The organism is Microbispora sp. H10885, assembly GCF_014161415.1.
GTDB lineage: Bacteria > Actinomycetota > Actinomycetes > Streptosporangiales > Streptosporangiaceae > Microbispora > Microbispora triticiradicis.
This window is the reverse complement of sequence record NZ_JABBWY010000012.1, coordinates 114,259-228,898: the sequence shown is the minus strand read 5'-3', so window position 1 is coordinate 228,898 and position 114,640 is coordinate 114,259. Positions and strand designations below refer to the sequence as shown.

The following is a 114,640-nucleotide window of genomic DNA, read 5'->3' as shown; positions in this document are numbered from 1 at the left end:
CGGGTCCGGTCCTGCACCAGCGACGACACGCGGCCCTCGACGGCCGCCATCTGCTCGATGGTCTTGGTACTGTCCTGGAACCACCGCTGGGCCGTGTTGTCCCTGCTGCGGTAACGGCTGAGCGACTGGTTCTGCAGGCCCAGCCTGAGCGCCCACGACTTGGTCAGCTCGCCGTTCACGACGCCCGGATCGGCGAAGAGGGTCACCAGGCGGGTCGCCTCGGCCTGCGGGGCCTCCGAGTAGAACGTCGCGAGGTAGCTCGCCTGGCGCGACTGGGCGGCCAGGAAGTCCTGCAGCTCGAAGGTGGTGAAGGTCTGGTTGCGCTCCATGAACTCGCGGGTGAGGGCGGCTCGCTGCAGGGCCACCTCCTCCTTGGCGTGGGCGAGACCGCCCAGGGCGCGGACGTCGCCCACGATCTCGGGGGCGCCATCGCTCGTGCCCAGCTCGTCGTGCAGGCGCAGGATGTTGGCGATCAGCGCGCTGTAGTCCTCCGGCGCGCCGTTGGCGCGGATGCCGGCGAGGCTGGCGAAGCGGCTCGTGAGCTGCTGGGCCTGCTCCCCCGCCCGCGCGCCGTAGTCCGCGTCGACGTTCTTGAGGTCGGCCCTCACCTGCTGCACCAGGGGATCCACCACCGCGCGCTGCTCGGCGCGGGTCAGCTCGGTCTGGCCGTCGATGTCGAACTTGCGCCTGCTGTTGCCTCCCCAGACGAACAGGTCGCGTTCGAGGGCGAGCTGTTCGGCCAGGTCCCGCAGGTGCACCGAGTACTCCGCCGCCGACCTGGTCCGCTGGTAGGCGGTCAGGCTGTCCATCGAGCTCACGACGCGGAGGCCGGCGAGGAGCACGGCCACGAGCGTCGGAGCGAGGATCAGCGCGGTCAGGCGTGTGGGAACCCTCCAGTTGCGCGGTGAGAACGGGCTCCTCCGCCTGCGGTTATCGGTATTCGACTGCTTCATGCTCACCGGCCCCGCCATCGTTCGGCCTGCCTTCACGCGTCTGGACAGCATGAAGTGACACAGCTATATAAGCGGGGACAATTCGACCACAAGGTCATCAAGGCGAGCGGCCCTACCCCTGCCGCAGCGCCCCAATTGTTACCAAGAGGTGAGGATCGTGACCCTTATCACCTGAGGGCCGCGAGGACGTGCTCACGCACCTGGATCCGCTGCTGTTCGTCCACAATGGGGCGGCCCGTACGATCCGCCACATAGAAGACATCCACCGCTTCTGCGCCCAGAGTCTCCACACGCGCGGCCCGTACGTCAAGTCCGCACTCGCCGAAGGCACGGCCGATACGCCACAGCAGACCAGGCCTGTCGTGCGCTCTCACCTCCACCACACTCGCCGTGTTGGACGCGTCGTCAAGTAGCGTGACGCGCGGCGGCGCCACCGGCACCCGGGAAGGGCGCATGGACCTCGCCCGCCGGGCCAGGCGCTGCTCGATGTCGAGCCGCCCGGCCAGGACGAGGCGCAGATCGGCCTCCAGCGTCGCCGGATCCGGCGGCGAGCCGTACTCGGGGACGACGACGAACTCGATGACGGCGGTCGACCCGGCGGACGCGGCGGAGGCGGCGCGCACCGCCATCCGGTGCGCCGCGAGCACCCCGGCCGCCCGCCACAGCAGGCCCGGCCGGTCGGGCGCGACCACGGTGACCGCGCTGCCGTTGACCCGCACCGCTCCGCCGCCGTGCCGGGCGAGCGCCGCCTGCTCGGCCGACAACGCGGGCGCCGGCGCCGGCGGGGTGCCGGACAGCACCGACCTCACCCGCCTGACCAGGTCGGAGACCAGGGACGCCTTCCAGGAGTTCCACGCGGCCGGGCCGGTCGCGGTGCCGTCGGCCACGGCGAGCGCGGCCAGCAGTTCGAGGACCTCCCGGGAGCCGATCGCCTCGGCCACCCGGGAGATGGTCACCGGGTCGTCGAGGTCCCGCCGGGTGGCGGTCTCGGGCAGCAGCAGGTGGTGCCGCACCACTGTGGCGAGGATCTCCACGTCCGCCTGCGGCAGGCCCATCCGGGTGCCGATGTCCCGGGCGACGATCTCACCGGTGGTCGAGTGGTCGCCCGGCCAGCCCTTGCCGATGTCGTGCAGCAGCGCCGAGATCAGCAGCAGGTCCGGGCGGGACACCTCGCGGGTGAAGGCGGCGGCTCCGGCCGCGGTCTCGATGAGGTGCCGGTCCACGGTGTACCGGTGGACCGGGTTGCGCTGGGGACGGTGCCGCACGCGCTCCCAGTCGGGGATCAGCTTGACGAGCACGCCGGCCTGGTCGAGCTCCTCCCAGACCGGTACGGCGGCGCGGCCAGCGCCGAGCAGCGCCACCAGCGCGCCGCGGGCCTCCGGGGGCCACGGCACGGGCAGCGGAGGCGACTGGGCGGCGAGCGCGTTGACCGTCGCCGGCGCCATCGGCAGCCCCGCCTCGGCGGCGGCCGCCGCGGCCCGCAGCACGAGCGTGGGGTCGGAGCGCGGGGTGACGCCGCGGGCCAGCACGACCTCGCCGCCGTGTTCGACGACGCCGTCCGCGAGCGGCCGCCGTCCGCGCGGCGCGGGACCGGTCAGCAGCCGGTCGACGGTGCGCCAGGTGGCGTCGAACGCGTGGGAGATGGTGCGGCCGGCCTCCGCCAGGCGGCGCATTAGCGCCTCGGCGTCGAGCATGCCCAGCGTCCCGGCGACCGCGTCCTGCTCCTGGAGCACCAGGCGGTCGGTTCCCCGGGCGGTGACCAGGTGCAGCCCGTGCCTGATGTCCAGCAGCAGTTCGTACGCCTCGCGGACGCGGGGGCCGGGAGCCGAGGCCACCCAGGCGGCGGCCACGGCCTGCATCGCCTGCACGTCACGCAGGCCGCCCCTGGCGTCCTTGAGGTCGGGTTCGAGGAGGAAGGCCAGCTCGCCGCCGGTCTCGGCGCGTTTGTCCGCCGACGCCCGCAGCTCGGCCAGCCTGCGCCGGGAGTCGGCCCGCCACTCCACGAGCACCGCCTCCCGGGCGGACCGGGTCAGTTCGGGATCGCCCACCACGTGCCGCGCCTGGATCAGCCCGAGCACGGCCTTGAGGTCCTCCCTCGCGACCTTCACCGCCTCGTCCACGGTGCGGACGGAGTGGTCGAGACCGATCCCCGAGTCCCAGATGGGGTACCAGATGCGGTCGGCGATCCTCGCCACGTCGTCGCGGCCGTTGTGGAGCAGGACGAGGTCCAGGTCGCTGCCGGGGGCGAGTTCGCCCCGGCCCAGGCTGCCCACCGCGACCAGGGCCACGCCGCTGATCCCGGTGGGAGCGGCGGGGCCTCGCTCGTCGGGGAGGCCGCCCTTCCCTCCCGATCCCTCCTCCCGCGCGTACGGCCGGGTGGCCGCCGTGCGGAACAGATCGGTGAGCCATCTGTCGATGTCCGCGGCCCGGTCCTTGCGGGTCGCGGCGAACGAGCGCGCCTCCCCTCTCATCATCCGGTTACAGCGCCTCCGGTCCGCGCTCCCCGGTGCGGACCCGGATGACCGTGTCCACGGGAACCGACCAGACCTTGCCGTCGCCGATCTTCCCGGTCTGCGCCGCCTTGACGATGACGTCGATGACGTCCTCGGCGTCGTCCTCCTCGGCCAGGACCTCGACCCGGACCTTGGGCACGAGGTCGACCTGGTACTCGGCGCCCCGGTAGACCTCGGTGTGGCCACGCTGGCGGCCGTAGCCGCTGGCCTCCGAGACCGTCATTCCCTTGATGCCGAACTGCTCCAGGGCGGCCTTCACGTCGTCCAGTTTGAACGGCTTGATGACTGCGGTGATGAGTTTCATGCGTCGACCTTCTTCGCCTGTGCCGCGGAAACGGGCCCGTTGACGGAGGCCACTCCCGAGGAGTGGACGGTGCCGAGGTCGTACCCGGTCTCGGCGTGGGTGGTGATGTCGATGCCGGTGACCTCGTCCTCCTGCTCGATCCGGAAGCCCATCGTCTTGTCGATGATCTTCCCGATCACATAGGCCATGATGAAGGAGTAGAGGCCCACCGCGACAGGGCCGAGCGCCTGGACGCCGAGCTGCGAGATCGGGCCGCCGTAGATGAGGCCCTGGTTCTGGCCGTCGGCGAAGGGGTAGCGGGCGATGAGACCGAGGGAGACCGCGCCGATCGCGCCGCCGACCAGGTGGACGCCGACCACGTCGAGCGAGTCGTCGAAGCCGAAGCGGTACTTCAGGCCCACGGCGTACGCGCAGACCGCGCCGGCCAGGAGGCCGAGCACGAGCGCCGCCCACGGGTCGACGAAACCACAGGCGGGGGTGATGGCGACCAGACCGGCGACGGCGCCGGAGGCGACGCCGAGGGTGGTGGAGTGGCCGTCGCGCAGCTTCTCCACGAGGATCCAGGCGCCGGCCGCGGCGGCCGTGGCGACCTGGGTGTTCATGAACGCGAGACCGGCGGTGCCGTCGACGGCGAGCTCGGAGCCCGCGTTGAAGCCGAACCAGCCGAACCACAGCAGGCCCACGCCGAGCAGGACCAGGGTGAGGTTGTGCGGGCGCATGGGGTCCTTGCGCCAGCCGGTCCGCTTGCCGAGCACGAACGCGAGCGCGAGGCCCGCGGCTCCGGCGTTCACGTGGACGACGGTGCCGCCCGCGAAGTCCTCGATACCGAGACCGGCCAGCCAGCCGCCGCCCCAGACCCAGTGCGCGACCGGGAAGTAGACCAGCGTCGCCCAGGCGATGCCGAAGACCACCCACGCGCCGAACTTGGCCCGGTCGGCGATGGCGCCGCTGATGAGGGCGACGGTGATGATCGCGAAGGTGAGCTGGAAGGCCGAGAACACCAGGTTCGGCATGCCGGTGCCGTCGTCCTTGGTGGCCGTGTCGATGAGGCTCTGCAGACCCAGGGCGTCCCCGCCGCCGATGAGCTTGTTGATGACGTTGTCCCCGTCACCGAAGGCGTCAAAGGCCAGCGAGTGGCCGTACAGGACCCAGGTCAGGGTGACGGTGATGATGCTGACGAACGACATCATCATCATGTTCAGGACGCTCTTCGCCCTGGTCATGCCCCCGTAGAAGAACGCGAGCCCGGGCGTCATCAACAGCACCAGTGCGGTCGCTGTGATCATCCAGGCGGTGGTACCGGTATCGATCTTCACCGACGCGGCCCTCCTTACATTTGGCGTGTGGCCGGTTATCACTCCCTCAGTGGCGTCGTCCCGGGCTTCCTCGGCCGGCTGGCTCACTGACGTTGGCGAAAGCGTGTTCTTCCGCCGTTTCAGCTCATGACCATGCGTGTTTCACATGTGTGAAACTCGCCCATCCCGTGTTTCGGCCAAGTTTCGGACGTGCTGAGAACGACAAAACGCGCACCCCTGGGGGTGCGCGTCGTCGTGGGCGGCACGCCGGCCGCCACGGGTGCCGCCGGGGTTCACCCAACCGCTTCAGGGGCCGCCCGGGCCACCCGCCGGGTGAACCCCGGTACGGCCGGGTCGTCAGGCGGCGCTGGCCATCTTCCGCAGCCGCGTCAGCGCGTCGCGCTCGATGCGCCGGGCGCGGTCACGGCCGATGCCGTAACGCTCCCCCACCTCGGTGAGGGTGTGCTCGCGGCCGTCCACCAGGCCGTACCGCCAGCGGAGCATGTCGCGGATCTGGCCCTCCAGGCCGGTCAGCCACTGCTCCAGGCGCTCCTTCTCCAGCGTGGCCATGGCCTGCTGCTCAGGGTCGGCCCAGGTCTCGTCGGCGATCATGTCGCCCAGCTCGGTCTCGTCCTCGTCGCCCACCCCGAGCTGGAGCGAGACGGGGTCGGACGCCCAGCGGCGCAGCTCCTGCACACGCTCGATCGGCAGGTCGAGCACCTCGGCGAGGTCGGCGTCGGTCGGCTCTGCGTCGAACTCGGCCAGCATGTCCCTGCGGACCCGCATGAGCCGGGTCATCTGCTCGCCCGCGTGGGTGGGCAGCCGCACCGGCCGCGCCTGCTCGTGGATGGAACGGCCGACCGACTGCCGGATCCACCAGGTGGCGTAGGTCGAGAACTTGTACCCCCGGCGGTAGTCGAACTTCTCCACCGCCCGGACCAGCCCGAGGTTGCCCTCCTGAACCAGGTCGATCAGGGGCATCCCCCGCCCCGAGTACTTCCTCGCCACGGCGACCACCAGACGCAGGTTGGCCTGGATGAACTCGTCCTTCGCCCGCCGCCCCGAAACGGCGAGACGCTCGAGCTCCTCGTCGGTCGCGTCCGCGATCTTGGGCTCGGCCCTCCCGCCGTCGAGCAACTGCTCGGCGAACAACCCCGCCTCGATCCGCTTGGCGAGCTCGACCTCCTGGTCCGCGGTCAGCAACGGAACGCGGCCGATCTCGGCCAGATACGTCCCCAGCAGATCCCGGTCAGCGATCTGCTGCTCCTGCGTCCGATTCCCCGTCGCCATACGATGGCACCTCGTTCCGCCGCCACGATATGCAATATGTGAGCCGGTGACCGGACACGTCCGCCCCGTTCGGCGTGGCCCCCGGCTTCCTGCTCCTGACCCGGTCAACGGCCGGTCCATGGCAAAGATTCCCCAAATGAATACGACCGGGGAATGGTTTCCAGTTCCTCCCCAAGGAGGATGCGGGGCCGGGAAAAAAGCCGTTTACCCAGGTGTCCCGGGTCTAAACAAGGCGGCGTCCCCCTCGCCACACCTGTGCCACCAGCGGCACGCCGGGCCGGTACGCCAGGTGGACGTACGAGGGCGCCTCCAGGATGACGAGGTCCGCGCGGCCGCCCACGCACAGGGTGCCGACGTCGGTGCGCCGCAGCGCCCGCGCGCCCCCGCGGGTGGCCGCCCGTACGGCCTCCAGCGGCGTCATGCCCATCTCCCGGACGGCCAGGGCGATGCAGAACGGCATCGACGTGGTGAACGACGACCCCGGGTTGCAGTCGGTGGCCAGCGCCACGGCGACCCCCGCGTCGAGCAGCCGCCGCGCGTCGGGGTACGGCGACCTGGTGGAGAACTCCGCTCCCGGCAGCAGCGTGGCGACCACCCCGGAGGACGCGAGCGCGTCCACATCGGCGTCACCGAGGAAGGTGCAGTGGTCGGCCGACGCCGCCCCCATCTCACAGGCCAGCCGCACGCCCGGCCCCTCCCCCAGCTGGTTGGCGTGCACCCTGACCTGGAGCCCGGAATCGCGGCCCGCCGCGAGCACCCGCCTCGCGTGCTCCTCGCCGAACGCGCCGCGCTCGCAGAACACGTCCACCCACCTGGCGTACGGCGCGCACGCCTCCAGCATCGGGCCGGTCACCAGCTCGACGTACTCGTCGGCGGTGGTCTCCGGCGGGACGACGTGCGCGCCCAGGAACGTGGTCTCCTCGGTGAACTGCCGGGCGATCTCCAGGCTGCGCCGCTCGTCCTCGACGGTGAGGCCGTACCCGCTCTTGATCTCGAAGGTCGTCGTGCCCTGCATCGTCATCTCCGAGACCAGCAGCGCGGTCGTGGAGACGAGCTCGGGGATGGTGGCCGCCCGGGTCGCGGCGACGGTGGCGCGGATTCCGCCCGCCGTGTAGGGCCGGCCCGCCATCCGCGCGGCGAACTCCGCGGTGCGGTCGCCCGCGAACACCAGATGGGCGTGGCTGTCGACGAACCCCGGGATGACGGCGCGTCCCTCGACGCCGACCCGCTCGTCGGCGGGCGGTGCTCCGGCCGTGGGCCCGATCCAGCGGACCACCCCCTTCTCCGCGACCAGCGCGGCGTCCCGGATCTCCTCTCGTTCGGGATCTCCCGTGAACAGCAGTCCGATCTCGGTGAACACCGTGGAAGTCGCGTCGCTCGGCCACACGTCTCCTGATCCTCGCCAGGCCCCGCGCCGCGCAAACCCGCCGGGCCCGCCTGGAATCCCCTATTCGGGGCCGAGCACGGCGCCCGCGCGCCCCGGACCGGCCGCGGCGCCGGTCAGGGGACGAGCGGGGCGAGCGCCTCGCGCAGCAGCGCGCCCGCGTCGCCGAGGACGTGCCGCCCGTCCGTCACGACGCGCCGCCCGCCGGACACCACCGAGTGCACGTCGGCGGCCGTCGCCGCGAAGACCACCGACGCCGCCGCCGACGCCCTCGTCGCCCCCGCCGTGCGGACCGAGTCGAGCCGTACGGAGACGAGGTCGGCCCACGCGCCGGGCACCAGGCACCCCGCGTCGGGGAAGCCCAGGGACGCCTGCCCGGCGGCGGTCGCGGCGTGCAGGAGGTCGGCGGGCGGCCAGTGGCCGCGCTCCCCCGTGACCAGCCGCTCGTCCAGCTCCACCGCCCGCGCCTCCTCGAACAGGTCGATGACCGCCTGGCTGTCGCTGCCCAGCGTGACGGGCGAGCCGGCGTCCAGGAGCCGGCGGGCGGGGCCCACGCCGTCGGCGAGGTCCCGCTCGGTGGTGGGGCACATGCACACGTGGCTGGTGGAACCGCCCAGCAGCGCCACGTCCACGTCGGACAGGTGGGTGGCGTGCACCGCGGTCGAGCGCGGCCCGAGCGCGCCGTGGTCGTGCAGCACCTGCACCGGTGTCGCCGCGTACGCCTCCACGCACGCCTCGTTCTCGGCCCGCTGCTCGGACACGTGGACGTGCAGCGGGCCGGTGTGCCGGTGGGCGAAGTCGACGACGACGTGCATCTGCTCGGGAGGCACCGCGCGCACGGAGTGGATGGCCGCGCCGATCTCCACGTCCCGCGCCCCCTCGTGCGCCCGCGCCAGGGTGTCGGCCCTGGCCGCCCAGCGCTCGGCGTCCCCGTCGCCGAACCGCACCTGGGCACCGGTGAGCGCGTCGCCGATGCCGCCGGTCAGGTAACAGGCGTCCAGCAGGGCGATGCGCAGACCGGCCCGCCTGGCCGCCTCGACCAGCGCCTCGCCCATCGCGTTCGGGTCCGCGTACGGCGTGCCCCCGGGGCCGTGGTGCAGGTAGTGGAACTCGGCCACGGCGGTGATCCCGGCGAGCGCCATCTCCGCGTACGTCGCGGTGGCCAGCGCGAGGTAGCGGTCAGGGTCGAGCGTCTCGGCGACCGCGTACATCCGCTCCCGCCAGCTCCAGAAGTCGCCCCGGCCGGTCTGGGTGTGGCCGCGCAGGGCACGATGGAAGGCGTGCGAGTGGCAGTTGGCCAGGCCGGGCAGGGTCAGCCCGGCCAGCCGCTCGGCTCCCGGCGGGGGCGGCACACCCGGCCGGACGTCCCCGATGCGGGAGCCCTCGATCGCCACCGCGACGCTCTCCACGACCTCGCCGGGCGGCAGCCACGCCATCTCGCACCAGTAAGTCACGTGCACCGGTCCTCCAGCTGGGCGGCGTGGCTGGCGCCACGGCCGGTCCGACGGGCCGTCAGCGGGTCGGTCCCGCCGCAGGCCGCACGGTGATCTCGGTGACATGCGCGTCCGGGGTGGCCGTCACCGCGGTCAGCACGGCGCGCGCCACCGACTCCGCCTCCAGATACCTTCCCGGCTCGTACGGCTCACCCTCCTGCTCGCGCACGTCCCTTTGCATGTCCGTGGCCACCCGGCCGGGGAAGATCGAGGTGACCCGCACGCCGTTCGCGTGCTCCTCCTCGCGCAGCACGTCGCCGTACGCGCGGAGGGCGAACTTGCTCGCGGCGTAGGAGCCCCAGTTGGGGTTGGCCCGTTGCCCCGCGCCGGAGTTGATCAGCACGACGTGCCCCCGGGCCGCCCGGAGGGCGGGCAGCAGCAGCCGGGTCAGCTCGGCGACCGCGACGACGTTGACCTCCAACGTCCGGCGCCACACCTCGGCCGGCGTGTCGGCGAGGTGACCGAGCCTGACGATCCCCGCGCTGTGCACCAGCAGGTCGAGCCGTTCCACCCCCTCCACCTCGGCGGGGGTCAGGTCGGTGAGCTCCACCGCCCAGGGACGGGACCCGGGCAGCTCCTGGCACATCGCGTCGAGCGCCGTGCCGTCCCGGCCGCCGAGCAGCAGGTCGTACGTGGGGGCGAGGGCGCGGGCGATCGCCGCGCCGATACCGCGCGAGGCGCCGGTGATCAAAGCCGTGGGTCGCATGGAGCACTACCTTAGGTCGCCACGCCGGGTCGCCGCCGTCCCGCCCCGCGCACGCCGGCCCGGCCCGCGTTTCCGGTGGACCGCGCTGGAACGTGGCGGGACGCCCCGGCCCACTGACCGGGGCGTCCCGCCTCCGGCCCGGCCGCCGGGCGCGCCCGCACGCGCGTTGCCCCCGGCGTCCGGGGCGGTGGTGAAGGAGAGGTAACGCACCTCCTGCCTTCCCGGCTCCCGGTCGAAAGAAGCTGTGGTCAGGTGTAAGGGCTGCTCACGGTTCCCCATCACCCGTCCGATCGCCCATCCGATCGCCCATCAGAGCCCGTCCGGCGGCCCGTCGGCGTGGGCCCGCCGGTCGCCGGTCAGGTCGCCACGAGGAACTGCGTGGCGGCGAGCTCCCGGTAGAGCGCGTCGGCCGCGACGAGCTCGTCGTGGGTGCCCCAGGCCCGCACACGCCCGGCCTCCATCACCACGATCCGGTCGGCTCCGGTCACCGTGGACAGGCGGTGGGCGATCACCAGGACCGTCGTCTCCCGCGCCACCTCCGCCACGACCTCCCGCAGGCGCAACTCGTTGACGGCGTCGAGCTGCGACGTCGCCTCGTCGAGCAGCAGCAGCCTCGGCCGGCGCAGCAGCGCCCTGGCGATGGCCACCCGCTGCCGCTCCCCGCCCGACAGCAGGACCCCGCGGTGGCCGACCGGCGTATCCAGCCCCTCGGGCAGCCGCTCGACCAGGTCGTCGAGGCGGGTGCGGGCCAGGGCGCGGGCGATCTCCTCGCCGGTCGCCTCCGGCGCGCCGAAGACCAGGTTCTCCCGCAGCGTCCCGGCGAGAACGGGGGCGTCCTGCTCGACGTACCCGAGCATGGCCCGCAGCTCGCCGAGCGGCCAGTCGCGGATGTCGCGCCCGCCGACCGCGACGGTGCCCTCGCGGGCCTCGTAGAACCGCTCGATGAGGCCGAACACCGTCGACTTGCCCGCGCCGGAGGGGCCCACCAGCGCGGTCATGCCGCCCGCCGGCACCTCGAAGGTCACGCCGTGGTGCACGACCGGCCGGTCCTCGTCGTACCGGAAGACGACGTCCGTGAACGTGACCCCGACGGGCGCGCCGCCCGCCGCCGGGGCGGGCGCGGCGACCGGCTCCGCGGGCAGCAGGGCGATCTCCTGGATGCGGGTGACCGCGGCCAGGCCGTTCTGCATCTGGGTGAGGCTCTGGATGATCTGCCCGATCGGGGAGACCAGGTAGAACAGGTACATGAGGAACGCGATCAGCGCGGAGATCTCCATCTCCCCCGACGCGACCCGGGCGCCGCCCACTCCCAGCACCGCGAGGAAGGCGAGCTGGATGGACGTCCACGCGCCGACCCCGGCCAGCGACGTCCACCCGGCGGCGGCCACCCCGCGGTCGCGTGCCTCGGTGGCCGCCGCGGTCACCACCGCGGTCTCGCGGGCCTCCGCGCCGCTGGCCTTGACCGTACGGAACGCCTGAAGCGCCCGGTCGAGCATCGAGCCCATCTCGCCCAGCGCCTCCTGGGCCCGCAGCGAGGCCCGCCGGATGCGCGGGGCGATCACCACGCCCATGACCGCGACCAGGGCGACGACGGCCAGGGTGACCCCGAGCAGCAGGCCGTCCATGATCGCCATCATCACCGCCGCGCCGAGGAACGTGAACGCGCCTCCGACCAGCGATGCCAGCGCGTCCGTGCAGACTGCCCGCAGCAGGGTGGTGTCGGAGCCGACGCGCGACAGCAGGTCGCCGGGGCTGAGCCGGTCCACCTCGGGCACCCTGAGCCGCAGGATGCGGTCCACCAGGGTCCGGCGCGAGGCGAGCACGATGGTCTCGCCCATGCGTTCGAGGAGGAAGCGCCCCGCCGCCGCGACCAGCGCGCCCGCCATGACCGCGGCCGAGAGGCCGAGCACCGGGCCGGTCATCGTGCCGCCCGCGCCGAACGCGTCGATCACCCGCTTGGCCATCAGCGGCATCGCGAGCCCGGCGAGGCTGCCGGCGAGGCTGAGCAGGCCGCCCAGCAGGAGCGTCCGCCGATGAGGCCGGACTTGGTCGAGCAGCACCCGCCAGGCGGCCCGGTCCCCCAGTGACGCCTTGCGTGGCGGAGCGGGTGAACCGTCGTCGTCGCCGTCCGTCGCCACCGCAATCTCCTCCGCGAGAGCCCACCGTGCGATCTTCCGGGGACCCTAACGCACCGGAAAGGCCGGTGCGCGCGGAGATTCCGCGTCTCTGGCCGGCGCACGGCCCGTGACCTCGGGCCGCGCCGGCGAGCGACCCCTCAGCCTCCTACGCCGTAGAGCAGCCGGATGTCCCTGATGGTGTCCATGATCTCGTACCAGGTGAGGCACAGGGAGGCCTCGGCCTCCTCGGTGCGCGCCTCGGCGGCCATCAGGCGGTCGCCGGTGAGCAACGCCGCCTCCTGTTTGAGTTGCGCCGCCATTTTCCGGAACACGAATCGCCCGCGAGACTCCATGCCGACCCTCCCGCCCCCCGCCAGCTTGTACATAAGCTGAAATACCCACAGAATCCGACGAAATTCTTTTCGTCCGATCAGCGGACGTTCCCGGACGCACAGGGTTCCAGGCGCTCAAGGGGTTCCCGGACGCTCAGCGGGCCCGTGGGCGGCCCGACCGCCAGTGCCGCCCAGCCCGCTCCGCCCCCCGCCCGGCCCGCTCCGCTCCCCGCCGGGGACGCGGGGCCACCGCCCGCCGCCGGTGGCGCCGTACGGGCGACGCGGGCGCGGGAAGGTCGTGGCGGCCGGAGACGAACTCCTGAATGGCGATCTTCACCCGGATGACCGGCCGGCGCCAGCGCTCCTCCCGATGGATCGCCTTGGCCATGAGGCGGGGCCGGGGCCGCCGCGCCCGCTCCGAGTAGAACCAGCGGGCCCACGGCGAGCCGGGGCGGGCCACCCGCACCGCCCCCACGTACAGCGACGGCGGCACGAACAGCCCCAGCAGGCCGCTCCAGATCTTCCCCTTGAGCAGGGTGATCACGGCGAAGACGAGGTTGACCACGAGGAAGGCGGGGGCGGTTCCGCCGTCCCAGCCGAGCGGGTGCAGCCCGAACAGGAGCAGGCCGGTGGCGGCGATCGCCACGAAGACCGCGTCGACCGAGGTGCGGCCCTCCTCCTGCCAGTAGACGTCCCGCAGGTGCAGGATCAGCGCGAACTCGTCGAGCACGAGGGCCGCGCCCACGCCGAAGACGGCCGAACTGAACGAGTACCACCCCTGGGAGACGCCCGACAGGACCAGCCCGGCCACCCCGCCGAGCAGGGTGAGCACCACCCCGAAGACCACGTGGTGGATGTGCATCTCGCCGACGCTGACGTTGCCGAACCACCGCGTCCTGGCCCTGATCAGCCGGACGTTGACCCGCGTGCACAGGAACGCCGTGATCAGCGCCACGAAGAAGCAGAACAACGGCAAACGGTGCGTGTCGACGACGCGTTCGCGAAACCAGTCGGCCATACGGCTATCCATCCCCTGGTCCCCGATGCTACGGCCCGCCTCGCAGTGGTCAGGCAACGGTCATGCGGTGCGCGCCGGACCCGGCGGTGCTCGGGCAGTGCTCACGCGGTGCTCGGGCAGTGCTCACGCGGTGCTCGGGCAGTGCTCACGCGGTCCCAGGCGGCGCTCACGCGGGGCTCAGGCGAGGAAGCCGCGCAGCAGCGCGGCCGTCCCCTCCAGGTGCTCGGCCACCGCCCGGCCCGCCGCCTCGGGGTCGCCGTCCAGGATCGCGGCGGCGATGGCGGCGTGCTGCACCGCCGCGTGCTCGATGTTCGGGCCCAGCACGGGGATCGCGTCGAGCAGGTCGGTGACCCGCAGCCGGGCGTCCGCGCACGCGGCGGCCAGCAGCGGGGAGCCGGTGAGCTCCCCGATGGCGAGGTGGAAGGCGATGTCCCTGCGGCGGTAGTCGGCCGGGGCGGCGTCGTTCACCCCGGCCAGCCGGGCCTTCAGGGTCTCCCGCCGGTCCGGGGTCAGCTCGGTCGTCGCGAGTACCCGGGCCGCCCCGCACTCCACGGCCATCCGGAACGTCAGGGCGTCTTCGAGCTCGTCCTCGCCCATCCGGGTGAGCGCTCTGCGCAGGTCGCCCTTGCGGGGGCGCGGCGGGCGGTAGACGACGAACGCGCCGCCGTACCTGCCGCGCCGTACGTCGAGGTAACCGGCTTCCTGCAGGGCGCGGATCGCCTCACGAAGGGTGACCCGGCTGATGCCGAGCCGGTTCGCGAGCTCCCGCTCCGGCGGCAGCTTCTCCCCGTGCGCGACGACACCCAACTTGATGGCCTGGAGCAGGCGCTCGACGGTCTCCTCGAACGCGTTGCCCGCCCGCACCGGCCGCAGCAGCGACACCCCGCCCGTGAGCGCGCCGTCCGCTGCCCTGTCCGCGGTCCCGGCACGCTGCCGTACGGCCGCTCTCGGCGCGGAGGCCGCGCGCGGCTCAGCGGCGGGCCGGGGGTCGGGAGCGGGGCGGGGATTGGGGGCAGGTCGGGGGTCGGGAGCAGGCGCCCGCGCCGGGGTGCTGTCCATGCCTCGCCGTCCCTCCGCCCCTTCTCCGCCCTGACACGCCGTGCCCGCGCGTCCCGCCGTATCCCCCGCGCGTCCCGCGTGAACAGCGGCGTGTCCACCGGGTCCTCCGCACGGCGACGGCCCGCCACACGATCGAGGTTAGTCCCGCGTGTTGTTGACGACGAGGGGAGCAGGGTGCTTGCATGCCTTCAATGGTCTGATTCTAGACATTTGGACGGGAGGCGTCGTGCTCGCCGTGGAACGACTTCGCGACGATGTCGAGGCGGGCCGGGTCGACACGGTCCTGCTCGCCGTCACCGACATGCAGGGACGACTGCAGGGCAAGCGGCTGTCCGCGCGCTACTTCCTGGAGGAGGTGCTGGACCACGCCGCGGAGGGGTGCAACTACCTGCTCGCCGTGGACGTCGACATGAACACCGTGGACGGTTACGCCATGTCGTCCTGGGAGCGCGGCTACGGCGACTTCGTGATGCGGCCCGACCTGTCGACGCTGCGCCGGGTGCCGTGGCACGAGGGCACCGTGCTCCTGCTGGCCGACCTGGTGTGGGAGGACGGCTCGGACGTCGTGGCCTCTCCCCGGCAGATCCTGCGCCGCCAGCTCGCCCGGCTCGCCGAACGCGGCTGGACCGCCCAGGTCGGCACCGAGCTGGAGTTCGTCGTCTACGACGACAGCTACGAGCAGGCCTGGCAGCGGGGCTACCGCGACCTGACCCCGGCCAACCTCTACAACGTCGACTACTCGCTGCTCGGCACCTCCCGCATCGAGCCGCTGCTGCGCAGGATCAGGCTCGGCATGGAGGGCGCCGGGCTGTACGTCGAGTCCGCCAAGGGCGAGTGCAACCTGGGCCAGCACGAGATCGCCTTCCGCTACGCCGACGCGCTCACCACCTGCGACAACCACGTGTTCTACAAGAACGGCGCCAAGGAGATCGCCGCCCAGGAGGGCAGGTCGATCACCTTCATGGCCAAGCCGAACCAGCGCGAGGGCAACTCCTGCCACATCCACCTCTCGCTGCGGGACGCCGACGGCAGGCCGATCATGGCGGGCGACGAGCCGTACGGGCTGTCGGAGACCGGGCGGCGGTTCGTGGCCGGCCAGCTCGCGGGGCTGCGCGAGCTCACGCTCGCCTACGCCCCCAATGTCAACTCCTACAAGCGCTTCGTGCCCGGCAGCTTCGCGCCCACGGCCGTGAAATGGGGGGTGGACAACCGCACCTGCTCGATGCGGCTGGTCGGCCACGGGCCCTCGTTGCGGGTGGAGAACCGGGTGCCGGGCGGCGACGTGAATCCGTACCTCGCGGTCGCGGCGATGATCGCGGCCGGGTTGCGCGGCGTCGACACCGGGCTCGATCTGGAGGAGCCGTTCGGCGGGAACGCCTACGACTCCCCGGCCGAGCGGGTGCCGGCCACCCTCCGCGACGCCCTGGCCCTCTGGGAGGGGTCGCGCATCGCCGAGGAGGCGTTCGGCAAGGACGTGGTCGAGCACTACGCCAACAACGCGAGGGTCGAACTGGCCGCCTTCGACGCGGCGGTCACCGACTGGGAGCTCTATCGGGGGTTCGAGCGGCTGTGAAGATAGTCAATCCGGCGACCGAGGAAGTGATCGCCGAGGTCGAGATGGCGGACGCCGCCGAGGTGGACCGCGCCGTCGAAAGAGCGCGTGCCGCGTTCCCCGCCTGGCGGGCGGTCGCGCCGGGCGACCGGGCGCGGCTGCTGCGCCGCTTCGCGCGGATCGTGGACGAGCGCGCCGAGGAGCTCGCACGGCTGGAGATCACCGGCGCGGGGCACACGGCCGGCAACGCGCGCTGGGAGGCGGGCAACGTCCGCGACGTGCTCGACTTCTACGCGGGCGCGCCCGAGCGCGACCACGGCAGGCAGATCCCGGTGCCGGGCGGGGTGGACGTCACGTTCGCCGAGCCGCTGGGCGTGGTCGGGATCATCGTGCCGTGGAACTTCCCGATGGTCATCATGACCTGGGGGGTGGCCCCGGCCCTGGCCGCCGGCAACACGGTTATCGTGAAGCCCGCCGAGTGGACCCCGCTGACCGCGCTGCGGCTGGCCGAGCTCGCCCTGGAGGCCGGACTGCCCGAGGGCGTGCTCCAGGTCGTCCCGGGTGAAGGGGAGGTCGCGGGAGCCCGGCTGGTGGAGCACCCGGACGTACGGAAGATCGTGTTCACCGGGTCGACCGAGGTCGGGAAACTCATCGGAGCCAAGGCCGCCGAGCAGGTCAAGCGGGTCACGCTGGAGCTCGGCGGCAAGAGCGCCAACATCGTCTTCGCCGACTCCGACCTCGCCAGGGCGGCGGAGTCGGCCCCGACGGCGGTGTTCGACAACTCCGGCCAGGACTGCTGCGCCCGGTCGCGCATCCTCGTGCAGCGTTCCGTCCACGACGACTTCCTCGCGCGGCTCACCGAGGCCGTACGCGAGGTGAAGGTCGGGGACCCGGGCGACCCGGCGTCGCAGATGGGCCCGCTGATCAGCGCCGAGCACCGGGAGCGGGTCGCCTCGTTCGTCACCGAGTCGGACGTGTACGCGCGGGGGTCGTGCCCGAGCGGGCCGGGCTACTGGTTCCCGCCCACGGTGCTCGCCGGGTCGTCCTCGGAGTCCTTCCGGCGGGCCTTCACCGAGGAGATCTTCGGCCCGGTGGTCGCCGTCGTGCCGTTCGAGGACGAGGCCGACGCGGTGCGGATCGCCAACGACACGGCGTACGGCCTGTCGGGGTCGATCTGGACCCGCGACGTGGGCCGGGCGCTGCGCGTGGCCCGGGCCGTCGAGGCGGGCAACCTTTCGGTCAACTCGCACTCCAGCGTCCGCTACTGGACCCCCTTCGGCGGCTTCAAGCAGTCGGGCCTGGGCCGCGAGCTCGGCCCCGACGCCCTGTCCGCGTTCACCGAGACCAAGAACGTCTTCATCTCCACGGAGTAGATCAATGCAGCGTTTGCAGGACCGCGTCGCCGTCATCACCGGGGCGGGCAGCGGCATCGGGCTGGCCACGGCCCGCCGGTTCGCCGAGGAGGGCGCGAAGGTCGTGGTCGCCGACCTCGACGAGACGGCCGGCGCCAAGGCCGCCGACGAGGTGGGCGGCCTGTTCGTCCGGGTGGACGTGGCGAACGAGGAGGACGTGGCCCGGATGTACCGGACCGCGTCCGAGGAGTTCGGCGCCGTCGACATCGCGTTCAACAACGCGGGCATCTCCCCGCCCGACGACGACTCGATCCTGGAGACCGGGATCGACGCGTGGCGGCGGGTGCAGGAGGTCAACCTCACCAGCGTGTACCTGTGCTGCAAGCACGTGATCCCGTACATGCGGAGGCAGGGCAGGGGCTCGATCATCAACACCGCGTCGTTCGTCGCGGTGATGGGCTCGGCCACCTCGCAGATCTCCTACACCGCGTCCAAGGGCGGGGTGCTCGCGATGAGCCGCGAACTGGGCGTCCAGTTCGCCCGCGAGGGCATCCGGGTGAACGCGCTGTGCCCCGGGCCGGTGGACACCCCGCTGCTGCGGGAACTGTTCGCCAAGGACCCCGAGCGCGCCCAGCGCCGCCTCGTCCACGTGCCGATCGGGCGCTTCGCGCGGGCCGAGGAGATCGCCGCGGCGGTCGCGTTCCTCGCCTCCGACGACGCGTCGTTCATCACCGCCTCGGAGTTCCTGGTCGACGGCGGCATCTCCGGCGCGTACGTCACTCCGCTGTAGGGGCTCGGGGCCGGGCGGAAGCGTTTCGTCAGACGAAGGGGGAGGCAGGGCATGTCCCGTCCGGTCATCGGCGTCACCTGCTACGTGGAGCCGGCGAGGTTCACCGTGTGGGACATGCCCGCGGCGCTGCTGCCGTACATGTACGTCGACCACATCGTGCGGGCGGGCGGGCAGCCGGTCATCCTGCCGCCCGCCGGGGAGCCCGCCGCGCTGACCGGCCGTCTCGACGGGCTGATCATCGCGGGCGGGGGCGACATCGAACCCGCCCGGTACGGGGCCGTCCCGGCCGAGCAGACCGGCTACATCCGGAAATTTCGTGACGACGCCGAGTTCGGGCTGATGAGCGCCGCGCTGGCGGCCGGGCTGCCGTTCCTGGGCATCTGCCGGGGCCTCCAGGTGCTCAACGTGGCGCTCGGCGGCACCCTCCACCAGCACCTTCCCGCGGTCGTGGACCACACCGGCCACTCCCCCGCCCCCGGAGTCTTCGGCCGCCTCCCCGTACGGCTCGCGCCGTCACTGGCCAAGGTCTACGGCGACGAGGAGCTGGCCCCCGCGCACTACCACCACCAGGCGATCGACCGCCTGGCCGACGGCCTGGAGGTCACCGCCCGCTCGGACGACGGCACGGTCGAGGCCGTCGAGGTCACCGGCGCGGCGTTCGCCCTCGCCGTCCAGTGGCACCCCGAGGCCGACGAGGACGGCCCCTTGTTCCACGCCCTCGTCGAGGCCGCCCGAACTCGCTCCTGATCGTCTGGAGGCGGTCAGTCCGCCGTCCACAGATACCAGCCGCCGCCGAGGCGACAGACCAGATCGTCCAGTTCCCCTCCGTCTACAGGTGGTCGGCATGACGGTCAGCCGGGTGGAACCACGCTCGCTCGTACGGGAAACGTGGCGAGGGCTCAGCGCTTGCGGAGTTCGCCGTCTTCTATTCTGCCTATTCTTGCGACCTCATGCGGACCGGAACCGCACATCCACACACCGACGCCGTTTCGCATATCCGGCTTCAGACCGAGTCGATGACTGGAACACAACGGCCCTCCGCGCAGAGGCGATCCACCTCGGCATCAAATGCCTCGTCCTCTCTCAGCAGCGAGATCCATTGCGCAAACTCATCGTCGGATTCCAAACACTGCCCCTTATCCGGAAGCGGCGACCCCAGTCGCCTCTAGCAGGGGCAGTGGTTACACCTCCACCTATCACCCCAGTGCCGGCCGAGTCGGTCATGATAGCCAGAAAAATATTCATTTTATCGATTCCCGCCGAGAGGTCAGCAGCCAAAGCAGATAAGCGAGCCCGAACAGGCTGATTACGATCATGTACCACGACAGCTGGTGGCGAATGTCCACCCACAGCGCCGCCATGCCCGACAGAAGAACCAGCACTGCCACCGCGGCGCGAAGTCGCCTACCGGCCTGAAACCCGGTTCCCCTCAACCGCGAGAACACCTCATTCATCCCGGCCGCATCAGCCAACCCCAGCATCATCTCCCAGAGGAAGACTGCGGCGGTGAGGCCGAACACTATACGCACAGTCCAGAAGTCCCAGTTGCCGGCCAGTATGACGATCGAGACAGCGAATAGCAGCAGGCTCCAGTACCAAGGGGCGGAAATCGGCGCCCGAGGGGTTGCACTCGGCTCCATTGTCACTTCCAAAGGCAAGGCCAGTGCCCATCGCACCGCCCTGCCGAGCGGGACGATGAGCACTGGCGGCCGGACGATGTCAGTATCCTACGCAGACCTTCTGCGCCAGCGGCCCGCGGCCTCCCATGTATTTACGGACGGCCGCACATCGGGCGCCCATAGTCGACGCCCCCGAATATTCGTTCCAATATTTGATCGCATTTATGTAGTCGGCGAGACTCGTCGCGATATCTGAGGGCAGCTTCATGGCGACCAGACAATGCGCCATGGCGAACCTGTTGTTCCAGCAAGTCGCGGTGAAAAGGCTCCGTAGCCGCTGGGCCGCTGCGCGCGGGTTCTTCAAGACACTTGTGACGGCTCCGATGACCGCCTTTATGTCCCGCAGGAATTTCCTGAGTTTGAATAGCTTCCACAGTGCTTGCCATTCGGCGGCCGCCTCCCCCCAGAACTTGAAGTGATGGAACGTGAGCTGATGAAGAGGGTGGTCGGCATAGGTCATATAGCAGTACGACCAGCTGTACAACCCGTGATCAGCCCCCCAGCAGTTACCGTCCAGGTCATAACCGTTCACCGGGTCGGTGGGATAGGAATAGGCGTTGGCGCCGCCTCCCTCGACAGGATCGGTCTGCAGAAATCGCCCGGTCGCCGGATTGTAGAGACGGACGCCCATGAGGACGATGTCGGCCACGGTGTCGCTGGCTCGTTGAGCGCCTCCCAGCCACTCGTAGCGGTCGCTCGTGTTGACCGAGCGGTCCAGACCATATTCGGTCTGTTCGGCGTAGCTGTCCACGCCGGTGGCACTACTGCTATCGGCACAGGTCGCGACCACGTCCCCGTGCAAGTTCGTGAGCTGCAACGTGAGCGTCCCGCCGCTGGTCTGCGTCGCCGCCAAACCTGTGAAGGCGGTGACGTTGCGGGTCCAGCTGCCGCTCGCCTCAGCGATCCAGGCCGGGGAGTCGCCGCTGGCCGTGTAGTGATTCGTCTGGGTGCCGGCCGAGGACGTGGTCTGGCGGATGCGGCCGAGCGGGTCGAGGGTGAAGGTCTTGGTCGTGGACGCCTGGGTGAGGGTCCTGACCATGTCGCCCGCGTAGTAGCCCACGGTGACCGCCGCGCCGTTGGCCGCGGACCCCGCCGGGACCGCGGTCGTACGGCCGAAGGCATCATAGGAGTACCCGGAGTCGGTGATCCGGTCTGCCGAGTCGAAGGTATGCGTTGCGGTCGTCGGTGTGGTCGACGTGGAGCACGACCCGTCGTCGGCCGCTGGGTAGCTCAGCTGAGAGGTACGGTTGCTGTCGACATCGAAACCATAGGTGCGGGTTTCGCACGACAGGTTGTAAGTGTCGGCGACCTTGGTCAGGCGTCCGGCGGTGTCATAGGTGTAGTGCTGCAGGCTGCCGTTCGGCCCGGCCGCTTCCACCGTCCGGCCGTCGGCGTCGGGGATGGCGGTGAAGGCCAGCCAGTTCGCGCCCGACTTGGCGTAGGTGAGCGCGGTCTGCTTGCCGGTGCCATCCCATGTGCTGGTGGCGGTCAGGCCGTTCGGGTACACCTGCTTGATCAGGTTGCCTCCGGCGTCATAGGCGGCGGTGAACGAACCAATAGCGGAGACCGCGATGCCGGTGGGGACGCCGCGGCGCTCCGCCTTTCCGGCGGCGTCGGTGCCGTCATAAGTGTAGGTGTAGGTGCCCTTGCCGTCGTTCACTGTGGCGACCCGGCCCGTCGCGTCGTACGTGGTGACAGCGGTGTTGCCGTCCGCGTCCGTGGTCGAGTACACCCGGCCCAGCGCGTCATAGGCGGTCGTGACCGAGACCCCGCCCGCGGTGGATCCGGTCTGCAGGCCGGTCGCGCTGTCGTAGGTGTATGTTCCGTCCGGCAGTGGAGTGCTGCCGGCACCAGTCTCGGTCATGCTGGTCGTGGCCATACGGCCTGCGGCGTCGACCGTGACCGTCGAGGTTCGGGTCGCCGACCCCGACGTCTCCACGGTCTGGGCGGTCTGACCCCAGTAGCCATAGGTGACAGTGGTTACGGGCAGGGTCCCGCCGCCAGAGGGGTTTGCCGCGGCGGCCGTGCGGCACACCAGTCCGGCCCACTGTGGCTTTCCGCCGCACGACGGGTACGAGGAGTTGGCGGCGGCGGTGTAGTGAGTCGTCGTTGTCGTGCCCGCGTCGGAGCCTGACGATGACGGCATACGCCGTTCGATCTCCCGCCCCGCATCGTCGTACCGCACCTTGCGGACGGTATCGGTGCCGCCCGCGACGACGGTCTTCTGGCTGGTGGGCTGGCGGAGGTCCCAGCCGGAGGGGTCGCCGGAGACTATTGGGCCGTAGCCCACCTTGTCGATGTGGATGTCTGCCGCCGCGACCGTGCCTGCGCCGTTCACGACCAGAGGCTCCACGGTTGTGGTCGTCACGAGGTGGTAGTCGGTGTCCGGGTCGGGCTTGCCCTCATCGTAGGTGTAGGCGGTGTGCTGGCGGGCGGACGCCAACGTGCCGTCGGCGAGCATCACCTGGTGGGCGGGGCCGTCACTGGTCAGGACATCCCCGTCGTCGTTGTACACCGTGACGGCCGCCAGCAGGTCGGCTCGCTCGGCGCTGCTGACGCGCCCCGCCACGTAGGCGTCCGTGGTGGATGTGGGCGCCAAAGCCTCGGTCCGGTTGCCCGCGCTCAGGTCCCACACGGCGTTGCCATCGTCGTCGTATCGCGTCGCCGAGACCTGCCACGCGCCCGCGCCGTACGCCGCCGTGTTGACCGCACGGCCGTTGACGTCCATGTACGTCAGGGAGGCGTACGGGTAGTCGGCGGCCACCGGGGCGTAGGATCCGTCGCCGGCCCGTGGCGGCACGTGCCAGGAGGGAAAGACCGCGCTGCCGGTGCGAGGCAGGTCGGTGGTCTGCGACCAGGTCGCGGTGGTGGCGCCGGTGACGTCAACAGGTGAGTTGATCGGCACGCCGTAGGAGACGGCCTGGACGATGTCGGTGGTGCCGGCCTCGCGCTGGACATCCGCCAGGCGGCCTGAGGTGTCGTAGTCGATCCGCCAGGGGTTGAGCCCCGGTGGGGTGATCTGGGAGACCCGGCCGGCTCCGTCGTAGTAGTAGGTGACGGTCAGGGTGGTGCGGGGATCGGTCACCGTGCGCAGGTGGCCGGTGGAGTCGTAGGCGTAGGTGGCGACGGTGGTGGTCTTCATCGCCGAGGTGGCGGGGTCGTAGGCGGTGTAGGAGATGGACTTGGTGAGGCCGGTGTAGTCGCCCCAGCCGCTGGACACGCCGCTCGCCGTGGTGCTTCCCGCGTAGGTGATGTCGAGCGTCTTGCAACCGGCGACCAGTGTGGTGCAGGTGACCCCCGCGGGGACGGGGGCGAGCATCCGGCTGACCCGTCCGGAGGCGTCGTAGGTGTAGGCGGTGGTGTTTCCGGCGCCCGCCTCGTCGATCGACGTGACGGTCCATGCGCTGCCGGAGGCGCTGAAGACGGTCTTCGTCCCGGCCGTGTCCGTGTGGGTGAACTGGGTGGCCGAGTCCTTGGTCACCGTGGACCCGTCGGAGGCGTCGGAGATGCCCTTGTACATGCCGTCGGGCTGGACCGTGTAGGTCTCGGTCGCGCCGTCGGTACCGGTGAACAGCACGTACCCGGCGCCGGAGTGGTCCTCGAACCGCATCCCCGACACGCTGGAGGCTCCGGCAGGGAAGGACGCCGTCCAGCCGGGGCCGAACACGCCTGCCGCCCCCGTTGTGGTGGCCGGGGCGAGCGTGGTGTGGCCGCGCGAGACCGACAACCCGAAGGCCGACACGTCGGTGGCGGAGACCGAGTAGTCGCCGGTCAGCAGGGAAACCTCGCCGGGGCCCAGTTGCTGGGTGGCGTAGGAGGAGCCGAAGGCGGTCCGCTCCAGGGTGAACTCGCGTGCGTCAGAACAGGCCTCGCCGGAGGTCTTGACGAAGCAGGCGCGCACCTGCACCGGGCCGTCACCCCGGCCGGCCGCGGCCATCGTCGCCGCGACGTCCCAGTACAGCGAGCCGAAGACCGCGCTGGTCCCGGTGGTCACGGTGGTGTACGGCCAGCCGGAGATCGGGGTCGCCGAGCCTGGCACGGTGACGTGCGCCGCCGGGATCGCCGCCCACGTTCCGGAGCCGCTGACGTCGGCCTTGTATTCGTACCGGACCCCGATGGCGCCGGGTGCGGCGTGGGAACCCAGCGTGACGGCGGCCTGGGTGCGGTCGCCGGCCAGCGGCGCGGTCACCTCACCGGCGCCCACACCGAAGCTGTAGGTGGTCACCGTGGAGGTGCGCAGCGCCATGTCGCGGGCCTTGACCGACAGCGTGTGCCAGCCCTGGGCGGGGTCGATCGTGATCGTCTTGGCGTCGCCGCCGCCGTCGTTGTCCTCTACCAGAGTCGGAGCCGAGGCGTCGTCCAGGCCCCAGTAGTACCCCGCGCCGTCGGCCGAGGTGGTGTCGAGGGTGCAGGTCACCGGAGCGGACGCCTTCGCCGTCCAGACGCCCGAGGCGTAGTCAGGGCAGGAGATCGTCGGCGCGGCCGGAGCGGTCATGTCGACAGTGAAGTACCGGTAGGAGGAGTAGTCGCGGGAGTAGTCGGTGCCGTCGTAGCCTCTGGCCCGCCACCGGTAGTGGTAGCCGTCGACCAGCTTGCCCGACGGGACGGTCACCGTGCCCAGCTCGCCCTGCAGGATCCCGGTCACGCTGCCGGTCCACACGCTGCCGGTGCCCTCGGCCGGGTAGCTCGGGTCGTGCTCCAGGTAGAAGCTGATCGTCTCGGTGTCCCACTCACCGTCCCCGACCATGCCGGTCAGCGTCGGAGTGAGCGAGGTGACGAACGTGCCGCCGTTCGTGCCGCCCGCCGAGGGGTTGACGGTCAGGTGGTGCGGGACGGTCGGGTAGGAGTTCCACTGGATCGACAGCCGCGGGCCGTCCGCGCCGACGGTGTTCTCGGAGGAGCGGTACATCCGCCAGTTGGTGGCCTGGGTCTCCGACACCGCCCGGACCTGCAGGCCGTAGTTCTCGGTCGGGTGGTCGGTCCAGTACTGCACGATGTCCTCGATCGACCACAGCATGTCGTGCTCGGGACAGCTGGAGTCGTACCCGTAGGCCTGGCTGGTGTTGTCCACCATCCCGGTCGTGGTCGAGGTCGGGTGGTTCGACTGCGTCAGCGTGGACGACGACCAGGCGGAGGTGACCCGCTTGACCCGGATGCCCAGCCCTGCGGCCACCCCGCCGCAGGCGTTGGCCTTGTAGTTCGACAGGTACAGGTCGGCGTTCATGATGTGCTTGCTGATCAGCCCGCCGAGCTTGAACTGCAGGTACGTGCGGGCGGTCTTCGTCCCCGACCCGAACCGGCCCACGTGCAACCACGTCGCCGACGTCGCCGAGTTGGGGTAGTCGTCGGAGACGAACGTGTCCGTCTGCAGCGTCATCTGCATGTACGGGTCGATCGTCACCGGGTACGTCACGTCCGGCGCGTTCAGGAAGTCCATCGACGGCTTCAGCACCAGGACCGGGCCGTCGGAACCCTTCTCGATCGCCGAGCCGACCTCCGACCGCTTACCCGCGTCCGGTGAGTCGGCCGCCGCCGCGTCCCACATGTGCGGCGGCGGCGCCGCGGCGACCAGGTCACCCTTGCCCTTGCCGGCGTTGTCGACCAGCTTGAGCCGGTTCCTGGAGTCCTTGGACAGATCGGCTCCGGCCAGCTCGACCGGCAGCCGGATCTCCACCGGCGCGGTCGGCTTCTGCTTCAGCACCACGTAGTGCACGAACCCCCGCGGCTGCGCCTGCACCACCAGGTCCGCGCCGGGCGCGATGTTCGCCCACGTCGCGGTGTTGCCTGAGACCTGCGGCCTGCCCAGGGGCGTCGGCCAGCGCACGCCGATCCGGTGCTCGTCCTTGCCCGACCCCGTGACCAGCTCGGCCAGCGGGCCACTGCCACCGGCCGAGATCTCCACCTGCGCCCCGGCCGCGGCCGCCTTCGGTTCCAGATGGCCGTTCCGCTCCACCAGCGTCGTGTCGACCGGGGTCCAGGCGCCGTTCTGCTTCACCCGCACCGGACCGGCGAAGATCTCCGTCCTCGCCGAGCCGTCCGGCAGATAGACCGTCGTCGAGTCCTCCGTACGCGCCGACAGGTCCTCGACCGGAGAGTTCTGCAACCGTGCCGTCAGCGCCGCCGACGTCGCGTCGGGACGCTCGGAGACCGGAGCCGGGGATGCCGGCGCCGCCTTGGCCACCGGCGCGGCGACCGCGGGCGGCACCACCAGCAGGGCCGCCACCATGGCCAGGCCGGTCACCACCGCCCTGAGCCGTGTTCGTCGCTTCACCTGCCGATTCCGAGCGGTGACAGCGAGCATCTGCCGAAGAGGGGGGATCATATCGACGCTCCACAGGCCGGGGGCATACGCGCCAGACGCTACGGATCATCGACATACAACCAACACATTTTCGACCTACGTCACCTATCCCGCCTCCGTGACAGCCGTGGGCGGGGCCAGGGCTCACCGGCACCGTGCACGAAACGACATCAAGTGTGCAGAAAAAGACAAGACACTTATGTCCGTTCCTTGCATGCTGATTTCAGCGGACGCCGGGGAAGCCGTCGAAGCGAAAACCGCTCACTAGCCGCCATGCGCGAGGGGGACCGTGCTGTACGCGCTGCTTGGACCGTTCCTGGCCTTCGACGTCCAGGGCGAGGTCATCGCGGAGCTCACGCCGAGGCAGCGGCAGCTCCTGGCGTTGCTCCTGCTCAACGTGAACATCGTCATGCATCGTGACAGGCTGATCGACCTGCTGTGGAACGGCCGTCCGCCCGACTCCGCCCGCCGCAATCTCACCACCTACATCGCGCGCCTGCGCCGCCTGCTCTCCCCTCGCGAACCGGCGAACTCCGCGCTGCGGACGGTCGGCAGTGGCTATGTCCTTTCCGCACCCTCGGACTCTGTGGATGTCGACAAGTTCAATTACCTGACAATGCACGGAAGAACGGCCCGGGACAATCGCGATTACCACGATGCGGCCGAACTGCTGGGCGACGCCCTGCGGTTGTGGCGGGGCGACGCCCTGCTCGATCTCAGGCGCGTCGACGCACTCGCGGTGTGGGCCGATCGGCTCGACGAGGACCGGCGCACCGTCACCGAGGACCTGTTCGACGTACGGCTGGCGGCCGGGCAGCACCACGAGGTCGTCAGCGCCCTGGCCCAGTGGGCGTCGACGCACCCGCTGCGTGAACGCCCTCACCAGCAGCTCATGCTCGCCCTGCACAGATCCGGTCGCACTCATGAGGCGTCCATGGCCTACCAGCGCCTTCACCGGACTCTCATCGACCAGATGGGCGCCGGGCCCGCTCCCGGCACGCGGACCCTCCACCAGCGCATCCTGGCCGGCGACCCGGAGATCGGCCGGGCCCTCGCCTACGCGCCCACAGCCGGGTGAAGCACCGCGCGTCCGTCCCCGGTCCAGCCGCCGAGGAAATGGAACAGCTTGACCGGTGTGAGCGCAGTGACCCCGGCCCTCGGCGGCAGGTCGAGGGCGACACCGAGCGCGCGCAGACACGAGGTGCGACAGGAACGCGCCCGCGGCCAGTGAGTACAGGCTCCACAGAACGACGCGCACGCGGGAGTCGCCGGCCGTATCGGCGTCGGCGTCCTCCTCCCGCGTAACCACCACCCAGATCAACCACGCCTGCGCCGCGAGGTCGCCGCGAGCACGAGCGCGACGGTGACGGGAGGTCCGGGAGGGCGACCTCGTGGGACCGGGTGGCCAGGCGTTCGTCCGGCCCCGGCAATCATCGCCCGGTGGGGATCCCACTTGCTGCCTTTTTGCACCGCCTCATGGCGAATCCCGGTGATGTAACCGATTTCATAACATGCACGTGCATGTTCGCTGGGCATTCATGACTTTACGGAACGCAATGCCGAGTGGCCGACAACACATCTACGGGCGGCCGGAAAACGCGTAATTTTGACGAATGAAGGCGGGGAGAGATATCGTCAAACGCCGATCAAAGCCGCCGTCGTCGGCGCGTTCACGCTGCCTTGCGCGAGGGGAACCGTGTTATACGCCGTGCTCGGACCGTTTTCGGCCATGAACGACCGAGGAGACGCCATCGCCGGCCTCGCCGCGAGACATCGGCAGCTCCTGGCGCTGCTCGTCCTTAATGCGAATATCGCGCTGCACCGGGACCAGCTCACCGCACTACTGTGGAATGGCCGTCCCACTATTTCGGCGCCGCGCAATCTTACCACCTACGTCGCCCAGGTGCGGCGGCGGCTCTCCCCTCGCGACCCCGGCCTTTCTCCGGTCCGTACGGTGAAGGGCGGATACCTTCTTTCCGTCCGGCCGGGGTCCGTGGACGTTGCAGAATTCAACCAATGGGTGGCGCAGGGCAGAATCGCTCGCGAGAATGGCGATTACCACAATGCGGCGCGGTTGTTCGAGAACGCGCTGAGCCTGTGGCGGGGCGACGCCCTCCTCGATGTGCGGCAGATCGACGGGCTCCGCGTGTGGGCCGAACGGCTCGACGAGGATCGGCGGGCGGTGACCGAGGACCTCTTCGACGTACGGCTGGCGCTCGGGCACCACCGCGAGATCGTCGGCGGCCTGGCCCAGTGGGCGACCCGGCACCCGCTGCGCGAACGCCCCCACCGGCAGCTCATGCTGGCCCTGCACCGCTCGGGCCGGACCCACGACGCCTTCGCCTCCTACCAGCGGCTGCGCCGCACCCTGGTCGACCGCCTCGGCACCGAGCCGTCCCCCGACACCCAGGCCCTCCACCAGCGGATCCTCACCGGCGACGCCTTGAGCGCCTTTCCCGCCCGTGGCCGCACGACCCCCAGGGGCATTACCCCGAGCGCGAACTAGTCACCTGTTCTATCGACAGCCCGGCGCTGATGGTGTGGACGGATGTCGTGGGTGCGGCAAAGCGGGCGACCCGGCAGGTTACGGGGACGGCGGCGAACCACTAGGCTGGCAGCGCACCGATCATCCCGTGCGGGAGAGCGTCCTGGCAGCCGGTCAGGGCCCCTGAAGGAGCAAGCCCTCCCCGCGAACCTCTCAAGGCAAAGGACCGCGCGGGCCAGGTGACCTCTGGAAAGAAGGCCGCGAGGCCTCGCCGAAGGTGAAAGTCCGGCAAAGATCGGACGAAGCTCTCAGGCGCCGATGACAGAGGGGGAGGATGCCCGATAGTTCAGTGCAGCATCCGTCCTTTCCGAGGTCCGCATGTCCCGATCCACCCCGCTCCGCGGGGTACACGAACGCCTTGGCGCGACCCTGACCGATTTCGCCGGCTGGCAGATGCCGTTGCGGTACGGCAGCGAGTCGGCCGAGCACAACGCGGTGCGCACGGCCGCGGGCCTGTTCGACCTCTCCCACATGGGGGAGATCTTCGTCACCGGCCCGCAGGCGGGCGAGGCGCTCGACCACGCCCTGGTGGGCCACCTCAGCATCCTCGCTCCCGGCCGCGCCCGCTACACGATGATCGTGGACGAGGACGGCGGCATCCTCGACGACCTCATCGTCTACCGCCTCGACGAGGACCGGTACATGGTCGTCGCCAACGCCTCCAACTACGCCGTCGTGGCGCGTGAAGTGACCGCCCGGTCCGAGGGGTACGACGCGCGGGTGACGGACCGGTCCGACGAGTACGCGCTGGTGGCCGTGCAGGGGCCGCGTGCCGCCGAGATCCTGCGCGGGCTGACCGACGCGGACGTCGACGGCCTGAAGTACTACGCCATCCTCCCCGGTGTCGTCGCCGGCGCGCCCGCCCTGATCGCGCGGACGGGCTACACCGGCGAGGACGGCTTCGAGCTGTTCGTCCTCAACGAGCACGCCGTACCCCTGTGGGACGCGCTCGGCGAGGCGGGCCGTGACCTCGGGCTCGTTCCCGCGGGGCTGTCGGCCCGCGACACGCTGCGCCTGGAGGCCGGCATGCCGCTGTACGGCAACGAGCTGACCTCCTCGGCCACCCCGTTCGACGCCGGCCTCGGGCGGGTCGTCCGCTTCGACAAGCCGGGCGACTTCGTGGGCCGGTCCGCCCTGGAACGGGCCGCGCAGAACGGCTCCACTCGGCGGCTGGTCGGGCTGGTGGCCCGCGGCCGCCGGGTGCCCCGCCACGGCTACCCCGTCACCCGGGAGGGCGCCGTCGTCGGCGAGGTGACCAGCGGCGCGCCGTCGCAGGCCCTCGGCAAGCCGATCGCCATGGCGTACGTCACCGAGGACGCCCTCCGCGAGGGCGGCCTGGCGGTCGACATCCGGGGCAGCCATGAACCGGTCGACGTCGTCGATCTGCCTTTCTACAGGAGGAGCAAGTGAGCAGCATTCCCGAGGAGCTGAGCTACACCAAGGAGCACGAGTGGGTGGCCGGGATCGACGACGGCCTCACCGTGACGGTGGGCATCACGGAGTACGCCGCCGAGCAGCTCGGCGACGTGGTGTTCGTGCAGGTGCCGGAGGCGGGCACGACGGTGGCGGCCGGTGACGCGGTCGGCGAGGTCGAGTCGACCAAGTCGGTGAGCGACATCTTCGCCCCGGTCGGCGGCGAGATCGTCGAGATCAACTCCGCCGTCGTGGACGACCCCTCCCTGCTCAACACCGACCCGTACGGCGACGGCTGGCTGTTCCGGGTGCGCGTGGAGGGGGAGCCGGAGGACCTGCTGTCCGCGGCGGAGTACGGCACCCTCACCTCCGGCGAGTCCTGACGGTCCCGGCCGCGCACGGGAAGGGCGACGATCAATGGCGATCAGCGTCTTCGACCTGTTCAAGGTGGGGATCGGGCCGTCCAGCTCGCACACGGGCGGCCCCATGGCCGCGGCGCACAGGTTCGCCCGCGGGCTGCACGAGGACGGACTGCTGGAGAAGGTCACCCGGGTCGAGGCCGTCCTGTACGGCTCGCTCGGCCTGACCGGCAAGGGTCACGGCAGCGACAAGGCGGTCCTGCTCGGCCTGTCCGGCGACAAGCCCGAGCTGGTCGACATCGACACCGTCGACGAACGGCTGGCCGCGATGCGGGCGAGCGGCACGGTGACGCTGCACGGCCTCCGGGAGATCCCGTTCGTCGTCGGCGAGCACCTCGTCTTCGAGCGCAAGGTGTCGCTCCCCCACCATCCGAACGGCATGCGGTTCACGGCGTACGCCGACGAGGCCGTGCTGCGCGAGAAGGTGTACTACTCGGTCGGCGGCGGCTTCGTGGTGGACGAGAACGCCACCGGCGCCGACCGGATCAAGCCCGACGACACGGTGCTGCCGTACCCCTTCACGACCGGGCGGGAACTGCTCGCGCACTGCGCGGAGACCGGCCTGTCGATCTCCGGGCTGATGATGGAGAACGAGCGGGCCTTCGGCCGTACGCCGGAGGAGATCCGGGCCCGCCTGCTGCACCTGTGGGCCGTCATGGCCGAGTGCGTGCGGCGCGGGACCACCCGCGAGGGCGTCCTGCCGGGCGGGCTCAAGGTGCGGCGCCGGGCGCACCAGCTCCACCGCAAGCTCCAGGGCGAGGCCGACGGCGCCGACCCGCTGCGGGCGATGGACTGGATCACGCTGTTCGCGCTGGCCGTGAACGAGGAGAACGCGGCGGGCGGCCGGGTCGTCACCGCTCCCACCAACGGCGCCGCCGGGATCATCCCGGCCGTCCTCTCCTACTACACGCGGTTCCTTCCCGGCGCCGGAGATGACGGCGTCGTCCGGTTCCTGCTCACCGCGGGCGCTATCGGCGTGCTGTTCAAGGAGAACGCCTCCATCTCCGGCGCGGAGGTCGGCTGCCAGGGCGAGGTCGGCTCCGCCTGCTCGATGGCCGCGGCGGGCCTCACCGAGGCCCTCGGCGGCACCCCCGAGCAGGTGGAGAACGCGGCGGAGATCGGCATCGAGCACAACCTCGGCCTGACGTGCGACCCCATCGGCGGCCTGGTCCAGATCCCGTGCATCGAGCGCAACGCCGTCGCCTCGATCAAGGCCGTGACCGCCGCGCGCATCGCGCTGCGCGGGGACGGCCGGCACTTCGTGCCGCTCGACAAGGCCATCAAGACGATGCGTGACACGGGCAGGGACATGCTCGACAAGTACAAGGAGACCTCGCGCGGCGGCCTCGCCGTGAACGTCATCGAGTGCTGATCCCCCTTCGCGGGCGCGGACGGCACGCCGGCGGACGCCCAATAAGGTGGTGATCTCGCCGACGAGGAGGAGGGCCGTCACGTGAGGTGGCGCGAGGCGCTGCGCCCGCATCGGGCGTTCCTGGTCCTGCTGGCGGCGGGCGCCGCCCTGCGCGCGCTCGCCGTGCTCGGCTACCGGCCCGCGCTGTGGTTCTGGGCCGACTCGTTCGCCTACCTCAGCTCCGCCCTCGACCTGCGGCCCCTGCCGTCCCGGCCGTCCGGCTACTCGCTGTTCCTGTGGGCGCTCAGCCCCCTGCACAGCGTCACCGCGGTGGTGGTCGTCCAGCACCTGCTCGGCCTCGGCATGGCGGTCTGCGTCTACGCCCTGCTGCGCCGCCGTACGCGGCTGCCGGGCTGGGGGGCGGCGCTGGCCGCCGCGCCGGTGCTGCTCGACGTCCACCAGATCCAGCTCGAACACCTGGTCATGGCCGACCTGCTGTTCACCGCCCTGGTCGTGGCCGCCGTGACCATCCTGCTGTGGCGGCCCCGGCCGGGCGGATGGCTCGTCGTCGTGGCGCTGCTGCTGCTCGGGCTGGCGACGGTCACCCGGACCCTCGGGCTGCCGCTGATCGCGCTCGCGCTGCTCCCGGCGCTGTTCGCCCGGCGCTGGCGGACCGCGCTCGCCGGGCTCGCGGCCGCCTCGGCCGTCCTCGGCGGGTACGCCGTCTGGTTCCACGACGCCCACGGGTCGTACGGGATGGGCGGCAGCAGCACCTGGCTGTGGTCGCGCACGATGACCTTCGCCGACTGCGCGGTGATGAAGCCGCCGCCGGACCTCGCGGTGCTGTGCCCGTCGGGGCCCCGGCTCGCCGCGCCCGCCTACATCTGGGACGCCCGCTCCCCCATCCAGCGGGTCAAGAAGGACCGGGAGCGGCTGGCGGGCGAGTTCGCCTCGCTGGCGATCCGCAGCCAGCCGCTCGACTTCCTGGCGACCGGCCCGCACGACGCCCTGTGGGCGTTCGAGTGGGACCGCAGGCCGTACCCCTCCCCGGGGCCGCAGAGCGCGTACGTCTTTCCCGCCTCGGTGAAGCCGTTCACCTCCAAGGTGGCCTCCGGCGGCCGTACGGCGGCCGAGCTCACCACCGCCTACCAGGGCGCCTCGGGCGGCACGCGGGTGGCCGAGCCGTTCGCGGGATGGCTGCGCGCCTACCAGGAGCAGGGCTTCCTGCGCGGGCCGCTGCTGGCGGTGGTGCTGCTGGCCGGGCTCGCCGGGGTGCTCGCGCGGCGGTGGGCCGCGCTGCTGCCGTGGACCGCCGCGATGGTCCTGCTCCTGCTGCCGCCCCTGATCGCCGCCTTCGACCACCGTTACGTGGTGCCCGTCGTGCCGCTCGCCTGCCTGGCCGCCGGGCTGGCGCTCGGCGCCCCCGTGGCCCCCGTGGCCTCGACCGGCTCCTCCGCCCGGACCGCGGCCGGGGGCCGGAGACGGTCAGCGTCCGCGAACGTGCAGGCGGACGACGGCGGGCGCGTCGTCCCGGCCGACCGTGCGGCGAAGGCGTGAGACCGCCGACTCGTCCAGCCGCCTGATCACCTGCCGCAGGTCGGCCGATCGCTGCAGGGACACCGACACCCGCAGCCTGCCGTCCCCGACGACTCTGACCGACAGGCGGCCGATCCCCTCGACGCCCTTGAGCGCCACGCCGAGCATCGCGATGCCCGCGCCGGTGCGCCTGCCGAGCCGTCCCCAGCCGAGGGCCAGGACGAGCCAGCGGGTCGCGACCAGGGCGACCAGCATCGCCGCCCCGGCCAGCAGGGGGAGCGCCCACGGCCGGCCGCCGAGCACGCCCACACCGACCGGCGGCGATCCGGGCCGCCGTACGACGGCCAGCAGGCCGAGTCCTCCCGCGACCAGCACCAGACCCACGAGGAGCAGTCCGACGCGGTTTCCGAGACGCGGGCGCATGTCAGTTTCCCCTCCCCCGGAGCCGTACGACCACCTCGTGGCGGGCCTGGACGCCGAGGCCGGCCAGGCGGTCGCCCACGGCCGCGCCGACCTCGCGCAGGACCGCCCCGGTCCTGGCCGTGCCGGTGACCACGGTGACCTCGATCCGGCCGCGCAGGATGTGGACGTTGGCGCGCCGGACGTCCTCGACCTCGCGGGCCGAGGAGATGAGCGTGCGACGCAGCCCGACGCGGGTCAGGCCCATCGCGAGCAGCGGGTCCTCGCACCGCAGGGGCACGAGACGGGGACGGCCGGGCACGACGGCGAGAGCCACCAGGCCCGCGCCGCAGACGATCATGCCGACCGCGGCGAGCGGGACGGCCGGGTCGGCCAGGGTGAGGTTCAGCAGGCGGGGCGGCAACCGCCAGGGCACGGGCACCCTGAGCATGACGGCGACGGCCTGGGCGGTGAGCGCCCAGCCGAGCAGGGCGAGCACGGCGGCGACGACGATCGCGGCGGGAGTGCGTCCCGGCCGCAGGACACGTGCGACGGTGCGACGACCGGCCGTGCCGTCCTCCGGGACCGTCGTGCCGCCTCTTCCGGCGCCCTCGTCGCTCCGGGCCCAGCCGGCGGGTCCGGAACGGATGGCGGTTCCGCCTCCCGTGGCGCGTACGGCGTCCTCGGCGTATTCCGCGCGCATGTCGCCGCCGGCGCCCGTGACGCCTCCGGCATCCCCGGTGCCACTGGTGGTGGTCCTGGCGCTCCTGGCCGACGAACCCGTCAGGATCTCCTGCAGGATGCTCATCAGCCGCTCACCCCTCCCGCGCACCGCGCAGGGCCCGCTCGGTAGTCACGTACTCATGGGTATATCGGCGCCGCGCCGCGCCGGGCGGGACACCCGCCCGGATGGGTGATCATGGCGGCTTCCCGGCCGAGATTTTGCCTGGGCCAAGTAACGTGAACCAGGCTCATGTACTCCGCGTTAGGCTGCCCCCATGGACGACCGGCAGCGCCTCGACCGGGCGACGGCCCACCTGGAGCCCCCCTTCGCGGTCCTCGACATGGACGCCCTGCGGGCGAACGCGGCCGGCATGGTGCGCCGGGCCCGGGGCAAACCGATCCGCGTCGCGAGCAAGTCGATCCGCTGCCGGGCCGTGCTGGAGCGGGTCCTGGACATGGACGGCTTCTCGGGAATCATGGCGTTCACGCTGCCCGAGGCGTTGTGGCTGGCCTCCACCGGCCTGCGGGACGTGCTCGTGGCGTACCCGACGGCCGACCGGACGGCCCTGCGCGCCCTGGGGTCGGACGAGGCCGCGGCCCGGGAGATCACGGTGACGGTCGACTCGCCCGAGCACCTCGACCTGATCGAGAGCCTCCGGACGCCTCACCCCATCCGCGTCTGCCTCGACATCGACGCGGGTTTCACGGCCTTCGGCGGCAGGTTCCGCGCGGGCGCGCTGCGGTCACCGGTCCGCGAGCCCGGGCAGGCCGCCGCCATCGCCGCCGACATCGTCCGGCGGCCCGGGCTGCGCCTGGCCGGGCTCATGGCGTACGAGGCGCAGATCGCCGGGGTGGGCGACGCCGTCCCCGGGCCGTACGGCGGGGCGGTGCGCTGGATGCAGCGGCGGTCGCGCCGCGAGCTGGCCGTACGGCGCGGCCGGATCGTGCGGGCCGTACGGCAGGTCGCCGACCTGGAGTTCGTCAACGGCGGCGGCACGGGAAGCATCGAGAAGACCATCGCCGAACGGGCGATCACCGAGGTCGCGGCGGGGTCGGGGTTCTTCCACCCCCGGTTGTTCGACTTCTACCGCGGCTTCACCGGCCGGCCCGCGGCGCTGTTCGCCCTGCCGGTGGTGCGCCGGCCCTCGCCGGAGGTCGTGACCGTGCTCGGCGGGGGCTATCCCGCCTCCGGAGCGGCGGGACCCACCCGGCTGCCCCAGCCGTACCTGCCGCACGGGCTCCGCTACCACCCCGACGAGGGAGCGGGAGAGGTGCAGACGCCCCTGCTCGGGGAGGCCGCGGCCGGGCTGCGCCTCGGCGACCGCGTCTGGTTCCGCCACGCCAAGGCCGGGGAGCTGTGCGAGCGTTTCCCCGTCCTGCACCTCGTCGAAGGGGACCGGGTGACCGAGGAGGTCCCGACCTACCGGGGCGAGGGCATGACGTTCCTCTGACGCCCTGCCCTCCGGTCTTCGTGATCGGTGCGGGCCGGTCAGCGGGACCGGCGGCGCAGCAGCACGATCGTCGCGCCGACCGCCACCACGATCCCCACGCCGATCAGCACCGGGGCGAGGTTGCGTGCCGGATACTCGCCGGGCTCGGCCTCGGCGTCCCCCGGGCCGTACGTCGTGATCCCGCGCGGCGTGCCCAGCACCAGGTCCTCCACGGACGCGACGAAGTCCATCGCGTTCGACTTGGCCTTCGCCACGCCGCGCTCGGCGACGCGCTTCGGGCTCACCCGGTCCGCGATGGCGTCGACCGTGCGAGCGAGCTCCGCCCGCGTGCGCTCGATCCTCTTTTCCAGCGCATCGGGATCGGTGTCCGCCATGCGATCCCCCTCCTGTGGTATTCGTGTGTGATCAGTCTGCCAGGTCCGGCGGTCGCCCCGTGCAGCGGCCGAGCCGGTAGTTTGGTTGTCGCTTGCCCGCCGATCGCCGCGGGTCACCTTTTCCGGAGGACGTGATGAGCAAGCTCCAGCCCGGCGACGCCGCGCCGGACTTCACCCTTACCGACGCCGACGACAACGAGGTCTCGCTGGAGTCCTTCCGCGGCCGCCGGGTCATCCTGTACTTCTACCCGGCGGCGATGACCCCCGGGTGCACCAAGCAGGCCTGCGACTTCCGCGACAACCTCGGCGCCCTGACCGAGCAGGGTCTCGTGGTGCTCGGCGTGTCCAAGGACAAGCCGGCCAAGCTGCGGCAGTTCCGCGAGCGCGACGCGCTCACGTTCCCGCTGCTGTCGGACACCGGTCTCGACGTGCACAAGGCCTATGGCGCGTACGGCGAGAAGACGAACTACGGCAGGACCGTGATGGGCGTCATCCGGTCCACGTTCGTCATCGACCCCGACGGAAAGGTCGAGAAGGCGCTCTACAACGTGAAAGCGACCGGCCACGTCGCCCGCCTCGTAAAAGAGCTGGGAATTTACTGATCCATCCCTTTCGCGAAGCTCCCGGAATTGTCGGCGACGGCCGATACATTCCGGGGCATGGCGAAGTACAAGTACACCCCGGAGCTGCTCGCCGACGCGGCGGCAACCGCGAGCAGCGTCGCTGACGTACTGCGTTGTCTCGGCATCCCGTGGTCGGGTGGGGCACACGCCCACATCAGCCGCCGCCTCAAGCACTTCGGAATCGACACCTCCCACTTCGGCAGGCCCTCGCCGAACAAGAGCGCCCCGGCCCCGCGGCGTTACCTGCCTGTGGAGATCCTGGTGCTGCTGCCTCCGGGCTCCGGTCGCGAGAAGCCTCGCAAGCTCAGGCGGGCGCTGCGAGAAGTAGGAGTTCCCTACTCCTGCGCAGACTGTAAGATAGGCGGCGCCTGGCAGGGCCGGCCGCTGACATTGCACATCGATCACATCAATGGCAATTGGCTGGACAACAGAAAAGACAACCTCCGATTTCTCTGCCCCAACTGTCATTCTCAGACCGAGAATTTCGCAGGAAAAGGAAGAGGAAAAGGGGTCGTAGCCCAATTGGCAGAGGCAACGGTTTTAGGTACCGTACAGCGCGAGTTCGAATCTCGTCGACCCCACCGAAATGCAGAGAATAATAATGAAGAGTCGCAGCAAAATTCGAAGAATCGAAAGTCACCGAACTCCGAGCGGCCCGCGCTCGCGAAATTGAACCTCATGCTCGGGGCCGACGATCTGTCTTTCCTGGAGCGGTTTGTATCCGCCGGAGGAGCGGGTTCGCGGACCGCGGCTATCCGCACGGCCATCGCTCTGCTGCGTGCTCGGAGTGAGCGGGAGTGACGTCGTGCGGAGACTTCCATGGTGGCGGCCGAAGGGCCAGTTGTTCGACCGTGGCCGCCTGCTGTTGGGGCGTCTGTCACGCGGCGTCCCTAACGTGCCCGTCATGAGAAAGCTTTCGATCACGTTGGGTGCCGCCGCGCTGGCCCTCGGACTGTCGTCCCCCGCCATGGCCGTTCCCCGGCCCGCGGACTTCGGCCAGGCGACGCTCACGGGATTCGCCGTCCTGCCCGCCGAGACCTTCGTCCCCGGCAGCGAGCCCTCGGGGTCGGCCATCGGCGCCGGGCCCTTCAACGGCATCGCCGCGCCCTTCTCCGGGCAGCCCGTCCAGGGTTTCAGCGGCGTCGTCAGACGAGGTGACGGCACCTACGACGTGCTGTCCGACAACGGCTACGGCAACAAGGCCAACAGCGCGGACTTCCTGCTGCGGGTCCACCGGATCAGGCCCGGCCTCAGGGACGGGAAGCTGAAGGTGCTCGGCGGGTTCAACCTGAGCGACCCCGACAAGCGCGTGCCGTTCGCCCTGACCCGGGCGGACCGCGTGCTCACCGGCGCCGACTTCGACGTGGAGTCGATCGTGCGGTCGTCCGACGGCACCTACTGGATCGGCGACGAGTTCGGCCCGTTCCTGCTGCACTTCTCGTCCTCCGGGCGGCTCCTGCGGGCTCCGATCCCGCTGCCCGGGGTCAAGGCTCCCGAGAACCCGGACCTGAACGGCGGGCAGCCGAACATCCGCAGCAGCAAGGGGTTCGAGGGCATGGCGCGCTCGGTCGACGGCCGTCACCTCCACCCCCTGCTGGAGGGGACGGTGGATGGTGACACCCCCGGCGACCTGCGCATGTACGACTTCGACCTGCGCACGGGCCGGTACGGCTCGACATGGCGGACCTATCGGCTGGAGTCGCCGTCGAACGCCATCGGAGACGCGATCTCCGTGGACGACAACCGTTTCCTGGTCATCGAGCGGGACAACGAGCAGGGTGACGCCGCGGCCTTCAAGCGCGTCTACCTGGCGGACGCCGCCGACCGCGACCACGACGGGCGCATGGACAAGGCTCTCGTCGCCGACCTGCTGAACCTGGCCAACCCCAGGGGTCTCGGCGGCTTCGGGCGGACGTTCCGCTTCCCGTTCCAGACGATCGAGGACGTGGCCCTGCTCGACGACCACACGCTCGCGCTGCTGAACGACAACAACTTCCCGTTCTCGTCCGGCCGCACGGCGGGTAAGGCCGACAACGACGAGTTCATCACCGTACGGCTCGCGCGACCCCTGCACGCGGACCGGCGCGTGCTCCAGTGATCCTCGGCTGATCCGCCGGGCCCCGTGATGCGAGGCACCGCGGTGGTTCCGCGGACCCGATGAGCATCGGCCCCGCCGGGAGAACATGCAGGCGCGTGCCGGCCGCCCCGTCGGCACGCGCCTGCCGGAAAAGACGTCTCAGCCGTTCGGCCGGCAGACGATGCCGGTCTCGGTGCGCCGGCACCACTGGGGCAGGCGGCCGTCCTCGCCGCCCGGGAGGTTCCCGCCACGAGGAAACAGGCCGTCCTGATCGCCGCCGGCCTCCCGGCTCGCCCCGGCGTGCGTCTCATCCCAGATTAGACCGGTGGCGGCTACGACGCCACCGCCGAGGAGCGCTCCGACGAGCGCCGACGCGATGCCGACAGTGATCAGCCGCCCGGTCTGGCCACGCGGCAGCCGCTCCGTCAGGCGTCCGCCCAGGCCCCCCGGCGACCGGACGGACTCGCTTCGCAGGGCGCCCGCGGGATGCGTAGCCGCTTCCCGCCAGCCGGGGGCCTGCCATCCGGCCCCTCCGGGGCCGAACGCGGACCCGCCGCCCAGCGGAGGGATCGAGGTGGTGCCCGGCGGAAGGATCGCGGGCCTGCCCGAGGGAAGGGCGCGGCGCGCGTTCGCGTAGCCGGCCGGACGTGGTCCTGGGGCCCCCGGCGATATGCCCGCGGGGCCGACGAATGAGGGCGGTCCGGGAGGGCTCGCAGGACCGGCCGGAGCCGACGCTCCACCGGCCTGGGCCGTACTCCCGGGGCTGGTCCAGGGACTGGCCAGAGGGCTGGTCAGGGGTGAGATCGAGGTGGCCGGAGGCGGCGGAGGAACGGCACCCGGCCGCGTCGCGGCGGCCTCGCCCGGCACGGCGTCCGGCACGGGCACGGCGCCCGCCGATGAAACAGTGCCCGCCTGCGGAACCACGTCCGCCGATGAACCAGTGCCCGCCGGTGAAACGGTGCCCGGCTGCGGCATGGCACTCCCCTGCGGCACGATGCTCACCTCCGTTACAGCACTCCCCTGCGGCATGGCGGCCGACTCAGGGCGCGGGCCGCGCGGCTCGTCCTCAACACCGCGCGGCACCGCGTCCTGACCCGCCATTCAGATCTCCCTTTACCCCGCTTCAAGAAGCGTTCCCGGTAACAAGGATGCGCCGTGATCCGTAAGAATCGCGTAAGGGCCGCCGTCGACTGCGACCTGAGTCGTACGGCGGTATCCGTCGCAAGGGTGAGACCTTTGTGAACAGCCGATACGTATCGTTGGGTACGTGTTCGGCAGTATGCGCGCCTGGACTCGGCGCCACAGCAGGATCGTGGACACGCTGGCGATCTTCCCGCTGGCGCTCTTGTGCGTGTCGACGGTCGAGGCGTTCAGTCGCACCAGCGGGATGATGCACGCGCGGCACGTCGGCGTGCCCGTGCTGCTGCTGCTGTCCGCCGCTCTCGTCGTGCCGCTGCTGTGGCGCCGCAACCACCCGCGTGAGGTGTTCGCGGTGGTGTCCGTGGTCAGCTTCGCGCAGTGGCTGCTGAACATCGCCGTCCTGCCCGCGAACCTGGCGGTGCTCGTCGCGATGTACGGCGTCGCCGCCCGCTGCCCGCGGCGGTGGGCGCTGGCCGCCGGGGTGGTCGCCGAGGGAGGGCTGCTGCTCGCCATGCTGAGCTGGTCTCCCGATCCCATGCGGGCGTGGCCGTCGGCCTCGGTCTTCGTCGTCGCCGTGTGGATCGGCGGCATGTACGCCAACACCCGCCGCCGTTACGTCGAGAGCCTGGTGGAACGCGCCGAGCGGGCCGAACGGGAACGCGACCAGCAGGCCCGCATCGCGGCCGCCGCCGAGCGGGCCCGCATCGCCCGCGAACTCCACGACGTGGTGGCGCACAACGTCAGCGTGATGGTCGTCCAGGCCGACGGCGCGGCGTACGCGATCGACAGCGACCCGGAACAGGCGCGCCGCGCGATGCAGGCGATCTCGGCGACGGGACGTCAGGCGCTGGCGGAGATGCGCAGGCTGGTGGGCGTGCTGCGGCAGGACGCGGGCAGCCCGGCCGAGGAGTACGCGCCGCAGCCCGGCGTCGCGCAGCTGGACGAGCTGGTCAGGCAGGTCAGGGACTCGGGGCTGCCGACGGAGTTCACGGTGTCCGGCACGCCCCGCACGCTCCCGGAGGGCGAGCAGCTCGCCGTCTACCGGATCGTGCAGGAGGCGCTGACGAACGCGATCAAGCACGGGGGGCCGGGCACGCGGGCGCGGGTGGAGATGGCGTACGGCCCTGGGCTGATCGAGCTGCGCATCAGCGACGACGGCAGGGGCGCGGCGGCGCCGCGGGTGGTCGGCGGCCATGGTCTGATCGGGATGCGGGAGAGGGCGGCGATGTACGGCGGGAGCATCGAGGCGGCCCCTCGCACGGGCGGTGGCTTCCGGGTGGTCGCCCGGATCCCCGCCGGAATGGCCGCCTGAATCCATGAGCCGCCCGAAGCCCGTACCGGATTCGCCGGCGCCGCGTCAGCCGTCCGGGCCGGACCGGGGAAAGACGGGGAGCCTGACCGCCGGCGGGCTCGCGTACGGTGTCGGAAGCGCGACGGTGACGAGCGGAGCGAAGTGGCAGTGATACGCGTCATGCTGGTCGACGACCAGGAGCTGGTGCGGACGGGGTTCCGGATGGTCCTCGGAGCGCAGCCGGACATCGAGGTCGTGGGTGAGGCGGCGGACGGGCAGGCCGCCGTCGAGGTGCTGCGCACGGTCGAGGCGGACGTCGTCCTGATGGACGTCCGCATGCCCCGGATGGACGGCGTGGAGGCGGCCCGCGTCATCTGCGCCGCGCCCGACGGCCCGAGGGTGCTGATCCTGACGACGTTCGACCTGGACGAGTACGCGTTCGCGGCGATCAAGGCGGGCGCGGCGGGGTTCCTGCTCAAGGACGTGCCCCCGGCCGAGCTGATCAGCGCGATCCGGTCGGTCCATTCGGGGGACGCGGTGGTCGCGCCGAGCACGACCCGCCGGCTGCTCGACCGGTTCGCCGTGCTCCTGCCGGAGGGGGACCGGCGGCGGCAGGACACCGGCGCGCTGACGGCGCGGGAGCGGGAGGTGCTCTACCACGTGGCCCGCGGCCTCTCGAACACCGAGATCGCGGCGCGGCTGCATCTGGCGGAGGCGACCGTGAAGACCCATCTCGGCCGTGTGCTGGCCAAGCTCGGGCTGCGTGACCGGGCCCAGGCGGTCGTGTACGCGTACGAGACCGGGGTGGTGGCCCCCGATCATCCGAGGGGCTGAGCCGGGGGTACCCCGGAAGTCGCACCCGCGCTTCGCCTCCCGGTCCCGGGGCCGCAGATCGAGAACGTCCGCGAGGCCGAGGAAACGCCCTGATCACGCCCATAGCGTGAACTCATGAGCACAACAACTCAGACCCGCACCGCCGTGGTCGCGCGCGGCCTGACCAAGGTGTACGGCGCGGGCGACGCGGCGGTGCACGCCCTTCGCGGCGTCGACGTCGACTTCGCCGCCGAGGCGTTCACCGCGATCATGGGGCCGTCCGGCTCCGGCAAGTCGACGCTGATGCACTGCCTGGCCGGGCTCGACACCGTGACGGACGGGCGGGTCGGCATCGGCGACGCCGAGCTCACCCGGCTGAACGACAAGCAGCTCACGCTGCTGCGGCGCGAGCGCGTGGGTTTCATCTTCCAGGCGTTCAACCTGTTGCCGACGCTGACGGCCGAGCAGAACATCCGGCTGCCGCTGGAGATCGCGGGCCGCCAGGCCGACCAGGCGCTGTTCGACCGGGTGATCGAGACGGTCGGCCTGCGGGACCGGCTCGGGCACCGGCCGAGCGAGCTGTCGGGCGGCCAGCAGCAGCGCGTCGCCGTGGCACGGGCGCTGATCAGCAAGCCTCAGGTGATCTTCGCCGACGAGCCGACCGGCAACCTAGACTCGCGCAGCGGCGCGGAGGTGCTGGCGTTCCTCCGCAGGTCGGTACGGGAGCTCGGGCAGACGATCGTGATGGTGACCCACGACCCGGTGGCGGCGTCGTACGCCGACCGGGTGATCTTCCTGCGGGACGGGCTGCTGGTGAGCGAGCTGGAGCGGCCGACGCCGCAGACCGTGCTCGACGCGCTGATGGCGCTGGAGGCCTGAGCCGTGCTCCGGACGACTCTCGCCGGGCTCCTGGCACACCGGCTGCGCCTGCTGCTCACCTCCCTGGCGATCGTGCTCGGGGTCGGGTTCATCGCGGGCACGTTCGTGCTCACCGACACGATCGACGCCGGGTTCTCCCAGTCGTTCGCCGCGGACGCCGACAAGGTGGACGTGGTGGTGACGCCCGCCGAGGACGACGGGACTCTGCCGGAGCGCGCGCTCGCCGCGGTCAGAGCGGTGCGGGGCGTCCGGGACGCCCAGCCCGTGCTGTCCGGCGACGCGCCGCTGATCGGCAGGGACGGCAAGGTCGTGGGCGACTACCCCACCGCCGGCGTCTCCATCCCGGCGAGCCGCATGAAGCTCACTTCCGGTAGGGCGGCCTCCGCCGCCGGTGAGGCGGTGCTCGACGAGAACACCGCCAAGGCCCAGGGTTACGCACCCGGGGCCACCGTCGCGGTGCTGGACAAGGCGGGCGAACGGCACGAGTTCCGCCTCGTCGGGACCTTCGACGTGGGTCTCGACCCGGACCTCGCCTACCGGGGGGCGGTCGCGTTCACGCCGGAGACGGCCCGGCTCGTGACCGGCGCGAAGGGCTTCACCGAGATCGACGTCCTCTCCTCCGGTCCCGCGCCGGAGACCCTGCGTACGGCCGTCGCGGCGGCCGTGGGGAGCGGCGCGAAGGTCGTGACCGGGCGGGAACGCGGCGACGAGCTGGCCCGGCGCAACCACGTGGACACGGCGTTCCTCCGGACCGGGCTGCTGCTGTTCGCCGCGGTCGCGCTGCTCGTCGCCGCGCTCGTGATCTACAACACCTTCGGCATCCTGGTCGCCCAGCGGACCCGCGAGATGGCGTTGCTGCGCTGCATCGGCGCGACCCGGCGGCAGGTGTTCGGCTCCATCGTGCTGGAGTCGGCCGTGGTCGGCCTGCTGTCGTCGGTGCTCGGCCTGCTGACCGGCCTCGGCCTCGGGGCCGCCGCGGTGGCGGTGCTGAGGGCCACCGGTACGGACGTCCCCACGGGCACGGTGAGCCTCTCCCCGCAGACGATCGCCATCGGGCTGTGCACCGGCGTCGTCGTGACGGTTGCCGCCGCGCTGCTCCCCGCGCGCCAGGCCACCCGTGTGCCGCCCGTCGCGGCGCTGGGCACGCAGACCGAGGAGCACACGTTCCGCACCGGGGTCGTCCGGGTGGTCTTCGCCACCCTGTTCACGGTGGCGGGGGCCGGCCTCACGGCGGCGGGCGTGCTCCAGAACCCGGGCCAGGTGGCGCTGCTGACGGTCATGGCCGGCGGTGTGCTCGTCTTCTTCGCGGTGCTCGTCCTCGGCCCGGTGATCGTACGGCCGCTGAGCGGGCTGGCGGGCTGGGTCCCGGCGCGGCTGTTCGGCGTGCCGGGGCGGCTCGCGGTGGGCAACTCCCGGCGCAACCCCAGGCGCGCGGCGACCACCACCGTGGCGCTGACCGTCGGCGTGACCCTGATGACGTTCATGTCGGTCCTGACCGCGACGGTGCGGAGCACCGTGAGCGACCAGCTCGACCGGCAGTTCCCGGCCGACTACATCCTGACGGCGCAGACGGGCGGCATCCCCCGCTCGATCGCCGACACGTTGCGCGCGAGCCGCGACCTGTCCGCGGTGACCGAGTTCCGGGGGAAGAAGGCCAAGGTGAACGGCCACGACTACGAGGTGGGCACCGTCACCCGGTCCGCCCTCGGCACCTCCGTCAAACCGGAGGCGTCGGCCGGCACGCTGGACGGCCTCGGCGCGGGTGATGTCGCGGTGGCCGACTTCGTGGCCCAGGACCTCGGCGTCAAGGTCGGCGACCACGTGACCGTCACGTCGGGCGGGCGGAGCGTCCCGCTCACGGTGGTGGCGGTGCTGAAGGCCGGCGTGTCCCTGCTGCCGCCGTTCACCATGGCCGAGCAGGCCTTCGAGCAGCGCTTCGGCAGGGTGGACGACGCGCAGATCCTGCTGAACGCCGCCCCCGGCGTGCCCGCCGAGCGGGCGCGCGCGGTCGTGGACGACGCGACCGCGGCCTACCCGGCGGTGAAGGTCGGCAGCACGACCGAGATCCGCGGCCAGTTCGACGAGGCGATCGACACCGTGCTCATGGTGGTCACCGGGCTGCTGGCCCTCGCGATCGTGATCTCACTGCTCGGCATCGCGAACACGCTGTCGCTGTCGGTGCACGAGCGCACCCGCGAGTCGGCGCTGCTGCGCGCGCTCGGCCTGACCCGGCCGCAGCTTCGGGGGATGCTGTCGGTCGAGGCGCTGGTCCTCGGACTGGTGGGCGCGATCGTCGGCGTCGTGCTCGGGGTGCTGTACGGCTGGGCGGCCACGGCGACGCTGACCAGGGACGTCTCCTTCCGGCTCCCGGTCACGCAGATCCTGGTCTTCATCGCCGCGTCGGGCCTGGCCGGGGTGCTCGCCGCGGTGCTGCCCGCCCGGCGCGCGGCCCGCGCCTCGGTCGTCGGCGCGCTGGCGGCCTCCTGACGGGCCTTCTCTCGTGAATCCGCGCCGCGTCCGCCGGATCGGGTGGACGCGGCGCCCACACACACGCCGGGAGCGCCGATGCGCACCGCGTCCTCCCGGGCAGGCCTGCCTCGCGTCGGCTACCGCCTGCCGACGGTGTAGGTCAGGTGGGTCACCCGGGATGACGCGTCCGTGCGGGTCTGTTCGAGGGCGAGGCGGGCCGGGTCCACGCGGTCGAACAGGCGGATGCCGGTGCCGAACAGCACGGGCGCGAGGGTGATCGAGAACTCGTCGAGCAGACCGCTGTCCAGGTACTCCTGGATCGTCTCGGCGCCGCCGGCGATGCGGACGTCGCGGTCGCCCGCGACCTCGCGGGCCTGGTCCAGTGCGCTGGAGACGCCGTCGTTGACGAAGTGGAAGATCGTGCCGCCCGGCCGCTCCCACGGGTCACGCTTGGTGTGGGTCACGACGAACACCGGGGTGTGGAACGGCGCCTCCTCCGGCCAGGCCTGCTCGCCGGCGTCGAACATCCGCTTGCCCATGACGCTCGCGCCGGTGCGCTCGTACGTCGCCCGGGCGATGTCGTTGTCGAGCCCTTCCTCACCGCCCTCGCCGAGCTTGAGGTTCTCCCGGATCCACCGTTGCGGGAACGCCCACGCCTGCAGTTCCGACCACTTCGTCATCCAGCGCTGGACTCTCGGGTCGTTCCGGCCTTCGGGCGAGAAGACGTCCTCGACGGGCACGGCCTCAGGCGCCATGAAGCCGTCGAGCGACATCGTCACGCTGAAGAACACCTTCCCGGCCATCAGTCCTCCGCCCCCTTCGGTGTGGTCTCGTTCCGGGTGAGTTCGGCGACGTAGGCCGCCAGGTTGCCCAGGGTCTGCTCGCCGCCCTCGATCGCGTGGTATTTCTGCACGGCCTCCTCACGGAGCTCCGTGGTGGGGAACACGGTGCGCATCGTGATCCTGGTCTTCTCGCCGGCCGGCTCGAAGGTCAGGACCGACTCGAAGGCGTTGGGGTCGTCGCGGTACTCGCCGTGCACCAGCGCGATCCGCTCCGGCGGGACGATCTCGGTCCAGGTGATCCACTCCTGGTAGTCGGTCCCGTCCGGCCCGTGCATCACGAAGGCCCAGGCCCCGCCGACGCGGAACTCGAAGGACCGCGTCGTGGTCGTGAACCCCTCCGGGCCCCACCACTGCGACAGGTGCCGGACCTGCGTGAACGCCTCGAACACCAGCTCCCGCGGGGCGCCGATGGCCCGGGAGAGCACGATCTCGCGGTCCGTGGTCGTGTGGTCGGGCTCGCCGCCGCTACCGGTCGTCGCCATCCGGTGGTTCCTCCTGCCTTGCCTGTTCCAGATTTCGCACGTACTCGTCCAGCCGGTCGAAGGTCTCGTTCCAGAATCTCTCGAAGCCGCCCACCCACTCGTGGACCGGCCGCAGCCCGCGGGCGTCCAGGCCGTACAGCCGCTGCTTGCCCGCCCCGCGGACCCGCACCAGCCCGACCTCGCGGAGCACCCGCAGGTGCTTGGACGCCTGTGGCTGGCTCATCCCCAGGTCCCGCGCCAGCTCGGTCACGGGCCGCTCGCCACCCCGCAGCAGCACCAGGATCTCCCGCCGCTGCGGCTCGGCGATCGCGTTGAACGCGTCCGAGGTCGTTGCCGCTCGTGCCATGGCATCATCATATGCCTATATCGGCATGCGTAAGACAGCCTGTGCTCGACGACCGGCTCGGGCTGGTCCGGGTCGACAGGCCGTGTCTGCGGCTGCGTTCGGTTCAGACCGCGTTACAGACGGCGGCCCTGGCGGTCGACGACCACCGCGAAGACGCCCGTGACGTCCTCGTACGGCGGGTCCACCGCCATGTGACCCCGCTGGGCGTCGATCCACACGACCTCTCCCCGGCAGTTCACGGCGTTCCACGCGTGGCTGCCGCCCCCGGCCCACCGGGTGATGAGGACGGCGGCCGCGCCGTGCCCGCCGAAGATCAGCCGCTGCGCGACGGCCACGTACGCCCGGCGGCCGTGGCCCACGTACTCGAAGCGGTGCCCGAGCCACTCCTCGGCCCGCGCGACGCCCCCGGTCTCCCCGGTCAGCAGCGGCCGGCCCGACGGGTCGTACTCCGGGTGCCTGCGCGCCGCCACCACGGGCTCGCCGTGCCAGGTCGACATCACCGACAGCGCGCAGTCGACGGCGTTGTTGGACCTGAAGGCGTCCTCCGTCGGGCCCTCGGCGTTGATGAGGCGGATCCAGGTGCCGCGCGGGTCCGGGAAGCGCCCGTTCACCGCCTGTGCCAGGCTCGCCTGACCATCCGGGTCCGCCTCGGCGAGGCCGCCCGGCCGGCCGTACGTGCGGGTCTCCTCCAGCCGCCGCGGACGATCGGGGCCGTCCAGCCAGTCGCGCTCCGTCTCGTCCCGCAGGACGGCCGACCAGAAGTCGTCGCCGTCCGCGAGCTCCTCCATGCCGGCGCCGCTCCCGTGAACCGACACCGCGTCGAGCTCGGGACCTGCCTCGGAAGCCGTCCGCGCGCCCTCCTCGGGGTCGTCGCCGGGCGCCTCGTCCCGGCCGGCGGTCTCGTCCACGTGCCCGCGACGGTCGGTCTCCTCGTCCGGCCACGCGCACCCGGCCGAAGCGGTCTCATCCGTTTCCCCGGGGACCGGTCGCTCTCCCTCCGGGGCATCCGTCGCGCCGCCGTCCACCACGCCGTCGCCGGCGCACGGGAGATCGGCCTCGGCGCAGGGGGGATCGGCCTCGGCCGTCCCGGTGAGAGCGTCCTGGTCGTCGTCCTGGTCGTCCTCCACGGGCGCGAGCGCGCCGGTGTCCTCCACGCCAGTCGGCGAGCCACCGGGAACGGCGTCGGCGGTCCCCCCGGCCGTCGCCTCCGCCGTCTCCCCGGTGGTCTCCGCGGCGGTCTCCCCGGTGGCCTCCTCGATGGTCTCCCGGGCGGGCACGGCGACCTGAGGATCACCGGCGTCCGCGACGACCCCGGTGTCCCCGGCGGGCGTCGTGGCGGCCACGGCGTCCCACACCGCCGGCGGCCCGCCGCGGCGGCCGGTCAACGTGCTCATGCCGTGGCCCGCGTTGTCGCCGTTCCTGGCGGCGGGGACGACCGGCACGGCCCCGGTGTCCGCGCCCAGCGGCAGTGCCGCGATCCGCACCTCCAGGCGGCGGTCCCCCAGCGAGGGAGCAGGCGCCTCGGCCGCCTGCTCGTAGTCCCGCCATCGCCGGCCGTCGGCCGCGACGACCGGGTTGTACACACCCGACGGCAGCCGCCACCTCGCATGCCGGCGCGCCTTCTCCTGGTTCACGCGTTTGGCCCCCCTCTTCGCGCCCCATCAGGGTGCCGATGGTAGGGGCGGGCCGTACGAGGCGCGGCGGGTTTTCCCAACTCCAGACCCGGCCCGTTGTGAGCGCCTCAGCGGGCCGTGACGGTGATGGAGTGATACCCGGTCGCGCCGTCCGGCGCGGGCGGCGCCTCGTCCGCGGTCTGGGTGTAGCCGGTGGCGTCGGTGGCCCGCACCGAGATCGTGTGCCTGCCCGGCGTCAGGTCCACCTCGGCCGACCACTGCCGCCAGGTGTCGGGGCCCGTGACGTCCGCCAGCTTCGCCTGCCGCCATCCGGCGCCGTCCACCCGGACCTCCACCGCGTCGATCCCCCGGTGCTGGGCCCAGGCCACGCCCGCCACGGTCGTACGGCCCGCCCGCACCTTGTCCCCGCCGCGCGGCAGGTCGATCCTCGACTGGGTCTTGATGGGGCCCTTCGCGGCCCAGCCGCGGGGCGTCCAGTACGCCTCGTCCCGGTCGAACCGGGTGACCCTGATCTCGGTGACCCACTTGGTCGCCGAGACGTACCCGTACAGGCCGGGGACGACCTGACGGACCGGGAAGCCGTGCTCCTCGGGGAGCACCTCGCCGTTCATCGCGACGGCCAGCAGCGCGTCCCGGCCGTCCATGACCACGTCGACCGGTGTGCCGCAGGTCCAGCCGTCCTCGGAGACGCTGAGCAGCATGTCGGCCTCGCGCCGGATCCCGGCGTCGCGCAGCACGTCGGCCAGGCGCGCGCCGAGCCAGCGCGCGTTGCCGGCGTACGACCCGCCGACCTCGTTGGACACGCACGTCAGCGTGACGTCGGCCTCCGTCAGCGGCCGTTTGAGCAGGTCGGCGAAGGTCAGCTCGACCGGCCGGTCCACCAGTCCGTGGATCTTCAGCGTCCAGCGGGCCGGGTCCACCGTCGGCACCACGAGAGCGGTGTCCACCCGGTAGAAGTCCGCGTTCGGGGTCACGAAGGGGGTGAGGCCCGAGATGCGCAGGTCCGCCCCGACCGGGATGGGCGCGGCCGGTCGCGCCGCACGCGGGAGGATCTTCGCCACGCCGCGCCTGGCCAGTTCGCCGTTCTTGCGCCCGGACAGCAGCCATCCGCCGAACCCGCCGGCCCCCGCGACCACGACGCCCGCCGCCACCCCGTTCAGCAGCCTGCGCCGGTCGAAGGCGTACGGCTCGGCGGGCTGCGCGGAAAACGGCGTGGAGGACGACGCGGGGGCGGGTGACACAGGGCCGGGCGACGCGGGGGCGAGTGACACAGGGCCGGGCGACGCGGGGGCGAGTGACACAGGGCCGGGCGACACGGTTCCCGCCCGCATCACGGCCGGCTTGGCCGGGCCGCTGACCCGCTCGGCCTCCCTGACCGGCTCGGCCGGGCTGACCGAGCTGGCCGGGCTGCCGACCGGGCCGGCGTCGCCGACCGGCTGGGCCGGCGTGCGGCTCTGCACCTCGGCGGCCCTGTAGGAGGCCCTGTAGGAGACCCTGTCGGCGGCCCTGCTGGCGGTGACGTATTCGTCCTCGTCGCTCCGCGTGGCCCGGCGCCACAGCCGCGAGAGGGCGTACGCCCCGGCCGCCGCCCCCGCGAGCGAGGGCAGCACGTGCGCCGCTCCCGCGTCCGGCCGGGACAGCGCCGCGGCGGCGCCGACGAGCCCGAAAACGGCCAGCCCCGCCATGCCGTACGCGGTCCGGCGGCGGGCGAGCAGTCCCAGGCCGGCGGCGACGAGCGCGAGCACCACGACGATCCCGGTCAGCAGCACCGGTTTGTCGGCGGAGCCGAACGTGCGGATCGCCCACTCCTTCAGACCGGCGGGCGTGGCGTCGATCACGGCGCCGCCCACCGCGACGACCGGCGCCGCGGCGGGGTCGACCAGACCGGCGACGAGCTGGGCCGCCCCCAGCGCCACCCCGGCGGCGACGAGACCGGTCAGGACGGCGGCCCAGGCGGGCACGCCGCTGCCTTCGCGGGCGCCTTCGCGGATGCCTTCTGCGTTCACGATCCGAACGCTACGCCCGCCCCCGCCCCGGCGGTCTTACGGCGCGATTACGAGACGACCTGACCGATCACCGCGGCCAGCGCGCGGAAGGCACTGCCCCGGTGGCTGATCGCGTCCTTCTCCCCGGCCGACATCTCCGAGGTCGTCCGGGTGTCGCCGTCCGGCACGAAGATCGGGTCGTAGCCGAAGCCGCCCGTGCCGCGCCGCTCCCGGATGAGGAAGCCGTGCATGGCCCCCTCCACCACGTGCTCCTCGCCGTTCGGCAGCGCGAGCGCCGCGCAGCAGGCGAAGTGGGCCTGGCGGCGGCCGTCCGGCACGTCGCCGATCTGCGCCAGCAGGAGGTCGAGGTTGGCGTCGTCGTCGCCGTGGCGGCCCGACCAGCGGGCGGAGAAGATGCCGGGCATGCCGTTCAGCGCGTCCACGCACAGGCCGGAGTCGTCGGCGACGGCGGGCAGGCCGCTCTGCGAGGCGACCGCGTGCGCCTTGAGCAGCGCGTTCTCGGCGAAGGTGAGGCCGGTCTCGGCCACGTCACCGATGTGCGGGAAGGCCTCCAGGCCCAGCAGTTCGACCGGCACGCCGGCGTCGGCGAGGATCCGGCGCAGCTCGACGATCTTCCCGGCGTTCCGGGTGGCCAGGACCACCTTGTTCATGCTCTCGTCCTCGGTGCTCGTCAGGTGCTCGTCAGGTTAGGAGAGGGCCTCGGTCTGCAGGCGGGTGAGGTCGGCGCAGCCGCTCGCGGCGAGGTCGAGCAGGCCGTTGAGCGTCGTGCGGTCGAAGGGCGTGCCCTCGGCCGTGCCCTGGACCTCCACGTAGTCGCCCCTGCCGGTCATCACCACGTTCATGTCGGTCTCGGCCTTGACGTCCTCGCTGTAGTCGAGGTCGAGCATGGGCTCGGTGCCGACGATCCCGACCGAGACGGCGGCGACCGAGTTCACCAGGGGGTCGCCGGGACACATCCGGCGCTGCCGCATCCAGGTGATCGCGTCGGCCAGCGCGACGTACGCGCCGGTGATGGCGGCGGTGCGGGTGCCGCCGTCGGCCTGCAGCACGTCGCAGTCCAGCAGTACGGAGTTCTCCCCCAGGGCCTTGTAGTCGACACAGGCGCGCAGGGAGCGGCCGATCAGCCGGGAGATCTCGTGGGTGCGCCCGCCGATCTTGCCGCGGACCGACTCGCGGTCGGTGCGGGTGTTGGTCGACCGGGGCAGCATGGCGTACTCGGCCGTCACCCAGCCCAGCCCGCTGCCCTTGCGCCAGCGGGGCACGCCGCTTTCGACCGTCGCGGCGCACAGCACCTTGGTGCCCCCGAACTCCACCAGTACGGAGCCCTCCGCGTGGGCGAGCCAGTTCCGGGTGATGGTCACGGGGCGTAGCTGGTCGGATCGACGACCGTGTGAACGAGCCATACGGGTCACCCTAGGTCATACACGGCGCCGCTCCGTGCCAACTCCATCGGCCCGTCGAAACCGCCGCGCGAGGCGTCCTCCAGGACCCGGGCCTTGTCGTACCACGGCACGAGATGGGTGAGGACGAGCGTGCCCGCCCCGGCCCGCGCGGCGTGCTCGGCCGCCTGCCTGCCGCTGAGGTGCAGGCCGGGCGTGAGGTCCGGCCCGTCGAGGAAGGAGGCCTCGCACAGCAGCACGTCGGCGTCGTGGGCGAGCTTGACCAGTTCGGCCGACTCCCCGGTGTCCGCCGAGTACGCCACCGAACGGCCCCTGCTGGACACGCGGAAGCCGTACGTCTCCACGGGGTGGTTCATGGGGGCGGCCGTCACCTCGAACGGGCCGACGTGCCGTGTGCCGGGTGACAGCCGCAGGAAGTCGAAGGAGTTCTCCAGCACCGGCTCGTCCGGCATGGCGTACGCCGCGTTGAGCCGCTTGGACGCTCCGGCGGGGGCGTACACCGGGATCTTCGGCAGCGGGCCGTCCGGGGTGTAGGTGCGTACGACGTGGTAGGCGCACAGGTCGAGGCAGTGGTCGGCGTGCAGGTGGGACAGCAGGACGGCGTCGACGTCATAGAGCCCGGCGTGCCGCTGCAGCGCGCCCAGCGACCCGCTGCCGAAGTCGACGAGCATCCGGAAGCCCTCGGCTTCGAGGAGGTAGCAGGAGGACGGGCTGTCTGGGCCGGGGAAGCTGCCCGAGCACCCGACGACGGTCAGCTTCATCTCGGACTCCCCACGCCGGTCGCCTCGCCGAGCCCGGGGGCGGTCCGCTCCACCGACTGCAGCTCCGGGCCGAGGAACCGCTGGCCGAGCCGTTCGAACAGTTCCGTGTCGCCGGTCGCCCGGAAGCGGTGCCTCGGCCGGCCCGCGCCGTTGGACAGCCCCCGGTCGTGCAGGATCCGGTAGACGTCCTTGGCGGTCTCCTCGGCGCTCGACACGAGCGTGACCCCGTCCCCGGCGACGTACGACAGCGCGCCGGTGAGCAGCGGATAGTGGGTGCAGCCGAGGATCAGCGTGTCGCAGCCCGCGTCCTGGATCGGCTTGAGGTAGCCCCGGACCACCTCGATGAGGTCGTCGCTCATCGTCTCGCCGCGCTCGACGAACTCCACCAGCAGGGGGGTGGCCACCGCGACCAGTTCGACGTCGGGGGCCGCGGCGAAGGCGTCGTGGTAGGCCATCGACTCGATGGTGGCCCGCGTGGCGATCACGCCGACCCTGCCGTTCCCGGTGGCCCGCACGGCCCGCCGCGCGGCGGGCTGGATCACCTCGACGACGGGGACGTCGTATCGCTCCCTGGCGTCCCTGAGCACGGCGGAGCTGGCGCTGTTGCACGCGATGACCAGCATCTTCACCCCGTGCTCGACCAGGTGGTCCATCACCTCCAGCGCGTACGCGCGGAGCTCGGCGATGCGCTTGGGCCCGTACGGCTGGTTGGCCGTGTCGGCCACATACAAGATCGATTCGTGGGGCAGCTGGTCGATGATCGCCCGGGCGACGGTCAGGCCGCCCACCCCGCTGTCAAAGATCCCGATCGCCCTGCTGTTGTCCTCCGGCACGCTTCCCAAGGTTAGGGGACCGGTCCCGGCCACCGGCGGTAAGAAAGCTCACATCGCGAGCCGCCGCGCCGGAGGCCCGGCGACAGGGCAGCGCCGCCGCGCCGGAGGCCCGGCGACAGGGCAGGGCTCAGCCGCGGCCGAGCCGGGCGAGCTGGCGCGACTGGGCGACCAGCCGGCCCGCCGAGTCCCACACCTCGACCTCCTCGTCGAACCAGCCGTCGCTGATCAGCCGCCCGCCGCCGATGAGGGTCAGCCACCCCGGGGCGGGCAGGGCGCGCAGGTGCCAGGTCAGCTCGACCGTGGGGGCCCAGCCCCGCGCCCCCGCCGAGAACACGACCGGCGGCAGCGCGTCCACCGCCATCGCCAGCACGAACGGGTCGGGGTCCTGCGGCTCGGCCAGCCGGAAGTAGGCCCGCGACTCGGGCCGCCCGGTGGGCTCCCCGGTCAGCCAGCCGATCGTGGGCGGGTCGAACAGCATCTCCATCCGCGCGCTGAAGTTCATGGCCGACGCCGCTTTCGGATCGGGCAGGCGCACGCAGTCCGCCAGGCCGGGCATGGCCACCGAAGGGCCGTCCGACCAGTCCGGGTCCGCCGACCCGTCGAGCGTGGCGGTCGCGACGAGCATCTCGACGAACGCCTCGCCGTCCCGCACGAGCCGCGCCCGGGTCATCGCCGCCGTACGGCCCGACTTGAGCTGGTCGAGCACGACCTGGGCCGGGCCCGGCCGGGCCACCCGCAGGAAGTGGGCGCTGGTGGACACCGGGTGCGGATGCGCCGAGGCGTCCGCCACCGCGCGCAGCACGGTGGCCATCAGGTAGCCGCCGTTCAGCGGCCCGCCCATCGAGTATCCGTCGTCGAGACACACGTCGTAGGTGGTGTCGTCGACCCGGATCGCCCGCGTGGCCTCGTCGAACTTGGTCATGCGCCCCTCGCCGCTCTACCGAATGATGTTCTGCTGGTTACTGTAGCGTGGCGCTCTCCGCCGCAGCGGACGGGGATCACCTGAGCGCGACGGTCAAGCGGGCTGCAAGCGCCCTTCTAGCGGCCGCTCCTAACCTCCGGGCGACGACGCCTCCGGGCGTACGACCCGACGACGCTAGTGAGTGAGCCAATGCCCGCCGACCGCTCCCCCCGGCAGCCGGACCCCCGGACTCCGCACCCCCGACACACCGAACCGGCGTCGGGCCCGTGGAGCCCGCGTGACGAGAGCGACCTCGACCGCACCATCTCCTACCGGTTCCCTCGCCCCTCGGCCCGGGAGGCGCACACCGTACGGTTGCCCGGCTGGAGCGAGCAGGAGGAGATCGGCTTCACCACTGTGGCCGAACCGCCGCCGCACGCGCCGGCTCCGGCTCCGGCTCCAAAGGGTCGGCGGGGAGCACGCGGCTGGATCCTCGCGCTCGTCGCCGCCGTGCTCGTCGGAGTGGTCGGCGGGGGCGGCGTGTGGGCCGCCTCGAAGCTCAGCGGCGGCGGCACCCAGCCGCAGGACGTGCTGCCCGCGGACGCGATCGCCTACGTCCGGCTCGACCTCGATCCTTCCGCCGACCAGAAGCTCGCGTTGTTCGGCATCGCCCGCAGGTTCTCCGCCACCCGGGACGTCGTCGGCGGCGACGACCCGCGCGAGGCACTCGTCAACGCCCTGGGGAAGGACGGCTCCGGCCTCGCGAAGGTCGACTACGCCAGGGACGTCGAGCCGTGGCTGGGCGACCGCGTCGGCCTCGCGGTGCTCCCCTCGGCCGGCGGCGGCGACCCCGTAGGGGCGATCGCCGTACAGGTCAAGGACGAGGCGGCGGCCAGAGAGGGCATCGCGCGCCTCGGCCTGCGCGACGGGAAGGGCGGCCTCGCGTTCCGCGACGGGTACGCCGTCATCGCCCCGACCCAGGAGCTGGCCGACCGGTACGTCACGGCGGCGCCGCTGTCCGGCGAGCCCCGCTTCGCCGACGACCTCCGCACGCTGGGCGAGCCGGGCGTGCTGTCGTTCTGGGCCGACGTGGAGAAGGTCGCCGAGGCCGCGTGGCCGTCGCGGAACGGCGCGGAGCCGCTGCTCGACCGCGTCAAGGACATGCGCTTCGCCGGCGCCCTCCGGTTCTCCGGCGACTACGCGGAGCTGGCCGGGATCACCCGCGGCGGGAAGACGGCGCCGGGCCGTCCCGAGCCGGTGCGGATCGGCGAGCTGCCCGCGTCCACGGTCGCGGCGGCCTCGTTCTCCGGCCTGGGCGACCTGCTGCGTGAGCAGTGGCCCTCGATCGAGCGGGCGGCGAACGGCGCGGGCGGCGGGCCGTACGCCGAGACGCTCGACGCGGCGCGGCAGTACGGCCTGTCCCTGCCGGACGACCTGGTGACGCTGCTGGGCAGGAACCTCACGCTCGCCCTCGACGAGCGGGGCCTGGACGGCTCCCAGCCCCACTTCGGCGCGGTGCTCACGACCGACGCCGCCAAGGCCCAGGACGTGGTGGACAGGGTGAAGGCCTACCTCGACGGCATCGAGCGGCCGGCGGACTTCGCCACCGCGAGCGGCGACGGCCGGTTCGTGCTCGCGACGACCCCGGAGTACGCCGCCACGCTGGGCGGCGGCGGCGCGCTCGCCGAGTCCGAGACGTTCCGGCTGGCCGTCCCGGACGCCGGGAACGCCACCTACGCGGTGTACGCCGACCTCGACCGGCTGGAGAAGCTGTACCTGAGCGGCGCCGGGGACGCCGGGCGGCGGGACCTGGAGAAGCTGCGGGCGGTCGGCCTGAGCGGCACCTCCGGCGAGGCCGGGTCGAGCTTCACCCTCAGGGTCGTGTTCGACTGAGCCCCCGGCCCGCACGGCCGCGCCGCCGTCCGGCGGGTGGCGCGGCGGCGGGCCGGAGTCAGGCCCAGAGCTGGCCTTCCAGGCGGTCCTCGGCCTCGTCGAGCGTGCCCTCGTAGGCGCCGGTGGACAGGTACTTCCACCCGCCGTCGGCCACGATGAACACGATGTCGGCCCGCTCCCCCGCCTCCACGGCCTTGCGGGCCATGCCGAGGGCCGCGTGCAGGGCGCAGCCGGTCGAGATGCCGGCGAAGATGCCCTCGGACGCCAGCAGCTCACGGGTGCGCCGCAACGCGTCGGCGGAGGTCACCGAGTAGCGGGTGGTCAGCACGGACGCGTCGTACAGCTCGGGGACGAACCCCTCGTCCACGTTGCGCAGGCCGTAGACCAGCTCGCCGTACCGCGGCTCGGCGGCCACGATCTTCACGTCCGGCACCTGCTCGCGCAGGTAGCGCCCGACGCCCATGAGCGTGCCGGTCGTGCCGAGCCCGGCGACGAAGTGGGTCACACCCGGCAGGTCCGCGAGGATCTCCGGCCCGGTGGACTCGTAGTGGGAGCGCCAGTTCGCCGGGTTGCCGTACTGGTAGAGCATCACCCAGTCGGGATGCTCGGCCGCCAGGCCCTTGGCCACCCGTACGGCCTCGTTGGAGCCGCCCGCGGCCGGCGAGGAGATGATCTCCGCGCCCCACATGCGCAGCAGCTGGCGGCGCTCCTCCGAGGTGTTCTCGGGCATGACGCAGATCAGCCGGTAGCCCTTGAGCCGGGCCGACATCGCCAGCGAGATGCCGGTGTTGCCGGAGGTCGGCTCCAGGATCGTGCAGCCCGGCGTGAGCAGCCCGTCCTTCTCGGCCTGCTCGATCATCCACAGCGCCGGCCTGTCCTTGACCGACCCGGTCGGGTTGCGGTCCTCCAGCTTCGCCCAGATCCGCACGTCGGCGGACGGCGAGAGCCGGGGCAGCCCCACCAGCGGGGTGTGCCCGACCGAGTCGATCAGCGAGTCGAAGCGCATCTAGCGCGCTCCGCCCGCGACGGCCGGGAGCACGGTCACGGTGTCGCCGTCGGCGACCGGGGTGCCGAGCCCGCCGAGGAAGCGCACGTCCTCGTCGTTGAGGTAGACGTTGACGAAACGGCGCAGCCCCGACTCGTCCACCAGCCGGCTCTTCAGGCCGGGGTGGCGCGACTCCAGGTCGCCGAACAGCTCTTCGAGGGTCGATCCCTTGGCGTTGACCGCCTTGGCGCCATCGGTGTAGCTGCGGAGGATGGTAGGAATGCGGACCTCGATGGCCATCTCGGCTCAATCTCCTTGATCTGTGGTCGTCGTTGTGGTGGGCGTCCGTTTACTCACGTCCGCCGGGCGCGTCCGTTCATCTGGATGGAACATGGCGGGACGGGCGGCGATTCCAGCCGGGCGGCGGCAGCCGGCCGGGGCTCAGCGACAGTCGTAGACGACGACGGACGGCGTGTGCGCGAAGAGGAACGCCTGAACAGGAGATTCCGGGCGTACCCGGCGCATCAGGACAGCCGGTGACGACACAGGACGAGCGTCATCGTAAGGCATGGTTCAAGTTTAACCGTACGCCTCGACGATCTTGACGTCCTCCTCCGTCACAACCCCGTCATTGATCCGGAACGACCGGAACGGCGTCTCCTCCTCGGAGGCGGTCGAGACCAGCACGTAGTGGGCGTCGGGCTCGGAGGCGTAACCGATGTCCGTACGGGAGGGGTACGCCTCGGTGGCGGTGTGGGAGTGGTAGATCACGACGGGCACCTCGTCCCTGTCGTCCATCTCCCGCCACACCCGGAACTGCTCCATGGAGTCGAAGCGGTAGAACGTCGGGGACCGCTCGGCGTTCTCCATGGGAACGAAGCGCTCGGGACGGTCCGATCCGGCGGGCCCGGCCACGATGCCGCACGCCTCGTCCGGGTGATCGGCCCGCGCGTGGGCCACGATCCTGTCGACCAGCTCGCGTGAGATCGTCAGCATGCCGGAAAACCTACCAAAGGGCCCGGACGAGGCTGTCCTGCAGGTAGGTGAGCCAGTCGTAGGTCACGAACGCGGGATAACGCGGGTCGTCCTCGGACATCGAGGCGATCTCCTCGTGGACCTCCTCGGTCACCTCCAGGCGCACGCCGAGCGCGAGGCGGACGTCGTTGAGCGCCCGCAGCCACGCCTGCCCCTGCTCCGCGGTCAGCGTCAGCCGCCCCGGCGCCGCCGTCTCCAGCAGGGTGGTCGCGTCGGCCCGCTTGCCGTCGCGCAGCGTCGCCTCCGTGTAACGCCGGAACTCCCCCGCCGCCTCGTCGTCCTCGGCGTACGCCGAGGGGAACAGCCGCGCGAGCACGGGGTCGTCCGGCGGGGTGGCCGAGCCGATGCCGAGCGCGCGCTCCAGCGGGTCGTCCCCCGTGGTGCCCGGCTCCACCAGGCCCAGCACCTGTGACACCAGCGAGCGCAGGATCGACACCTCGCCCGCGTCGAGGTGGATCGAGACGCCGTCGCGTGCCGCCTTGAATCCCGTGCTCATCATCTGTCCTGCTGGACGGTCGCCCACAGGCCGTAGGAGTGGAGTATCTGCACGTCCCGCTCCATCTCCTCCCGGGTGCCGCTGGAGACCACGGCCCTGCCCTTGTGATGGACGTCCATCATCAGCTTCTCGGCCTTCTGCCGGGGATAACCGAACACGGTCTGGAAGACGTACGTGACGTACGACATGAGATTGACCGGGTCGTTCCACACGATCGTGAGCCACGGCAGATCGGGGCGCACGTCCGACGACGGACGCTCTACCTCGGCTGGAGCTGTGCTACCCACGTAACCATCCTGCACCACGACCGTCGTAGTCTTCGACACGTGCGCATGACCACGGGCACGGCCCTGCTGACCGACCAGTACGAACTGACGATGCTCCAGGCCGCGCTGGCGGGCGGTGCGGCGCACCGGCGGGCGGTCTTCGAGGTGTTCGCCAGGCGGCTGCCCGGAGGACGGCGCTACGGCGTGGTGGCCGGCACCGGGCGGTTCCTCGACGCGCTGGAGGACTTCCGCTTCGACGAGCAGGACATCGAGTTCCTGTGCTCCGCCGGGATCGTGGACGGGCCGACGGGCGACTTCCTCGCCGGCTACCGCTTCTCCGGCAACGTGTACGGCTACCGCGAGGGCGAGGCGTTCTTCCCCGGCTCCCCGATCATGGTGGTGGAGGGGACCTTCGCCGAGGCCGTGCTGCTGGAGACGCTGATCCTGTCGATCCTCAACCACGACTGCGCGATCGCCGCCGCCGCCTCCCGCATGGCGCAGGTGGCCGGCGACCGGCCGCTGATCGAGATGGGCTCGCGCCGCACCCACGAGTACGCCGCGGTCGCCGCCGCCAGGGCCGCCTACCTGTGCGGCTTCGCCTCCACCTCCAACCTCATGGCCGGTCACCTGTACGGCGTGCCGACCGCGGGCACCGCCGCCCACGCGTTCACCCTGCTGCACGACTCGGAGGCGGAGGCCTTCCGGATCCAGATCGAGTCCCTCGGGCTCGGCACCACCCTGCTCGTGGACACCTACGACGTGGCGAGGGCCGTACGGACGGCGGTGGAGCTGGCCGGGCCGGACCTCGGCGCGGTCCGCATCGACTCCGGCGACCTCGCCGTGGTGGCCGTCGAGGTGCGCCGCCTGCTCGACGACCTGGGCGCGGACCGGACGCGGATCGTCGTCACCAGCGACCTGGACGAGTTCGCGATCGCCGCGCTGGCGGCGGCGCCGGTCGACGCGTACGGCGTCGGCACCGCCCTGTCCACCGGGTCGGGCCACCCGACGGCCAGCCTGGTCTACAAGCTGGTCGCCAGGGAGGACGCGTCGGGCGTCCTCCAGCCGGTCGCGAAGGCGTCCGTCGGCAAGCCGAGCGTCGGCGGCCGCAAGTGGGCCTACCGCAGGACCGGCGGCGGCACCGCCACCGCCGAGGTGATCACCCGCGAGCCGGTGGAGTCCGAGGACCGCCCGCTGCTGGCCGAACTCGTCCGGGACGGCAAGGTCGTGGGCCGGGAGAGCCTGCTGACCGCCCGCGAGCGCCACCGGGCGACTTCGGCGGAGTTGCCACTCGAAGCCCGCAGCCTCTCCCCTGGAGACCCCGCAGTCCCTACTATCTTCAAGTGATCGCGGAGGACCGGCGCATGAGGACGACGCCGGTCCTCCGTGATCGCCACTGTGAGGTGACCCCATGAAGACCGCGCTCATCATCGTGGACGTGCAGAACGACTTCTGCGAGGGCGGCAGCCTGCCGGTCGGCGGGGGCGCCGGGGTGGCCGCCGCGATCGGCCGCCACGTCGACGAACACGGGTACGACCACGTGGTGGCCACCCGTGACTACCACGTCGATCCCGGACCGCACTTCGCCGCCGAGCCCGACTACGTCGACACCTGGCCGCCGCACTGCGTGGTCGGCACCTCCGGCGCCGACTTCCACCCGGCCTTCGACACGGCGAAGGTCGAGGAGATCTTCAGCAAGGGGGCGCGGCAGGCGGCCTACAGCGGGTTCGAGGGCGCCACCGCCGACGGCGTCGGGCTCGCCGCGTGGCTGCGTGAACGGGGAGTGGAGGCCGTCGACGTGGTCGGCATCGCCACCGACCACTGCGTCCGGGCCACCGCCCTCGACGCGGCGGCCGGCGGCTTCTCCGTACGGGTCCTGCTGGACCTGACCGCCGGCGTCGCCAGGGAGACGACCGAGGCGGCGCTCGCCCGGCTCGCCGAGGCCGGCGTGGAGCTCACCGGGGAGCCCGTCCTCCAGTCCTGATCCACGCCGCGCCGGACGTCAATTCCTTCACCACGAAGCGTCACGGGTGTATTACCTGGAGTGACGACCCTTCGTGGATTGGCGGCCCGATGTTCGCGTTCTCGCTCGGCCTGTGCTGGCTCGTCCTCACCCCGGTCTGCGTCTGGCTGCTCTTCGGCCGCGGCCACCGCGGTGCGCTTCGCGCCGCGGGCGCGCTGACCCTGGCGGCGCTGCAGGCGGTCACGATCGCCCTGGGGTTCGCCCAGAGGCCCGAGGCGACGCCCGCGCAGACGGTCGCCGTCCGCGACACCGGCGCCGCCACGCCGAAGGAGCGCCCGCCGGCCGCACCCGGGCAGGACGAGACGGACGGCCAGAGCGGGCGGGAGGCGCCGGGCGGCCCGGCGGGCCCCGCCACCTCGCCGGCGTCACCCCCGCCCGCGGCGAGCGGCGGGTCCGCCTGCGACGAGCGCGTCGCCACCCCCGACGCCGTACGGCTGTCATTCCGCGGGCGGGCCCTGCACGGCCTCACCGTCTACTGGCCCGCCACCACGGGGCAGTGCGACACCGCGACGGTGGCGGTGCACCAGGCCGGGCACCGCCTGCGCATCTGGGTGCGGGAGGGCGCGGAGGACGGGCGCCAGGAGGGGACGCACCGCGTCCCGATACGCGTGGAGGGGGGCGTCGCCTCCCTCAGCCTCCGGCTGAGCCCGGCCACCCGGCACCATCGCCGCTACGTCGCCATCGACGGCCACACCGGCGACCGAATTCCACTCAGGTCGCACATGTCCTAGTGAATGGCGATTCGCGTTTCTCGGCTTCCCGGTGCCGGTAGGAAAAAACACACGCGCCGCTCCCGCTTCCGGTGGCCATTCATACACCGGTATGGACAACCCTTATCCCGCCCAGGACGCGCGGCGAATTTCCTGAATTCTCGCCCTCCCATGACGGTTCGAACCTGATAGCAATGTCCTCCGCGCACCCCGCCTTCGCAGCGCACCCCGGCAGCGCTGCCCTAAAGTTGGAGGACGCCCCATGGCCATGCCCACCCTCAAACAACGCGTCAAGCGCTTGGAGAATGACTTCATGGAACTCAGCGTCCATTGCCGCAAGCAGGCGGCAGAGCACGCGTACGACGCGATGCAGATGACTTGGGACAAGATCGATACGATGAGCGACCGCCTGCTCCGGGTGGAGCTGGTCGCCGCGGAGACGAGAGCGGACGTCGGCATCCTCAAGCGGCAGATGGGCGTCGTGACCATCCGGCTCGACCGCATCGACGGCGAGATCAGCCGCCTGGACCGCAACGTCGAGGCGCTCAACGTCCGATTCGAGCACCTCACCGAGCGCGTCGACGGCCTCAACGACCGAGTCGACCACCTCACCCAGCGCGTCGACAGCCTCCACGACCGGGTCGACGGGCTCAGCGACCGAGTCGATGGGCTGACCGAACGCGTCGACGGACTCACCCAGCGCGTCGACACCCTCAACGAACGCGTCGACGGCCTGACCCAACGCTTCGACGACCTCACAAAACGAGTCGACGGACTCAACGACCGGGTTGACGGGCTGACCGAACGCGTCGAGCACCTCACCGAGCGCGTCGACGGCCTCAACGACCGAGTCGACCACCTCACCCAGCGCGTCGACAGCCTCCACGACCGGGTCGACGGGCTCAGTGACCGGATGGACCGGATGGCGGCGTCCAACGCGGCGATGTTCGAGGCCATCCTCGAGCGGCTGGACGGCCTGTCCGCCCAGGTCCGGCACGCCTCGGGGTCTGGGGTCACGCCCGGCGCGAGCTGACGGCGTCCCTCGGTTCGCCGCCCTGTGAGGGGCGGCGGACCGAGGGCCGAGGCGGGGTCACCTGCGCTGGGTGGCCCATTTGCGGATCATCGCGATCCGCTCGCGGACCTGCTCGGCGGTGGCCTGGGCGATGGCGGGCCCGCCGCAGGCCCGGCGCAGCTCCGCGTGGATGACGCCGTGCGGTTGGCCGGTGCGGTGGTTCCACGCCCCGACGAGGCCGTTGAGCTCCTTGCGGAGCTCCGCGAGCTGCTCGTGCGGCGCGAGGGCCGGCGCCTGCTCCTCGCCCTTGCGGGTCTTGCGAATCGCCGCCTGCTGGTCGGCCTGACGCTTACGCAGCAGGGACGCCACCTGGTCGGGCTCCAGCAGGCCGGGCAGGCCGATGAAGTCCTCCTCCTCCGGCGAGCCGGGGGCGGCGGCGGTGCCGAACTCGCCGCCGTCGAACAGCACCCGGTCGAAGGTCGCGGACGCCTCAAGGGTCTGGAAGGGCAGCTCGTCGCCGAGCGCGTCGGGCTGCTTCTTCTCCTGCTGCGCCTGCTCCAGCAGCATGTCGTCGAGGCCGTCCTCGTCGCGGCGGCGGCCCAGCACGTGGTCGCGCTCGGTCTCCATCTCCCCCGCCAGGCCCATCAGGACGGGCACCGACGGCAGGAACACCGACGCCGTCTCGCCGCGCTTGCGGGCGCGCACGAACCGCCCGACGGCCTGGGCGAAGAACAGCGGGGTGGAGGTGCTCGTGGCGTACACGCCGACGCACAGCCGGGGGATGTCGACGCCCTCGGAGACCATCCGGACCGCGACCAGCCAGCGCCGCTCGGAGGTGGCGAAGTCCTTGATCTTCTTGGACGCGCCGGGGTCGTCGGAGAGGACGACCTCCGCGCCCTCGCCGGTCACGGTCCGGATGTGCCGGGCGTACGCCCGGGCGGACTCGTGGTCGGAGGCGATGACCAGGCCGCCGGCGTCCGGGACGCCGCGCCGGACCTCGGTGAGCCTGCGGTCGGCGGCGTGGATGACCTGGCGGATCCAGTCGCCCTTCGGGTCGAGCGCGGCGCGCCAGGCCTGGGAGAGCTGGTCCTTGGTCAGCGGCGTGCCGAGCGTGGCCGCGATCTCGTCTCCGGCCCGCGTGCGCCACTTCATCTCCCCCGAGTAGGCGAGGAAGATGACCGGCCGGACGACGCCGTCGCCCAGGGCCGGGCCGTACCCGTAGGAGTAGTCGGCGACGCTGCGCAGGGCGCCCTCGCCGTCCTCCACGTAGGTGACGAACGGGATCGGGCTCTCGTCCGACCGGAACGGCGTGCCGGTCAGCGCCAGCCGCCTGGTCGCCGGCTCGAACGCCTCGCGGACGCCGTCTCCCCACGACTTGGCGTCACCGGCGTGGTGGATCTCGTCGAAGATCACCAAGGTCTTGCGCGCCTCGGTGCGGGCACGGTGCAGCGCCGGGTGCATCGCGATCTGGGCGTAGGTGACCGCGACACCGGTGTAGTCGCGGGAGGTCGCGCCCTGGCTGTTCTTGAACTCGGGGTCGATGCCGATCCCGACCCGCGCCGCCGCGTCGGCCCACTGCCGCTTGAGGTGCTCGGTCGGCGTGACGATGGTCAGTGCGCGCACGACACCGCGGCTGAGCAGTTCGCTGGCGATCCGCAGCGCGTACGTCGTCTTGCCGGCGCCGGGGGTGGCGACGGTCAGGAAGTCTCTCGGCTCGCGCCGGACGTAGAGGTCGTAGGCCTCCTGCTGCCAGGCACGCAGCTTGGGGGCGGTCCCCCAGGCGGCTCTGTCGGGGTAGGACGGGGAGAGGTGGGACGCGGCCGAAACGCTCAACGACGCCTCCCCGAACTCATCGGAACACTGGTGTCTCTATCGGTTCGCTCCCTCACAGTGCCATCAGAGTAGCCCGCCACACCGACAGAACGCGCCGACCACACGCATGGTGGTCCGAAATCGCATGGTGTGGGAATCCCCACAGCTCCGGAACGGACCGCCGTCGGACGTGGCCCGATCCGCACCGGCCGGAGCCACGGACCAGGAGGATCGCGGCCCAGGCCGGGACGGCGGGCACGCACGAGGCGGCCGGCCCGCGGAGCCCCCAGGCATCCGCGGACCACCCGCCCCGGCGTCGGTCAGCCCGTCGTCACAGACGCGCCGGCGTGGTGCAGTCCGAGGCGGTCAGCGGCAGGGTCGAGGCGCCGCTCGTGTTCGCGACGCTGCAGTCGGAGACGAAGATGCTGCCGTCGGCCTTCCGCACGGTGACCCTGAGCCGCCCCACGGGAATGCCGCTGGCGGTGAGGCTGCTCAGAACGCCGCCGGTGCCCAGCAGGGTGGTGCTCGGCGACGGCGCCAGGGTCACGTCGTACAGGAAGCCCGGGGAGAACACCGAGGTGAGGTCGGCCCAGGACGTGCCGTCGTTGACGAACACGTGGCCCCTGCGGGCCGAACCGGTGAAGGTCTGCGAGCTGAGCGGCACCACGCTTGTGGTGGTGCCCGCCGCCGGCAGCACGCTGAAGGTCGTGATGATGTTGGTCGAGTCGAGGCGCGGAAGGGGAATGAAGCTCTTCTCCCCGCCCTGCGGACTCGCCCCATGCGCGACCGGGGTGGTCTTCGTCGAGGTGGCGCTCGCCGCGATCGAGCCCGACAGCCCCACGGTCGCGCAGGTCACCGCCACCGCGGCGGACCAGGTCAGCAGGCGACCGGCGCCACGCGAACCAGAGGCAGAGCTGCTCCTACGAGAAATCAATTTGATTTCCCCCCATGGTGAGAATTGGTCTTTCCGGGTCACCGCGTTTTTCGTGCGATGCGACCTCGAAGATACCCGTCCGGAGAAACGCGGGCAGCGAGCCACTTATCGGATACCGGCAAACAGATGTTACGCCTATCTCAAAGCCGTTCCGGCGATTGTCGCGATTCCCCGCATCATACGACGGATCCGCCGACCGAGCACGCGCCCATTCATATAATCATCCGCCCGGGCATACGGGACAGAGCGCGCGACTGCTATGACAACCCTTTTTCCGATTGAGTCGCTATATCGGGCAGAACGCCGCCAAGATGCCATTTTCCTGGCACGCGGCGTGCCGAATCCGCCGTACGGAGAAGGCCCGGCGGATCGGTCCACGGCGTCAGCGGGCGCCCCACATGAGGCCCTCGATCTCGGCGCGGGACCGCGGCTGGTCGGGGTGCGCCAGCCCGAGCAGGACCGTGCTGCCGCCGTCGGACCGGGTCAGCAGGGTCACCCGCATGAAGGCGGGCTCGTTCACGACGTCGCTGTACTCGGCCCGTACGGCCCGCGTGTGGCCCGGCCGCCCGCCGACGGTCACCGCGCGGTCGTCGAGCACCTCGACCTTGTCACCGTGCAGCAGCAGGCGGGCGTAGAGGTCGCTCAGGTCGATGACCTCCGAGCGGAGGCCGGGCGGATCGACCGGGTCGCCCGGCCGGGCCATGACCGTGGCGCTGTCCCCCCGCGCGGCGACGGTGGTGAAGCCGCTCACCGGGGCGACCACCCCCTCACGCCACTCGGGCGGGAGGGTGTAGGCGACCCCGGCGACCTGGTCGTGGATCACGGTGGGCGGCACGCGCTCGGCCCGGTTCAGGACCGTGACCACCACCGCGCCGATGACCGCCGCCGAGCAGGCCAGCGCCAGGCCGCCCACCAGGAGCCGCCCCAGCCATCGGGGCATGCGCCGGGGCGGCGTGGCGGGCGCGCCGTACCGGCGGGCGGCGGGCGGAAGCTCGTCCTCCTCCTCGCCGGGCGATGTGAGCGGCCACACGGAGGGTTCGGCCGTCGCCCGCCCGGAGACCGGCGCGCCGTACGGGGCCGTGCGCTCGCGCCCGTCGCGCGCCGGGCGGTGCCGGCCGGAGGCGCCCTCCGCCCCCGCGTCCCCGCCCGCTCCCGGCACGCCGTACGGACGCGTGAGGCCCCTGCCGGTGGTGTCTGGGCCCGCCTCGCCCCGGCCGGAGGGTTGCTCGGCGGGCGGCCAGACCCGGCGGGTCCACTCGTCATCCACAAAGCCTCCCGGGCGACCTGGCCGGGCGTGCGTGGGACGGAACCGGCGAGCGACGGAGCGGTCAGGGCCACCCGCGGAGCCCTGTGACCGTGAACGCTGCTGGGAGTTATTCACACACGCGCCGCCGCGTCAACGCCTCCCGGCCGATTCGTCATCGGGCGGTGCGGCGAGAGCGTCCGACGTCACCTCCGGGTCGGCGCCCCGCGGACCCGGCCGGCGGTACACGTCCCACATCTGCCGGATCCGTACGGCCTGGCCCGGGGTGAACTCGCGCATGCACCGGTCCTGGGAGTAGTCCATGAAGTTGTGCGTCGGGTCGTTCCCCTGCGCGGGACAGCTGTCCTTCCTCGGCGGGCAGCCGGTGGTCGGCCGGGCCTCGGCGGGGGTGTCGTCCACCGAGTCGCCCGGTGCGGCGCAGCCGTTCTCGAAGGTGTGCAGCAGGCCGAGCCAGTGGCCGATCTCGTGGACGGCGGTGAAGCCCCTGGCGAAGTCGCGCAGGGGGCCGCCGGGCACGCTCCGCCAGTCGACGACCACTCCGTCGAGGCCGGGGTCGTCCTTGTACCAGTAGGGATAGGTGGAGTATCCGAGCACGAGCCGGCTCATCTGGGCGATGAAGAGGTTGAGCGTCTCGGGCCCGCCGGTGCGGAGCTTCTCCTTCAGCGGCTCCTCGTATCCCAGAGGGTCGCGGAACCAGGCGCGGTTGTCGGTGTGGGTGACGCCCTTGAGCTCGAACCTGACCCCGGTGTCGGCGCCCCCGTATCCGCCGGAGTAGGCGGTGTTGAGCACGGCGATCTGCCTGGCCACGGCGGCGTCGGGCAGACCGAGCGCGCCGTCCCTGACGATGTGCACCCACACCGGGACGGTGATCCGCTCGACGGCGCCCGGGTCGCGCCGGGAGAGACCCGCGGCGCCGCTCCGCTCCGCCGCGCGGAGCCTGCGGTCGAGATCGGCCGACATGCGGGCGGCCTCGCCCGGTCCGGGGTCGCGCGGCTCCATCGCGTGCGTGAGCCGCCGAGGAAGGGCGGTTTCCGCGCCCGGGCGCCGCGCGACGCCGGTCCGGGCCGCCGCAGGGCAGTCATCCGGCCGGGCGGCCTGCGGGGAGGCGGCGGACGCCGGGGCGGCGCGGACGCCGCCCAGCGCGTACAGGCATGCGAGGACGACGGCGATGGGTCGCCGAACCATTCTTTCCCCCGATACGGCTGGTCAGAAGGCTGACGTTAGCCGTCGGGGGGAAGGTCATCCCGTACCGACACTCACTCGGCGGGCGGCTCGCCCTTGGGCAGCCCTTCGTAGATCTCCTTGCACTCCGGGCAGACCGGATACTTCTTCGGGTCGCGGCTGGGCACCCAGACCTTGCCGCACAGGGCTCGCACCGGCGCACCGGTCACGTAGCTCTCAGTGATCTTGTTCTTGTCGGCGAAGTGCGAGAAGCGCTCGTGGTCGCCGTCGCCGTGCGAGAGCCGGGGTGTTACGTCGCTCTCGGGAAGAATCTTCGTGCCGCTCACGAGGACCAAGTCTATTGCAGCGGGCGCGCTCCCCTCGGTCCGCGGACGCGCGCGGCGGGCCGCCCTCGCGCCGGAGACGCGTACGGCCCCCGCGTGGTGGCGGGGGCCGTACGAGGAGCGGACGGCGTGCCGTCAGCCCAGGTGGACCGGGGCGCCCTCGGTCTTGCGGCCGGCCCGGACGAACAGGGCCAGGGCCGCGGCGAGCAGGGCGACCGCCGTGCTCACGAGGAAGCCGAGGTGCAGGCCGTCCATGAAGGACAGGTGTGAGGCGTCCGCCAGCACCTTCGCGAGGGGGCCGGTCCCCGGCGGGGCGGCGCCGACCGACGCGGCGGCCTCCAGCAGGCCCATCTGCTCGGGCGGCACGGCCGCCGCGGCCGGGCCGAGGTGGCCGGGCAGCACGTCGGCCACCCTGGCGGACACGATCGCGCCGAGGATGGCGGTGCCGAGCGCGCCGCCGACCTGCATGGCGGAGTTCTGCACACCGCCGGCGACGCCGCTCAGCTCCTCCGGCGCGTTGCCGACGATGATCTCGGTGGCGCCGACGAACACCGGCGACAGGCCGAACGCGAGCAGCACGAACGGGATCGCGGTGTCGGCGAAGGCGGCCTCCACGCTGAGCCGCGACATGAGGAACATCGCGACCGCGCTGATCACCATGCCGCCCGCGATGGTGATCTTCGGGCCGAGCTTGCCGATGAGGACGCCGGCGATGGGCGAGGCGACGATCATGCCGGCGCTCATGGGCAGCATGCGCAGACCGGAGTCGAGCGGCGTGAGCCCGTGCACGCCCTGGAAGAAGAACGTGAGGAAGAACATCGCGCCGAACATCGAGAACGCCATCAGGATCATCAGCACGGTGCCGATCGAGACCGACGCGTTGCGGAACAGGCTGAGCGGCAGCAGCGGCTCGCGGACCCTGGACTGCCAGAACACGAACAGCGCGCCGAACACCACGGTGGCGGCCAGGAAGGCGAGGGTGCGCACGTCGCCCCAGCCCCAGCTGGGCGCCTTGATGATGGCCCACACCAGGTCGAACATCGCGACCGACAGCAGCAGGACGCCGAGCCAGTCGACCCGGGACAGCGCCTGCGCCCTGCTCTCCCGCAGGGCCCACAGTCCGAACGCCAGGGCCGCCGCACCGACCGGCACGTTGACGAAGAACACCGACTGCCAGCTCACGTTCTCCACCAGGAGGCCGCCGATGATCGGGCCGCCCGCGCTCGACAGGCCGATGATCGCGCCCCACGCGCCCATGGCCATGTTCAGCCTCTCGGCGGGGAACGCCGACCTGAGCAACGCGAGCGCGGCGGGCTGGAGCAGCGCGCCGAAGAGTCCCTGCAGCACCCGCAGCGCGATCAGCATGCCCACCGAGGACGACAGGCCGATCGCCAGCGAGGTCAGCGCGAAGCCGGCCACGCCGGCGAGGAAGACCCGCTTGTGCCCGAAGAGGTCGCCGAGCTTGCCCGCCGTGATCAGGAAGACCGCGAGCGCGAGCAGGTAACCGCTGGTCACCCATTGCAGGTCCGACAGCGTCGCCTTGAGTTCGACCTGGATCACCGGGTTGGCGATGGCCACGACCGTGCCGTCCAGCATGACCATGATCACGCCGAGCGAGACGGCGAGCAGCGTGAGCCACGGACGTCCCTGGCCCCGTCCTGGAGGCGCGTCCGCGTCCACCGATACGGCTTGTGTCATCGAGGTTCCCCCTAAGCACCACTGAGCAGACCCCTGGCAATTTAGTGTCAGTCCATGACAGATGACAAATCCTTTTATCCGACATACGGTGACATCTGCAGGTTGCTACCGGCAGTTTTCGAGGAGGTGACGCCGTGGGGCTCCGCGAGCGCAAGAAGCAACGCACCCGGGACGCCCTGGTCGACGCGGCCCTCGACCTCTTCCTCACCAGGGGCTACGAGGCGACCACGGTCGAGCAGATCGCCGCCGAGGTGGACGTGTCGTCGAGGACGTTCTTCCGCTACTTCGCCTCGAAGGAGGACGTGGCGCTCTCGCTGACCGCCGAGGAGCAGGAGATGTTCCTCGCCGAACTGGTCACCCGCCCGGAGTCGGAGTCGCCGTTCACGGCGCTGAGTCAGTCGATGCGGGCCATGCTGGGCATCCTACGAGAGCTCGACGAGGTGGAGACGGGCAGGATCGTCAAGGCCCGCCGGCTCATCCACTCCACCCCGTCCCTGCTCGCCGGGGGCATGCGGCTGGTGCGGGAGAGCGAGCGCAGGCTCGTCGCCGAAGTGGCCCGCAGGATGGGACTCCCGCCCGACGACCTCCAGCCGCAGTTCGTCGTGTCGCTGTTCGTCGGCATCGGCCTGATCTGCCTGGACGGGCCGACGGAGGACCTGGGCGACATGGCGCGGCGGTACGAGGACCTGCTCACGCTCGCCGAGCGCTCCCTCCGCCCCGGCTGGGACCTGCCCGTACGCCCCGGGACGACCGGAGTCGTTCCGCCTCCGCGCTGAGGGCCCCCGGCAGGAGGACGACTCACAGGAGGACGACGCAGCCGCGCTCGCGCAGCGGCCGGACGCAGGCGGGCGCCTCGTCGAACTTGACCCAGCGCAGGTCGAGCTTCTCCAGCAGCGGCAGCTCCGCCAGCCCCGCGGGCAGCGCGGTGAGGCGGGTCGCCCGCAGGTCGAGGTGGGTCAGCCGCGTCAGCCCCACGACGGACCGAGGTAGCCGTTCCAGGGGGTTGCCCCGCAGGTCCAGATGGCGCAGCCCGCTCAGCCCTCCGATCGACTCGGGCAGCGCGGTGAGGCGGTTGTTCCTGAGGTGCAGCTCGCGCAGCCCGGTCAGGCGGCCGATCGTCTCCGGCAGCTCGGTGAGCCGGTTGTCGTGCGCGCGCAACTCGTGCAGGGCCGCCATGCCGCCGATCGACGCGGGCAGCTCCGCCAGCCGGTTCTCGGCGAGGTTGAGGTAGCCGAGCCGGTCGAGCCGTCCGAGTGAGGCGGGAACCGTCGTGAGCCCGTTGTCGCTCAGGTAGAGGTAGTCGGTCAGGCCGGGCAGGTCCCCGATCTCCGCCGGCACTTCACGGAGCCGGTTGTGCCCCAGGTCGAGCATGCGCAACGCGCCCAGACGGGCCAGGCCGGGAGGCAGATCGGCGATCTCGTTCTCGGCGAGGTTGAGCGACCGCAGCCGGCTCAGCCGCCACAGCGCGGCGGGCACCGAGGTCAGCGCGTTGCGTCCGAGGCCGAGGTGTTCGAGCGCGGTCAGATTCCCCAGCTCGGGCGGGATGGCCGTGATCCGGTTGCCGTAGAGCCACAGGACCCGCAGGCGTTCCAGCCGCGCGATCCATCCGGGCAGCGACGTGAGCGCGTTCCCGTCGAGGTCGATGTGCCGGAGCGTCTCCACCCCCCGCACGGCGGCCGGCAGCGACGACAGCCCGGCGTCGGCCGCCACCAGGGCGACCGGGACACCGCCGGCGAGCCGCACGGCCTCCTGGGGCGGCCAACCGGGTTCGGGCATGTCCGCGACCCTACCGGCGGCCGCGCGGCCGGTGAACGTTTCATCGGGTCGCGGCGGCCCAGGTGAGGGGGACGGGAAGCGATCGCGCTGGTCCGGCGGCCCATCCCGCCGAACCGGTTCAGTTGCGGCGGGCCCGCCCGGCGGCCACGCCGGTCCGTCTCCTGTACGGTCCCGGGCCGTGCCGCCTATGGTGCCGGAGGCGCTCCCAACGGCGTCGCTCCCCCACCCGAGGTACAGAATGAAGACACGTCTCATCGCCGTGGGCGCGGCACTACTCGCCCTCCTGCTGTCGGTGGCCGCGATGAACCAGACCGCACAGGCCGCGACCGGCCTCCACGTCAGCGGCACGAAAATCGTCGAAGCCAACGGGAACAACTTCGTGATGCGCGGCACCAGCCACGCGCACACCTGGTACGCGAGCCAGACGGGCTCGTTCGCGAACATCAAGTCGCTGGGCGCCAACACCGTGCGCGTCGTGCTGAGCGGCGGCCGCTGGACGGCCAACTCGGCGAGCGACGTCGCCAACGTCATCTCGCTGTGCAAGCAGAACCGGTTAATCTGCGTGCTGGAGAACCACGACACCACCGGATACGCCGAGCAGAGCGGGGCGTACACGCTCGACCAGGCCGTCGACTACTGGGTCGGCCTGAAGAGCGTGCTGACCGGCCAGGAGAACTACGTCGTCATCAACATCGGCAACGAGCCGTACGGCAACAACAACCCGTCCGCCTGGACCACCGCGACGAAGAACGCGATCGTCCGGATGCGCGCCGCCGGGTTCCAGCACCTGCTCATGGTGGACGCGCCGAACTGGGGCCAGGACTGGCAGTTCGTCATGCGCGACAACGCCGCCTCGGTCTTCGCGAGCGACACCCAGAAGAACACCGTCTTCTCGATCCACATGTACGGCGTCTTCGACACGGCGGCCGAGATCACCGGCTATCTGCAGGCGTTCCAGACCGCGAACCTCCCGCTGGTCATCGGCGAGTTCGGCAACATGCACTCTGACGGCGACCCGGACGAGGACACGATCATGTCCCAGGCCCAGTCGCGGGGCATCGGCTACCTCGGCTGGTCCTGGAGCGGCAACGGCGGCGGCGTCGAGTACCTGGACCAGGTCACGAACTTCAACGTCGGCCAGCTCACCTCCTGGGGCCAGCGGCTGTTCAACGGCGCGAACGGCATCAAGTCGACCGCCAAGGAGGCCACGATCTACAGCGGGCCGCCGGTGAGCCCGTCGGCCAGCCCGTCCGGCTCGCCCAGCACGTCCCCCAGCACCTCCCCGAGCCCGCCCCGCAGCCCCTCCGCGTCGCCCAGCGCGTCCCCGAGCGCGTCTCCGAGCACGTCGCCCAGCGGCAACGGCCGGGGCTGCTCGGCGACGTACCAGGTCACGAACCAGTGGGGCGGCGGCTTCCAGGCCGAGGTGACCGTCAAGGCCGGTTCCGGCGCGATCTCCGGCTGGACCGTCACCTGGACGTACGCCAACGGCCAGACGGTCACCCAGGCGTGGAACGCCGCGGTGACGTCGAGCGGCTCGTCGGTCACGGCGAAGAACGTGAGCTACAACGGCGGCCTCGGCGCCGGAGCGTCCACCTCGTTCGGCTTCCTCGGCTCCTGGAACGGCGCCAACCCGGTGCCCGCGGTGACCTGCACCGCGAGCTGAGCCACGGCGACCCCTGCAAGATGATCGAAGGCCGGGCGCGCTCACCGCGCCCGGCCTGCGCCGTACAGGCCGATCGGGTCCCCGAGAAGGCCGGTGGTCAGTTGAGCAGCGGGTCGTCCGGGAACGTGGCGACCAGGGCGAGATCGCCCTTCTGCCGGCGCAGCACGGTGCGCCACAGCGCGGAGGGGTCGGGATCGAAGGTGTCCCCCTGCTCCGAGTCGACGACGTACCAGGCGCCCTCCTGCAGTTCGTTCTCCAGCTGCCCCGCCGTCCAGCCCGCGTAGCCCGCGAAGATGCGCATCTGCGAGATCTCCCCGGCCAGGATCTCCGGGGGCGCGTCGAGATCCACCGTGCCGAGGCGCGACACCGCGGCCCTGCCCTGCAGCCGGCGCCAGCCCAGCGGCTCCTCCCCGCTCAGCACGACGGCGAGCGCGAGCGCGCTGTCCGTCTGCACCGGGCCTCCCTCGAACAGCACCGGAGGACCGGTGACCAGGGGGTCCCACGAGGGCAGGACCTGGGTCACCGCGATCTCACTGGGCCGGTTGAGCACCACGCCCAGGGTGCCGCCGTCCTCGTCGTGCTCCAGCACGAGCACGACGCTACGCCGGAAGTTGGGGTCGTCGAGCAGTGGCGTCGCTACTAGCAACCCGCCGACGTAGATCGCCTCCGCCATACATCCCATCATGAGGGAGGAATGCGAATTCGTGTACGTCGCCCCCGGTTTGCCGCGGCATGTGACCCAACGCGACCGGAGCGTCGCCGTCGGTACCAGGCGGCGGTCAGGCCTCCGTGAAGCCGCGCGGCCGGCCTCCGGCCGACTCCCGTACGGCGGCCGCCACCGCGTTGGCCACGTCGGGGTGGAAGACGCTGGGGATGATGTAGTTGGGCCCGAGTTCCTCGGCGCTCACCACCGCGGCCAGCGCGCGGGCCGCCGCGAGCAGCATCTCCGGGGTCACGCCGTCCGCCTGCGCGTCGAGCAGCCCCCGGAACACGCCCGGGAACGCCAGCACGTTGTTGATCTGGTTGGGGTAGTCGGACCGGCCGGTCGCCACGACCGCCGCGTGCTCGCGGGCGTCGTCCGGGGAGACCTCGGGCTCGGGGTTGGCCAGCGCGAACACCACCGCGTCCCGCGCCATCGCCGCGACGTCGTCCCCGGTGAGGATTCCGGGGGCGGAGACGCCGATGAAGACGTCGGCGCCCTTGACCGCGCCGCGCAGGTCGCCGCCGTACCCGTCGGCGTTGGTGTGCTCGGCGATCCACCGGAGCGACTCGTCGAGGTCGTCACGCCCGAGGTGGACCGCGCCCCGGTAGTCGCAGACGACGACGTTGCGCGCCCCGGCGGCCAGCAGCAGGCGCAGCACCGCGGTGCCGGCCGCGCCCGCCCCGGCCATCGCGATCCGCACCTCGGAGATCTCCTTGCGGACCACCTTCAGCGCGTTCGTCAGCGCGGCGAGCACGCAGATGGCGGTGCCGTGCTGGTCGTCGTGGAAGACCGGGATGTCGAGCAGTTCGCGCAGCCGCCGCTCGACCTCGAAGCAGCGCGGCGCGGAGATGTCCTCCAGGTTGATGCCGCCGAACCCCGGCGCGATGGCCCGCACGGCCGCGACGATCTCGTCCACGTCCTGGGTGTCGAGGCAGATGGGCCAGGCGTCGATGCCGGCGAACCGCTTGAACAGGGCGGCCTTGCCCTCCATCACCGGCAGCGCGGCGGCGGGGCCGATGTTGCCGAGCCCGAGGACGGCGGAGCCGTCGGTGACGACCGCGACCGAGTTGCGCTTGATGGTGAGGCGGCGGGCGTCCTCCGGGTTGCGCGCGATCGCCAGGCTGACCCGCGCCACCCCCGGGGTGTAGGCCATCGACAGCTCGTCGCGGTTGCGCAGGGGGACCTTGGACTGCATCTCGATCTTGCCGCCGAGGTGCATGAGGAAGGTGCGGTCGGAGACCTTGTGGATGACCACGTCCTCGACCGCGCCGAGGCTGTCCACGATCGCCTGGACGTGGTCGGCGTCCTTGGCCGCGCACGTCACGTCGATGCGGAGCTTCTCGTGCCCGGCGTTGGTCACGTCGAGGGCGGTCACCACGCCGCCCGCGTTCTCCACCGCGTGGGTCAGCAGGCTGACGGCCTTGCCTCCCGCGGGCACCTCGAGGCGCACAGTGATCGAGTAGGAAACGCTGGGCACTGTGGCCACGTCTATCCGCTCCTTTGCGGGGGTGGTGCCTGGCCGCGCCCGCCCGGCTGCTCCCGTACGCGCGGCCTCCGCGTGGCGGTCACGCTCTCGCACCCCGGCGTGGGCGGCACATGAGTGTTATCCATCGTGCCATCTCCGGCCGGGTGTTTCAGCCCACGCTCCGGGTGCCGCGCGGCGCCGGAACCACGACCGTGTGCGGCGGGAACGGGACGGCGCCGGAACGCCGTCCCGCCGGCCGCTCTCAGAACAGGGCGTTGGCGAGGGCCCTGCGCGACCGTACGACCGAGGGGTCGTCGGCGGGCAGCGCGTCGAACAGCCCGAGCAGGTGCACGCGGACCTGGTCCCTGTCAGCGCCGCGGGTGCGCCGCACGAGCCCGATGAGCCGGTCGAAGGCCTCGTCCACCCGTCCGCTCACCATTTCGAGGTCGGCGGCCTGGAGCTGGAGGTCGACGTCGTCGGAGGCGTCCGCGGCCCGCCCGAGCACGTCGGCCTCGTCGAGGTCCATCGTGCGGCGCAGCAGGCCGACCCCGGCGAGCCCGATCTTCGCGCCCTCGTCCCCCGGCGACCTGGCCAGCAGGCGCTGGTAGGCGGCGGCCGCCGCGTCCAGGTCGCCCTTCTCGACGGCCTGCTCCGCCCGCAGGAGCTCGGGGTCGACCGGCGGCTCGTCCGACTCGTCCGCGGGCGCGGCCGCCTCGACGCCGAGCTGCTCGAACACCTGCGAGAGTGCCTGCCGGAGCTGCGCCTCCGGCAGCGGACCCTCGAACAGGGGCATGAGCTGTCCCTGGAAGGCCAGGTAGACGGTGGGCACCGCGCGCATCCGCAACGCCTGGGCGAGTTGCGGCTCGGCCTCCACGTCGACGCGGGCCAGCAGCCACGCGCCGGCCGCCTCCGCGGCAAGCTTGTCCATCACCCCGCTGAACTGCTGGACCTGCTCGGCTCGGCGCATCGTCGCCTCGACGATCACGGGCACGCTCATCGAGCGCTCCACCACGTCGGCGTTGAAGGTGGCCGAGGTCACCTCGATGACTGCCGCCGAGGCGGCTCCTGACGGACCTGCGGCCTCACGCCGCGCCTGGGCCTCCAGGGCCTGCTTGCGCGCGCCGAGGTCCACGGCGCCGTAGAGCGATCCAGGTCGAGAGAACTCCGCTGCCATACCCTTAATCCTGCCGTACTCTCCCGCGTGATCCGTGCCATCCTCGCTGTCTTCCTCCGCGATCCGGGCGGCCCGGCGCCCGTCATAGGGTGAACGGCGCGGATCGCCGCGTCGAAGGGAGCAGGACATGGCAGTGGAACGCATCGGCCCGCCGAGCGTCGCCGGTGAGCGCGAGATGCTGCGCGCGTTCCTCGACTTCCACCGGGCCACGCTCGCGCTGAAGTGCGAGGGCCTGTCGGACGAGGAGCTGCGCCGCACGTCGATGCCGCCTTCGACGCTCTCGCTGCTCGGCCTGGTCAGGCACATGGCGGAGGTCGAGCGCACGTGGTTCCGGCGTGTGATCGGCAAGGAGGACGTGCCGCTCGTCTGGTCGCCGGAAGGCGACTACCAGGCGGCGTACGACGCGAGCGGGTCCACCGGCGCGGAGGCGTTCGCCGCCTGGCAGGCGGAGGTCGAGCACTCCCGCAGGATCGAGCGGGCGGCCGAGTCGCTCGACGTCACCGCCTACCAGCCCCGGTGGGGCGAGGAGGTGTCGCTGCGGCTGGTGATGCTGCACATGATGCACGAATACGCCCGGCACAACGGCCACGCCGACCTCCTGCGCGAGGGCGTCGACGGGACCGTGGGCGTCTGAGCGTGGGCGTCCGAGCGTGTCCGGAATCGGCTAGAAGGCGGCGGGCTCGGAGTAGGTGCCCCACTCCTCGCGCAGGACGTCGCAGATCTCGCCCAGGGTGGCCTCGGCCCTGACCGCCGCCAGCATCGGCGGGATCATGTTCTCGGCCGTCCCCGACGCGCTCCGCAGGGCGGCCAGCGCCGCGTCCACCGCCTGCCGGTCCCGTGCCCCGCGCCGCTCGGCGAGCACCCGGCGCTGCTCGGCCTCGACCTCGTGGCCGATCCGCAGGATCTCCAGCGGCTCCTCCACCGTCGAGGTGTGGCAGTTCACGCCGACGATCCGCTTGTCGCCCTTCTCCAGCTTGCGCTGGTAGTCGAAGGCCGACTCGGCGATCTCCGACATGAACCAGCCGTCCTCGATGCCCCGCAGGATGCCGGCGGTCATCGTGCCGTCGCCGCCCATGTCCCGGATCCTGGCGAAGATCTCCTCCGCCTCCGCCTCCAGCCGGTCGGTCAGCGCCTCCACGTACCAGGAGCCGCCGAGCGGGTCGACCACGTTGACGACCTCGGTCTCCTCCATGATCACCTGCTGGGTGCGCAGCGCGATCTCGGCGGCCTTCTCCGACGGCAGCGCGAGCACCTCGTCCAGCGCGTTGGTGTGCAGCGAGTTGGTGCCGCCGAGCACGGCCGCCAGCGCCTCGACGGCCGTACGCACGATGTTGTTGTCCGGCTGCTGCGCGGTCAGCGACACCCCGGCCGTCTGGGTGTGGAAGCGCAGCCACTGCGCCTTCTCCGTCCGGGCGCCGTACACGTCGCGCATCCAGCGGGCCCAGATCCGGCGTGCCGCGCGGAACTTCGCGATCTCCTCGAAGAAGTCGATGTGCGCGTCGAAGAAGAACGACAGCCCCGGGGCGAAGACGTCCACGTCGAGTCCGCGTGACAGGCCGAGCTCGACGTACCCGAACCCGTCGGCGAGCGTGAAGGCCAGCTCCTGCGCGGCCGTGGACCCCGCCTCGCGGATGTGGTAGCCCGACACCGACAGCGGCTTGTACGCGGGGATCTCGGCGGCGCAGAACTCCATGAGGTCGCCGATCAGGCGCAGGTGCGGCTCCGGGGCGAACAACCACTCCTTCTGCGCGATGTACTCCTTGAAGATGTCGGTCTGGAGGGTGCCGTTCAGCCGCCCGGCCGGCACGCCCTGCCGCTCGGCCGCGACCACGTACATGCAGAAGATCGGTACGGCCGGCCCGCTGATGGTCATCGAGGTGGTCACCTCGCCGAGCGGGATGCCGTCGAACAGCAGGTCCATGTCGAGGGCCGAGTCGACCGCGACGCCGCAGTGGCCCACCTCGCCGAGCGAGCGCGGGTCGTCGGAGTCGCGGCCCATCAGCGTCGGCATGTCGAACGCCACCGACAGGCCGCCGCCCCCGGCGCCGAGGATCATCTTGTAGCGCTCGTTGGTCTGCCGGGCGTTGCCGAACCCCGCGAACTGCCGGATCGTCCAGGGACGGCCGCGATAGCCGGTGGCGTACAGGCCCCGGGTGAAGGGAAACTCCCCCGGCCACCCGATGCGCCCGAACCGGGGGTCCGCACCGGGCGGGCCGTAGACGGGGTCCACCTCCAGCCCCGACAGGGTCCGGAACTCGCGGTCGCGCTTGAAGGCGGCGTCGTACCGCGCCTGCCAGCGGGCCCGCCCCGCCTCGATCGGCTCATCCGGCTGCATGCGTCCTCCCCGGTCGTCGCTCCTCTCCGAATACTAGGACGTCCTAGTAATTTCGGCCACCACAGCCTGACTCCCCGGTTCCACCAAGGTCACGTCACACGTTGGTCGCGAAATCCAACAGGCCTTTGACAGCGCGCGGAAATCTTCAAATATGGTCACCGCCCTTGAAGGTCCACACGGAGGTGGATGTGAACCGCTTGACAGTCGTCGCCGCGACCGCGGCGATGGTGGCGGCAACCCTTGCCGTACCCGCGCAGGCCGCACCGGCGGCCACGGGATCGGCGACCCAGACCGAGTACGTGGTGTTGTACAAGGAAGGCACGTCCGCGGCGGACGCCCAAAAGGCGATCGAGGCCGCCGGCGGCAGCGTGGTGAAGGTGAACACCCAGGTCGGCGTGGCCACGGTCAGCAGCACGAACGCCGGCTTCGCCAAGGCCCTCGCCGGCGCCGCGGCCATCGAGGGCGTCGCCGCCAACCGGGTGATCGGCAGCGCGCCCGACGACGCCAAGGCGTCCGCCGCCGCGCGGAAGGCCGCCTCGCGGGCCGCCAGGAACCAGGCCGTCGAGAGGGAGGGCCGGGGCGCCAAGGGTCCCAAGTGGGGCCGCAACGTCAAGGACGAGCCGCTCGCCGACCTGCAGTGGGACATGAAGCAGATCCACGCGGACGAGGCGCACAGGTACGAGCAGGGTGACAAGCGCGTCCTCGTCGGCATCCTCGACACCGGCGTCGACGGCTCGCACCCCGACATCGCGCCCAACTTCGACCGCAGGCTGAGCCGGAACTTCACCGTCGACGTGCCCGCGGACGCCAACGGCACCGAGATCGACGGGCCGTGCGAGGACGACCCCGACGGGTCCTGCACCGACCCGAACGACGTTGACGAGGACGGCCACGGCACCCACGTCGCCTCCTCGATCGCCTCCCCCATCAACAAGCTGGGCATCTCGGGCGTCGCGCCCAAGGTGACGATCGTGAACCTGCGGGCCGGCCAGGACTCGGGCTACTTCTTCCTGCAGCCGACCATCGACGCCCTCACGTACGCGGGCGACGTCGGCGTCGACGTGGTGAACATGAGCTACTACATCGACCCGTGGCTGTTCAACTGCGCCGACAACCCGGCCGACACCCCCGAGGAGCAGGCGCAGCAGCGGCTCTACATCGCCGCCACCCAGCGGGCGATCGACTACGCCCACGCGCACGGGGTGACGCTGGTCGGCGCGGCCGGCAACGAGGCGATCGACTACACCAAGACCAACGTCGACGCGACCAGCCCCGACTACGCCACCTTCCCCGGCCAGGCGGCCAGGACCCGGACCATCCCCGCGTCCTGCGTCTCGCTGCCGGCCGAGGCCGAGCACGTCATCTCGGTGTCCTCCACCGGCATCAGCAAGCGGAAGGCCTACTACTCCAGCTACGGCAACGGCTACATCGACGTGGCCTCGCCCGGCGGCGACGTCTACGACACTCCCGGCAACACGCGGGACGTCAGCAAGGCCACCCTGTCCGCCTACCCGAAGGCGCTGGCCGTGGCCAACGGCGAGATCGACGCGAACGGCGACCCCACCGTCGACTACGTGGTGAAGGACTGCAAGGGCTCGACCTGCGCCTACTACCAGTACCTGCAGGGCACCTCGATGGCCTCGCCACGCGCGGCCGGCGTCGCGGCGCTGATCGTCAGCCGGTACGGCCGGCACGACCGCGCCCACGGCGGCCTGACCCTGGCCCCGGACAGGGTCGAGGCGATCCTCAAGGGCACGGCGACCAAGACGGCCTGCCCGAACCCGCCCGCGTACACCTACACCCGCAACCTGCCGAGCGGCAGCACGGTGACCGCCACGCACGTCTGCGAGGGCACCGCCGCCGGCAACGGCTTCTACGGCAAGGGCATCGTCGACGCCCTCCACGCCGTCGGCCACTGACCATCGCCGGCCGGTGGCGCGCCCGTGACACGCGGGCGCGCCACCGGCCCGCCCTGACGGGCCCCGGCCGCCGGCGGCCGGGGCCCGTCCACGTCATGGGGCCTTGTGAGAGGGCCTCGTCAGGGAGCCTGGGTGCAGGAGCCGGGCCAGGAGACGGGGTCAGGGGCTGAAGTCGCCCGCCGCGACCCGGAGCGTCCGGAGCAGGCCGAACATCTCGCCCAGTTCGGCGTCGTCGTACATGCCCAGGCAGAAACCGGCGTTCATCAGGTCGTCCGTGGCCCGCCGTACGATGTCCCGGCCCTCGTCGGTGATCTCGGCGAGCACCCCGCGGCCGTCGCGCGGGTTGCGCATGCGCCGCACCAGCCCGGCGCGCTCCAGCCGGTCGACCGTGTTGGTGACGCTCGTGGGATGCACCATCAGCCGCTCACCGATCTTCGACAACGGCAGCGCCCCCGTCCGGCTGAACGTCAGCAGCACGAGCGCCTCGTACCTGGCGAAGGTCAGGTCGTACGGCTTGAGCAGCGTGTCCAGTTGCGCCAGCAGGATCTGATGAGCTCTCATGATCGAAGTCACGGCGGCCATGGCGGACGACGGCCCGAACGTCGCGCGCCAGGTCTCGGCGGCCCGCTCGATCGGGTCGAACGGGAGCTTGAGCGGCCGGGGACCGGCCACGGGCGGTGGCTCTGAGCTGGGCGGAACGGACACAGCGATATACGGTAGCGCGGCGCCGGCCATGATCGGCCGGGGCACCCAGCGTAACCGGACTGATTCCTTGACCCCAGAACTCCTCCCGGCAGGGTCACGCTCCGTTATGGTTGCCACGTCGAAAGGTGAGGCGGCGGCAAACCCGGCGGCACGGGGAGCCCCGTCTGCTACCGGGTGTCACAGGATCTCTCCGCAGGGGAAGCGGCCGGTCATCAGCCGGCCGCCGCGGGCAACGGGATCCGGGACACCGGCCCGGAGCAGGCGAGGCGGGGCCGGCCGGCGGACCAGCGCCACGGGGAACGGCGCGGGGTCGCACACCGCTCACACAGACACGGGGGAGATTCTCAATGGGCAGCACTGCTGTCCCGGCGCCGCATGCGCGCCGGACTTCGACGGCGTGGCCGGGGGCCGCGCCCGGCTGTGGGTGAGCACAGGGGCGGTTCACGCGGAGAGCTGAAACACGGCGTGCTGGTCGCGGGGACCGTGCTGCTCGTGCTCGGGCTCGTCGCCGCGTGGAGCGTCCTGATTCCCGGTTTCATGGACTGGGACGAGATAGTGGCGGCCGTCATCGGCTCGCTGCGGCTGACGGGGCCCGTCGGCGCCGCGTTCGCGGCGTGGGTGGCGCTGCGCAGGCGCCGCGCCGAGCAGGGCCGCGTCCTGACGCCCTGGCGGGCCGCCAGGGCGCCGTTGTCGATCATCGCGGTCGTGACCGGGTCCTTCGGGGCGACCGTCCTGCTGCTCGGCCTGCGCGCCGCGCTGACCGGGCAGGGCGGCGCGCTGCTGCCCGGCGGCCTCGCCATGTCCGTCGCGGGCCTGGGGCTGTACGTGATGGTCGGCTGGATACTGGGCTGGCTCCTGCCGGTCACCGTCGTCCCACTGCTCGCGGCAGCGGGCACGTACGGCGTGTTCACCCTGCTGGCGACGGGGCCCAACTGGGCCGGCCGGCTCATCCCCGCCGCCCGGCAGCCGTACGAGCTGCTCACGGTCGGCGAGACCGCCTACGCGGACCAGGCGCTCTGGCTGGTGGGGCTCAGCGCCGCGCTGTTCCTCGGGTGGGTCGCCCTGGTGACCGGCAGGACGCTGGCGCTGGCCGCCGCGGTCATCGCCGTCCTGGCGGCCGGGACGGGCGCGGCCCGGCTGGTGAGCGAGCCGCGGACCACGCTGGCGAGCGAGCGCTACGCCTGCCAGGAATGGCCCATCACGGTGTGCGTGCGTCCGGCGCTGCGCGCCGGGCTGACCGACCTGGCGGGCATGTTCACCATGCTCGCGGCGCGGCTGGCCGGGACCCCGGCCGCCTTCAAGCGGGTCGAGCAGCGCGCGCCCGGCGAGGACGGGCCGGTGGCGCCGGGTGTCGTGGTCGTCCACCTCGGTGATCTCGGCGCCGGGTACGTCCAGCGGGCCGCCGGCGAGTTCCTCGACGGGCTGGCCCGTCCCTGCTCCGGGGTGGTCGCGGAGGGCTACCGGGCGATCGTCGTCGCCTGGCTGCGCAACGATCCGCTGCCCCCGGGGAACCTGCCCGAGCAGCACGCCGCCGCCCTGTGGTTCTCGGAGCTGACCGATGCCCAGCGGCACGACTGGCTGCGGCTGTTCTACTCCGACTTCGTCTCCTGCGGCCTGCAGGCCAGGCACTTCGGGGGCGGCACCCGGCCCGTGAACCCCGCCGTGACTCCTTATCCCGTCGATCCCACCCCGGCCGGGCACGCCGGCGCGACGCCGTCCGCCGGTGCGACGCCGTCCGCCGGTACGGGGCCCGGGGGCGCGGGTCCCGGGGGCGCGGGTCCCGGCACAGGTCCGGGCAGTGCCGGTCCGGGCAGTGCTGGTTCAGGCGGGGCCGGTTCGGCGGGCCTGGACGGCGCCGCCGACGCGGGGGGTTCCGGCGGGCGGACCCGGCCCGGTGCGGCCGGCGGCCCCGGCGGGGGCCTTCCGCCCGGCTCCTGGAACTCCGAGAGCGCGCGACCGGGGACCTCGGGGGGCCCGGCCTCCGGGCGGCACGGCCGGGCACACGACGCGGGCCCGGCGGACGAGAGGAGTTCCGGAGGGCGGCGGCCCGGCGATCCGCCGGACCATGCCCCTGGGCACGTCGAGCGTCGCGGCGCCGTGGAACGCGTCCCCGGCCCCGGCCGCGACGCCCCGCGCACGGACGACGGCCCCCGGCGCGACGGCACCGGCACCCGTGACACCGGCAGTCGCGACGCCGGGGACTCGCAGGAGGCCCCCCAGGTGACGGACGTGCCCGCCGCCCTCCTGGCGCCCGCCTGATCCAGGGGCGGGGAGGCGTCCTGGTTGAGGCGGGCCGAAGACGGAGTTTGGGAGAGCCCGAAGACCGGCGAAAAGGAGAATCGATCTTGCCCGGCGTGAGATCGCCGAAATACCGGGAAGATTCCACCCGTGGACCGACAGACACGTCCCTCCTTCGCACCGGCCGACGCCGGCCCCACGGCCGACGCCGCCACCGACGCCACGACGGGCGCCGGGAGACCCGCCCGCCGCCCGGGGCGCGGCTGGCGGGTGCTCGCCGGTCTGCTCCTCGTGATCGCCCTGCTCGTGGTCGGCGCCCGCCTGACCTGGTCCTGGATCGACCCGCTGGGCGATCAGACCATCGACAGGAGCGGGCCCGCGCTGCTGCGGTCGGTGCAGAACCTGAGCCGCTTCGAGGCCGCGACCGGCGAGTTCCAGGTGATCGTCGATCTGGAGAAGGACGCGAAGTTCCTGCCCGACGCGATCAAGGGCAGCCGGACGCTGTTCGTCGGAGCCGGCAGCGTTGACGCGTACGTGGACTTCTCGGGCCTGCCGAAGGACGCGCTCACGGTCTCCCCCGACCGCACAGCGGTGACCGTACGGCTGCCGCACGCCGAGCTGGAGAAGCCGAACCTCGACAACAAGCGGTCGTACGTGTTCGCGCAGGAGCGGGGCATATTCGACCGCATCTCCGACGTGCTCTCGTCCTCGCCGCAGAACCAGCAGGAGCTCTACGTCCTGGCCGAACGCAAGATCGGCGACGCCGCCGCCGCCAGCGACCTGCGTTCCAGGGCCGACCAGAACACCAAGGCCATGATGGAGGGCATGCTGAAGTCGCTCGGCTTCACCAGCGTCACCATCAAGTACACCGGCGAGCCCTGATCCACGCGGCCCGGCTCCGGCGGGGGTCGCGAGGGAGGCGGCGGGCCGTGCGGCACGTCACGGACGCGAGGCACGGCCTGCCAGGTTCGCGGCGGCACGATGCGCGGAGCGCCTGCCTCAGTGCAGCGCGGCGATGAGGTCGTCGGCTGCGGTGTAGGGGTCGGTCCCGGCGTCGAGCAACCGCGCGGCCAGCACGTCCAGGCGGTCGCCGTGCAGCCCCGCGAAGCGGGAGCGGAGCCTGGCGAGCGCGATGGCCTCGATCTCGTCGCGGGCGCGGGCCAGCCGCCGCCTGCGCCCCTCGCCCGACTCCTCCAGGTATGCCTGATGCTTGTCGAGCACGGCCATGAGATCGTCGGCGCCCTCCTCCCTGGAGGCGACCGTCGTGACGATCGGGGGTCGCCACGGCGGCTCGGCGAGCCCCGTCATGTTCCGCAGCTCGCGCACCGTCGCCTGGACGCCGTCCCGGTCGGCCTTGTTCACCACCAGGACGTCGGCGACCTCCAGGATGCCCGCCTTCGCGGCCTGCACGCCGTCGCCCATGCCGGGGGCGAGGATGACGACGGTGGTGTCCGCCAGCCGGGCGACGTCCACCTCGGCCTGACCGACGCCGACCGTCTCGACGAGGATCACCTCGCAGCCGGCGGCCTCCAGCACCCGCAGCGCCTGCGGCGTGGCCCACGCGAGCCCGCCCAGGTGGCCCCGGCTGGACATGCTGCGGATGAAGACCTCCGGATCGGTCGCGTGCTCCTGCATCCGCACGCGGTCGCCGAGCAGCGCGCCGCCGGTGAACGGGCTGGACGGGTCGACCGCCAGCACCCCCACCCTGCTGCCCCGCCTGCGGAACGCCCGGATGAGCATGCCCGTCGAGGTCGACTTGCCGACGCCGGGCGCGCCGGTCAGGCCGATCACCCGGGCGGTGTGCGGCCTGGCCGCGCCGGTGGCGAGGTCGGCCATGACCTCGCGCAGGACGTGGTTCGTCCCCCCGGCCTCCGCCCCGCCTCCACCACCCGGACCGGCGGCGTTCCCGGCCATGTTCTCCGCGACGTTCTCCGCGGCGTTCTCGACGAGTGAGATCAGCCGGGCGACCGCCCTCGGCCGTCCCAGCCGCACCTGGGCGGCCAGCTCCCGGACGTCCACGTTCGCTCCGTTCCCCGGTCAGGCGCCGGGCGCGGGCACCCGGATGATCAGCGCGTCGCCCTGCCCGCCGCCGCCGCACAGGCCGGCCGCGCCGAGGCCGCCGCCGCGCCTGCGCAGCTCGTGGGCCAGGGTGAGCACGATACGGGCGCCGGACGCGCCGATCGGGTGGCCGAGCGCGATGCCGCCGCCGTTGACGTTGATCTTGTCGAGCGGTACGCCGAGTTCCTTGGCCGACTGCAGCACGACCTGCGCGAACGCCTCGTTGATCTCCAGCAGGTCGAGGTCGTCCACGCCGATCCCCTGCTTGGCCAGCGCCTGGCCGATCGCGTTGGCGGGCTGCGACTGGAGCGAGTTGTCCGGCCCGGCCACGTTGCCGTGCGCGCCGATCTCGGCCAGCCATTCGAGGCCCAGCTCCTCGGCCCTGGCCCGTGACATCACGACCACGGCGACGGCCCCGTCGGAGATCTGCGAGGCGGATCCCGCCGTGATCGTGCCGTCCTCGGTGAACGCCGGCCGCAGTTTCGCCAGGGACTCCGCCGTGGTGTCCGCGCGGATGCCCTCGTCGGCCGAGAACAGGACCGGTTCTCCCCTTCGCTGCGGCAGCGGCACCGGGACGATCTCGTCGTCGAACAGGCCCTTCTCGGTGGCCTCGGCGGCGCGCTGGTGCGAACGCGCGGAGAAGGCGTCCTGCTCCTCGCGGGTCAGGCCGAGCCTCGCGTTGTGACGCTCGGTGGACTCCCCCATCGCGATCTGGTCGAAGGCGTCGGTCAGGCCGTCGTACGCCGTCGAGTCCAGGATCTCGCCGCCGCCGTACTTCACGCCCTTGCGCAGCCCGGGCAGCAGGTGCGGGGCGTTCGTCATCGACTCCATGCCGCCCGCGACGACGACGTCGAACTCGCCCGCGCGGATGAGCTGGTCGGCCAGCGCGATCGCGTCGAGGCCCGACAGGCAGACCTTGTTGATGGTGAGGGAGGGCACGGTCATGGGGATTCCGGCCTTCACCGCGGCCTGGCGGGAGGGGATCTGCCCGGCGCCCGCCTGGAGCACCTGACCCATGATCACGTACTGGACCTGGTCCGGTGAGACACCCGCCCGCTCCAGCGCCGCCCTGATCGCGATCCCGCCCAGTTCGACGGCGGACAGGCCGGACAGTGAGCCGAGAAGGCGTCCGATGGGCGTGCGTGCTCCGGCGACGATGACGGAACCAGACATTTCGAGACCCTCCACTGCGAGATCGGGGGCAACGGTGTCACCATACCCAGGAGTAGTTGGGTCGCCCGGATTCGGGCGCGGCGAAGGGACCTGCGATGCTCCTGCGAATCGACCACGTGGGCGTAGCCTGCACCAACCTCGAAGAGAAGATCGAGTTCTACGAGTCGGTCTTCGGGCTGACCGTGGTCAGCCGGGAGGTGAACGAGGAGCAGGGCGTCCGGGAGGCGATGCTGCACGTCGCCGACGGCGACCAGGGCGCGTCGTACGTCCAGCTTCTCGAGCCGCTGCACCCCGACACAGCCGTGGGCAAGTTCCTCGCCAAGCGGGGCGAGGGCGTGCATCATATCGGTTACGGCGTGGCGGACGTCACCAAAGCCCTGGAGGAGATCGGGGCGAAGGGCGTGCGCCTGATCGACCAGCGGCCCAGGCACGGCTCGATGGGAGCCTCGATCGCGTTTCTGCATCCCAAGGACGTGGGCGGGGTTCTCACCGAGCTTGTTGAGTCGTCCAGGCGTTAAGTAAACGCAAGAAACGTTCATACGTAACAAGTCGCGCAGAAAGTCGGAGGGGGCCGCCAACGCGGCAGTACCGGAGTACGCTGGCGTTCATCACCGGACGTGGATGCCAATACCGGCTCCTCGCCTCGGAACCGACCCCCCCCCGTCCGGCCCCTGTAGCCGTCTCGACAACCAGGATCGAGCCTCATGCAGTCCGACATCGACGCCCAGCTCAACAACTTCTTCGAGGATGCCCCTTCCCGCGAATTCGACGTGGTGCTCCGGGGTTATGACCGGCACCAGGTCCACGACCACCTGAAGACGCTCGACACCGAACTGCGGCAGGCCAAGGAGCAGGTCAGCGGGCTCCAGCGGGAGCTCTCCGACTCCCAGCGCCAGCTACAGGAGCAGGAGCGGCCCACGTACTCGGGTCTCGGCGCCCGCATCGAGCAGCTGCTGCGGCTGGCGGAGGAGCAGGCCACCGAGCTGGTGCAGGCGGCCAGGTCGGAGGCGAACGAGATCCGCGCCGCCGCGAAGGTGGACGCCGCCGACCTGCGGGCCGCGGCGGAGAACGAGGCGGCGGAGAAGCGGGCGCTGGCCGCTCGCGAGGCCGAGGAGATGCGCAGCACCGCTGAGCGCGATGCCGAGGAGATCCGTTCCACCGCACGGCGCGAGTCCGACGAGCTGACCGCGACGACCGAGCGCGAGGTGGCCAAGATCCGGGCCACCGCCGACCACGAGGTCGCGGAGAAGCGGGCCGACGCCGAGCGGGAGATCGCCAAGCTGCGCACCACGACCGAGCGCGAGGTGGCCCAGCTGCGGGCCTCCACCAAGCGCGAGCGCGACGAGGTGCTCACCACGGCGAAGCGCCAGGCGGACGAGATGCGGGCGCAGGCGCAGCGGATCCTCGAGGAGTCGGAGGCCAAGCGGGCCCAGGACGAGGCGGAGTTCGAGATCCAGCTCGCCGCCCGCCGCGAGGACGCCGAGCGCCAGGAGGCCGAGCGGCACGCCACCGCCCAGGCCAACACGCAGAAGCTGGTCGCCGAGGCCGAGCAGCGCGCCGCCACCGCCGAGCAGCGCGCCGCCAAGGCCACGCAGCAGGCCGAGCAGACCCGCCGCGAGGCCGACACCCACGCCAAGCAGCTGCTGGCCAACGCGCGCAAGAACGCCGACCAGCTCGTGGCCGAGGCCAAGACCAGCGCCGACACGATAGTGACCGACGCCAAGAACGAGGCCGAGCGCACCCGTACGGCGATGCAGCGCCAGGTGGACGAGCTGACCCGCCAGCGCGACAGCATCACCAGCCACCTCGCGCAGCTCCGCCAGCTGCTCGGCGGCGCTCCGCTGCCGGGCATGGACGCGGCGGAGCCGGCGCCGGTCGCCGCCGCTCCCGCGAAGCCGGCCCTCTCGGCCGCTCCGCCCATCGCGGACAAGCCGGCCGTTTCCGCCGCTCCGGCGGAGCCGATCAGCTCTGCGAAGAGCGACGACGACTCGGAGTGGTGGCAGGAGTAGATCACCGGCACATTCGGGGGAGTCGACGACGGCCGCGCGACGGCCAGGTGACAGTGACGGCTAAGCGAACGGGGCCCGGCGGACACCGCCGGGCCCCGTTCCGCGTGTCCGGGCCCACGTAACCGGACACCGGGTGACCGGACACCGCGTGACCCGGCTCCACACGACCGGACACCGTGTGACCCGGCTCCACACGACCGGGCTCCGCGTGACCGGACTGACTCCCGGGTTCCGGTTGAGCAGACTTCCGGGTGAGCAGACGCACGCCTGATCAGACGGCGATCAGGGCGCGAGGGATTTCACGAATTCCGCGACCACGCGGTTGAACGCCTCTGGCTGCTCGATGGCCGACAGGTGGCCCGCCTTCTCGATGACGGCGAGCCGCGCGTCCGGGACGGCCTCCGCCATCGCCCGCGCGTCCGCGAGCGGCGAGATCTCGTCCTCGTCGCCCACCACGACCAGCGCGGGCACCGTCAGGGACCGGAGCGTGCCGAACGCGTCGGGCCGGGCGGCCATCGCCCGCTGGGCCCAGGCGACCGCCGCGGGAGGCGCCGCCTGCATGAGACCGCGGACCCTCCCCAGGACCATCCCCCTGCGCTCCCTGGTGGTCGCGCCGACCAGCGTGGGCAGCCCATCGAGCAGGACGCCCGTGTCGCCCGCCAGGACGGCGGCGGCGATCCGCTCCCGGTTGGCCCGCACCGGCTCCGGGTCGGCCTGCGCCTTGGTGTCGGCGAGGATCACCCCGAGCACCCGGCCGGGGTGGCGGCGGCACAGCGCCATGGTCACGTAGCCGCCCATCGACTGGCCGCCGACCACCGCGCGGTCGACGCCCTCCTGGTCGAGCAGCCGCACCACGTCGTCGGCCATCGCGTCGACCGAGGGCTCGTCGTCGCCGAGGAGCGTGCCGCCGAAGCCGCGCAGGTCGGGAGTGATCACCCGGCAGAGGGGCGCCAGACCCTCCCGCTGGGCGAGCCACATCGCCGACGACAGCGGAAACGCGTGGAGCAGGACGACAGGCAGGCCGCTTCCTGCGGATCGCGAGTAGAGCTGCATCAGCTCACGGTAACGCGCGGCACACCTCCGGCCGCCCTTCGTCACCGATTCGCGACCTGGCGCGCGCGTGCGCCGCGTACGGACGGCGTGCGCACGCGCGGGCGTCGGGTCACACGGTGGTGGGCAGGGGCGCGGCGGCGGGGTTCAGGCGCTTGACGATCTCGTCGAGCACGACGCGCACGTACGGCTCGCCGACCCACAGGTGCTTGGCTCCCTCGACGCCGATGACCTCGGCCTGCGGTGCCGCGGCGAACCGCAGCGCGGCCTCCTCGGGGCGCAGGTAGTCGTCGAACTCCGGGACCAGGGCGACCAGCGGGCGGCCGAACTCGCCCCAGGCGGCGACGTCCTCGTCCCCGGCCCGCTTCAGCGGCGGCGACAGCAGGATCGCCCCCCGCACGAGCGGGTCGCGGCCCCAGCGCAACGCGAGCTCGGTGCCGAAGGACCAGCCGAGCAGCCACGGGTTCGGCAGGTCGTGGAAGTCGGCGTACTCCAGGGCCGCGGCCACGTCCCACCGCTCCCCCTCTCCCCCGTCGAACGCCCCCTGCGAGGTGCCCCGGTCGGAGGTCGTGCCGCGCGTGTTGAAACGCAGCACGGCGATGCCGGCGAGCGCGGGCAGCCGGTACGACGCCTTGCGCAGCACGTGGCTGTCCATCATGCCGCCGTGGGTGGGCAGGGGGTGCAGGCAGACCAGCGTGGCCACCGGCGGGCCGGTCTCGGGCATCGCCAGCTCGCCGACGAGGGTCAGCCCGTCCGCCGTGTGCAGCTCGATGTCCTCGCGCCGGGCAGGCAGCACCGTGGAGGCCCTGATGTCCATTCCCACCTCGTATACGTCGTGTCAGTAGCGGCTGCGGCCCGGGCCGCGGTTGACCCGGTTGCGCCAGCACGCGGTGTGCCAGTGCCGCCGCTCGTCCTCGCCCCCGGACCACGCCGGCCAGCTCACCACGTGCGGCAGCCCCGGCCTGATCTCCTGCTCGCAGCCGGGACACCGGTAGGCCTTGCCCTGGGTGACGCCGGAGACGTTGCGGACGACCCATTCCCCGTCCGGCGCGCTCTCCACGCGGTCCACGCCCGGAACCGAAGCGCCGACCGGTCGTGCCGCGCGGCCGTCCGGGCGTTCGAACGGGCCGCGGCGGCGGGCACGGCGGGGGCTCACGGCGGGCGTCCTTCCGGGGCGTTCATGTCAGGCGGAACGGGAGATCTCACTCCATTCTTCCAGCACCGGTTCACGCGCGTACGCCGGGATGCTCGTCGCATCGGTCACGCCGGGACGACCGGGCGACGGCGCGGACACGTCGCGCCCCGGCGGACGGTTCCGCAGAACGGCTCCGGCCCTCCGGAAGCCCGATAGGGTTGGCGCTCATGCGGCTGGTCATCGCGCGGTGCAGCGTCGATTACGTGGGGCGGTTGACGGCTCACCTTCCCATGGCGCCCCGGCTCATCCTGATGAAGGCGGACGGCAGCGTGTCCATCCACGCCGACGACCGGGCGTTCAAGCCTCTGAACTGGATGAACCCGCCCTGCAAGGTCCGCGAGGAGACGATCGACGGTGTGCTCACCTGGTCGGTGGTGCACGGCAAGACCGGCGAGAAGCTGGTGCTGACCATCGAGGAGGTCCTGCACGACTCCAGCCACGAACTGGGCATCGATCCGGGGCTGCGCAAGGACGGCGTCGAGGCGCACCTGCAGGAACTGCTGGCCGAGCACATCACCACGCTCGGGGACGGCTGGACGCTGGTGCGCCGGGAGTACATGACCGCCATCGGGCCGGTGGACATCCTCTGCCGCGACCACCTCGGCGGCGCGGTGGCCGTGGAGATCAAGCGGCGCGGCGACATCGACGGCGTGGAGCAGCTCACCCGCTATCTCGAACTGCTCAATCGCGACCCGCGTCTGGCGCCGGTGAAAGGGATCTTCGCCGCCCAGGAGATCAAACCGCAGGCACGCGTGCTCGCCACCGACCGCGGCATCGACTGCGTCACGCTCGACTACGACGCCCTGCGCGGCATCGAGCCGGAGAACCCCACTCTTTTCTAGATACTTTCCAGAGACTTCGCAAAGACCGGCGAAGCCGGCGTCACGTTCCTCCAGCTCCACACCCCGTCTCGCCACGGGCCTGCCCGGCCCAGGTGAGACGGGCGATCGACGTGCGGCGGGCCCAGTCCCGGCGCGTCCCCGGGACGGCACGCGGCGGGTCACGGCTGCCGCTCGCCGCGGGGATGACGACCGCCTCGCCCCCGAACGGTCCGAAATCGCAGATGCAATTGCATCTGTACCGGTTCACACCTATTGCTAATAGTCGTGAGGATTGATGCTTATGTCAAGCCATTCGGCCGGTTTAGCATGTTCCCAAATCAGCTAATTCCCAGCACTTCCACTAAAAGGATCTTGCGTTCATAATGGGGAGTTCTGGGGGACGAGGAGAGCGCGAGGTGAAGAGTGGCGGGAAGGGACTATCGGGGGATGTCGGCTGCCGAAAGGCTGGCAGACAGGCGGGAACGGCTCATATCAGCCGCTTACTCCTTGTTCGCGCACCCCGGCTTCCACTCCACCACCATCGAGCGGCTCTGCGCGACCGCGCGTATCTCGAACCGCGCCTTCTACGAATGCTTCTCCAGTCGCGAGGACCTGATGCGGGCGGTTTATGACCGGTGCATCGAGGAGACTCTGACCTCGGTGGGCGAGGCCATCGAGAAGGCCCCGCCGACGCTCGACGACCGCATCGTCGCGGGCATCGCCGAGTACGTCCGCTTCGTCACCGCGGACGTGCGGCGCGCCCGGGTGATGCACCTGGAGGTACGGCGAGCCGGCAACGTGCTGAGCGGCGCCAGGCAGCAGGCCGTGGCCGCCTTCACGAAAATCATCGAAAGCTCGGCGCGGGGCGCGGGCCGTACGCCTCCCCTGGACCTTCACCTGCTGGCGCTCGGGCTCATCGGCGCCATCACCGAGTTGCTCATCGAGTGGGTGTTGACCGACCCGGCTCCGCCCACGGACGAGCTCGTCGAGACCTGCGTGTTCATCTTCCGCCGCACCTTCGCCGCGGACGGATCCCAGGCGGCCTCCGCTTACTGAGGCGGCGGACGGCGGCTACGCTGAGCGGCATGACCCGAGCCGACAACGACAAGCCCGTCGTCCTGTCCAAGATCTACACCCGTACGGGCGACGACGGCACGACCTCCCTCGGCGACATGAGCCGCACCCGCAAGACCGATGCCCGCCTGGCGGCGTACGCCGACGTCGAGGAGGCCAACGCGGCGATCGGGGTCGCCCTGGCCACCGGCGGCCTGCCGCAGGACGTGGTGGCGGTGCTGGGCAGGGTGCAGAACGAGTTGTTCGACGTGGGCGCGGACCTGTGCAACCCCGTCGCGGAGGATCCCACGCAGCAGGAGTACGCCCCGCTGCGGGTGGAGGAGTCCTACATCGTCTGGCTCGAAGAACAGTGCGACCGCTTCAACGCGACCCTCAAGCCGCTGCGTAGTTTCATCCTGCCCGGTGGGGCCCCCGCCACGGCCTTCCTCCACCTCGCCCGCACGGTCGTACGCCGGGCCGAGCGGATGGCCTGGGCGGCGCTGGAGGCCCACGACGACGTCAATCCCCTGACGGCCAAGTACCTGAACCGCCTGTCGGACCTGATGTTCATCCTGTGCCGCGTGGCCTCCGCCGGCGACGACGTCCTCTGGAAGCCCGGCGCCACCCGCTAGCACGCTCATCGAGGGGCGCGCCGCCGGAGGCGCGGCAATTCTAAGCCGCGTCTAGATGGGCGCTGGGCGGGGCGGACTCCAGCCAGGCGAGGAAGCCGGTCAGGGCGTCCTCGCTCATCGCCAGGCACAGCGGGCCGGCCATGACGGGCCGGGTGGCGCTCGCCGCCGAGCGGTCCGTCGAGCAGACGACGGTCCAGTAGCCGGCGGGCCCCTCACCCGAGCCGAGCATCCTCCGGCTGGAAACCGTGAGGCCGCGCCTCGCGATCGCGTGGCGCGGCCTCAGGCCGAGTCCCAGGAACGGGATCCAGTGGAGTTCTCCCCCTACGTAGCGGGCGACCCCGCTCTTCCAGCCTCCCCGGCCGTCGCGTACCCGGCAGACGATCGTGCCCCGGGCCCTGGCCAGGGCGAAGCCCCGGAGGACGAGGAGTGCGAGCACGGCGACAACGCCCGTGAGAACCTCAAGCGCCGCCACTGCCGCCTCCTCTGCCGTGTCAGACCTCTTCGCCGGCGGCCCGCAGCCGGGCGGCCGCCCGCCTGGCCTGGTGCCGCGCGTCCGCGTCCTCCTGGTCGGCCTCGATCGAGGCCTGCGCACGCTGCAGCGCGTCCTTGGCCCGTGCGACGTCGACCTCGGAGCCGAGCTCGGCCGTCTCCGCCAGAATCGACACGTCGTTGTTGGCGACGGAGATGAACCCGCCGTGCACCGCCGCGACGAGGTCGGCGTCGCCGTCGCGCTTGACGCGCAGCACCCCGCCCTCGACGAGGACGCCGAGCACGGGAGCGTGTTCCGGCATAATACCGATCTCGCCGTCCACGGTCTTGGCAATGACCATGTCGGCCTCGCCCGTCCAGAGCTCACGTTCCGGCGAGACGACGCCCACGCGAAGCTTTGCCACTTCTCAGCTCCCTTTCGACGGACGCCTGCACGGCCCGGCGGACGCCGGGCCGTGCAGGCGCCGAAGGTGTCCTAGCGCTCGAGGTCCTTCGCCTTGGCGATGGCCTGCTCGATGCCACCGACCATGAAGAAGGCCTGCTCGGGCAGGTGGTCGTACTCGCCGGCGCACAGCCCCTTGAAGGAGGCGATGGTCTCGTCCAGCGGGACGAACTCGCCCGGCTGGCCGGTGAACGCCTCGGCGGCGTACATCGGGTGGGACAGGAACCGCTCGATGCGGCGCGCCCGCTGAACGGTGACCCTGTCCTCTTCGGAGAGCTCGTCGATGCCCAGGATGGCGATGATGTCCTGCAGTTCCTTGTACTTCTGCAGGATCCGCTTGGTCTCCTGGGCGACCGCGTAGTGCTCGTCACCGATGATCTGCGGGTCGAGGATCCGCGAGGAGGAGTCGAGCGGGTCCACCGCGGGGTAGATGCCCTTCTCCGAGATCGGCCGGGACAGCACGGTCTGCGCGTCGAGGTGCGCGAACGCGTTGTGCGGGGCCGGGTCGGTGATGTCGTCCGCGGGCACGTAGATCGCCTGCATGGAGGTGATCGAGTGACCGCGGGTGGAGGTGATGCGCTCCTGGAGCACGCCCATCTCGTCGGCGAGGGTCGGCTGGTAACCCACGGCGGACGGCATGCGGCCGAGCAGCGTGGAGACCTCCGAACCCGCCTGGGTGAAGCGGAAGATGTTGTCGATGAACAGCAGCACGTCCTGCTTCTGCACGTCGCGGAAGTACTCCGCCATGGTCAGAGCGGACAGCGCCACCCGCAGACGGGTGCCCGGGGGCTCGTCCATCTGACCGAAGACGAGCGCGGTGTCCTTGAGGACGTCCGCCTCCTCCATCTCCAGCCAGAGGTCGTTGCCCTCACGGGTGCGCTCGCCGACGCCCGCGAACACCGAGGTGCCCGAGAACTTCAGCGCGACGCGGCGGATCATCTCCTGGATCAGAACGGTCTTGCCGACGCCCGCGCCGCCGAACAGACCGATCTTCCCGCCCTTCACGTACGGCGTGAGCAGGTCGATGACCTTGATGCCGGTGGGCAGCATCTCCGTGCGGGCCTCGAGCTGGTCGAACGCCGGGGCCGGACGGTGGATCGGCCAGCGCTCGCTGACCTGGATGGAGGCCTTGTCCGCGTCGAGCGGCTCGCCGAGGGCGTTCCACACGTGGCCCTTGACGGAGTCGCCGACCGGCACCGAGATCGCGACGCCCGTGTCGGTGACGGCCGCGCCGCGGACCAGACCGTCGGTGGGCTGCATGGAGATGGCCCGGACGATGTTGTCGCCGAGGTGCTGGGCGACCTCCAGCGTCAGGGTCTTGGTCTCGCCGGCGAGGTCGACGTCGACGGTGAGCGCGTTGTAGATGTCCGGCATGGCCTCGACGGGGAACTCCACGTCGACGACCGGACCGGTGACGCGGGCGACACGGCCCACGGTGGTCTCAACAGTCTGTGCGGTCATTTCACTCTTTCCCCGCTGCGGCGTCAGCCAGCGCGTTCGCGCCACCGACGATCTCGCTGATTTCCTGGGTGATCTCGGCCTGACGCGCCTGGTTCATCTGCTGGGTGAACACGCGGATGAGTTCGTTGGCGTTGTCGGTGGCCGACTTCATCGCACGGCGCCGGGCGGCGTGCTCGGACGCGGCCGACTGGAGCAGCGCGTTGTAGATACGCGACTCGATGTACCGCGGCAGCAGCGTGTCGAGCACATCACCGGCCGTCGGCTCGAACTCGTAGTACGGCGGGATGCCCTCGGGGGGCGTCTCCGACTCCTCGACCTCGAGCGGCAGGATCCGCTTGACGATCACGTTCTGCGTCAGCATCGAGACGAACCCGGTGTAGACGACGTGGATCTCGTCGATCCCGTCCTCCACCTTGAACGACTGGATGAGCGCGTCGGCGATCTCCTTGGCGTTGGCGTACGACGGGTTGTCGGAGAAGCCGTCCCACTCGCCGAACATCTCCCGGCCGCGGAAGCGGTGCCAGGTGAGGCCCTTGCGGCCCACGACGTACGGCTTCACGGCCAGGCCGCGCCCGGTCAGATGGCCCTTCAGCGCCTCGGCCTCACGGAGGATGTTGGCGTTGTAGCCGCCCGCGAAGCCGCGGTCGCTGGTGACGATCAGGACGCCCGCGCTGGCGGGCTGCTCCTTGGCCACCGTGAGCGGGTGGTCGACACCCGAGGTGTGCGTCAGGACCGCCGACACCGCGTGGGTGATCTCCCGCTCGTACGGCACGGCCGCCTGCATCCGCTGCTGCGCCTTGACGATGCGCGACGAGGCGATCAGCTCCTGCGCGCGGGTGATCTTCGCGGTGGACTTGACCGACCTGATCCGCCGCCGCAGCTGTCGAAGCTGGGCACCCATGGGCTACGCCTCGGCCTTGCGGACGTGCCTGACGACCTTCTCCTGGCCGACCTGGCTGGCGTCCAGCGCCTCCACCGGCTCGTCCCTGACGAGCAGCTCACCGCTGGAGGTGGTGAAGCCCTTCTTGAACTCCGTGATGGCGTCCTTGAGAGCGGTCACCGTGTCGTCCGCCAGCTCCCGGGTCTCCCGGATGCTGTCGAAGACGCCCTTCTGGGTGGACCCGAGGTAGTCGAGGAACTCGGCCTCGAAGCGGCGGATGTCCTCGATCGGCACGTCGTCGAGCTCGCCGGTGGTGCCGGCCCAGACCGAGACGACCTGCTTCTCGACCGGGAACGGGCTGTACTGCGGCTGCTTGAGCAGCTCGACCAGTCGGGCACCACGCTCCAGCTGGGCGCGGGAGGCGGCGTCGAGGTCGGACGCGAAGGCCGCGAAGGCCTCCAGGTCGCGGTACTGGGACAGCGACAGACGGAGCGTGCCGGCCACCTTGCGCATGGCCTTGACCTGGGCGGAGCCGCCGACTCGGGAGACCGAGACACCGACGTTGATCGCCGGGCGGACACCGGCGTTGAACAGGTCGGTCTCCAGGAAGCACTGGCCGTCGGTGATGGAGATGACGTTGGTCGGGATGAACGCCGACACGTCGTTGCCCTTGGTCTCGATGATCGGCAGGCCGGTCATCGAACCGCCGCCCATGTCGGCCGAGAGCTTGGCGCAGCGCTCCAGCAGACGCGAGTGGAGGTAGAAGACGTCGCCGGGGAACGCCTCACGGCCCGGCGGACGGCGGAGCAGCAGCGACACGGCGCGGTAGGCGTCGGCCTGCTTGGTCAGGTCGTCGAAGACGATCAGCACGTGCTTGCCCTGGTACATCCAGTGCTGGCCGATGGCCGAACCGGTGTACGGGGCGATGTACTTGTAGCCCGCCGGGTCGGACGCGGGAGCGGCGACGATGGTGGTGTACTCCATCGCGCCCGCCTCCTCCAGACGACCGCGGACCTGGGCGATCGTGGAGCCCTTCTGGCCGACGGCGACGTAGATGCAGCGAACCTGGCGGCTCGGGTCGCCGGAGAGCCAGTTCTCCTTCTGGTTGAGGATGGTGTCGACCGCGATCGCGGTCTTGCCGGTGCCGCGGTCGCCGATGATCAGCTGACGCTGGCCGCGGCCGATCGGCGTCATGGCGTCGATCGCCTTGAGGCCGGTCTGCAGCGGCTCCTTCACCGGCTGACGCTGGACGACCGATGGGGCCTGCAGTTCCAGGGCGCGGCGCGCCTCGGCCTGGATCGCGCCCTTGCCGTCGAGCGGGTTGCCCAGGGGGTCGACCACCCGGCCGAGGAAGTCGTCGCCGACCGGCACCGACAGGACCTCGCCGGTGCGGCGGACCTGCTGGCCCTCCTCGATGCCGCTGAAGTCGCCCAGGACGACCGCGCCGATCTCGCGCACGTCGAGGTTCAGCGCCAGGCCGCGGGTGCCGTTCTCGAACTCCAGCAGCTCGTTCGCCATCGCCGAGGGCAGACCGGAGACATGGGCGATGCCGTCGCCGGCGTCGACGACGGTCCCGATCTCCTCGCGCGCTGCGCCTTCCGGCTCGTACGCCTGGACGAAGCGCTCAAGGGCGTCCCGGATCTCGTCCGGCCGGATCGTAAGCTCCGCCATCTCTTTCTTGTCTCCCTATTCGCCTCAGCCGGCCAACCGGCGGCGGACTTCTTCGATACGTCCGGCGATCGTGGTGTCGATGTAGTCGTCCCCGACCCTCACGGAGAACCCACCGAGCACCTTCGGGTCCACCTCGACGTTCAGGTGGACGTCTCGCCCATAGGTGGCTCGCAGCCAGGCCGCGAGCCGCTGCTTCTGCTGCTGCGTGAGCGGCACCGCGCTGCGGACCACGCCGACGAGGCGCTCGCGCGACCGCGCGACGATCCAGCCGAACTCCTCCAGTGCCGTCTCCAGGCTACGTCCTCGCGGGTGCACAACCGCCTGCGTGACGAGCCGTACGGTGGAGGGCGCGGCCTTTCCGCCGAGCAGCGTGACGAGCAGGCCGCTCTTGCGCTCGGCCGGGATGGCAGGGTCGCTGAGCGCGCGGCGCAGCTGCGGGTTCGCGGCGAGGATGCGGCCGAAGCGGAACAGCTCGTCCTCGACGTCGTCGAGGCGGCGCTCCGACTCGGCCTCGGCGGCCGCGGACATCACGCCGACGCGCTCCAGGGCGTCCGGCAGGTCGCCGGCCCTGGACCACCTGGCGCCGACCGCGGCGACCGCGATCTCCAGCGTGGCGTCGCCGACCTTGCCCTGGAGCAGGGAGCGCAGCACGCTCTCCTTCTGCCCCGCCGGGCGTGAAGCGTCCGAAAGCCCCCGCCGCAGCCCGTGCTCACGGTCGAACAGGTCGGCGACGGCGAACAGCTCCTCGGCGAGGGCGCCGAGGTCGGCGGCCGCGGCGGCGGTGTTGAACCGCTCCTCGACCTCCGCAAGGGCGGTCCTGCTGAGGCCGCGCATCAGCGGACCGCCTCCGGACGCGCCTCGAGCTCCTCGAGGAACCGGTCGACGACGCGGCGCTGGCGGGCCTCGTCCTCCAGCGACTCGCCCACGATCCGGCTCGCCAGCTCGGTGGACAGGCGCCCGATCTCACCGCGCAGCTGGGTCAGCGCCTGCTGGCGGTCGGCCTCGATCTGCGCGTGCGCGGACTCGATGATGCGCCGCGCCTCGGCCTGCGCCTCGTCACGGAGCTCGGCCTTGATCTGGGCGCCCTGCTCCCGGGCCTCCTCGCGCAGGCGGGCCGCCTCCTGGCGGGCCTCCGCGAGCTGGGCCCGGTACTGCTCCAGAGTGCGCTGGGCTTCGGCCTGGGCGTCCTCGGCCTTCTTGATGCCGCCCTCGATCACCTCGGTCCGCTCGGCCAGCGTCTTCTGGATACGCGGGGTGAGGATCTTTCCGACGACGACGAAGACGACGAGGAAGGCGAAGCTGCCGACGACCAGCTCGTAAACGTGCGGGATGAGCGGGTTGTTCATCTCCGCCGCGAGGGTGTTAGCTGCCGAAATCATGGGTGCAGCCTTCCGTCAGAGTGGGTACGTCAGCTCGTGGGGTAGATGAAGGGCGCGACGAGGCCGATGAGGGCCAGCGCCTCGGTCAGAACGAAGCCGAGCAGCATGTTCTGGCGGATCAGGCCGTACGCCTCGGGCTGGCGGGCGATCGCCTGCACGCCCTGACCGAAGATGATGCCCACGCCGATGCCGGGGCCGATGGCGGCGAGGCCGTAACCGATCGCGCCGAGGTTGCCGGTGACTTCAGCGAGAACGCTCATTGGTGTTCTTCCTTTACTGGTCGGCCGGTGAGTGCCTCACTCACCGGTCTGGTCTACGTCAGGGGCGGGTCTCAGGTGTCCGTCAGTGGTCCGCGTGCAGGGAGCCGCCGATGTACATGGCGGCGAGCAGCGTGAACAGGAACGCCTGCAGGAACTGGATGAACAACTCGAAGCCGGTCATCGCGATCGTCATGACGACACCCACGACGCCGAGGCCCGAGCCGAGCGGAGTGAGCTTCTCGAACAGGAACCAGAATCCGACGGCGCTGAAGAAGGCCAGGATCAGGTGACCGGCGAACATGTTCGCGAAGAGCCGGACGGCGTGCGTGAACGGCGCGATGATCAGGTTCGACAGGAACTCGATCGGCGCCAGCAGGACGTAGATCGCCTTCGGCAGTCCGGGCGGGAACATCATGTTCTTGAAGTAGCCGCCGAAGCCCTGGTGCTTGATGCCCAGATAGATCTTGAGAATGTAGATCGTGGCCGCGAAGACGATCGGGAACGCGATGTGCGAGGCGATCGGGATCTGGATCAGCGGGATGACGCCGAAGAAGTTCCACAGCAGGATCAGGAAGAACAGGCTGATCAGCAGCGGCATCCAGCGTTCGGCGTCCTTGCCCAGGAACGGGCGGGCGACCTGGTCGCGGACGAACTGGTAGCCCATCTCACCGATGTTCTGCATGCCCCGGGGCACCAGCTTCGGATTGGCGAAGGCGCTCCATGCGAGAGCGGTCACCAGGAGGGCGCCGACGACGGCGAAGAGCACGGGCTTGGTCAGCCAGTAGGGCGCGCCTTCGAAGAGGGGCGGGAAGTCGAAGATCGACGGCCCCGGCGCCGTGAACGCGTCCTCGGCGACGAGAACGAGGGGGGTCACCTTGTCACCTCGCCTACCCGCTCGGGGCGCAATGCCCGAAGCATGTGCTTGTTCGTCCGTTCGCTACGCTCGCGCACGGGCGTTCCCTTCAACGATTGGATCAACGGAAGAGCGTGGGAAGCGGGCCGGCTGTCAGCGGCCGTACTTCAGATAGATGAGGTAGGCAGCCAGCCCGACCCCGAGAACGACGCCTATGGGGATGAACGCGTGCACGCCGGTCCACCAGCTCAGCAACCAGCCGATGCCGCCCCACAACAGGATCCCGGAGATCAGATAGCTCGGGACCGACCAGGCGGCGTCGGCGAAGTCGCGGCCGTCGGTCTCGGGCCTGCGCTCCTGTTCGCTCATCGCGGGCACGACGATAGCAGGAGCCATGCGGACTAGTCATATCGGGCTGCCCCGTACGCATGGTCATCCGCGTCCCCGCCCGGGGACCTCGGCGTCCGGCTCGACGTAGAGCATCTTGAGCTTCATGAATCCGCGCATCTCACCGATGGTCCACGCGAGCGTGCAGGCGATGACGCTCAGCGCGAGCACCCGGGAGTCGAACGCGGTCGTCCCGTCGAGGGCCCGCAGGATCGCCATGATCACGAGGACCTTGACGGCGTAGCCCACCACGGCCGCCGCCATCATCGCCATGGGCGAGACCCGGCCGGCCCAGGAGACGACGGCCAGGCCGACGGTGAAGAAGACGGCGACGATGACGAGACCGATGCCGGCGCCCAGAGCACCCTTCGCACCGGTCGCGATCGCCGCGACGAGGACGGCGACGAGACCGACGATCAAGGTCGGCACGGCGGCGCCCTTGAGCACGCGCACGTCGTTGGCCTGCATCGGAACTCCAGGATCGGTTGTCAAACGAGCGATTGCTACCTGCCGGGGCGTCGTGTGCCTCGCCCCTTGCTAGTGAAAGCTATCACAAGCCTCGGAGTGCCACCTTTACCTGGCGTTTCTACTGGTGCGGGCGCGCCGGTCGGGGGTCAGCGGAAGGTTTCCGCGTCCGTGCGGGAGGTCGTGGGCGGGATGGCTCCGGCACCCGAGGGGCCCTGTCCGGGGTAGGGATTCCGGCCGTTCGCGGGAAGCCTGCCGGGCGCGGCCTGCCCCGGCACTACGGGCGGGGCCTGCCCGGGCGCGCCGGGCGCGTGCCGCCCGGTAGTCAGGGGCGGCGCCGGCGGGGGGACGACGGGGAAGACGAGCGTGTCGTGCTCGGTGGTCGTGGGGCGCGAGGGGCGGGCGGGGCGGGAGGCGGCCGCGCCGCCGGCCGCGAGGGCGCCGGTCTTCTGGTCGCGCGCCAGGGTGCGGCGCGACCGCCACCGCGGCAGGCCCATGATGACCAGCACCGCCACCGCGAACACGATCGTCAGCGGGAACACGACGACACCCACGCCGACGATCGACAGGCCGACGATCGTGAAGGCGAACAGGAACGTCCACGCGTACATGATCAGAACGCTGCGCCGGTGGGAGTGGCCGATGTCGAGCATCCGGTGGTGCAGGTGGCCGCGGTCGGGGGCGAACGGCGACAGCCCGGCCGACGTGCGGCGGACGACCGCCATTATCAGGTCGGCGAGGGGCAGGACCACGACCGCGATCGGCAGCACGAGCGGCAGGATCACCGGGAACTTGTTGATCTTGCCGACGATCGCGTCCGGTTCGACCGAGGAAAGGATCGTGATCATCGAGGTGGCCAGCAGCAGGCCGATCAGCATCGCCCCGGTGTCACCCATGAAGATCTTGGCGGGGTGAAAGTTGTGCGGCAGGAAGCCGGCGCACATCCCGATGAGGATCGCCGCGATGGCGGCCGTCCCGTTGATGCGCGAACCGCTCGCGGTCTGCTGGAGCACGATCGAGTAGGCGAAGGTCGCCGCGGCGGCGATCCCGACGATGCCCGCGGCCAGGCCGTCGAGGCCGTCGACGAAGTTCACCGCGTTGATCACGACGACCACGATCATGATCGTGAGGATGGTGCGCAGGGTCGTGTCGAGCGCCTGCGACCCGCCCATGAACTGCGGCAGCGGGAGCCACTGGAGATACATGTCGAAGTAGACGAGCAGCCCGCCCGCCGCGATCTGCCCGCCGAACTTGACCAGCGCGTCCATGCCGAGCCAGTCGTCCAGGAACCCGGTGACGACGATCAGGCCGCCCGCCGCCAGGAGGGCGAGCACCGTGCGGCCCGTCTGGCCGCTGCCGAACGCGCCACCGACGTACGGGAGGTTGGCCGCCACGAGCAGCGCCGCCACCATCCCGCCGAACATCGCCAGGCCGCCCAGCCGCGGGGTGGGCACCTTGTGCACGTCCCGCTCCCGCACCTCGGGTGCGGCGCCGATGCGCAGCGCGAACACCCGGACCGGCGGCACGAGCAGATACGTCACCGCTGCCGCCACGAGTGCCAAGAGGAGATATTCCCGCACGGACCTAGTTTCCTGGATAGGCGGATCAGTTGTGACGGGCAAAAAGACACAGATCGCCCTATCCCTAGAGGGGATATGCCGGATGCTCCGCGGTCAGCCCCTTTACCCGTTCGAGAACTGACGGTATCGCACCCGGCCGCCGGATGGCCCGGACGACGAGAGACCCGATCTCCTCCATTCCGGCCGCGCCCACGCCCTCGGCGCCGCGCGGGAGACGCCGAAGTCCGTCCCCGAGCGCCCGATCCGGGAGGGCCCGATCCAGGAGGGCACGGTCAGGTGCCCGGCGTACGGCCGGTGCGGCGGCCGGCGGGCCACCGGCGGCGTGACAGGTGCCGGCGGGTGCCGGCAGGTGCCTCGGAGGCACCCTCAGGTGTCAGGAGGTGAACGCGTGCGGCGCGCTTGTCTTGCCGGGGATCCAGCGCGGCGTGTCCGCCGCCTGGTCGCTGATCGCCGTGAGCACCGCCTGGCGGTACATGCCGAGCCTGCTGCGCCACTCGGCGACGTCCTGGACGTACCGGCCGGCGACGGGCGCGTCCCAGACGTCCCTGCTGCGCGCCATCTCGTACGGCTTGTCGAGGGACTTGGTGAGCTGGTCCAGCAGCGGGAGCACCTGCATCCACAGGTCCACGAGCTTCTGGTACTCCGGGTTGAACACCCAGTGCGTCGGCTGCCCGCCGGGCGAGAGCAGGTCGGTACTCGACGGCGCCGGCGGGGTCTCGCCGGGCTGCAGCGGGGTCGGCGCCGGGGGGTCGGCGTAGCTCACGATCGCGCCTCCTGTGCGGGGCCGGCGGGAACGCCGGCGATGGTGATCGCGTGCCCTGCGGCACGGTGCCCGATACGGCGCCCGGCGGGGGACCAGGCCGCGGTCCCCACGCCCGGCGACAGCGTCGTTCGTGCTCGCACGGTCAGTTCTCCGGGGTCGGCGGACCGGGGTCGACGGCCTCGACACGTCCCGGAGGCCCGTCAGGCTGGATCTTCCTCGCCGACCAGTCGCCCTCGCCCCACTCCCCCTCGGGGACTCTGACGTCCGGCATGTCGTGGGGAGCGATGTCGCGGTGATGGTCCGTCAGCATCTGCAGCGCCGCGTCGTCGTGCATGTGACGGGCCGGATAGGTGAGCACGTCCCCCGGCTGCGTGGCGGCGACCGCACGCGGATCGGGCCACGAGTAGCCGTCGCCGTCCCCGGTCCGCCCAGCCGCGCCGTCCCGGTCCGTTCCCGTCACGCCGGACCCGGTGCCGTCACCCTCGGTCGCTCCGTGGCCACCCCATCCCTGGCCGTTCCCCGCTCCCTGGCCACCCGCTCCGTGGCCACCCGCTCCGTGGCCACCCGCTCCGTGGCCACCCGCTCCCTGGCCGTTCCCCGCTCCGTGGCCACCAGCCGTGCCATGGCCGTCCGCTCCGTGCGTACCGTGGCCGCCGGCTCCGTTACCACCCGCGCCGTGACCATTCGCACCGTGACCATTCGCGCCATGACCACCCGCGCCGTGCGTTCCGTGTCCGTCCGCCGGGCCGCAATCACCTGTCTCTCCCTGAGCACCCCCGCCGGGCCAGCCCGCCGCACCATGCCCACCCGGCGCACCGTGCCCACCTGTCCCACCGTGCCCGGCGTGCGTCGCGCCGCAGGTGCAGCCCAGCCCGCCCGCGGAGGCCGCTCCACAGGTGCAGGAGAAGCCGGAGGTCGTGCCCGAGGTCCCGGCGGAATCGTCGAGGTGGGTGATGTCCACCTGCTTGGGCGATTGCGCCGTGCCGTTCCCCGCGCCCGGGTGATCGGCCAGGCCGCCCGTGGCCGTGCCGTTCGGGTGATCCTTCAATGTGCCCGTGGCCGTGCCGTTCGCGGCACCGCTGTGACCACTGCCAGTCCCGGTGTGACCTCTCTCCACGCCGTCCATCGCGACACTGGCCGTCGTGCCGTTCGTCGCACCGCCGCCGGTGCCCGTATGACCGGTGCCTGTATGACCGCTGCCCGTATGACCGCTGCCCGTGCCCGGGTGATCGGCCAGGCCGCCGGTGCCTGTGCCCGTGCCACTGGCCGTGCCGGTCGCGGTGCCTGTGCCCGTGCCACTGGCCGTGCCGGTCGCGGTACCGGTACCGGTACCCGCCGGACCGTTATCCGCCCTGTTCATCTCGAGACTGGCCGTCGTCGTGCCGTTCGTCGCGCCGCTGCCGCTGTCGGTGTAGCTGGTAGCGGAGTTGTACGTGGCCGTCTGGCCTGTGCTCGCGGTGTGGGTCGTCGCCGTGCCGTGGCTGTCGGGAGTCCCCGGAACAGAGGTCGCGGTGCCCGCCGCGTACGGATCCTCCGTGGCGTTGTCGGCAGGCGTGCCGACGTAGTCGCCATCGGGATCCCCGGGCGCGAGCCCGGTGTGAGGCGTCTGGCCCGTGCTCGCGGTGTGGGTCGTCGCCGTGCCGTGACTGTCGGGAGTCCCCGGAACAGAGGTCGCGGTGCCCGCCGCGTACGGATCCTCCGTGGCGTTGTCGGCGGGCGTGCCGACGTAGTCGCCGTCGGGGTCGCCGGGGGCGAGCCCGGTGTGAGAGGGCTGGTCCGCCGTCTGGTGGCTCGGTTCGAGCGGGTTGACGTACCCGGGCGCCCCGTTCGGGTGCGGACCACTCCCGTTCGCCGTCTGCTGGGCGTGGGTTGTCGCGCTCCCCGCGTCGGGCTGGTTCAAGGGAGTGCTGACGACCCTGGTCCCGTCGACCGTCATCTCCTGCCGGCCGGCCCTCTGGTCGACGTCGTCCGGATGGTCGATGCCCGGGGTGTCGATGATCTGCGAGTCGTCGCGGACGCCGGGCTGCTGCCCACCCGCCTGCCTCGACCCCTCCGAAGTCGCCTGCCCGTGGCCCTGGCCCTGGGTCTGCCCGGGGCCGGAATCGCCTGTGTCGGAGACGTCGACCGGCTGGACGGGGTGGGTGATCTGGGCCGCGTCCTGTGCGGGCCGCATCTGCGGAAGCTCGCCCGTCGCCGTGCCGTGGGTCTTCTCCGCGTGCTTCGCCCCGGCCGAGCCGCCGCCGTCCGTGGCGGAGCGAGGCGCTCCGTCGGACGCGCTGTGCACCTGGTGGGAGCTCTCGCCCCGCCCCGCCGCGCCGGAGTCGCCCGAGCCGTGGCCGGCGGGCGAGTTGCGGACGGAGTGCTCCTTGTCGTGGACCTGCCTGTCCCCGGGCTGCGTGGCCGTGCTCTCCGCCCCGCCCCCCGCCGTCCCGTGCTTCGGGGCGGGCTTGTGGTCGGCCTTGGAATCGGCCTTCTGGTCAGCCTTGTGATCGGCCTTGTCTCCGTGCGAGTCGGACTTCGGCGCCGGGTCGTCCGCCGGCGCCGTGATGTCCTTCTCCTGCGTGTAGGTGGCGCCGTTGACCGTGGGCGCCTTGCCGGTGCTCTGCTTCTCCTTCTTCTCCAGCAGTTCAAGTCGGCCGGTGACGTCCTTGACCATCGTGGAGCAGGCGTCTGCGACCTGCGACGGCCGGTGCGTCACGTGCACGGACACGCCCGCGTTGCGCGTCAGCTGGGTGACGCGGGCCTCGATGGTGCCCATCTGATTCGCTGCGTGCTGAACTTGCGACAACAGCTCACGGACGAGCTTCGGATCCATCCCGTCGAGCTTGGCCATGGACGCGCCTCCACAGAGATATCGGCGCACTTCACGGTAGCCGGGGTGACTTCAGTAAAGAAGACCGATAGCCAGACGGCATCGATCATCCTGCTCAGAGCCGTGACAGCGTCTCAGAATGTGAGACGCAGGCCCGGAGCGCGGTCACTCCTCCGTCGCGAGATACCCCACCACGTTCCGGATCTTGTCCACGGGGATCGCGCCCTTGCGCAGCACCCGGGGCACGGCGGTGGTCAGGTCGAGGATCGTGGAGGGGACGTCGTCGCCGCAGGGGCCGCCGTCCAGGTAGACGGTCACCAACTCTCCGAGCTGCTCCTGGGCCTGGTCCGCCGTCGTGGCGGGCGGGTTGCCGGACCGGTTGGCGCTGGAGACCGCCATCGGACCGGTCTCCTTGAGGAGGTCCAGCGCGACCGGGTGGAGCGGCATGCGGACGGCGACCGTTCCCTTGGTGTCGCCGAGGTCCCACGACAGCGACCGGTTGGCCCTCAGGATGAGTGTGAGCGGCCCGGGCCAGAAGGTGTCCACCAGGTCCTGCCCGTACGTCCCGAGGCTCTCCACGAGCGCGTTGGCGGCCCGCACGGTGCCCACGAGAACGGGGACGGGCATGTCCCTGCCCCGCCCCTTCGCCTCCAGCAGCGCGTTGACCGCGGAGGCGGTGAAGGCGTCGGCGCCGATCCCGTAGACCGTGTCGGTGGGAAGCACCACGAGTTCGCCATTGCGCACGGCAGAGGCGGCGTCGGTCAGGCCACCGGTCCGCTCGACCGGGTTCGCGCAGTCATACCGTCGGCTCACGAAGCCATCCTTCCACGTCTTTCGCCCGGCGCCGCCGTCGTGACCGGCTCGCCGGGCCGATCCAAATCAGTCCTGAATCAGTCCTGGGTCAGCCGCGCGGTGACGAACCGGTCCCGGCCGGTCAGGTCCTGCCGCAACCGGACGTCGCGCCAGCCCTTCTCCTCCGAGAACAGCCAGTACACCGCGTTGCCCTGGAGGTCCGCGTGCTCGACCACGACGAACCCGCCCGGCCGCAGCAGCCTGCGGGCCGTACGCTCGACGGCCCTGACCTCGTCCAGCCCGTCCTCGCCCGACCCGTACAACGCCCGGGAGGGATCGTAGTCGCGCACCTCGGGGTCCCGGGGAACCGCTCCCGGCGGAATGTACGGAGGGTTGGAGACGACCAGGTCCACCTGGCCGTTCAGCTCGGGCAGGCAGTCGGTGAGGTCCTCGGGGTGCAGCGTCGTGCGTCCCTGACCGTGTTCGAGGACGTTGCGCTTGGCCCAGCCGTACGCCACGGGGTCGATCTCGACGGCGTGCACCTGCGCCAGCGCGACCTCCTGCGCGATCGACAGCGCGATCGCCCCCGAGCCGGTACCGAGGTCGACCACGACCGGGGAGGCGACGTCCATCTCCTGGAGCCGGTCGATCGCCCAGCCCGCGACGACCTCGGTCTCCGGGCGGGGCACGAAGACCCCCGGGCCGACCTCCAGGGACAGATAGCGGAAGTAGGCCCGCCCGGTGATGTGCTGCAGCGGCTCGCGCGCCTCGCGCCGGGCGACCCCCTCCCAGAAGCGCGCGTCGAAGTCGGCGTCCTTCACCGTGTGCAGCATGCCGCGCGGCACGCCGTGGACGAAGGCCGCGATCTCCTCGGCGTCCGTTCGCGGTGACGGCACTCCCGCCTCGGCGAGCCGGGCGGTGGCGAGGGCGATTTCGTCGAGCAGGAAGGTCATGGTCTCTTACGGCACGGGGTTCGCGGCTGGGCGTGGCGGTCGCCGGTCCGCGGAGCACGGGCCGGTGGGTTGGCGCGCGGCGGGGTCGCCGAGTCTCCGGGTCTCACGCATCATCTCCCAGGTCCTCCACGGTCTCCCATCGTCCCCCCGCCGCTACCTCGCCCGCCGCCGTCTCACGTACGGGCGGCCAGCTTCTCCGCGAGTTCGGCGTCGAGCAATGCCTGTATCACCGCGTCGAGATCGCCGTCCAGGACTTGGTCCAGGTTGTAGGCCTTGAAGCCCACACGGTGGTCGGAGATGCGGTTCTCGGGGAAGTTGTAGGTGCGGACCCGCTCGGAGCGGTCGACGGTGCGCACCTGTGACTTGCGCTCGGCCATCGCCGCGGCGTCGGCCTCCTCCTGCGCCATCGCGAGCAACCGCGCGCGCAGGATGCGCAGAGCCGACTCCTTGTTCTGGAGCTGGCTCTTCTCGTTCTGGCACGACACGACCACGCCGGTCGGCAGGTGCGTGATCCGCACGGCCGAGTCGGTGGTGTTGACGCTCTGCCCGCCGGGCCCGCTGGAGCGGAAGACGTCGATCCGCAGGTCGTTCGGGTCGATCTGGACGTCGACGTCCTCGGCCTCGGGATACACCAGCACGCCCGCGGCGGACGTGTGGATGCGGCCCTGCGACTCGGTGACCGGCACGCGCTGGACGCGGTGCACGCCGCCCTCGAACTTCAGCCGCGACCAGACGCCCTCCCGCCCCTTGATGGCGACGGTGACGTCCTTGTAGCCGCCGAGGTCGGAGTGCTGGGCGTCGATGACCTCGGTCTTGTAGCCGGCCCGCTCGGCGTACCGCAGGTACATCCTCAGGAGGTCTCCGGCGAACAGGGCGGACTCCTGGCCGCCCTCACCCGCCTTGATCTCCATGATGACGTCCTTGTCGTCGTTCGGGTCGCGCGGGACGAGGAGATGGGTGAGCTTCTCCTCCAGCACCGGGATGCGGCCCTCCAGCTCGGCCGCCTCGTCCGCGAACGCCGGGTCCTCCGCGGCCAGTTCGCGCGCCGCCGCGAGATCCTCCCGTACGCCTTCGAGCTCCCGGTACGTCGTGACGATCGGCGTGAGCTGCGAGTACCGCTTGCCGTACGTCCTCGCCTTGCTCTGGTCGGCGTGCACGGCGGGGTCGGCGAGCCGCAGTTCGAGGTCCGCGTACTCGCTCATGATCTCGTCGAGGTTCACCGCACGCTCCTTACGCTCAGTCCTCGGTAAAGGCCGCAATCACCAAGAACGCCGACCCGGTGACGCCCCCGAACAGAGGGCGCCCCGAGCCGGCGTGTTGGAGGAGCTACTTGCCCTGGGCCTTCTTGCCGAAGCGCGCCTCGAAGCGCGCCACCCGGCCACCGGTGTCGAGGATCTTCTGCTTGCCCGTGTAGAAGGGGTGGCAGGCGGAGCAGACGTCGGCGTGGATGACGCCGTTCTTGGCGGTGCTACGGGTGGTGAAGGAGTTCCCGCAGCTGCAGGTCACCTGGGTGACCACGTACTCCGGGTGGATTTCGGCCTTCATGTCTCAGTCCTAACGCTAGGTGCGGTCGCCGGGTCGCTCTGCCTGTCGGGGCTACGCGCATCGGGCACACCACGATGCGCTGCGCGGGAACCGGTACCGCTGCGGTCGGCTACCAGTGTGCCAGATCCTCCAACCATCCCAGGCCATGCGCTATTCCCACGCGCAGGAGGGCTGCCGGGCGGGGCCGCCGGTCTGACAGAAACGCCGTGAAACAGGACCGGGGTTGACAGCTGTGTGGACGAGCCACATCCGTACCACTAGGCTCCCGTGTCCAAACCCGACTTTTCCCTCAATTTTACCAATGTAAGGGGTAACCATGAGGAAGGGCTTGCGGCTCGCCTTGGCGACCGCAACGGGGGCCGCTGTCCTCGCCGCAGGAGCGGCCATCACGACAGTCACCCCCGCCAGCGCCGGAGTCGCCTCCGCCGCTCGCTTCGCGAACCCCGCTGTCTCCGGCATCGATCTGTCTTCCGACAAGTTCATTCCGCCGTACAGCAGCGACAAGATCACCTTCAAAGTACACCTGACCAGTGCCTATGTGGACAAGGACAAGCCGGCCAAGGTCACTGTCCAATACCTCAGGCCCGACGAGAGTGAATCGTCCGCGCACAATGCGGATGTGACGCAGCTCGGCTCGGTGAGCAGCGTGCCCTCCGACAACAAGGCGGACGTCTCCGGCTCGATCCCGCTCTCGTCGAGCGACAAGCCCGGCGACTGGAAGTACCGGGTCGGAGTCACCGCGGGAGGCGCGGCGGCCGACGCGAACCCGACGTTCGGCGCCTGGACCACCATGGCCATCGCGAAGGCGACACGGGTGGACAGCGCGAACGTGGACCCGGACCCGGTGTATCTGAAGTCGGGCAAGGAGGTCGACGTCTACGCGGCCTTCCACCTGGAGAAGTTCGGCGACGAGAAGATCACCGACGTCCGGCTGGAGTCGAAGGACTCGGACGACTACTACTCGCTGACCACGGGTCTCGACGCGGACGACTCCTACCACGACTCCACGTCGATGGACTACAGCACGTCCACGGGCAGCTGGCAGCTGCGGATCAGCATCAGCCGGGGCACCAAGAAGTACTCCTTCACCAAGGGCTTCCAGGTATCGAAGAGCGGCAGCTCGAAGGCCAAGTCCAAGATCACGCTGTACGCCTCCCCCAGCAAGGTGAAGAAGGGCAAGGCGACCAAGCTCTACGGCAAGGTCTACCGCGGCTCGAAGGCGTGGAGCAAGAAGATCCTGAAGCTCTACTTCAAGAAGAAGGGCACCAAGAAGTGGAAGTTCGTCGGCTACGTCGGCGCGACCTCCACCGGTAAGTACACCAAGAGCGTCAAGCCGAAGTACGACGGCTACTGGCGGACCACGGCCGCCGCGACCAGCCTGACCTACGGCTCCCTGTCGAACATCAAGTTCGTCGACGTGAAGTAGCCCCTGGCTGTACGGCTCGCCCCATCAACCCCTGGCGCCGGCCGTACAGCAGCACAGATCGCCGAAGGCCCGCGCGGACCAGTCCGTGTGGGCCTTCCCGCATCTCCGGGCGCGGACGCCGTGCCCGGAGACGCGGACGCCCCGGACGGGCGGGCCGTCCGGGGCGTCGGCGAGTGACGTCCTGGTGTCAGTCGCGGTCGTTGCTGACCGTGGTCTTCTGCACCTGGAGCAGGAACTCCGCGTTGGACTTGGTCTCCTTCATCTTCTCCAGAAGGAGCTCCAGCGCCTGCTGCATGTCGAGGGCGTGGAGGACGCGGCGGAGCTTCCAGACGATGGCCAGCTCCTCCTTGCCCATCAGGATCTCCTCCTTGCGGGTGCCGGAGGCGTCCACGTCGACCGCGGGGAAGATCCGCTTGTCGGCCAGGGAGCGGTTGAGCTTGAGCTCCGCGTTGCCGGTGCCCTTGAACTCCTCGAAGATGACCTCGTCCATCTTGGACCCGGTCTCGACGAGGGCCGTGGCGAGGATCGTCAGCGAGCCGCCGTTCTCGATGTTGCGGGCGGCGCCGAAGAACCGCTTCGGCGGGTAGAGCGCGGTCGAGTCGACACCACCGGACAGGATCCGGCCGCTCGCCGGCGCCGCGAGGTTGTAGGCGCGTCCGAGACGGGTGATCGAGTCGAGCAGGACGACGACGTCGTGCCCGAGTTCGACCAGCCGCTTGGCCCGCTCGATGGCGAGTTCCGCGACGGTGGTGTGGTCCTCGGCCGGGCGGTCGAAGGTCGAGTGGATGACCTCGCCCTTGACCGACCGCTGCATGTCGGTGACCTCTTCCGGACGCTCGTCCACGAGGACGACCATCAGGTGGCACTCCGGGTTGTTGCGGGTGATCGCGTTGGCGATCGCCTGGAGCACCATCGTCTTGCCGGCCTTGGGAGGCGACACGATGAGTCCGCGCTGACCCTTGCCGATCGGCGACACGAGATCGATGATCCGGGTGGTCAGGACGTTCGGCTCGGTCTCCAGGCGCAGCCGCTCCTGCGGGTACAGCGGCGTGAGCTTGTTGAAGTCGGGCCGCTGGCGGGCCTGCTCCGGGTCCATGCCGTTGACGGTGTCGAGGCGGACGAGCGCGTTGAACTTCTCACGCCGCTCGCCGTCCCTCGGCTGCCGGACGGCGCCGGTGACGACGTCGCCCTTGCGCAGGCCGTTGCGGCGGATCTGCGCGAGCGAGACGTACACGTCGTTCGCACCGGGCAGGTAGCCACTGGTGCGCACGAAGGCGTAGTTGTCGAGGATGTCGAGGATTCCGGCGATCGGGATCAGGACGTCGTCGTCGCTGATCACCGGCTCGTTGCCCTCGAAGCGGTCGCGCCCGCGGCGGCCACGCTCGCGGAAGCGGCCACGACGCCCGCGGGCGTCGTCGCCCTGCTGGTCGCCCTTCCCGTCGGAGCGGTTGTCCTGGCGGCTGTCACCACGACTGTCGCCACGGCTGTCACCACGGCTCTGCTGGTCGCGGCGGCCCGGGCCGTCGCCGCCGTCGGCGACGCGCTGGTCACCACGGCTCTCGCGGCTGTCGCGGCTGTCGCGGCTGTCGCGGTCCCCGCGCTCGCCACGCTCCCGGCTGCGCTCGCCTCGCGTGCGGCGCTCCCGGCGCTCGCCGCGCTCGGGGCGCTCGCCCCGCACCTCGGACGGCGCGGACTCGGCCTGCGGCTCGGTGGAGACGACGGCGGCGGATCCGTTCTGCGCGGACTCGGCGACCACGGCGGGCGCGTGCTCGATCGCGGGGCGCTCATCGCGCGGCGCGACGACCGGCTCGGCGGCGGCCACGGGCTCGGCGGGCGCCGTCGCGGGCGCGGCCGAGCGGGAACGTTCCCTGCGGGTACGGGTGGGGCGCTCCGCGACGGCGGGCGCCGCCTCCGCGGCGGCCTTCGGCTCGGCCGCGGCCTCTCCCGCTCCGCCCTGCTTCTCCTGGATGGCCGCGATGAGCTGGCTCTTGCGCATCCGTCCGGTCCCCGTGATGCCGAGGCTGGTCGCCAGGGCCT

The 114,640-nt window shown here is 71.5% G+C and carries 102 protein-coding genes, 1 tRNA gene, 1 pseudogene and 1 riboswitch (2 of these 105 running past the window's edge); of the genes and pseudogenes, 36 read left to right on the top strand and 68 right to left on the bottom strand.

Annotated features, from left to right (window positions below; translation table 11 throughout):
* From HHX37_RS29620 to HHX37_RS29565, 12 genes are all read right to left on the bottom strand, one after another.
* Window positions 1-953, bottom strand: partial view of a sensor histidine kinase gene (locus HHX37_RS29620; RefSeq protein ID WP_259406869.1) — the start only. The gene continues 2,533 nt to the left of window position 1, outside the view; only the first 953 of its 3,486 coding nucleotides appear in the window; the start codon lies at window positions 951-953; its stop codon lies off the left edge, out of view.
* Window positions 954-1,120: 167 nt separating this feature from the next.
* Window positions 1,121-3,427, bottom strand: a complete 2,307-nt coding sequence (locus HHX37_RS29615; protein WP_244460385.1) for a [protein-PII] uridylyltransferase — start codon at window positions 3,425-3,427, stop codon at window positions 1,121-1,123.
* Window positions 3,428-3,431: 4 nt separating this feature from the next.
* On the bottom strand, window positions 3,432-3,770 hold the full coding sequence (locus tag HHX37_RS29610) for a P-II family nitrogen regulator (RefSeq protein WP_111699519.1): 339 nt from the start codon (window positions 3,768-3,770) through the stop codon (window positions 3,432-3,434).
* On the bottom strand, window positions 3,767-5,056 hold the full coding sequence (locus tag HHX37_RS29605; protein WP_220499591.1) for an ammonium transporter: 1,290 nt from the start codon (window positions 5,054-5,056) through the stop codon (window positions 3,767-3,769). The genes HHX37_RS29610 and HHX37_RS29605 overlap by 4 nt, the downstream gene beginning before the upstream one ends.
* A 366-nt stretch (window positions 5,057-5,422) precedes the next feature.
* A complete protein-coding gene (locus tag HHX37_RS29600) occupies window positions 5,423-6,355 on the bottom strand; it encodes a sigma-70 family RNA polymerase sigma factor (RefSeq protein WP_111699521.1) in 933 nt (310 codons plus the stop codon).
* A gap of 223 nt (window positions 6,356-6,578) precedes the next feature.
* On the bottom strand, window positions 6,579-7,715 hold the full coding sequence (gene hutI, locus HHX37_RS29595; RefSeq protein WP_310740593.1) for an imidazolonepropionase: 1,137 nt from the start codon (window positions 7,713-7,715) through the stop codon (window positions 6,579-6,581).
* 140 nt (window positions 7,716-7,855) lie between these two features.
* A complete protein-coding gene (locus HHX37_RS29590) occupies window positions 7,856-9,199 on the bottom strand; it encodes a formimidoylglutamate deiminase (protein WP_310740592.1) in 1,344 nt (447 codons plus the stop codon).
* Between the two features lie 52 nt (window positions 9,200-9,251).
* Window positions 9,252-9,938: an SDR family oxidoreductase gene (locus HHX37_RS29585; RefSeq protein WP_182887556.1), complete on the bottom strand. Its 687-nt coding sequence runs from the start codon at window positions 9,936-9,938 to the stop codon at window positions 9,252-9,254.
* A 356-nt stretch (window positions 9,939-10,294) separates the two neighbouring features.
* Window positions 10,295-12,076 (bottom strand): ABC transporter ATP-binding protein, encoded by a 1,782-nt coding sequence (locus HHX37_RS29580; protein ID WP_310740591.1) that lies wholly within the window; start codon window positions 12,074-12,076, stop codon window positions 10,295-10,297.
* A gap of 137 nt (window positions 12,077-12,213) precedes the next feature.
* Window positions 12,214-12,375, bottom strand: coding sequence for a hypothetical protein (locus HHX37_RS29575; protein ID WP_165900921.1), 162 nt, complete (start codon window positions 12,373-12,375; stop codon window positions 12,214-12,216).
* 166 nt (window positions 12,376-12,541) lie between these two features.
* Window positions 12,542-13,405: a hypothetical protein gene (locus tag HHX37_RS29570; protein ID WP_259403939.1), complete on the bottom strand. Its 864-nt coding sequence runs from the start codon at window positions 13,403-13,405 to the stop codon at window positions 12,542-12,544.
* A 177-nt stretch (window positions 13,406-13,582) separates the two neighbouring features.
* Window positions 13,583-14,464 carry a FadR/GntR family transcriptional regulator gene (locus tag HHX37_RS29565; RefSeq protein WP_182887555.1) on the bottom strand — a complete coding sequence of 294 codons (882 nt, stop codon included), beginning with the start codon at window positions 14,462-14,464 and terminating at the stop codon, window positions 13,583-13,585.
* Between the two features lie 235 nt (window positions 14,465-14,699).
* On the opposite strand from HHX37_RS29565, the gene HHX37_RS29560 reads away from it, so the two are divergent.
* From HHX37_RS29560 to HHX37_RS29545, 4 genes are read left to right on the top strand one after another with little or no spacing between them, the layout of a single operon-like run.
* On the top strand, window positions 14,700-16,037 hold the full coding sequence (locus HHX37_RS29560; protein WP_182887607.1) for a glutamine synthetase family protein: 1,338 nt from the start codon (window positions 14,700-14,702) through the stop codon (window positions 16,035-16,037).
* 44 nt (window positions 16,038-16,081) lie between these two features.
* The gene (locus tag HHX37_RS29555; protein WP_259406866.1) at window positions 16,082-17,389 is read left to right on the top strand and encodes an aldehyde dehydrogenase family protein; all 1,308 of its coding nucleotides are present in this window, start codon (window positions 16,082-16,084) and stop codon (window positions 17,387-17,389) included.
* A gap of 4 nt (window positions 17,390-17,393) precedes the next feature.
* A complete protein-coding gene (locus HHX37_RS29550; protein WP_182882753.1) occupies window positions 17,394-18,158 on the top strand; it encodes a 3-oxoacyl-ACP reductase in 765 nt (254 codons plus the stop codon).
* Window positions 18,159-18,209: 51 nt separating this feature from the next.
* The gene (locus HHX37_RS29545) at window positions 18,210-18,905 is read left to right on the top strand and encodes a gamma-glutamyl-gamma-aminobutyrate hydrolase family protein (protein WP_182887553.1); all 696 of its coding nucleotides are present in this window, start codon (window positions 18,210-18,212) and stop codon (window positions 18,903-18,905) included.
* Between the two features lie 494 nt (window positions 18,906-19,399).
* Here the strand turns inward: HHX37_RS29545 and HHX37_RS29540 are convergent, their stop codons facing one another.
* Window positions 19,400-19,861 (bottom strand): hypothetical protein, encoded by a 462-nt coding sequence (locus tag HHX37_RS29540; RefSeq protein ID WP_182887552.1) that lies wholly within the window; start codon window positions 19,859-19,861, stop codon window positions 19,400-19,402.
* Window positions 19,862-19,877: 16 nt separating this feature from the next.
* Window positions 19,878-26,108 carry a DNRLRE domain-containing protein gene (locus tag HHX37_RS29535; protein ID WP_182887551.1) on the bottom strand — a complete coding sequence of 2,077 codons (6,231 nt, stop codon included), beginning with the start codon at window positions 26,106-26,108 and terminating at the stop codon, window positions 19,878-19,880.
* 319 nt (window positions 26,109-26,427) lie between these two features.
* On the opposite strand from HHX37_RS29535, the gene HHX37_RS29530 reads away from it, so the two are divergent.
* From HHX37_RS29530 to HHX37_RS29505, 6 genes are all read left to right on the top strand, one after another.
* On the top strand, window positions 26,428-27,216 hold the full coding sequence (locus HHX37_RS29530; RefSeq protein WP_182887550.1) for an AfsR/SARP family transcriptional regulator: 789 nt from the start codon (window positions 26,428-26,430) through the stop codon (window positions 27,214-27,216).
* 651 nt (window positions 27,217-27,867) lie between these two features.
* A complete protein-coding gene (locus tag HHX37_RS29525) occupies window positions 27,868-28,644 on the top strand; it encodes an AfsR/SARP family transcriptional regulator (RefSeq protein ID WP_182887549.1) in 777 nt (258 codons plus the stop codon).
* Window positions 28,645-28,764: 120 nt separating this feature from the next.
* A riboswitch (glycine riboswitch) is annotated at window positions 28,765-28,862 on the top strand.
* 139 nt (window positions 28,863-29,001) lie between these two features.
* Complete coding sequence (gcvT, locus tag HHX37_RS29520; RefSeq protein WP_182887548.1) at window positions 29,002-30,093, top strand: glycine cleavage system aminomethyltransferase GcvT; 1,092 nt, start codon at window positions 29,002-29,004, stop codon at window positions 30,091-30,093.
* The gene (gene gcvH, locus HHX37_RS29515; RefSeq protein WP_111700047.1) at window positions 30,090-30,479 is read left to right on the top strand and encodes a glycine cleavage system protein GcvH; all 390 of its coding nucleotides are present in this window, start codon (window positions 30,090-30,092) and stop codon (window positions 30,477-30,479) included. The genes gcvT and gcvH overlap by 4 nt, the downstream gene beginning before the upstream one ends.
* 34 nt (window positions 30,480-30,513) lie before the next feature.
* Window positions 30,514-31,887 carry an L-serine ammonia-lyase gene (locus HHX37_RS29510; RefSeq protein WP_182887547.1) on the top strand — a complete coding sequence of 458 codons (1,374 nt, stop codon included), beginning with the start codon at window positions 30,514-30,516 and terminating at the stop codon, window positions 31,885-31,887.
* 81 nt (window positions 31,888-31,968) lie between these two features.
* A complete protein-coding gene (locus HHX37_RS29505) occupies window positions 31,969-33,423 on the top strand; it encodes a hypothetical protein (RefSeq protein WP_182887546.1) in 1,455 nt (484 codons plus the stop codon).
* On the opposite strand, the gene HHX37_RS29500 is transcribed toward HHX37_RS29505, so the two are convergent.
* Both HHX37_RS29500 and HHX37_RS29495 read right to left on the bottom strand, forming a co-directional pair.
* On the bottom strand, window positions 33,352-33,825 hold the full coding sequence (locus tag HHX37_RS29500) for a hypothetical protein (protein ID WP_182876629.1): 474 nt from the start codon (window positions 33,823-33,825) through the stop codon (window positions 33,352-33,354). The genes HHX37_RS29505 and HHX37_RS29500 overlap by 72 nt on opposite strands.
* A 1-nt stretch (window position 33,826) precedes the next feature.
* Complete coding sequence (locus HHX37_RS29495; RefSeq protein ID WP_182876630.1) at window positions 33,827-34,609, bottom strand: DUF6286 domain-containing protein; 783 nt, start codon at window positions 34,607-34,609, stop codon at window positions 33,827-33,829.
* A gap of 190 nt (window positions 34,610-34,799) precedes the next feature.
* On the opposite strand from HHX37_RS29495, the gene HHX37_RS29490 reads away from it, so the two are divergent.
* Window positions 34,800-35,975, top strand: coding sequence for an amino acid deaminase/aldolase (locus HHX37_RS29490; RefSeq protein ID WP_182887545.1), 1,176 nt, complete (start codon window positions 34,800-34,802; stop codon window positions 35,973-35,975).
* 38 nt (window positions 35,976-36,013) lie between these two features.
* On the opposite strand, the gene HHX37_RS29485 is transcribed toward HHX37_RS29490, so the two are convergent.
* Complete coding sequence (locus HHX37_RS29485) at window positions 36,014-36,349, bottom strand: DUF3618 domain-containing protein (RefSeq protein ID WP_182887544.1); 336 nt, start codon at window positions 36,347-36,349, stop codon at window positions 36,014-36,016.
* Window positions 36,350-36,483: 134 nt separating this feature from the next.
* Between HHX37_RS29485 and bcp the strand changes: the two genes are divergently transcribed.
* The 8 genes and pseudogenes from bcp (at window position 36,484) to HHX37_RS29445 (ending at window position 45,659) form a co-directional block, all read left to right on the top strand.
* A complete protein-coding gene (gene bcp, locus HHX37_RS29480; RefSeq protein ID WP_182887543.1) occupies window positions 36,484-36,951 on the top strand; it encodes a thioredoxin-dependent thiol peroxidase in 468 nt (155 codons plus the stop codon).
* Between the two features lie 57 nt (window positions 36,952-37,008).
* Window positions 37,009-37,443: pseudogene (locus HHX37_RS38315) on the top strand (HNH endonuclease signature motif containing protein); the annotation flags it as partial.
* Window positions 37,444-37,479: 36 nt separating this feature from the next.
* Window positions 37,480-37,553, top strand: a tRNA-Leu gene (locus HHX37_RS29470).
* 323 nt (window positions 37,554-37,876) lie between these two features.
* Entirely contained in the window at window positions 37,877-39,070 is a 1,194-nt protein-coding gene (locus HHX37_RS29465) for an esterase-like activity of phytase family protein (protein WP_182887542.1), read from the top strand.
* Window positions 39,071-40,316: 1,246 nt separating this feature from the next.
* A complete protein-coding gene (locus tag HHX37_RS29460) occupies window positions 40,317-41,501 on the top strand; it encodes a sensor histidine kinase (protein WP_310740589.1) in 1,185 nt (394 codons plus the stop codon).
* Window positions 41,502-41,648: 147 nt separating this feature from the next.
* Window positions 41,649-42,314 (top strand): response regulator transcription factor, encoded by a 666-nt coding sequence (locus tag HHX37_RS29455; RefSeq protein WP_208759158.1) that lies wholly within the window; start codon window positions 41,649-41,651, stop codon window positions 42,312-42,314.
* A gap of 114 nt (window positions 42,315-42,428) precedes the next feature.
* Window positions 42,429-43,172: an ABC transporter ATP-binding protein gene (locus HHX37_RS29450; RefSeq protein ID WP_138462186.1), complete on the top strand. Its 744-nt coding sequence runs from the start codon at window positions 42,429-42,431 to the stop codon at window positions 43,170-43,172.
* A gap of 3 nt (window positions 43,173-43,175) precedes the next feature.
* A complete protein-coding gene (locus tag HHX37_RS29445; protein WP_182887541.1) occupies window positions 43,176-45,659 on the top strand; it encodes an ABC transporter permease in 2,484 nt (827 codons plus the stop codon).
* Between the two features lie 119 nt (window positions 45,660-45,778).
* Here HHX37_RS29445 and HHX37_RS29440 read toward each other — a convergent pair whose 3' ends face one another.
* The 10 genes from HHX37_RS29440 to HHX37_RS29395 form a co-directional block, all read right to left on the bottom strand.
* Complete coding sequence (locus tag HHX37_RS29440) at window positions 45,779-46,444, bottom strand: dihydrofolate reductase family protein (protein WP_182887540.1); 666 nt, start codon at window positions 46,442-46,444, stop codon at window positions 45,779-45,781.
* Window positions 46,444-46,965 carry an SRPBCC family protein gene (locus HHX37_RS29435; RefSeq protein WP_182887539.1) on the bottom strand — a complete coding sequence of 174 codons (522 nt, stop codon included), beginning with the start codon at window positions 46,963-46,965 and terminating at the stop codon, window positions 46,444-46,446. Before HHX37_RS29435 ends, HHX37_RS29440 begins: the two co-directional genes overlap by 1 nt.
* A complete protein-coding gene (locus tag HHX37_RS29430) occupies window positions 46,949-47,311 on the bottom strand; it encodes an ArsR/SmtB family transcription factor (RefSeq protein ID WP_182882736.1) in 363 nt (120 codons plus the stop codon). Before HHX37_RS29430 ends, HHX37_RS29435 begins: the two co-directional genes overlap by 17 nt.
* 113 nt (window positions 47,312-47,424) lie before the next feature.
* Complete coding sequence (locus tag HHX37_RS37980) at window positions 47,425-48,945, bottom strand: toxin glutamine deamidase domain-containing protein (protein ID WP_310740588.1); 1,521 nt, start codon at window positions 48,943-48,945, stop codon at window positions 47,425-47,427.
* A gap of 107 nt (window positions 48,946-49,052) precedes the next feature.
* Window positions 49,053-50,951, bottom strand: a complete 1,899-nt coding sequence (locus tag HHX37_RS29420) for a molybdopterin-dependent oxidoreductase (protein ID WP_310740587.1) — start codon at window positions 50,949-50,951, stop codon at window positions 49,053-49,055.
* A gap of 47 nt (window positions 50,952-50,998) precedes the next feature.
* Window positions 50,999-51,601 (bottom strand): RdgB/HAM1 family non-canonical purine NTP pyrophosphatase, encoded by a 603-nt coding sequence (rdgB, locus tag HHX37_RS29415; RefSeq protein WP_182887538.1) that lies wholly within the window; start codon window positions 51,599-51,601, stop codon window positions 50,999-51,001.
* Window positions 51,602-51,637: 36 nt separating this feature from the next.
* A complete protein-coding gene (rph, locus tag HHX37_RS29410; RefSeq protein ID WP_117409402.1) occupies window positions 51,638-52,354 on the bottom strand; it encodes a ribonuclease PH in 717 nt (238 codons plus the stop codon).
* 5 nt (window positions 52,355-52,359) lie between these two features.
* A complete protein-coding gene (locus tag HHX37_RS29405; RefSeq protein WP_117409401.1) occupies window positions 52,360-53,112 on the bottom strand; it encodes an MBL fold metallo-hydrolase in 753 nt (250 codons plus the stop codon).
* Window positions 53,109-53,945 (bottom strand): glutamate racemase, encoded by an 837-nt coding sequence (gene murI / locus HHX37_RS29400; RefSeq protein WP_396699189.1) that lies wholly within the window; start codon window positions 53,943-53,945, stop codon window positions 53,109-53,111. Before murI ends, HHX37_RS29405 begins: the two co-directional genes overlap by 4 nt.
* A 127-nt stretch (window positions 53,946-54,072) precedes the next feature.
* Window positions 54,073-54,867: a thioesterase family protein gene (locus HHX37_RS29395; RefSeq protein WP_117409399.1), complete on the bottom strand. Its 795-nt coding sequence runs from the start codon at window positions 54,865-54,867 to the stop codon at window positions 54,073-54,075.
* A gap of 189 nt (window positions 54,868-55,056) precedes the next feature.
* Here HHX37_RS29395 and HHX37_RS29390 point away from each other — a divergent pair, with 189 nt between their 5' ends.
* Window positions 55,057-56,739 carry a DUF3352 domain-containing protein gene (locus HHX37_RS29390; protein WP_182887537.1) on the top strand — a complete coding sequence of 561 codons (1,683 nt, stop codon included), beginning with the start codon at window positions 55,057-55,059 and terminating at the stop codon, window positions 56,737-56,739.
* A gap of 58 nt (window positions 56,740-56,797) precedes the next feature.
* Here the strand turns inward: HHX37_RS29390 and HHX37_RS29385 are convergent, their stop codons facing one another.
* The 5 genes from HHX37_RS29385 to clpS form a co-directional block, all read right to left on the bottom strand.
* Window positions 56,798-57,745 (bottom strand): PLP-dependent cysteine synthase family protein, encoded by a 948-nt coding sequence (locus tag HHX37_RS29385; RefSeq protein ID WP_182876641.1) that lies wholly within the window; start codon window positions 57,743-57,745, stop codon window positions 56,798-56,800.
* Entirely contained in the window at window positions 57,746-58,024 is a 279-nt protein-coding gene (locus HHX37_RS29380) for a MoaD/ThiS family protein (protein WP_182876642.1), read from the bottom strand.
* A 279-nt stretch (window positions 58,025-58,303) separates the two neighbouring features.
* Complete coding sequence (locus HHX37_RS29375; protein WP_117409395.1) at window positions 58,304-58,720, bottom strand: Mov34/MPN/PAD-1 family protein; 417 nt, start codon at window positions 58,718-58,720, stop codon at window positions 58,304-58,306.
* A gap of 10 nt (window positions 58,721-58,730) precedes the next feature.
* On the bottom strand, window positions 58,731-59,255 hold the full coding sequence (locus HHX37_RS29370; RefSeq protein ID WP_117409394.1) for a DUF2017 domain-containing protein: 525 nt from the start codon (window positions 59,253-59,255) through the stop codon (window positions 58,731-58,733).
* Window positions 59,255-59,542: an ATP-dependent Clp protease adapter ClpS gene (clpS, locus tag HHX37_RS37275; protein WP_182882734.1), complete on the bottom strand. Its 288-nt coding sequence runs from the start codon at window positions 59,540-59,542 to the stop codon at window positions 59,255-59,257. The genes HHX37_RS29370 and clpS overlap by 1 nt, the downstream gene beginning before the upstream one ends.
* Window positions 59,543-59,581: 39 nt before the next feature.
* Here clpS and HHX37_RS29360 point away from each other — a divergent pair, with 39 nt between their 5' ends.
* The 4 genes from HHX37_RS29360 to HHX37_RS35955 all read left to right on the top strand — a co-directional run bounded on the left by HHX37_RS29360 (window position 59,582) and on the right by HHX37_RS35955 (window position 63,284).
* Window positions 59,582-60,865, top strand: coding sequence for a nicotinate phosphoribosyltransferase (locus HHX37_RS29360; protein ID WP_310740586.1), 1,284 nt, complete (start codon window positions 59,582-59,584; stop codon window positions 60,863-60,865).
* A 64-nt stretch (window positions 60,866-60,929) separates the two neighbouring features.
* Window positions 60,930-61,502, top strand: coding sequence for an isochorismatase family protein (locus HHX37_RS29355; RefSeq protein ID WP_182882733.1), 573 nt, complete (start codon window positions 60,930-60,932; stop codon window positions 61,500-61,502).
* A gap of 89 nt (window positions 61,503-61,591) precedes the next feature.
* Window positions 61,592-62,272 carry a hypothetical protein gene (locus tag HHX37_RS29350; protein WP_182887536.1) on the top strand — a complete coding sequence of 227 codons (681 nt, stop codon included), beginning with the start codon at window positions 61,592-61,594 and terminating at the stop codon, window positions 62,270-62,272.
* Window positions 62,273-62,513: 241 nt separating this feature from the next.
* On the top strand, window positions 62,514-63,284 hold the full coding sequence (locus HHX37_RS35955; protein ID WP_220503252.1) for a hypothetical protein: 771 nt from the start codon (window positions 62,514-62,516) through the stop codon (window positions 63,282-63,284).
* A gap of 57 nt (window positions 63,285-63,341) precedes the next feature.
* Here HHX37_RS35955 and HHX37_RS29340 read toward each other — a convergent pair whose 3' ends face one another.
* The 6 genes from HHX37_RS29340 to HHX37_RS29315 all read right to left on the bottom strand — a co-directional run bounded on the left by HHX37_RS29340 (window position 63,342) and on the right by HHX37_RS29315 (window position 70,476).
* On the bottom strand, window positions 63,342-65,096 hold the full coding sequence (locus HHX37_RS29340) for a DEAD/DEAH box helicase (protein WP_111701866.1): 1,755 nt from the start codon (window positions 65,094-65,096) through the stop codon (window positions 63,342-63,344).
* 310 nt (window positions 65,097-65,406) lie between these two features.
* A complete protein-coding gene (locus HHX37_RS29335) occupies window positions 65,407-66,009 on the bottom strand; it encodes a hypothetical protein (protein ID WP_182887534.1) in 603 nt (200 codons plus the stop codon).
* 382 nt (window positions 66,010-66,391) lie between these two features.
* On the bottom strand, window positions 66,392-67,276 hold the full coding sequence (locus HHX37_RS29330; RefSeq protein ID WP_182887533.1) for a hypothetical protein: 885 nt from the start codon (window positions 67,274-67,276) through the stop codon (window positions 66,392-66,394).
* 129 nt (window positions 67,277-67,405) lie between these two features.
* Window positions 67,406-68,458, bottom strand: coding sequence for a zinc metalloprotease (locus HHX37_RS29325; RefSeq protein WP_182887532.1), 1,053 nt, complete (start codon window positions 68,456-68,458; stop codon window positions 67,406-67,408).
* A 71-nt stretch (window positions 68,459-68,529) separates the two neighbouring features.
* On the bottom strand, window positions 68,530-68,781 hold the full coding sequence (locus HHX37_RS29320; RefSeq protein ID WP_373868705.1) for a DUF3039 domain-containing protein: 252 nt from the start codon (window positions 68,779-68,781) through the stop codon (window positions 68,530-68,532).
* Window positions 68,782-68,913: 132 nt separating this feature from the next.
* Window positions 68,914-70,476, bottom strand: a complete 1,563-nt coding sequence (locus HHX37_RS29315; protein ID WP_117409090.1) for a DHA2 family efflux MFS transporter permease subunit — start codon at window positions 70,474-70,476, stop codon at window positions 68,914-68,916.
* A gap of 134 nt (window positions 70,477-70,610) precedes the next feature.
* Here HHX37_RS29315 and HHX37_RS37270 point away from each other — a divergent pair, with 134 nt between their 5' ends.
* A complete protein-coding gene (locus HHX37_RS37270) occupies window positions 70,611-71,252 on the top strand; it encodes a TetR family transcriptional regulator (RefSeq protein WP_182882725.1) in 642 nt (213 codons plus the stop codon).
* Between the two features lie 22 nt (window positions 71,253-71,274).
* On the opposite strand, the gene HHX37_RS29305 is transcribed toward HHX37_RS37270, so the two are convergent.
* On the bottom strand, window positions 71,275-72,252 hold the full coding sequence (locus HHX37_RS29305) for a leucine-rich repeat domain-containing protein (RefSeq protein ID WP_182887531.1): 978 nt from the start codon (window positions 72,250-72,252) through the stop codon (window positions 71,275-71,277).
* Window positions 72,253-72,490: 238 nt separating this feature from the next.
* Here HHX37_RS29305 and HHX37_RS29300 point away from each other — a divergent pair, with 238 nt between their 5' ends.
* The gene (locus HHX37_RS29300; RefSeq protein WP_182887530.1) at window positions 72,491-73,915 is read left to right on the top strand and encodes a cellulase family glycosylhydrolase; all 1,425 of its coding nucleotides are present in this window, start codon (window positions 72,491-72,493) and stop codon (window positions 73,913-73,915) included.
* Window positions 73,916-74,012: 97 nt separating this feature from the next.
* On the opposite strand, the gene HHX37_RS29295 is transcribed toward HHX37_RS29300, so the two are convergent.
* The 3 genes from HHX37_RS29295 to HHX37_RS29285 all read right to left on the bottom strand — a co-directional run bounded on the left by HHX37_RS29295 (window position 74,013) and on the right by HHX37_RS29285 (window position 77,257).
* Window positions 74,013-74,588 (bottom strand): YqgE/AlgH family protein, encoded by a 576-nt coding sequence (locus HHX37_RS29295; protein ID WP_117409087.1) that lies wholly within the window; start codon window positions 74,586-74,588, stop codon window positions 74,013-74,015.
* A 106-nt stretch (window positions 74,589-74,694) separates the two neighbouring features.
* The gene (locus HHX37_RS29290) at window positions 74,695-76,104 is read right to left on the bottom strand and encodes an NAD-dependent malic enzyme (RefSeq protein ID WP_182876656.1); all 1,410 of its coding nucleotides are present in this window, start codon (window positions 76,102-76,104) and stop codon (window positions 74,695-74,697) included.
* A 241-nt stretch (window positions 76,105-76,345) separates the two neighbouring features.
* Window positions 76,346-77,257, bottom strand: coding sequence for a tetratricopeptide repeat protein (locus HHX37_RS29285; RefSeq protein ID WP_182887529.1), 912 nt, complete (start codon window positions 77,255-77,257; stop codon window positions 76,346-76,348).
* Between the two features lie 127 nt (window positions 77,258-77,384).
* On the opposite strand from HHX37_RS29285, the gene HHX37_RS29280 reads away from it, so the two are divergent.
* Window positions 77,385-77,891, top strand: coding sequence for a DinB family protein (locus HHX37_RS29280; protein WP_182876658.1), 507 nt, complete (start codon window positions 77,385-77,387; stop codon window positions 77,889-77,891).
* Between the two features lie 30 nt (window positions 77,892-77,921).
* On the opposite strand, the gene HHX37_RS29275 is transcribed toward HHX37_RS29280, so the two are convergent.
* Complete coding sequence (locus tag HHX37_RS29275) at window positions 77,922-79,592, bottom strand: acyl-CoA mutase large subunit family protein (RefSeq protein WP_182887528.1); 1,671 nt, start codon at window positions 79,590-79,592, stop codon at window positions 77,922-77,924.
* A 188-nt stretch (window positions 79,593-79,780) separates the two neighbouring features.
* Here HHX37_RS29275 and HHX37_RS29270 point away from each other — a divergent pair, with 188 nt between their 5' ends.
* Window positions 79,781-81,511 (top strand): S8 family serine peptidase, encoded by a 1,731-nt coding sequence (locus HHX37_RS29270; protein WP_310740585.1) that lies wholly within the window; start codon window positions 79,781-79,783, stop codon window positions 81,509-81,511.
* A gap of 159 nt (window positions 81,512-81,670) precedes the next feature.
* Here HHX37_RS29270 and HHX37_RS29265 read toward each other — a convergent pair whose 3' ends face one another.
* The gene (locus tag HHX37_RS29265; RefSeq protein WP_244302225.1) at window positions 81,671-82,216 is read right to left on the bottom strand and encodes a MarR family transcriptional regulator; all 546 of its coding nucleotides are present in this window, start codon (window positions 82,214-82,216) and stop codon (window positions 81,671-81,673) included.
* Between the two features lie 420 nt (window positions 82,217-82,636).
* On the opposite strand from HHX37_RS29265, the gene HHX37_RS29260 reads away from it, so the two are divergent.
* Both HHX37_RS29260 and HHX37_RS29255 read left to right on the top strand, forming a co-directional pair.
* Complete coding sequence (locus HHX37_RS29260; RefSeq protein WP_182887527.1) at window positions 82,637-84,475, top strand: hypothetical protein; 1,839 nt, start codon at window positions 82,637-82,639, stop codon at window positions 84,473-84,475.
* A 129-nt stretch (window positions 84,476-84,604) separates the two neighbouring features.
* Window positions 84,605-85,336 (top strand): DUF4230 domain-containing protein, encoded by a 732-nt coding sequence (locus HHX37_RS29255; protein WP_310738285.1) that lies wholly within the window; start codon window positions 84,605-84,607, stop codon window positions 85,334-85,336.
* A 117-nt stretch (window positions 85,337-85,453) separates the two neighbouring features.
* Here HHX37_RS29255 and meaB read toward each other — a convergent pair whose 3' ends face one another.
* Entirely contained in the window at window positions 85,454-86,473 is a 1,020-nt protein-coding gene (gene meaB, locus HHX37_RS29250; protein ID WP_182887526.1) for a methylmalonyl Co-A mutase-associated GTPase MeaB, read from the bottom strand.
* Between the two features lie 18 nt (window positions 86,474-86,491).
* Window positions 86,492-87,685 carry an acetyl-CoA C-acetyltransferase gene (locus HHX37_RS29245; protein WP_182882718.1) on the bottom strand — a complete coding sequence of 398 codons (1,194 nt, stop codon included), beginning with the start codon at window positions 87,683-87,685 and terminating at the stop codon, window positions 86,492-86,494.
* A 95-nt stretch (window positions 87,686-87,780) separates the two neighbouring features.
* Here HHX37_RS29245 and mce point away from each other — a divergent pair, with 95 nt between their 5' ends.
* On the top strand, window positions 87,781-88,203 hold the full coding sequence (gene mce / locus HHX37_RS29240; protein ID WP_117409054.1) for a methylmalonyl-CoA epimerase: 423 nt from the start codon (window positions 87,781-87,783) through the stop codon (window positions 88,201-88,203).
* 186 nt (window positions 88,204-88,389) lie between these two features.
* A complete protein-coding gene (locus HHX37_RS29235) occupies window positions 88,390-89,694 on the top strand; it encodes a DivIVA domain-containing protein (RefSeq protein ID WP_117409055.1) in 1,305 nt (434 codons plus the stop codon).
* Window positions 89,695-89,976: 282 nt separating this feature from the next.
* Here HHX37_RS29235 and HHX37_RS29230 read toward each other — a convergent pair whose 3' ends face one another.
* The 3 genes from HHX37_RS29230 to HHX37_RS29220 form a co-directional block, all read right to left on the bottom strand.
* Window positions 89,977-90,747 (bottom strand): alpha/beta fold hydrolase, encoded by a 771-nt coding sequence (locus tag HHX37_RS29230; RefSeq protein ID WP_117409056.1) that lies wholly within the window; start codon window positions 90,745-90,747, stop codon window positions 89,977-89,979.
* 109 nt (window positions 90,748-90,856) lie between these two features.
* Entirely contained in the window at window positions 90,857-91,561 is a 705-nt protein-coding gene (locus tag HHX37_RS29225) for an alpha/beta hydrolase (protein WP_138462205.1), read from the bottom strand.
* A 21-nt stretch (window positions 91,562-91,582) separates the two neighbouring features.
* Window positions 91,583-91,900: an ATP/GTP-binding protein gene (locus HHX37_RS29220; protein WP_117409058.1), complete on the bottom strand. Its 318-nt coding sequence runs from the start codon at window positions 91,898-91,900 to the stop codon at window positions 91,583-91,585.
* A gap of 206 nt (window positions 91,901-92,106) precedes the next feature.
* Between HHX37_RS29220 and nucS the strand changes: the two genes are divergently transcribed.
* The 3 genes from nucS to HHX37_RS29205 all read left to right on the top strand — a co-directional run bounded on the left by nucS (window position 92,107) and on the right by HHX37_RS29205 (window position 94,445).
* Entirely contained in the window at window positions 92,107-92,781 is a 675-nt protein-coding gene (nucS, locus tag HHX37_RS29215) for an endonuclease NucS (protein WP_117409059.1), read from the top strand.
* A 426-nt stretch (window positions 92,782-93,207) separates the two neighbouring features.
* Window positions 93,208-93,816, top strand: a complete 609-nt coding sequence (locus tag HHX37_RS29210; protein WP_117409060.1) for a TetR/AcrR family transcriptional regulator — start codon at window positions 93,208-93,210, stop codon at window positions 93,814-93,816.
* Window positions 93,817-93,845: 29 nt separating this feature from the next.
* Window positions 93,846-94,445, top strand: a complete 600-nt coding sequence (locus HHX37_RS29205) for a cob(I)yrinic acid a,c-diamide adenosyltransferase (protein WP_117409061.1) — start codon at window positions 93,846-93,848, stop codon at window positions 94,443-94,445.
* Between the two features lie 40 nt (window positions 94,446-94,485).
* Here the strand turns inward: HHX37_RS29205 and HHX37_RS29200 are convergent, their stop codons facing one another.
* From HHX37_RS29200 to rpmE, 18 genes are all read right to left on the bottom strand, one after another.
* Entirely contained in the window at window positions 94,486-94,917 is a 432-nt protein-coding gene (locus HHX37_RS29200; protein WP_117409062.1) for a DUF2550 family protein, read from the bottom strand.
* Between the two features lie 19 nt (window positions 94,918-94,936).
* Window positions 94,937-95,338 (bottom strand): F0F1 ATP synthase subunit epsilon, encoded by a 402-nt coding sequence (locus tag HHX37_RS29195; protein WP_117409063.1) that lies wholly within the window; start codon window positions 95,336-95,338, stop codon window positions 94,937-94,939.
* A gap of 71 nt (window positions 95,339-95,409) precedes the next feature.
* A complete protein-coding gene (gene atpD / locus HHX37_RS29190; protein WP_138462208.1) occupies window positions 95,410-96,837 on the bottom strand; it encodes a F0F1 ATP synthase subunit beta in 1,428 nt (475 codons plus the stop codon).
* A 1-nt stretch (window position 96,838) separates the two neighbouring features.
* Entirely contained in the window at window positions 96,839-97,738 is a 900-nt protein-coding gene (locus HHX37_RS29185) for a F0F1 ATP synthase subunit gamma (RefSeq protein ID WP_117409065.1), read from the bottom strand.
* 3 nt (window positions 97,739-97,741) lie between these two features.
* A complete protein-coding gene (gene atpA, locus HHX37_RS29180) occupies window positions 97,742-99,388 on the bottom strand; it encodes a F0F1 ATP synthase subunit alpha (protein WP_117409066.1) in 1,647 nt (548 codons plus the stop codon).
* A gap of 24 nt (window positions 99,389-99,412) precedes the next feature.
* Window positions 99,413-100,222: a F0F1 ATP synthase subunit delta gene (locus HHX37_RS29175; protein ID WP_182887525.1), complete on the bottom strand. Its 810-nt coding sequence runs from the start codon at window positions 100,220-100,222 to the stop codon at window positions 99,413-99,415.
* On the bottom strand, window positions 100,222-100,767 hold the full coding sequence (locus HHX37_RS29170) for a F0F1 ATP synthase subunit B (protein WP_182887524.1): 546 nt from the start codon (window positions 100,765-100,767) through the stop codon (window positions 100,222-100,224). Before HHX37_RS29170 ends, HHX37_RS29175 begins: the two co-directional genes overlap by 1 nt.
* 29 nt (window positions 100,768-100,796) lie before the next feature.
* A complete protein-coding gene (gene atpE, locus HHX37_RS29165; RefSeq protein ID WP_182876668.1) occupies window positions 100,797-101,027 on the bottom strand; it encodes an ATP synthase F0 subunit C in 231 nt (76 codons plus the stop codon).
* Window positions 101,028-101,109: 82 nt separating this feature from the next.
* Window positions 101,110-101,901, bottom strand: coding sequence for a F0F1 ATP synthase subunit A (atpB, locus tag HHX37_RS29160; RefSeq protein WP_182887523.1), 792 nt, complete (start codon window positions 101,899-101,901; stop codon window positions 101,110-101,112).
* 132 nt (window positions 101,902-102,033) lie between these two features.
* Complete coding sequence (locus tag HHX37_RS29155) at window positions 102,034-102,276, bottom strand: hypothetical protein (protein ID WP_244460565.1); 243 nt, start codon at window positions 102,274-102,276, stop codon at window positions 102,034-102,036.
* Window positions 102,277-102,312: 36 nt separating this feature from the next.
* Complete coding sequence (locus HHX37_RS29150; RefSeq protein WP_182876670.1) at window positions 102,313-102,735, bottom strand: hypothetical protein; 423 nt, start codon at window positions 102,733-102,735, stop codon at window positions 102,313-102,315.
* 146 nt (window positions 102,736-102,881) lie between these two features.
* Complete coding sequence (locus HHX37_RS29145) at window positions 102,882-104,312, bottom strand: MraY family glycosyltransferase (RefSeq protein WP_310740584.1); 1,431 nt, start codon at window positions 104,310-104,312, stop codon at window positions 102,882-102,884.
* A 373-nt stretch (window positions 104,313-104,685) separates the two neighbouring features.
* Window positions 104,686-105,075: a hypothetical protein gene (locus HHX37_RS29140; RefSeq protein WP_182882715.1), complete on the bottom strand. Its 390-nt coding sequence runs from the start codon at window positions 105,073-105,075 to the stop codon at window positions 104,686-104,688.
* 142 nt (window positions 105,076-105,217) lie between these two features.
* Window positions 105,218-107,908: a hypothetical protein gene (locus HHX37_RS29135; RefSeq protein WP_182887522.1), complete on the bottom strand. Its 2,691-nt coding sequence runs from the start codon at window positions 107,906-107,908 to the stop codon at window positions 105,218-105,220.
* Window positions 107,909-108,052: 144 nt separating this feature from the next.
* On the bottom strand, window positions 108,053-108,700 hold the full coding sequence (locus HHX37_RS29130) for an L-threonylcarbamoyladenylate synthase (protein ID WP_182887521.1): 648 nt from the start codon (window positions 108,698-108,700) through the stop codon (window positions 108,053-108,055).
* 77 nt (window positions 108,701-108,777) lie between these two features.
* The gene (gene prmC, locus HHX37_RS29125; RefSeq protein WP_117409075.1) at window positions 108,778-109,632 is read right to left on the bottom strand and encodes a peptide chain release factor N(5)-glutamine methyltransferase; all 855 of its coding nucleotides are present in this window, start codon (window positions 109,630-109,632) and stop codon (window positions 108,778-108,780) included.
* A 173-nt stretch (window positions 109,633-109,805) separates the two neighbouring features.
* Window positions 109,806-110,852: a peptide chain release factor 1 gene (gene prfA / locus HHX37_RS29120; protein ID WP_117409076.1), complete on the bottom strand. Its 1,047-nt coding sequence runs from the start codon at window positions 110,850-110,852 to the stop codon at window positions 109,806-109,808.
* 106 nt (window positions 110,853-110,958) lie between these two features.
* Window positions 110,959-111,177 carry a 50S ribosomal protein L31 gene (gene rpmE, locus HHX37_RS29115; RefSeq protein ID WP_182887520.1) on the bottom strand — a complete coding sequence of 73 codons (219 nt, stop codon included), beginning with the start codon at window positions 111,175-111,177 and terminating at the stop codon, window positions 110,959-110,961.
* Between the two features lie 316 nt (window positions 111,178-111,493).
* On the opposite strand from rpmE, the gene HHX37_RS29110 reads away from it, so the two are divergent.
* Window positions 111,494-112,603 carry a hypothetical protein gene (locus tag HHX37_RS29110; RefSeq protein WP_182887519.1) on the top strand — a complete coding sequence of 370 codons (1,110 nt, stop codon included), beginning with the start codon at window positions 111,494-111,496 and terminating at the stop codon, window positions 112,601-112,603.
* A 187-nt stretch (window positions 112,604-112,790) separates the two neighbouring features.
* On the opposite strand, the gene rho is transcribed toward HHX37_RS29110, so the two are convergent.
* Window positions 112,791-114,640, bottom strand: partial view of a transcription termination factor Rho gene (gene rho / locus HHX37_RS29105; protein WP_182887518.1) — the 3' portion only. Its footprint extends 124 nt past the window's final position; only the last 1,850 of its 1,974 coding nucleotides appear in the window; the start codon falls outside the window, past its right edge — the gene reads right to left on this strand; its stop codon occupies window positions 112,791-112,793.

What these genes read in the sequence shown, in the direction of transcription:
- HHX37_RS29615 (WP_244460385.1), bottom strand. Translation starts at nt 3,427, where the DNA reads ATGATGAGAGGGGAGGCGCGCTCGTTCGCCGCGACCCGCAAGGACCGG.
- HHX37_RS29610 (WP_111699519.1), bottom strand. Translation starts at nt 3,770, where the DNA reads ATGAAACTCATCACCGCAGTCATCAAGCCGTTCAAACTGGACGACGTG.
- HHX37_RS29605 (WP_220499591.1), bottom strand. Translation starts at nt 5,056, where the DNA reads ATGATCACAGCGACCGCACTGGTGCTGTTGATGACGCCCGGGCTCGCG.
- HHX37_RS29600 (WP_111699521.1), bottom strand. Translation starts at nt 6,355, where the DNA reads ATGGCGACGGGGAATCGGACGCAGGAGCAGCAGATCGCTGACCGGGAT.
- HHX37_RS29585 (WP_182887556.1), bottom strand. Translation starts at nt 9,938, where the DNA reads ATGCGACCCACGGCTTTGATCACCGGCGCCTCGCGCGGTATCGGCGCG.
- HHX37_RS29575 (WP_165900921.1), bottom strand. Translation starts at nt 12,375, where the DNA reads ATGGCGGCGCAACTCAAACAGGAGGCGGCGTTGCTCACCGGCGACCGC.
- HHX37_RS29570 (WP_259403939.1), bottom strand. Translation starts at nt 13,405, where the DNA reads ATGGCCGACTGGTTTCGCGAACGCGTCGTCGACACGCACCGTTTGCCG.
- HHX37_RS29565 (WP_182887555.1), bottom strand. Translation starts at nt 14,464, where the DNA reads ATGGACAGCACCCCGGCGCGGGCGCCTGCTCCCGACCCCCGACCTGCC.
- HHX37_RS29555 (WP_259406866.1), top strand. Translation starts at nt 16,082, where the DNA reads ATGGCGGACGCCGCCGAGGTGGACCGCGCCGTCGAAAGAGCGCGTGCC.
- HHX37_RS29550 (WP_182882753.1), top strand. Translation starts at nt 17,394, where the DNA reads ATGCAGCGTTTGCAGGACCGCGTCGCCGTCATCACCGGGGCGGGCAGC.
- HHX37_RS29545 (WP_182887553.1), top strand. Translation starts at nt 18,210, where the DNA reads ATGTCCCGTCCGGTCATCGGCGTCACCTGCTACGTGGAGCCGGCGAGG.
- HHX37_RS29525 (WP_182887549.1), top strand. Translation starts at nt 27,868, where the DNA reads ATGAACGACCGAGGAGACGCCATCGCCGGCCTCGCCGCGAGACATCGG.
- gcvT (WP_182887548.1), top strand. Translation starts at nt 29,002, where the DNA reads ATGTCCCGATCCACCCCGCTCCGCGGGGTACACGAACGCCTTGGCGCG.
- HHX37_RS29510 (WP_182887547.1), top strand. Translation starts at nt 30,514, where the DNA reads ATGGCGATCAGCGTCTTCGACCTGTTCAAGGTGGGGATCGGGCCGTCC.
- HHX37_RS29500 (WP_182876629.1), bottom strand. Translation starts at nt 33,825, where the DNA reads ATGCGCCCGCGTCTCGGAAACCGCGTCGGACTGCTCCTCGTGGGTCTG.
- HHX37_RS29495 (WP_182876630.1), bottom strand. Translation starts at nt 34,609, where the DNA reads ATGAGCATCCTGCAGGAGATCCTGACGGGTTCGTCGGCCAGGAGCGCC.
- HHX37_RS29490 (WP_182887545.1), top strand. Translation starts at nt 34,800, where the DNA reads ATGGACGACCGGCAGCGCCTCGACCGGGCGACGGCCCACCTGGAGCCC.
- HHX37_RS29485 (WP_182887544.1), bottom strand. Translation starts at nt 36,349, where the DNA reads ATGGCGGACACCGATCCCGATGCGCTGGAAAAGAGGATCGAGCGCACG.
- bcp (WP_182887543.1), top strand. Translation starts at nt 36,484, where the DNA reads ATGAGCAAGCTCCAGCCCGGCGACGCCGCGCCGGACTTCACCCTTACC.
- HHX37_RS29465 (WP_182887542.1), top strand. Translation starts at nt 37,877, where the DNA reads ATGAGAAAGCTTTCGATCACGTTGGGTGCCGCCGCGCTGGCCCTCGGA.
- HHX37_RS29450 (WP_138462186.1), top strand. Translation starts at nt 42,429, where the DNA reads ATGAGCACAACAACTCAGACCCGCACCGCCGTGGTCGCGCGCGGCCTG.
- HHX37_RS29440 (WP_182887540.1), bottom strand. Translation starts at nt 46,444, where the DNA reads ATGGCCGGGAAGGTGTTCTTCAGCGTGACGATGTCGCTCGACGGCTTC.
- HHX37_RS29435 (WP_182887539.1), bottom strand. Translation starts at nt 46,965, where the DNA reads ATGGCGACGACCGGTAGCGGCGGCGAGCCCGACCACACGACCACGGAC.
- HHX37_RS29430 (WP_182882736.1), bottom strand. Translation starts at nt 47,311, where the DNA reads ATGGCACGAGCGGCAACGACCTCGGACGCGTTCAACGCGATCGCCGAG.
- rdgB (WP_182887538.1), bottom strand. Translation starts at nt 51,601, where the DNA reads ATGAACAAGGTGGTCCTGGCCACCCGGAACGCCGGGAAGATCGTCGAG.
- rph (WP_117409402.1), bottom strand. Translation starts at nt 52,354, where the DNA reads ATGGCTCGTTCACACGGTCGTCGATCCGACCAGCTACGCCCCGTGACC.
- HHX37_RS29405 (WP_117409401.1), bottom strand. Translation starts at nt 53,112, where the DNA reads ATGAAGCTGACCGTCGTCGGGTGCTCGGGCAGCTTCCCCGGCCCAGAC.
- HHX37_RS29395 (WP_117409399.1), bottom strand. Translation starts at nt 54,867, where the DNA reads ATGACCAAGTTCGACGAGGCCACGCGGGCGATCCGGGTCGACGACACC.
- HHX37_RS29390 (WP_182887537.1), top strand. Translation starts at nt 55,057, where the DNA reads ATGCCCGCCGACCGCTCCCCCCGGCAGCCGGACCCCCGGACTCCGCAC.
- HHX37_RS29385 (WP_182876641.1), bottom strand. Translation starts at nt 57,745, where the DNA reads ATGCGCTTCGACTCGCTGATCGACTCGGTCGGGCACACCCCGCTGGTG.
- HHX37_RS29380 (WP_182876642.1), bottom strand. Translation starts at nt 58,024, where the DNA reads ATGGCCATCGAGGTCCGCATTCCTACCATCCTCCGCAGCTACACCGAT.
- HHX37_RS29375 (WP_117409395.1), bottom strand. Translation starts at nt 58,720, where the DNA reads ATGCTGACGATCTCACGCGAGCTGGTCGACAGGATCGTGGCCCACGCG.
- HHX37_RS29370 (WP_117409394.1), bottom strand. Translation starts at nt 59,255, where the DNA reads ATGAGCACGGGATTCAAGGCGGCACGCGACGGCGTCTCGATCCACCTC.
- HHX37_RS29355 (WP_182882733.1), top strand. Translation starts at nt 60,930, where the DNA reads ATGAAGACCGCGCTCATCATCGTGGACGTGCAGAACGACTTCTGCGAG.
- HHX37_RS29350 (WP_182887536.1), top strand. Translation starts at nt 61,592, where the DNA reads ATGTTCGCGTTCTCGCTCGGCCTGTGCTGGCTCGTCCTCACCCCGGTC.
- HHX37_RS35955 (WP_220503252.1), top strand. Translation starts at nt 62,514, where the DNA reads ATGGCCATGCCCACCCTCAAACAACGCGTCAAGCGCTTGGAGAATGAC.
- HHX37_RS29325 (WP_182887532.1), bottom strand. Translation starts at nt 68,458, where the DNA reads ATGGTTCGGCGACCCATCGCCGTCGTCCTCGCATGCCTGTACGCGCTG.
- HHX37_RS29315 (WP_117409090.1), bottom strand. Translation starts at nt 70,476, where the DNA reads ATGACACAAGCCGTATCGGTGGACGCGGACGCGCCTCCAGGACGGGGC.
- HHX37_RS29305 (WP_182887531.1), bottom strand. Translation starts at nt 72,252, where the DNA reads ATGCCCGAACCCGGTTGGCCGCCCCAGGAGGCCGTGCGGCTCGCCGGC.
- HHX37_RS29300 (WP_182887530.1), top strand. Translation starts at nt 72,491, where the DNA reads ATGAAGACACGTCTCATCGCCGTGGGCGCGGCACTACTCGCCCTCCTG.
- HHX37_RS29295 (WP_117409087.1), bottom strand. Translation starts at nt 74,588, where the DNA reads ATGGCGGAGGCGATCTACGTCGGCGGGTTGCTAGTAGCGACGCCACTG.
- HHX37_RS29285 (WP_182887529.1), bottom strand. Translation starts at nt 77,257, where the DNA reads ATGGCAGCGGAGTTCTCTCGACCTGGATCGCTCTACGGCGCCGTGGAC.
- HHX37_RS29280 (WP_182876658.1), top strand. Translation starts at nt 77,385, where the DNA reads ATGGCAGTGGAACGCATCGGCCCGCCGAGCGTCGCCGGTGAGCGCGAG.
- HHX37_RS29275 (WP_182887528.1), bottom strand. Translation starts at nt 79,592, where the DNA reads ATGCAGCCGGATGAGCCGATCGAGGCGGGGCGGGCCCGCTGGCAGGCG.
- HHX37_RS29245 (WP_182882718.1), bottom strand. Translation starts at nt 87,685, where the DNA reads ATGTCTGGTTCCGTCATCGTCGCCGGAGCACGCACGCCCATCGGACGC.
- mce (WP_117409054.1), top strand. Translation starts at nt 87,781, where the DNA reads ATGCTCCTGCGAATCGACCACGTGGGCGTAGCCTGCACCAACCTCGAA.
- HHX37_RS29235 (WP_117409055.1), top strand. Translation starts at nt 88,390, where the DNA reads ATGCAGTCCGACATCGACGCCCAGCTCAACAACTTCTTCGAGGATGCC.
- HHX37_RS29230 (WP_117409056.1), bottom strand. Translation starts at nt 90,747, where the DNA reads ATGCAGCTCTACTCGCGATCCGCAGGAAGCGGCCTGCCTGTCGTCCTG.
- HHX37_RS29225 (WP_138462205.1), bottom strand. Translation starts at nt 91,561, where the DNA reads ATGGACATCAGGGCCTCCACGGTGCTGCCTGCCCGGCGCGAGGACATC.
- nucS (WP_117409059.1), top strand. Translation starts at nt 92,107, where the DNA reads ATGCGGCTGGTCATCGCGCGGTGCAGCGTCGATTACGTGGGGCGGTTG.
- HHX37_RS29210 (WP_117409060.1), top strand. Translation starts at nt 93,208, where the DNA reads ATGTCGGCTGCCGAAAGGCTGGCAGACAGGCGGGAACGGCTCATATCA.
- HHX37_RS29205 (WP_117409061.1), top strand. Translation starts at nt 93,846, where the DNA reads ATGACCCGAGCCGACAACGACAAGCCCGTCGTCCTGTCCAAGATCTAC.
- atpD (WP_138462208.1), bottom strand. Translation starts at nt 96,837, where the DNA reads ATGACCGCACAGACTGTTGAGACCACCGTGGGCCGTGTCGCCCGCGTC.
- HHX37_RS29185 (WP_117409065.1), bottom strand. Translation starts at nt 97,738, where the DNA reads ATGGGTGCCCAGCTTCGACAGCTGCGGCGGCGGATCAGGTCGGTCAAG.
- atpA (WP_117409066.1), bottom strand. Translation starts at nt 99,388, where the DNA reads ATGGCGGAGCTTACGATCCGGCCGGACGAGATCCGGGACGCCCTTGAG.
- HHX37_RS29175 (WP_182887525.1), bottom strand. Translation starts at nt 100,222, where the DNA reads ATGCGCGGCCTCAGCAGGACCGCCCTTGCGGAGGTCGAGGAGCGGTTC.
- HHX37_RS29170 (WP_182887524.1), bottom strand. Translation starts at nt 100,767, where the DNA reads ATGATTTCGGCAGCTAACACCCTCGCGGCGGAGATGAACAACCCGCTC.
- atpE (WP_182876668.1), bottom strand. Translation starts at nt 101,027, where the DNA reads ATGAGCGTTCTCGCTGAAGTCACCGGCAACCTCGGCGCGATCGGTTAC.
- HHX37_RS29155 (WP_244460565.1), bottom strand. Translation starts at nt 102,276, where the DNA reads ATGGCTCCTGCTATCGTCGTGCCCGCGATGAGCGAACAGGAGCGCAGG.
- HHX37_RS29150 (WP_182876670.1), bottom strand. Translation starts at nt 102,735, where the DNA reads ATGCAGGCCAACGACGTGCGCGTGCTCAAGGGCGCCGCCGTGCCGACC.
- HHX37_RS29135 (WP_182887522.1), bottom strand. Translation starts at nt 107,908, where the DNA reads ATGGCCAAGCTCGACGGGATGGATCCGAAGCTCGTCCGTGAGCTGTTG.
- prmC (WP_117409075.1), bottom strand. Translation starts at nt 109,632, where the DNA reads ATGACCTTCCTGCTCGACGAAATCGCCCTCGCCACCGCCCGGCTCGCC.
- rpmE (WP_182887520.1), bottom strand. Translation starts at nt 111,177, where the DNA reads ATGAAGGCCGAAATCCACCCGGAGTACGTGGTCACCCAGGTGACCTGC.
- HHX37_RS29110 (WP_182887519.1), top strand. Translation starts at nt 111,494, where the DNA reads ATGAGGAAGGGCTTGCGGCTCGCCTTGGCGACCGCAACGGGGGCCGCT.